Below are 115,343 nucleotides of genomic sequence, written 5' to 3'. Positions count from 1 at the left end.
CCAACAATTTGCCCCGGTTACGCAGCAGGGAGCCTATGGGCAGTTTTGTAGAATCATAACGTATTGAAGTTATGGTAAATCCGCCATTAACCAGAAGCTATGATAGTATTTGATTCCGCCACCCAACAGGATACTGCAGGCCACGCCTCACTGCCGATAAGTATCGCTTATCGATGGTGATGCGGTTTTGGCGTCGCGACAAATGTCGATCACCACTGCGATTGGAAAGCAGCGGCGTCCAGGTTCAGCCGGTCAAAGGCTCCGCTCCTCGCGCTTGGCCAATGGAGCGACGATCGCTGTCGCTCACTCCATCCACTCGGCAACGCTCGCCTGAGATTTGGCAGTGCCTATTCGAGTTCAATCTTGGCGTCGCGCACGACAGGGGTCCATTTGGCGATCTCCGCCTTTACATGTGCGCCGAGCTGCTCGGGCGTCGAACCCACGACAACGGCACTGAATTCGGCCATGCGCTTGCTAACGCCTGGATCGGCGAGCGCCTTGTTGGCCGCCAGGTTCAGACGAGCAACGACGTCTGCCGGAGTGCCGGCGGGCGCAAACAGCGCGTTCCAGGTATAGGTTTCGTAGCCCGGAACGGTCTCGGCAACCGTTTGCACATCGGGGAAGGACGGGGCGCGCTGCTTGGTGGTGACCGCAAGCGCCCGCAGCGTGCCGCTCTTGATATGGCCGGACGACGACGGCAGGTTGTCGAACATGATCGGAACCTGATTGCCCAGAACATCGTTCAAGGCCGGGCCCGAGCCCTTGTAGGGGATATGTTCCATCTCCACCCCGGCCATTGCCTTGAAGAGCTCTCCGGAAAGATGCAGCGGCGTGCCGTTGCCGGACGAGGCATAGCTGTAAGTGCCCGGATTGGCCTTGAGGAGTGCGACCAGTTCGGCAAGTGTTTTGGCCGGCAGTGCGGGATTGACGACGAGAACGTTGGGAACCAGAACCAACAGCGAGATTGGGGCGAAATCCTTTTCGGGATCGTAGGGGGTCGACTTCAGGATTAGCGGATTGAGCGCATGCGTCGCAACCGTCCCCATCAGGATCGTATAACCATCCGGATCGGCCCGTGCGACATTGTCGGCGCCAAGATTTCCGCCCGCACCTGCCACGTTCTGCACGATCACCTGCTGGCCGAGATCTTCGGACATCTTCTGCGCGAGAATGCGGGCAACGACGTCAGTCGATCCGCCGGCCGCAAATGGCACGACCATCGTAACCGGCCGATTAGGAAAATCCGCCGCAAGCGATGGTGATCCAGCCACCAGCGTCGCTGCCAAGGAAAGGCCTGCAGCAAGCGTGTCTCGACGCGTCAGGGTCAGTCTCGTCATCCAAATTCCTCCTCGTTGCGGTCTGTTTGTCAAGGTGATGCGATCACCCCGTTTGCTCAGTCTTCTTCCTGGAAGACCTCCTCGCGCTTGGCTTTTACCGACGGCAAGAACACGACCAGCAGGACAGCGAGCGCAATCAGCAGCAGGATGGCACTGATCGGACGCGTCACGAACGTCATCGGATCGCCGCGGGAAAGGATCATGGCGCGCCTCAGGTTTTCTTCGAGCAGCGGGCCCAGCACGAAGCCAAGAAGCAATGGTGCCGGCTCGCAGCGCAGCTTGACCAGCAGGTAGCCCGCCAGCCCGAAAAAGGCGACTGCGTAGAGGTCGTAAACGTTGCTATTGACGCTGTAGACCCCGACGGAACAGAAGGCCATGATGATCGGAAAAAGCACGTAGTAGGGAATGGTCAGCAATTTCACCCAAAGGCCGATCAGCGGTAGATTGAGGACAACCAGCATGAGATTGCCGATCCACATCGAGGCGATGATCCCCCAAAACAGCGCCGGCTGCTCGCTCGCCACGTTCGGACCTGGCACGATCCCCTGAATGATCATGGCGCCCACCATCAGTGCCATCACCGGATTTGCCGGGATCCCCAGCGTCAACAGCGGAATGAACGAGGTCTGGGCGCCGGCATTGTTGGCCGATTCCGGCCCTGCAACACCGGCAATCGCCCCGTGACCGAACTCCTGCGGACGGTCGGAGATGCGCTTTTCCACCGTATAGGACGCAAAGGCGGCAAGGATGGCACCGCCACCCGGCAGGATGCCAAGTGCCGACCCGATCGCCGTGCCGCGCAGCACCGGTGCGATCATCCGCCGGAATTCCTCTCGCGTCGGCCACAGACCGCTGACCTTGGCCATCAATACCGTTCGGGTCTTCTCGCCCTCCAGATTGCGCAGGATTTCGGCAACACCGAACACGCCAACGGCAACGGCAACGAAATTCAGACCATCGGCATATTCGCGAATGCCGAGGGTAAAGCGGGGCGTTCCTGTGTAGATATCCGTCCCGACCAATCCGAGCAGCAGCCCGAGCGCCACCATCGCGAGAGCCTTGACAATCGAGCCATGTGCAAGGGCAACCGAGGAAACCAACCCGACGATCATCAGCGAGAAATACTCGGCGGCGCCGAATTTAAGGGCAAGCGCGGTCAAAGGGATTGCGAAGATCGCCACAAGAAAGGTCGAGACGGTGCCGGCAAAGAACGAGCCGAGTGCCGCAATCGACAGTGCTGCCCCTGCTCTGCCGCGACGGGCCATCTGATAGCCATCGATGGCAGTCACCGCCGACGAAGATTCGCCCGGCATGTTGATAAGAATGGCCGTGGTCGAGCCGCCGTACTGGGCGCCGTAGTAGATGCCGGCAAGCATGATCAGCGAGGAAACCGGCTCGAGCTGGAACGTGATTGGCAACAGCATCGCGATGGTCGCGGTCGCCCCGATTCCCGGCAGGACGCCGATCAAGGTGCCAAGCAGCACGCCGATCAGGCAGAAGAGAAGGTTTTCGGGCGAGGCAGCGGTGGTGAAGCCAAGGGCGAGATTACTGACGAGATCCATCGACGCCTCCTAGAACCGGACCCAAGGGCCGAAGCGCTCGAATGGCAAGCCAAGCGCGTAGCTGAAGACGGCGACCGAAAAGAGGGTTATTGCGGCTGCAAGTATAATCGCCAGCGGCACCTTCATCCGTGAGGAAGCGAAAGCCGCAATAAGCGCCACGACGAACAGCGACGGCACGAAACCGAGACCGCGCACCGTCAATCCAAAGACGATGGGTGCTGGCAGGATAAAGGCCATTCCGCGCAATGCGATCGGGCCAAGCGGTTCGCCCTGGACCCGTGTCGCCTGGATCAGCACGATCAGGCCAAGACATGTCAGGACGACAGCAAGCAGCAGCGGAAAATAGCCCGGGCCCATTCGCAGCGCAGTGCCGAGTTCAAGGTTGAGGCATTGATAAATGAAGAAACAGCCGAGCCCGATGAAGAGCGCGCCGCAAAGGGCATTGGTGCTGTCGAATGTCAATGATTTCATATCTCCCCCTGTGGCGGTTGCCGTCATGTCCCTGCTGTCACGGCACGAAAAATCCAGACATTGCCGCACAAACGGCAAGGGCAGCCAGGTGCTGCCGCAACAGCGCCGCCCGAAACGCATTCCGGGCGGCAACCGACAGTGCTTAGTCGGCGTACTGCCCCGCCGCCTCGATCACCGGCTTCCAGCGGGCAATCTCGGTTTCGAGCTTGGCCTTAAGGGCCGCCGGTGTCGCGTCAGCGTCCGGCGACGGCTCGGTGCCGAGTTCGGCAAAGCGGGCAACGACGTTTTGATCCTTGAGCGCAACCTGCAGCGATTTCGACAGCCGCTCGGTCACATCTGCCGGCGTGCCTTTTGGGGCATAAATCCCGTGCCAGATACCGACCTGGAAATCGGCAAGACCGCCTTCGACGGCAGTCGGCACATCCGGCAACACCTTCAGGCGTGCGGGCGAGGTGACGGCGTAAGCCTTGATCGTGCCACCCTGGATCTGCTTGGTCGTGTTCGTGGTCTGATCGCACATGATGTCGACCTGGCCGCCGAGCAGGTCGGTCATTGCGGGGCCAGTGCCCTTGTAAGGAACCGTGGTCAACTGCGTTTGGATCGCGCTCATCAGCATCATGCCGCACAGGTGGGAAGCCGCGCCGATGCCCGCATTGGCAACGGTAACGCTATCCTTGTTGGCCTTGATGTATTCGACGAGGCCCCTGAGGTCGCTCGGCTCGAAATCCTTGCGCGCAACGATGGTCATCGGCACGTCTGTCACGAGGCCCACATATTCGAAGGAGTTCAAAGTGTCATAGGCAAGCTTGCGGTAAAGCGTGGCGCTTGTCGCCATGCCGATATGATGCAGGAGCACCGTGTAGCCATCCGGGTCTGCCTGTGCGACGCGGCCTGCGCCGAGCGTGCCACCGGCCCCGCCGACATTTTCGACGACAATCTGCTGGCCGAGATCCTTCGACATCGACTCGGCCACGAGACGGGCCACAGTATCCGTCGGGCCGCCAGCGGCGAACGGAACGACCATCGTGATGGTCCGTTCCGGGTACGTTTGAGCGATTGCGGACCCTGACATGAGCGAAACGGCGGCTACGGCCGTCATGGCCAACAAGGCATTCAATATTTTCATTTCATCCTCCCGGTAACCGGCCGGAGCAGCTCCCCCCGCCCCGGTCACAACTGTTACTGTGGAGCGCTCAATGCGCCCGACAACCGGGCGAGGTGCCGCTTGTCGCATTTTCCTGCATCATATAGCACAAGATGGGTAGGAAAGGGGACAAACGGGCGGAATCATGGGTGGATTTCCACCCATCACGCTTCGAGTTCGTCATCACCCGCCCCGCCTTTCTCAAGCCCGTATTTCTGCATCTTCTCATAGAGGGTCTTTCGCGAAACACCGAGCATCTCGTAAACCGGACGCAAGCTTCCGTGAGCGGCAAGCGCGCTGGCAATGAGGCCACGCTCGTAAGCGGCGACCCTGTCGGCGAGCTTTCGGTTTTGCAAAGCCGTGTCCTCAGGCTGCAGGTCGAGACCGAGAACCAGTCGGTCGGCGGCGTTGCGCAATTCGCGCACATTGCCCGGCCAGCTTCGCGAGCCGATCTTGCCCATCGTCTCCGGCCGTACCTCTATGTCGCTACGCCCGTAGCGGGCCGCCGCCTCTCGAACCAGCTGGAGAAACAACAGCGGAATATCTGCCTGTCGCTGCGCAAGCGAGGGCACGTGAATGGTCGCGACGTTGAGACGGTAAAGGAGGTCAGGGCGAAAGCGCCCACGCGCCACTTCCGTCTCCAGATCGACCTTGCTCGTGGCGATGAAGCGCACGTCGAGCGATACGGGATCGTTGGAGCCCAAACGGGTAATAATGCGCTCCTGCAGGACACGCAGGAATTTCGCCTGAAGATCGAACGGCATCGAACCGATTTCGTCGAGCAGGATCGTGCCGCCACGGCCGTGCTCGAACTTGCCATATCGCGGTCGAAGGGCCCCGGGAAAAGCGCCGGCTTCGTGTCCGAACAATTCACTCTCGATCAGGGTCTCGGGCAAGGCTGCGCAATTGATCGCGATGAACGGCTTGTCGGCCCGGGCACTGGTGTCGTGCAGCGCACGGGCGACGACTTCCTTGCCGGCGCCCGTCTCACCGATGATCAGCGTGTCGGCATCCGTGGCTGCAATGGCTCGCAGCCGATAGCGCAGATCCACCATGGCCTGCGTGCGTCCCGGCAGACGAGCCTCGATGTCGTCGCGCTTGCCGGCCACAGCACGCAAACGCCTGTTCTCGAGAACCAGGCTGCGCCGATCCAGCGCGCGTCGGATGATGCCAACAAGGTGCTGGGCCGCGAACGGCTTTTCGACAAAGTCATAGACCCCGGCATGCATTGCGCTGACTGCGAGCTGCACGTCCGCATGTCCCGTCACCAGGATGACCGGTATCTCGGAATCCATCTCGCGTATGCGCTGCAAGAGCGTCATGCCATCCATGCCGGGCATCCGGATATCGCTGATCACCACGCCGTCGAAGCCATATCCGACACGTTCCAACACCGGTTCTGCATTGGCGAAGGTAACGACATCCAGCCCAAACAGGCTGAGTGCCTGGGCAGAAGAGCGACGCATCTCCTCCTCATCGTCTATCAGAAGTATCCGGCCGCCGCTCATTCGGCCGCCTCGCTGATTGCCGGCGCGGCATCAAGCACAATCCGGAATTCGGCGCCGCCGTCCTGTGCGTTGACAACCGAAAGGCTGCCGCCGAAATCCCTGATGATGTTGTAGGAGATCGACAAGCCCAGCCCGAGGCCGCGGCCAACGCCCTTCGTGCTGAAAAACGGATCGAAGATTCGATCGGCAATCGATGGGGCAACACCTGGCCCGTGGTCGCGCACAGTCAGGATCACTTTGGCACCGTCGCTGGCGGCCACGACATGGATCCGCCTGTCGTCAAAACCCTCCACCGCATCAGCGGCATTGGTGATGATGTTGACAAGAACCTGCTGCAGGCGCACCGAGCCTGCCTGCACGGCGGCAGATGGTTCGCCGAGATCGACAACGAGCGTCGCGTCCGCCACTTTCAGGCGTGCAGAAACGATTTCAAGAGTATCGGCCATTACGGCCGCAAGCGAAACTGGACCTATCTTCTCGTTGGGCTTGCGCGCGAAATTGCGCAGGTGCCGGCTGATCGACGCCATCCGGTCGATCAGAGCGGAGATGCGAGAAAGGTTGTCACGGGCCTCATCAACGCGATTGCGCGCAATCAGCATCGCGGCACTGTCCACATAGGTCTTGGCGGCAGCAAGCGGCTGGTTGAGTTCATGCGACAATGCCGCTGACATTTGCCCGAGGCCAGCAAGCTTTCCTGCCTGAATGAGATCGGCCTGCGTCTGGCGGAGCTTGCGTTCCGTCAGCCGTCGCTCGCCGATTTCCTCTTTGATGCGTTGATTGACACGTGCCAGATCAGCGGTTCGCTCTTCGACACGCTGCTCCAAATCACTGCGCGCATCGATCTGCATGCGCATTCTCTCCTGCGCGCGTGCGCGACGCTGCAACACGATCGCGACAACCAGCCCCGACAGGCCGATGGAAAGCAGGACCGCAATGAGCATTGTCCGTGCCTGTGCATGCACGGAACTCGTGTCCATCAGGACACTGACGGTCCAGTCTGCGTCGTTCATGTAGTGAGAAAGGGTCAGATATTCCCTGGTGGCGCCACCGTCGGCAATCGTGATCAGGCGATGACCTCCCATATGCTGCTCGCTCATTGGAAGCGGCTTCAACACGGCCTCGGCATAGCGACGCGATGCCTGGGTGCGTTCAAGGCGCTCCTCTGTCAGTGGCAAGATGCCGGAATACAGCCACTCCGGGCTGCCGGTCATGAAAATGATGCCTTCCGGATCGGACACGAATATCTTGTACTCGCCGCCCTTCCACGACGCCTCGATCGAATCGATATCAACCTTAAAGACGATAACGCCGCGTATAGTTTCACTCACCCGAATTGGCGAGGCGAAGTAATAGCCTCGCTTCAGCGAGGTGGTGCCGAGCGCGTAGAACCGCGCCTGACTGCCTTTTGCAGCATCCTGGAAGTAGGGTCGGTAGCTGAAATTCTCCCCCACGAAGCTCGTCGGGCCATCATAATTGCTTGCGGCGATGGTATCGCCATTCATCCTCATCACATAGATGTCGGATGATTCAAGCAGGCTGTTGATCTCTTTCAGATAGGTGTTTGCTTTATCGCGCAGAGCCTGATTATCGGGGTCACTGACGAGTTGCTTGATATCGTCGTGGTCGGCGATCAGCTCCGGGAGCGGTTCGTATCGGCTCAGATGCCCGGCAAGTGCCGAGACAGCGAGGCGCAAGGCGGAGCCGGCCTGCAGTGAGGCCTCGTCCATATAGCTTCGCGTCGCCAATTCTCTGCCGGGAAAGGTGGCAGCATAGCAAACGGCCAATAACAGGCAGAGCCCTACAAGGACACGAAATCGCTGCTTCACGAACCTGGGCTCCTCCCTTCCCTTGGCCTGCCGCCTGTTCCGGCCGCAGGCCAAGTCTAGAGTTCAAAGCCGCAGTTTCCAAGAGCGCACGTTAACAGCACCAGGCAGCTTAGACGCTCGAACGCGAGAGGTGGCAGATTGTGGGAAAATAGCGCCCTTAAACGCAATCATCGTGATGCGTTCACCGCGTCTCACTTCACCACATGGTTACACGCGGTTTCATTCAGTGACGGAACGGCCCTTTGCAGCCGATCGTTTCCTAGCTGAAAGGAGACACCATGCGCGACGAATTGCTTGAAACATCGTACTCGCCGGCCACACTGCAAAAACAATACTGCCTCGACAAGGGTGAAGCGCGACGGTTGCTGACCAGTTTCGGGAGCAGCCAGCATGAAATGGACAGGCTGCTTGCGGCACGAGGCAGGACAAGATTGCATCGAAAGCGCGAAATTCACACACCCATCTCGCGCGCTCCCTTCGGGATCGGATAGCCACTGGTTCTGACTACGATCTCAGACGCCGAACGGCCCGGTGCACTTAGCCCACTAATGCAAACTGCTTTCAGATCGCGCCCGGTCCTCGAACGAAGCGACGAGCGAGATGCCTTGCTCGAGTAGAATGGTGGCCGCCTTCAGCTCCAGCGGTGAAAGGTCGCTGGCCAGGCCGCGGATCGTTTTTGCAAGACAGGTCGAGTTGGCGGCATACTTGATGTCGCCGATTTCTCGCGCCTGCCCGGCGGTTTCTTCCAGCGCTTCGGCGACCAGCGACATGATGTCGGAGCGTTCGCGCAGTGTCATTTCGTCAAGCGTCTTGCCAGGTTCCTGCATCGAGATCTCCTTAGCGCGCATGACTGCGATGGGATCGTCCAGCCGCTACACAATCTCTCTCATTGGCCTCTCTCATTGGCGGGTATTAGCGGCGAGGACCGCCTCACACCAAAATGGATATTGACATCTATCAAGACAAGGCATGGCTTCCACGCCGCCGACACATGCCAAGACCGCCGCTCGCAAAGACCGCCGCCATCAATGCGAGAACCCTTCCTAAAGCAGCTGATCGTGACGAAATTTAGCAGGTGCACGTCGCCCCCAGATGAAGCTGGAACCGGTGACAAGAGCATCACGGGGCTTTCGCAAGTTCTTTTCGGCGCTATGCTATCACCAGAGGCAAGCCCGCGAGACCTTCATGACCGAAGAACATCAAAGCCCATCGCAGGAACGGATGACGATCCTTGGTGATCTTGATGCCGCCTCCTTCATTCCATGGATTGAACGCCACGCGGCAAAGCTTGGGCTGTCGCAGGCCATATCTCATACGAGCGCCGATCGGATCGAACTGGAGGTCACCGGGCCGACAGAACTGATCGACATGATGGAGATGGGCTGCTGTCTCGGGCCGATCGACGTCTGGGTCGAAACGATCCTTCGCACACTGGTCGGCAGCGACGCAGATTGACAGTTGCGCAGCCGCAGAATTATCCCCTGCCCTTTATTTAATCAGCGTTGCCAATGCGAAATAATTATGCAAACGTGAGGGCTGTCTGGAGCAGGCCGCCCGCCTTTGGCGTCGCGTTTGCAACTGGCAAGACATTGATAATATTGTGAAAGTTTAGCCATGCCACCCGATACGACGGGCTGTTGGACGCCAGTCGCCCTTTCCGCGGATCTGCCGTCGGGAACGGTAATGCCGGCACGCACACCGGCCGGATCGATCGCGCTGTGGAGAAGCGAGGCAGGGCGTGCATCTGCATCGGCGGACCGATGTCCGCATCGTGGCATGCGCCTGTCCCATGGCTTTGTCCGCGGCGAGGCTTTGTCCTGCATCTATCACGGCTGGAGTTATGCACAGGCCGGACACTGTCTGCGCATTCCGGCCCATCCGGGCCTCATTCCGCCGCAGACGATCCGCGTCGCAACACAACAGGTCGAAGAATCCGGCGGGGTGATCTGGGTCGCTGTTGGAGAGCGGGACGACGGGCCACCGCGATTTCAAGGCCTCTTGCCTCTGCGCTCGCTGACGGCTGATGCCGGCATCGCCGCCATTGAAGCCGCAGCCGGCGAAAAGACGGGCGCCGACGGCCTTCTCAGGACCGCGCGGCATTCGAAAGAGATGTCACTTTTGCTTGTCGCACAGGCGCAGGCCCAGACGCTCGTTCATGTTCTTCTCAATGGCGATGCCACGCCTTGCGAACGCATCTTGGCCTCCCGGGCCGCCGAGACCGTCCGGCGCGTGGCCGAAGACGTCGAAACAAAAGGGCTTGCGTGATGGCACAAGGAGCGATGCTCGACGAGTGGTATCCGGTCAGCCTCTTCAGCCAGCTCGACGGCAAGGCGTACAAGACCGCTCTGATGGGCGAACCGATCGAAGTCTCACGCGACGGCGGCAGCGCTACAGTCACCTCAAGCGATCGGCGCCCGCTGCCCGTTTGCGTTCGCTATGGCCACGTCTGGTCCTCTCTCGGCGCCCCGCAAAAGGACCTGTTTTCGATCCCCGAGGCTGATCAGCCTGGTCGCCGATTTGTCGATGTTGGCGTCGTTCGCGTGCGGTGTTCGCCGCTTCGCGCCGTGGAGAACTTTCTCGACATCGCGCATTTTCCCTTCGTGCATACCGACATCTTAGGGGCCGAACCGCACACCGAGGTGCAGAACTACAGGGTCGAAATCCGAAAGGACGAAGTCTGGGCAACACAGGTGAAGTTCTACCAGCCACAGGCTGCAAAATCGGCAAGCGGCGGCATCACGACGGAATACATGTACCGGGTGCCGGCTCCGACCTGCTCGGTGCTTTACAAGACCTGCCCGCCGCGCCCCAGCGAATGGGACGTCATCACGCTCTTCGTGCAACCGCTCGCTGAAGATCTGTGCGACGTCTGGCCATGGATGGCGCTGTTCGACGATGTCACACCGATGACCGATCTCATCCACTTCCAGCAGACGATCTTTCTCCAGGACCGGTCGATCCTTGAAAACCAGATCCCGCCTCTTCTGCCACTCGACCCCGGTATGGAAATCCCGACGCGAGCCGACCTGACGTCGGTCGCTTACCGACGCTGGCTGAAACGCCACGACTACACCTATGGCGCACAGTTGGTGGCGCAATGAAGCTCTACGATTATATCCTTTCGCCCAGCTGCTACAAAGTGCGTCTGATGGCGGCACTGACGGGCGTCAAGCTCGATATCAGACCGGTGGATTTTCATCCCGGCGCCGAGCATCGCGGGCTCGAGCTCATGGCGATTAACCCTGCAGGCTCCATACCGATCCTCAAGGACGGCGAGCTGATCCTGACCGAATCGTCTTCCATGCTTGTTTATCTAGCGGCAAGGAGTGCTCCAGAGTGGCTCGGCGGCGGCACGGCCGAGGAAGCCGCCCGCGTGCAGCAGTGGCTTTCCTTTTCGCACCGGCTGACGGCAAGTCTTGGCGGCGCGCGTCTGCATGAGATGCTACTGCGTCCGGGGGATATTGCCGTCCTCCAGGCACAGGGGATTACGGCGCTACGCGAGTTGGAAGCCGGGCTCGTCGAACAGAAGCTGCGCGGCATGCCGTTTCTCGCATCACGCCATCCGACAGTCGCCGATATCGCCTGCTTCCCCTACGTGGCGCTCGCGCCGGACGGTGGCGTTTCACTCGATCCCTATCCCGCAATCCGCCTCTGGTCGCGCGCAATCCGCGCGCTTAACGCCTTCATCGAGATGCCCGGCATCCACCGACTGCACGAGCTGAAGCCCGAACCTCAGATCGGGTCGGGCGAGGAGTGACATGGCCGGCTATCTCCTGAAGAACTGCGCGGCTGTGATCGTTAACGAGGGCAAGGGCCCGACAGTCCAACGCAATGTCGACATTCTGACAAACGGCCGGGCGGTCCAGGCGATCGGCGAAGATCTTGGCCAAAGCGAGTTGCCGGTCGGAACAATCGCACAAGATGCCGCCGGCTGGTTCGTCTACCCGGGGCTCGTCAACACCCACCATCACTTCTTCCAGTGCTTCGTGCGCAATCGCGCTGATCTCGACTGGACGAAGCTTTCGGTTATCGAGTGGCTTGACCGCATCTATCCGGTCTTCTCGCGGCTCAACGAGGATTGCTTCTACCACGCCTCGCTCACAGCGATGGCCGAGTTGATCAAGCATGGCTGCACCACGGCCTTCGACCACCAATATTGCTTCCCGCGACATGCCGGCAAACGGCTGATCGACCGCCAGTTCGAGGCAGCCGAACGTCTCGGGATGCGCTTTCACGCCGGTCGTGGCGGCAATACCTTGCCGAAGTCTAAGGGCTCGACCATTCCGGATCAGATGCTCGAAACGACGGACGAATTCATTGGTGATTGTGCACGCCTGATCGACAGCTATCACGATGCGAGCCCCTTCAGCATGCGCCAGGTGGTGGTCGCCCCCTGCCAGCCGGTTAATTGCTACCGTGAGACCTTCGTCCAATCGGTCGCGCTGGCGCGCGATCGCGGCGTCCAGATGCACACGCATGTTGGCGAGGGCGAGAGCCCGGTCATGGCGGCGCGGCACGGAATGCGCACGGTCGACTACTTAGCGGAACTCGGCTTTGCCGGCCCCGATGCCTTCTATGCCCATTGCTGGGAACTGACACATGACGAACTGCGCAAAATGGCTGCAAGCGGCACCGGTGTTTCTCATTGCCCAGAGCCGGTTTATCTGGTTGGCGCCGAAGTGACGGACATCCCCGCCATGGCAGCGTTCGGCCTTCGGGTGGGGCTCGGCTGCGACGGAGCAGCCTCCAACGACAATTCAAATCTGATGCATTGCCTGCACTCAGCCTACATGCTGCAGTGCCTGGCGGCATCCACGCGCCTCCACCCGGTTCCGCCTCCGGTCGATTTCCTCGGCTATGCAACAACAGGCGGCGCGGCCCTGCTTGGCCGCAGCGACATCGGTCGACTTGCACCGGGTATGGCCGCTGACCTTTTTGCAATCGACACACGGCGCATGGACTATGTCGGCACACGCCACGATCCGCTGAGCCTAATGGCCAAGGTCGGCATCGGCATGCCGACCGACTTGACGATGATCAACGGCCGCATCGTCTGGCAGAAAGGCGAATTCGCGGGCCTCGACGAAGCCCGACTGTTTGCCGAGGCCGAGGCCGCTCTTTCGACCGTGGAATTTTAAAACACCAAAAAGGGGAACCAAAACATGACAATGATAACCCGCAGAACCCTGATGCAGACAGCCGCCGCTGCTGGCCTGGCCGGCGCCATTGGCGGCCGCGCGGCGCTGGCGGCTGACAAACCGCTCGGCATCACACTCGTCGTCCCCTCTCCGGTCGGCGACGTTGGCTGGGGGCACGCGCTCGCTGCCGGCCTCGACCCCATCAAGGCCGCGTATGGCGACAAGGTGAAGGTGACGGTCGTCGAGAATATTCCCGAGGGCCCGGACGCTGACCGGATCATGAACAAGACGGTCGCCGACGGAAACACGTTCCTGATTGCCGGTTCCTTCGGGTATCAAAACGGTGCCCTGCAGATTGCCCGCCGCAATCCCAAAGTCACCGTCTTGCATGCATCGGGCTTTCAGGTGGCTCCGAACTTCTCGCCATTTGCTGCCAAGTATTTCCAGGGCACCTATCTGCTTGGCATGGCGGCTGCTGCTCTTTCCAAGACCGGCAAGCTCGGTTCGGTTTCTGCCTTCGCCATCCCCGAGTTGATCACCTCCATCAATGCTTTCACGCTGGGTGCCCAGGCCGTCAGGCCCGATATCGAGGTTTCGGTCGTGTGGGTGAACTCGTGGTTCGACCCGGCCAAGGAGCAGGAAGCGGCAAAGGCCCTGATTGCCCAAAAATGCGACGTGATCTTCTCCAATGCGCAAGACACCCCCTCTGTCATTTCGGCATGTGAGGAAGCCGGCGTCTATGCCTTCAACCTCAACTCGTCGATGAAAAGCTACGCCCCGAAGACCTATCTAGGCTGCGTCTCCACAGACTGGTCGCCGTTCTTCAAGGCCTCGGTCGATGCCCATCTATCCAACACGTTCAAGGGCGCAAATACTTTCCTTGGTGTTGCCGACAAGGTTGTCGAGGTCGTGGATTGGAACCCTGCGATCCCGGCCGACACGATGACCAAGATCAAGGCGGCAGAAAAAAAGATTGCCGATGGAAGCCTTTCGCCGTTCACCGGACCAATCACCAAGGCCGATGGCAGTGAGGGTGCTGCCTCCGGCAAAACCCTGACGGATGGCGAAATCGTGGCCATGGACTGGCACGTCAAGGGCGTGACCACGCCTCTGCCGAAGTAAGCCATGACCGTCCCGCTCCTGTCGCTTCGCGGCATTTCGAAAAGCTACGGCCCGATCCATGCCAATCAAGGCATCGATCTGGATGTTGCGCCGCAGTCGATCCATGCAATTCTCGGAGAAAACGGGGCGGGCAAATCGACGCTGATGAAGATGATCTATGGCGTCGAGCCGCCAGACAGCGGGACCGTTGTCTGGCGAGGCGAGCCCCTGGCTTTTGCCTCCCCCGCCGAGGCGAGGCGCAAGGGGATCGGCATGGTCTTCCAGCATTTTTCGCTGTTTGAGACCCTGACCGTCTTGGAAAATATCCAGCTGGTGGTTCCAGGCAGGAAAGCCGATCTCATGCAGCGCATCGGCAAACTCGGGCGTGATTTCGGCCTGGAGGTCGATCCGCTCGCTCATGTGCACACGCTCTCCGTGGGCGAGCGACAGCGTGTCGAAATCATCCGTTGCCTGATGACCAGTCCAAGGCTGCTGATCCTTGACGAGCCCACATCCGTCCTGCCGCCGCAACTCATCGAGACGCTCTTCGACACCTTGCGCAGGCTGCGCGATGGCGGCGTTTCCATCCTCTTCATCTCCCACAAGCTGGAGGAAATTCGGGCGATCTGCGACAGGGCGACGATCCTGCGCGGCGGGCGTGTCACGGGACATATCGACCCACGCATGCATGATGCCCACGACCTCGCCCGCATGATGATCGGTCGCGACATGCCCGAGCCTATGCCGGCGCTGCCGCTGTCGGGCGGCGAGAAGCGGCTTGAGATCATCGGCCTTAATCACCGGCCCGAAGATCCTTTTGCCGTACCGTTGAGCGATATCACGCTCACCGTTCGTTCCGGCGAAATCCTCGGCATTGCCGGCATTTCGGGCAACGGTCAAGGCGAGCTCGCCTCGTTGATCTCTGGCGAGGTTCAACTGGCGAAAGAACAGCGCGACAGGATCTACATGATGGGGCAGGATGTCGGACGGCTCAACGCCGCCGCCCGACGCCAGCTTGGATTTGCATTCGCCCCGGAGGACAGGCTCGGACGGGGTGCGGTTCCGGAGATGTCGCTGGTTCTCAACAGCCTGTTGACGGCCCATCCCTTGAGCCTCTTGCGCCATGGCCTGATCGATCAGGCGAAGGCGACGGCCTTCACCGATGACTGCATTCGCCAATATGACGTTCGCACGCCCGGCCCGGACACTGAGGCCGGCGCCCTTTCCGGCGGCAATCTGCAGAAGTTCATCGTCGGCCGCGAGATCATGCTTTCACCCAAGCTGCTTTTTGTCGCGCAACCCACCTGGGGCGTCGATGTTGGCGCCGCGTCCGCGGTGCGCCGCAGACTTGTCGCGCTACGCAATGACGGCATGGCCATTCTCGTGATTTCCGAGGAACTCGAGGAGCTTTTCGAACTCTGCGATTTCATCCAGGTGATGCACCACGGCACGCTTAGTCCGCCGCTCGTGACCAGGGATACCCGACCCGAGGAGGTCGGCCGTTACATGATTGGCGCACAGCCCTTGCCGAAGAAGGTCATTGCATGAGTGCCCTGTCCGTTGCCTTTCTGCCCACGCTTGTGCGCCGGGAGCGCGCTTCGATTGCCGCAACGCTGGCAGCACCCTTCCTTGCCCTTTCGGCGGCCACCATCCTCAATCTCGGCCTCTACGTGCTGATGGGCCGCGATCCGGTCGATGTTGTCTACGCAATGCTGCTCGAGCCCTTTTACTCCTGGGCTTCTTTTGCGGAGGTGCTGTTGAAGGCGGGACCGCTTCTGCTCATCGCACAGGGTCTTGCGATCGGCTTTCGCGCCAAGGTCTTCAACATCGGCGCCGAGGGCCAATTCATTCTGGGCGCCATTTTCGCATCCGCGATCCCCGTCTGGTTTCCTGAGGCAACCGGGCAGTGGATTTGGCCGGTGATGCTTTTCCTTGGCGTCATCGGCGGCGCCTCTTGGGCTTCGCTCACCGCATTCTGGCGCGTCAGGCTCAATGCCAACGAAATCCTCGTTTCGCTCATGCTGAGCCTCGTTGCCGCGCAGCTTTTGAACTTCCTGCTGCTGGGCCCGTGGAAGGATCCGAACGGCTTCAACTTCCCCCAATCCGTGATGTTCCAGTATGACGCCATGGTGCCGATCCTGATTTCCGGTACGCGCGTCAACGTCTCGCTGCTGATTGCCATCGCCCTTTCATTGGCCGCCTGGGTTTTCATGCAGAAGAGTTTCACCGGCTACAAGCTCCAGGTGGGTGGCCTGGCGCCGCGCGCGGCCGGTTATGCCGGCTTCAGGCAGGGCCGGGCGATCTGGCTATCGCTGCTGATCGGCGGCTGCGCGGCAGGCCTTGCCGGGGCGGCCGAGGTCGCAGGCCCCTTGGGACAGCTGCAGCGCTCGATTTCTACCGGTTACGGCTATGCGGCCATCATCGTCGCCTATCTCGGCGGCTTGCATCCGATTGGCATCGTCGCCTCCGCATTGTTCATGGCAGCACTTTATATCGGCGGCGACAACGCCATGGTGTCGGCAAACCTGCCAATCGCTGCGGTCCGTGTTTTCCAGGGCAGCCTGTTGCTCGCCTATCTGGTTGCCATCGCCTTCGTTCGCTATCGTCTCGAATGGCGCCGGAGCGCCTACTGGAGCCAGCCATGAACGCCATCGCGTTCATCCTTGCTGGCATGCTCGCGGCTGCGACGCCGTTTCTTCTCGCCGCGCTCGGCGAGCTGGTGGTCGAGCGTGCAGGCGTTCTCAACCTCGGCGTCGAAGGTCTTATGGCCTTTGGCGCGGCACTTGCCTTCATCATCGTCTACCATGGCGGTGGACATCTTCTAGGCTTCGTCGTCGCGGGGCTTGGCAGCGCCATCCTTTCCGTGGTCTTTGCGGTTATCGCGCTTGGATTTCGGGCAAACCAGGTGGCAACAGGACTTGCCATCGGCATCCTTGGCCAGGGTCTGTCTGCACTCTTCGGCAAGACCTATGAAAGCTTGACGGTCAAGGGAATTCCAAAGCTTGCCCTTCCCTGGTTGTCGGACATCCCGATCGTTGGCGGGCTCTTCATCCAGGACGCCGTCGTGTGGCTGTCGCTCGCGGCAACGCTCGCCATCTGGGCAATGTTTGCCTATTCGAAGATCGGCCTCGTTGTGCGCGCCGTCGGCGAGAATCCCAAGGCCGCCCACGCGATTGGCTATCGCGTCATTGCCATTCGCTTTGCCGCCGTCGCATTCGGCGGCGCGATGGCCGGCTTTGCCGGCGCCTATGCGGCAGTGGTCTACACACCGCTCTGGGCAGATGGGATGATCGCCGGGCGCGGCTGGATCGCGATCGCGCTTGTCGTCTTCGGAACCTGGATGACCGGCCGCATTTTCCTGGGGGCATGCCTCTTCGGTGCCGTATCATTGATCAGCCTTGCCGCCCAGGCGACGGGATTGAACGTTCCGTCACAGCTGCTTGCAAGCCTTCCCTATCTCGTCACGATCATCGTGCTCGGCATCATTTCGGCAGATCGTCGCCTGTTGAAGCTGAATGGCGTTGCCTCGCTCGGCGAACCTTTCGAGCGTTGACCTTGGGGATTAAAGCCGGACCGCTTTAAGCTACTGTTTTTTTGGTACTGGCCAACGCGTGATACGACAGGGCGGCCACCATGATTTCGGCGGCTGCAAGCGTTGCAATGACGGCGGGACGCTTGTCCTTTATGGCCGTGCCGCCGATCGGGCAGACGAGGCAATCGATGAGCTCTTTGCTCCCGACTTCGTGCGTGAGCCAGTTCTTGAAGGTCGCCCGTTTTGTCTTCGAGCCAATCATCCCGACATAGGCGGCATCGCCCCGACGCAGTGCTTCGGCGGCGATCAGAAAGTCGAGCGCATGGTCGTGGGTGAGAATGACGAATGCGCTTCCCGCCGGCGCATCGCGCACGATCGCCTCTGGCATTGCCGTCAGGCATGTTTCAATGCCCGATGCACGCGACGCGGCAAGCTCGTCGTCGCGGGTATCGACCAGCACCGTACGCAGGGGCGCCAGCGACAATGCCGTTGCCAAAGCGTCGCCAACATGTCCGGCGCCAAAAACATAGACATGAGGTCTTCGGGCCATCTCGGCGTCGGTTCGCGCAATCAGCTCGTTTGCAACGTCGCGCGTCACTGGGGTGAACGACAGCCCGACCCGACCGCCGCAGCATTGACCAATTTCCGGACCAAGCGGAATGCTCATCGTTGTGGTCGGCTGGGATTGGCGAAGCGTGCGTCGTGCCTGATCGATCGCCATATATTCCAGCTGCCCACCGCCGATGGTTGAAAAGCAGCGGCTCTTGGCCACCAGCATCCAGGCATCGGTATCGCGCGGTGTCGAGCCGACTGCTCTCGTCACTTGGACGAGAATGCAATCTGGCTCTTGGCGCAGAAAATCCCGCAAATCGTCGCGAGCGGCAGGCATACCGGTCAACCTTCCTTCAAGAGCACGCATGCATTCGATGGCCATCAGCACACGTTCCGGCCTCGCCGACGCATCGATGCAAGGAGGAATATAATAGTCTGCAACGCTCGCCACCGCCATGGAGATTGCTGCAAGCACGGAGATTGCAAGTATCAGGGGGCTCGCCGACGGCTTTCGACCGACGAATGGTGTCTTCGCGGTTGACCGACCACTCGGCAAGGCGGATGCTGAATATTCTCGGCCGATCGGCGGCCAGAGGGATCTTGTAGGTCGACGGGTATTTCCATGCCGCCGGCGAAAGACTTTCAAAATTTTCTGGGAAATTCAGGGCGTAGATCCACGAGAAGTGGCGGATATTCTCAAGCGTTGTGTCCACCTTATAGGGCGGCTGCACCGCTTTGCCTGCGGAAAGCGTGCGGGCTTTTCGACATCCATTTGCGAAAGGCGCGGAAGAAGGCACTGGGCTCGGAATAGCCAAGCTGAGCGGCAATATCGCCGATGGTCTTCGACGTGTTGAGCAGCATGTCGACGGCAAGATCACGGCGTATATCGTCCTTGATGCCGGCATAGCTCTGTCCCTCGTCACGAAGCCGGTGACGCAAGGTGGACGGCGGCATGCGCATGTCTGCGGCAAGATCCGCGAAATTCTTCCATGCAGATGGAGGCACCTTGTCGAGCCGCCGCCTGACACTGGAAGCAAGCCCCGCATCATAGCGATAACGCACCAGAATATTGGCCGGCGCCCCTCGCAAAAACTGCTTCAGCGCCTGCTGCGTGCGCATGATCGGCAGCTCCAGCATCGCACTGTCGAAGCCAAGGCGGCTTATCGGTTGCCCAAACCTGACCGGCGCGCCGAAGAACAGCCGATAGTCGGCCTCCTGCTTCGGTTCGGCGCAGCGAAAGTCGACGAGCCGGATCGGAATGCGCCGACCAACCAGCCAGCAGGTTATTCCATGGATGAGGATCCAATAGGTGCGATAGGCGAACGCCGAACGCGGTCCACCGGCATCGGCCAGCTCGATCTCAGCAAGCCCATCCTTGACGACAAGCTGACCGCGCGGATCATCCAGCACGACGTCGAGGAAACGCAGAGCCCGGCGCAGCGCATGGCCGAGCGTTCGTGCATGCAAGACGCAATGGCAAAGCAGGGTAAAGCTGCCGCTGCGCATCGGCCGCCCGCCCATCCCGAAAAACTCGTCATCGAGCTCTCGGGCGATGGCAAGCCACAGAGCGCCGTAAGTTTCGGCCGATACCGGCTGATCGACCACCGCCGGCAGCCCCAGCGAAGAAAGCAGTGGTCGTGTCGGCCGTCCCATACGCCTCAGGCTATCGAGCGCCTCCTCGACGAATCCCGGCGCGATCATGCGCCTATCGATGTCAGCCACCAGTTCCTCCCACTTATGGCAAAACTGTCCAAAACAATGCAGCACTTTAGTCATCGCTTGCAATATGGCGACGGAATAGAATCCACTTCCTTGGGATCGTACCGGAAGGATGGCACATCCCACAGGCGACGATCGCAAGGTGATGGGAGGAGACCGATGCTGATCCGTGGAGCAACCTTTATCGTGACCGGCGGCGGGTCAGGCCTCGGTGCGGCAACGGCGCGTATGCTGGTTGAAAACGGCGCGCGCGTGGTCATCGCCGATCTCAACGATACAGTCGCAGAGGCAATTGCCGCAGAGCTTGGCACCGATGCCTGCTACGTCAAGGCCGACGTGACCAACGCGGAGGATGGAGCCGCTGTGGTGGCAACCGCGCTGGAGTCATTCGGCGGCTTGAGCGGGCTCGTAAACTGCGCTGGCGTGGCGCCGGGCGAGAAGGTCATCGGCCGCGATGGTCCCCACAGTCTCGACAATTTCGTGCGGACAATCAGCATCAATCTCGTCGGCACCTTCAACATGATCCGTCTAGCGGCATCGGCCATCCAGCATCAGCAGCCGGATGCCGAGGGCGAGTGCGGCATCATCGTCAACACCGCCTCGATCGCGGCCTTCGACGGGCAAGTCGGCCAGGCCGCATACGCTGCCTCCAAGGGCGGCATCGCCTCGATGACGCTTCCGATCGCCCGCGAGCTTGCCCGCCACGGCATTCGCGTCGTTTCGATTGCCCCGGGCATTTTCGAAACGCCGATGATGGCAGGCATGCCGCATGAAGTGCAGGAAGCGCTCGGCAAGAGTGTGCCCTTTCCGCCGCGCCTCGGCAGGCCCGCCGAATTTGCCGCGCTGGTGCGCCATATATGTGAAAACAGCATGCTGAACGGCGAGGTCATTCGCCTCGACGGTGCGTTGCGCATGAGCGCGCGCTGACCGTTTGTCTGGAAGGATTGAGACAATGGCTTTGCAGGACCCTATCGTCATCGTCGGTGCAGCGCGCACGCCGATCGGCGGTTTCCAAGGTGAACTCAAAGAGGCAGCCGCACCCGAGCTCGGGGCCGCTGTTATCCGCGCGGCGCTTCAGCGCAGCCTGGTCGAGCACGATGCCGTCGACGAGGTCGTGTTCGGCTGCGTATTGCCGGCAGGCCAGGGCCAGGCACCTGCCCGGCAGGCGGCAATCGGGGCAGGCCTGCCCTTTTCCACCGGCGCCAGCACCGTCAACAAGATGTGTGGCTCCGGGATGAAAGCCGTCATGCTGACGCATGATCTTCTGGCGACGGGAAGCGCCACTGTCGGCGTCGCCGGCGGCATGGAAAGCATGACCAATGCGCCCTATCTCCTTGATCGTGCCCGTGGCGGCTACCGGCTTGGCCACGGGCGCGTCATCGATCATATGTTCCTCGACGGGCTGGAGGACGCTTATGACAAGGGACGCTTGATGGGCACCTTCGCCGAGGACTGCGCCGAGGCATATCAGTTCACGCGCGAGGCGCAGGACCATTATGCGGTCACATCGCTGATGCGCGCGCAAAAGGCCATCGAGGCCGGCTACTTCGACGCCGAGATCACGCCGGTCTCCGTCACCGCGGGAAAGGGCGAACAGATGGTCAGCCGAGACGAACAGCCCGGCAAGGCAAGGATCGACAAGATTCCGCTCCTCAAACCGGCCTTCCGCGACGGCGGTACCGTGACCGCAGCCAACTCCAGTTCGATCTCCGATGGTGCGGCCGCTCTCGTGCTGATGCGTCGTTCCGAAGCCGAACGCCGGGGATTGAACGCGCTTGCGACAATCAGCGGCCATGCCACGCATTCGCAGGCGCCCAATCTCTTTGCCACCGCTCCGATCGGCGCCTTGCAGAAGCTCTCCGATCGGATCGGCTGGCCGCTCGATACCGTTGACCTTTTTGAGATCAATGAAGCATTTGCCGTTGTCGCCATGGCTGCCATGCGCGACCTGAGGCTGCCGGACGAAAAGGTCAATGTGCATGGCGGGGCCTGCGCCCTTGGGCACCCGATCGGTGCGTCTGGCGCACGTATTCTCGTCACGCTGCTTGCGGCTCTCGAGCGCTATGAGCTGAAGCGCGGCATGGCTGCCCTATGCATCGGCGGTGGCGAGGCAACCGCCGTTGCAATCGAGCGTCATTAGAAGGGCCGGGAGGAGACGAGCATGATCCTTTCCGATCTGAGCCAACAAATCCGCGATCTTGCGCGCGATTTTGCCCGAAAGCGCCTTGCCCCGGGTGCGGCTGCGCGTGACCGGGAGCACAGGTTTCCACGCGAAGAACTCAACGAGATGGGTGAACTCGGCATGCTCGGCATGCTGGTTCCCGAAGACTATGGCGGTTCCGATACCGGCACTGTCGCCTATGCAGCCGCACTTGAAGAAATCGCCGCCGGCGACGGACCATGCTCGACCATCATGAGCGTCCACAGTTCCGTGGCCTGCGTGCCGATCTTGAAATTCGGCACCGATGAGCAGAAGCAGCGTTTCCTGCCCAAGTTTGCCAGCGGCGAATGGATCGGCGGCTTTGCACTGACGGAACCGCAAGCAGGTTCGGACGCATCCAATCTGCGCAGCCGGGCGCGCCGCGATGGCGATCATTACGTGCTCGACGGTGCCAAGCAGTTCATCACCTCGGGCAAGAATGGCCAGGTGATCATCGTCTTTGCCGTGACCGATCCGGATGCCGGCAAGAAGGGAATTACCGCCTTCATCGTCCCAACCGATACGCCGGGCTACGAAGTCATCCGCGTGGAGGAAAAGCTTGGGCTGCATTCGACCGACACTTGCCAGATCGCCTTCAACGGCATGCGCATCCCGGCCGAATTGCGGCTGGGTTCGGAGGGCCAGGGATATCGGATTGCGCTCGCCAACCTCGAAGGCGGTCGCATCGGGATCGGCGCTCAGGCAGTCGGCATGGCGCGTGCTGCCTTTGAGGCTGCGCGCGACTATGCGCGCGAACGCACGACTTTCGGCAAGGCAATCATCGAGCATCAGGCGGTCGCCTTCCGCCTCGCCGACATGGCAACCCAGATCGAGGCCGCCCGTCAGCTGGTGTTTCATGCCGCGACGCTGCGCGACAATGGTCTGCCGTGCCTTTCGGAAGCATCGATGGCCAAACTCTTTGCGTCCGAGATGGCAGAGCGGGTCTGCTCGGATGCGATCCAGATTCATGGTGGCTACGGCTATATGGCCGACTATCCTGTCGAGCGTATCTATCGGGATGTCCGCATCTGCCAGATTTACGAGGGAACGAGCGACGTGCAGAAAATGGTAATCGCGCGCAATCTATAAGAACGAGAAATGCGGCGTTCCGTTTCTGAGGAGAGAAACGAACATCGCAGCTGGGAGGGAAACTACGATATGACGGACGCAGCTCAACTGAGCCTCCATGTTCCAGAACCCGCCGTGCGACCGGGCGGCCAACCTGATTTTTCCAACGTGAAGATTGCCAAGGCCGGTGTGGTGCCGCGCCCCGAGATCGACGTTGCGCCGGAGGAGATCCGCGACCTTGCCTATTCGATCATCCGTGTGCTCAATCGGGAGGGCGAAGCCGTCGGCCCGTGGACGGGCATGCTGTCCAACGAGGAGCTGCTGACCGGCCTGCGCAACATGATGAAGCTTCGCGCCTTCGATGCCCGCATGCTGATGGCGCAGCGCCAGGGCAAGACGTCGTTCTACATGCAGCATCTGGGCGAGGAAGCCGTCAGCTGCGCCTTTCGCAAGGCCCTTCGCAAGGGCGACATGAATTTCCCGACCTATCGGCAGGCGGGCCTTCTCATCGCCGACGACTATCCCATGGTCGAGATGATGAACCAGATCTTCTCGAATGAAAGCGACCCGTTGCGCGGCCGTCAGCTGCCGATCATGTATTCGTCGAAGGAGCACGGCTTCTTCACCATCTCAGGCAATCTGGCGACCCAATATGTGCAGGCCGTCGGTTGGGCCATGGCTTCGGCCATCAAGAACGACAGCAGGATCGCGGCGGCCTGGATCGGCGACGGCTCGACGGCAGAATCCGATTTTCATTCCGCTTTGGTCTTCGCCTCCACCTACAAGGCCCCGGTCATCCTCAATATCGTCAACAACCAGTGGGCGATTTCCACCTTCCAGGGGATCGCACGTGGCGGCTCCGGCACGTTTGCCGCGCGCGGACTTGGTTTCGGAATTCCTGCCTTGCGCGTCGACGGCAACGATTACCTCGCCGTCTACGCGGTTGCTCGCTGGGCCACGGAACGAGCCAGGCGCAACCTTGGGCCGACCTTGATCGAATACGTCACTTATCGCGTCGGCGCCCATTCGACATCGGACGATCCAAGCGCCTATCGGCCGAAGACCGAGTCCGAAGCCTGGCCGTTGGGTGACCCGGTGTTGCGTCTGAAGAAGCATCTGATCGTCAGGGGCGCATGGTCGGAAGAACGCCATGTTCAGGCCGAGGCCGAAATCATGGACGAGGTCATCGAAGCCCAGAAGCAGGCAGAACATCACGGCACGCTGCATGCCGGTGGCAGGCCCTCGGTGCGTGACATCTTCGAAGGTGTCTATGCGGAAATGCCGCCCCACATTCGCCGCCAGCGGCAGAAGGCAGGTTTCTGAGATGGCCAGGATGACGATGATCGAGGCCGTGCGAAGCGCCATGGACGTTTCGATGGCCCGCGATGACGATGTGGTGGTTTTCGGCGAGGACGTCGGATACTTCGGCGGGGTGTTTCGCTGCACTCAAGGGTTACAGGCGAAATACGGCAAGACACGCTGTTTCGATACGCCGATCAGCGAATCCGGCATCGTCGGTACGGCCATTGGCATGGCGGCCTACGGCTTGAAGCCCTGCGTCGAGATCCAGTTCGCCGATTATATGTATCCGGCCTACGATCAGATCACCCAGGAGGCGGCCCGCATCCGCTATCGCTCGAACGGCGACTTTACGTGCCCGATCGTCCTTCGCATGCCGACGGGTGGCGGCATCTTCGGCGGCCAGACACACAGCCAGAGCCCGGAAGCGCTGTTTACGCATGTCTGCGGATTGAAGGTGGTCGTGCCCTCCAATCCCTATGACGCCAAGGGGCTGCTGATTGCCGCCATCGAGGATCCGGATCCGGTGATGTTCCTGGAGCCGAAACGGCTTTACAACGGGCCGTTTGATGGTCATCACGAACGGCCCGTCACCCCATGGTCGAAGCATGAGCTCGGCGAGGTGCCCGAAGGGCATTATTCGATTCCGATCGGAAAGGCCGACGTTCGACGCGCAGGCTCGGCGGTGACGGTGATCGCCTACGGCACGATGGTTCATGTCGCGCTGGCGGCCGCCGAGGATACCGGCATCGATGCCGAGGTGATAGATCTACGCAGTCTGCTGCCCCTTGATCTCGATACCATCGTGCAATCCGTCGGCAAGACGGGACGCTGTGTCGTCGTCCACGAGGCGACGCTGACGTCGGGATTTGGCGGCGAGATCGCATCGCTCGTGCAGGAACACTGCTTCTACCATCTTGAAGCGCCTGTCGTGCGCGTCGCCGGCTGGGACACACCGTATCCGCACGCCCAGGAATGGGATTACTTCCCCGGCCCCGGACGTGTCGGGCGAGCACTTGCCGAAGTCATGGAGGCCTGAGACATGGGCGAATTCATCATCAAGATGCCCGATGTCGGCGAAGGCGTGGCCGAGGCCGAACTCGTGGAATGGCATGTCAAGGCAGGCGACCCGGTAAAGGAAGATATGGTGATCGCCGCCGTTATGACCGACAAGGCGACCGTCGAGATCCCGTCGCCGGTCACGGGGACTGTCGTCTGGTTGGGTGCCGAAATCGGCGACAAGATCGCGGTCAAGGCGCCGCTTGTGCGCATCGAGACGGGCAGTGGTGCGGCGATCGAACGGGTCGACGCGCCTGCCGCTGCTGGCGCGAAGGCTCCTGAAAGTGCGACCCCCCCGACAGTTCAACCAAAAGACACAGCTGCGCCGACGGCTGCCCTCCCACCACGACCTCAGGCCGCGGTTCCCGCAGAAAAACCGCTGGCGTCGCCATCTGTTCGGCTTTTGGCAAGGGAAAGCGGCGTCGACCTGCGTCAGCTCAAGGGATCTGGCCCCGCCGGTCGCATCCTTCGCGAAGACGTCGAGCAATTCATCGCGCGCGGCGAACTGCCCTTCCTCCAACCGGCCATCGCGAAAAAAACGTCGACCGAGGAGGTCAAGCTCACCGGCCTTCGGCGCCGGATCGCCGAAAAGATGTCGCTGTCGACCTCTCGCATTCCCCACATCACCTATGTCGAGGAAGTCGACGTGACCGCGCTGGAGGAGCTGCGGGCCACGATGAACCGCGACCGCAAGCCAGAGCAGCCGAAACTCACCGTGCTGCCGTTCCTTATGCGGGCAATCGTCAAGGCGGTTGCCGAGCAACCGAGTGTCAACGCCACCTTCGACGACGATAAAGGCATCCTCACCCGGCATGGGGGCGTCCATATCGGCATTGCCGCCCAGACACCCGCCGGACTTGTCGTGCCCGTCGTCAAGAACGCTGAGGCACGCGGCATCTGGGATTGTGCGATCGAGATGAGCCGCCTGGCCGAGGCGGCGCGCGCCGGTAGCGCGACCCGCGACGAGCTCAGCGGCTCGACCATCACCATCAGTTCGCTTGGCGCGCTCGGCGGCATCGTCTCGACACCGGTGATCAACCACCCGGAGGTCGCCATTATCGGCGTGAACAAGATTGCCGTGCGCCCGGCCTGGGATGGCACGCAGTTCGTGCCGCGCAAGATGATGAACCTATCCTCGAGTTTCGACCACCGCATCATTGACGGATGGGATGCTGCCACCTTCGTCCAACGTGTCCGGGTGCTTCTCGAAACACCCGCCCTGATTTTCATCGAAGGCTAGGATTTATGAAAGAGATCGTCTGCAAGCTTCTCGTCATCGGCGCTGGACCCGGCGGTTATGTCTGCGCCATTCGAGCCGGGCAACTCGGTCTCGACACCGTCATCGTCGAGGCTGACAAGCCGGGTGGCACCTGCCTCAACGTCGGATGCATTCCTTCCAAGGCCCTCATCCATGCGGCCGAGGAGTTTGGTGCTGCCAAGCAGATGCTGACCGGCAGAAACGCAATGGGCATCGGTATCGAGGCCGCGACCATCGACCTCGCCAAGACCATTGCCTGGAAGGACGGCATCGTCGGCCGCCTGAACAGCGGTGTCTCCGCGCTGCTGCAGAAGGCAAGGGTCAAGATCGTTCACGGCCGCGCGGCCTTCCGCGACGGTAAGACGGTCGAGGTCGAGACCGAGACGGGCATGCAGGTCATCCGCGCGGAGACTGTTGTTATCGCCACAGGTTCTAAGCCCGTGGAACTTTCCGCCCTTCCTTTCGGCGGTCGGGTGATCTCGTCCACCGAGGCGCTCTCGCTCGGCGAAGTGCCGAAGAGACTGGTTGTCGTCGGAGGCGGTTACATTGGCCTCGAACTCGGTATCGCTTTTGCCAAGCTGGGCTCAGAGGTAACAGTCGTCGAAGCCACCCAGCAGATACTGCCGCAATATGATGCCGACCTGGTGCGACCCGTCGCGCGCCGGCTTGGTGATCTCGGCATTCGCACCCTGACGGGAGCGGAGGCAAAGAGCCTCTCGGACGACGGCAATGCACTTGTCGTCGAGACATCGGGCGGACAGCAACAACTGCTGCCTGCCGACCGGGTGCTTGTCACGGTCGGTCGGCGGCCGCGATCGGCAGGCTCAGGTATCGAAGAGCTCGATCTCGATCGCAGCGGGCCGTACCTTCGCATCGATGATCGCTGCCGCACCTCCATGCGGGGCGTCTATGCAATCGGCGACGTCACCGGTGAACCGATGCTGGCCCATCGCGCCATGGCGCAGGGAGAAATGGTCGCCGAGATCATTGCCGGCAGGAAGCGCGCCTGGGACAAACGCTGCATTCCGGCGATCTGCTTTACCGATCCGGAAATCGTGACTGCCGGGCTTTCGCCGGACGAGGCACGTGCTCAAGGCTATGCGATCCGCGTCGGACAATTCCCGTTCAGCGCAAATGGCCGGGCGATGACCATGCTGTCGGAGGAGGGCTTCATACGCGTCGTCGCCCGGGCCGATACCAATCTCGTCCTTGGCCTGCAGGCCGTAGGCGTCGGCGTTTCCGAACTCTCAGCGGGTTTTGCACTGGCCATCGAGATGGGCGCGCGGCTGGAGGACCTCGCCGGTACGATCCATGCGCATCCGACGCGCAGCGAGGCTCTCCAGGAGGCTGCCCTCAAGGCGCTCGGGCACGCATTGCACGCCTGAAGCGATTTCCGTCCCAAGCTCGGATCGCGAGACGCAAAATCGGTTTGGAGCTGGGGCATTATCTGATAGCTAGCGCGCTCACGCTGACGGAGCAGTTGAGAATGGCGGCCGCATTGTATCGAGACTACATCGTTGACCTGAAAGCCAGGATCGATGACCTTCACGCCAACGCGGAGCGCTACCAGACCTACGCGTTGACGATGGAACTGCTAGCCCAAAAGAACCTCGTCAGCTACTCCGCAAAGAAAGCGAAAGGTCTGACGGAAGGCCTGTCCTACCGCCGCGACTTCACGACCGGTCAGGCTGTCCAGATGCAGCAGCAGGGTGCCTATCCTCTGTTCGCGGGATTTTTCAATCTCGGCCAGTTTCTGGCCTTCACCGGACAGGGGCGCGAGCAGGATGCGAAGCAGTTCGCCGAGCTTCTAACCGACAATTGGCAGTACCCGACCTGCGCGGTGCATTTCGTCTTCCGCCAGAAAGGACAACCAAAGACTTTGTCGACAAGGATGCATTTTGTTGGATTGAACGGAGAGGCGGAAACTGCAGCCTACGAGCAGAAGGCCCATCGTGCGGGCAGCATGGTGCAGCACCGGCCCTTCTCGTCTAATCTGTTCTGGGAATGGAAATAGCCGCTGCGCACGCAGTGCCAGGCATCGGCAAATTCGTCCGTTGTTCGTCATCTCGCCGCCCTGGCTCGTGTTCCTTTTCACCAGAAGCATGCGGCAGGGCGCTGACATTTTCGACGACTTACTCGGCCTGTCCTGGCGCGACGCAGCCGTCGACCAGAATGGTGTGGTGTCCTGCGATCACGGCCGTTCGACGGTGGCGTTTCTAGGCAACGCCGCTCTCGGCAGGCTCCTCGAGAGGTCAGGCTGCAGGACGGATGTTGTGGTTCATCCGGAACAAGTTGCCCGGGTCGTATTTCCTTTTCAGGTTGACGAGACCCTCGTAGTTGTCGCCGTACGTGGCCTTCAGGCGTGCGTCGCCTTCGTCGCCCATCATGAAGTTCGGATAAGCGCCGCCGAGATCGAACGGGTGGACCGCCTGCCAATAGTCGGTTGCCCATTTCTTCAGCGTCGGCGCCTGATGCGGGTCGGCGTCGACCCCAGCAATCACCATCGACCACGTGGCATCGCGGCAATTCCATGCCGTTTCATTTTTTGCCTTGCGGTGGACAGCGGCGTCGATCGGGTAGAGGTGCATGCACGAGGGTTCGCTGGGCGCCTTGGCAACCTGCTCGATGTGCGCTTCGATCGCTGCGTCGGGAAGCGTCTTCACGAAGTCGCCCTTCCAGTACCATTGTAGGCCTTTCGGATAGAGCCCGTCGAACATGGCTTGAAGGGCTGGGTATTGTATCGGACCGGCAAAATCGATAATCGGCTCGGGAAGCGCCTTGCGGACGGCGTTGACTGCCTTCTCCCCGTCGGCGACTGCCCCGTTGTATGAAACGAGCATCACGCAGATCCGCTTGCCACGATGGTCCACCGGGAATGGATCGGCCGAGGGAACTGTCTGTAGCCCAAGGAAAATGTAGAACTCGTCCGGCGCGGTCGGCAGAAACTCGCGGTACCAGCGCATAATATCCGCGGCCTTCTCCAACTCCCAGAAGATCGGACCGGCATAGACGGTGTCCGCAGGGTGCGCCTCGAACAGAAAACTGGTGACGACGCCAAAGTTGCCGCCGCCGCCGCGCAGCCCCCAGAAGAGATCGGGGCGCTCAGTCTTACTCGTGATGACGAACGTGCCGTCCGCCAGCACCACGTCGGCCTCGATCAGATTGTCGATGGCAAGCCCGTATTGGCGGGTGAGGTATCCGTGGCCGCCGTTCAGCGTCAGGCCCGCTACGCCTGTGGTCGAGACGATACCGAAGGGGATTGCAAGCCTAAAGCCGTGGGTGGCATGGTCGACGTCGCCAGTTGTGCACCCGCCGCCGACGCGAACGGTCCGCCTTACCGGATCGACGCGCACACCCCGCAGCAGCGACAGATCGATGACGAGGCCGTCGTCGACGCTGGCAAATCCAGCTCCGTTGTGGCCGCCGCCGCGGACGGCGATCGGAAGTTCGTTGTCGCGGCCGAAGTTTACGGCGGCACTCACGTCCGCTGCATCCGTACACTTTGCGATCAGCAGCGGCCGCTTGTCGATCATGGCGTTGTACAGCTTGCGGGCGTCCTCGTAGTCGACATGATCGCGTCCGATAAGAGCGCCGCGAAGATTCTGTGTGAGCTTCCCGATGTTTTCGCTGTTCATTACACCCTCCTGAAGCCGAGCCTGGAGTTCCTGACGTCGGATCGAACGCTGGCGAGACGCGTTCACGAGAACGATGCACTGACGACTGACTTCGCTCCCCACAGCGGTCGATTTTCGAGCTCAAAGAATGCGCTAAAAGATGCGGATAGTCTATAATCCTCCCAGTCATAGCTAGCCTTGAAGATGCCGCGCCTGAGCGGCGAAGGAAAATGAGCTTCGCAAATTCGGTCATGAGCAAACCTGATGCCCAAGGGCGTCCCGACGGGATACTTTGATTTCCTCGATCCCCTCCGGGTGCGAACAGCCCCTGCGCCACAGCGTGGCACGACGGCGACGCTCGTGGTATTTTTTTAAGAACGGTGGAGCGGAATGGACGTCGATGCAGACGATTGAGGATTGGCTAAGTCAACTCGGTCTTGGCAAGTACGCCGAGGCCTTCGTCGAGAATGACGTTGATCTGCGAGCGCTCCCTCATATCGCGGAATCCGACCTCCGGGAGCTCGGCGTCTCGCTTGGGCACCGGAAGATTATTCTAGCTGCTATAAACGGACTTGCGCAGCAACGTCCGGACGAACAGCCTGCTGCTTCAGCCGCTACCGAGGCCGCGTCCGAAACTGCGGCTGACCGGCGACTGCTCAGCGTGCTCTTCTGCGACCTGGTCGGGTCGACCGCGCTGTCGGCGCAGCTCGACCCGGAAGACATGCACGAGTTGACCCGCCGTTATCAGGATAGCGTCGCCGGCGCAGTCACGCGGTTCGGAGGCTACGTCGCCAAGTATCTCGGAGATGGCGTGCTTGCCTATTTCGGATGGCCCATGGCATACGAGGACCATGCCGAGCGTTCAATCCGGGCCGGCCTCGAGGCGATGGCCGCCGTCGACGCCCTGCAGTCGCCCAACACGCAGCAATTGAAGGCGCGCATTGGCATCGCATCAGGGCACGTGGTCGTTGGCAACACCGACGGTAGCGCGAAGGAGCGTGCATCGATCGCGGGAGACACTCCCAACCTGGCAGCACGCCTGCAGGCCGCGGCCGCCCCAGGCCAGATCGTGGTCTCCGACAGCACCCGCCGCCTCGCTGGGCAATCGTTCGAAATCCAGAGCCTCGGCGAGCAGGAGCTCAGAGGCTTCACCTCGCCCATTGCGCTGTTCGAAGTCCGCGGTGAGCGAGAGGTGGATAGCCGTTTCGAAGCCTCGCATGCCACCGGGCTTTCGAAATTTGTCGGCCGCGTTAGTGAGATCGGGCTGCTGCTCGAACGGTGGGAGTTGGCGAAGGCCGGCCAAGGCCAGGCGGTCTTCCTGTCGGGGGAGGCTGGCATCGGGAAATCTCGCCTAATCGAGGCTTTCGAAGAGCATCTGCAAGAGACACAGCATGAACTCATCCGATTGCAATGTTCACCCTATCACGCTACCTCGGCCTTTTACCCGATCGTCGAGCGACTAAGCCGGGTCGCATCGTTTGCCCCGACAGATGACCGGAACACGCGCGTCGAAAAGTTTTGCACCCTTGTTCGCCTCTACGGCGAAAGTCCCTCCGAGGTTGGCGCGATCTATGCCGAGCTGCTTTCGCTCGACGTCGGCGACGAGTTCAGGCCGCCGGATCTCCCCGCCCACCAGCGCAAGGAACTTCTCGTCCGCACATTGGCGAACCGTTTGCTGCTTGCGGCCAGGATCGCACCGGTGCTCATGGTCGTCGAAGACGCGCACTGGATGGACCCGTCCACCAGCGAAGTTCTGAGAGAAGTCGTCAGCCGGCTTCACGGCACAGCCGCCCTTGTCGTTGTGACCCATCGACCGGAATGGAGCGCGGACTGGGCAAGCGGACTGGCGCAGGCGACGACCCTCTCCATTGGGCGCCTGACCCGGCAGCAGATGCGCGAGCTGATCGAATCGATGGTCTCCGACATTCCCGAACAGCTTGCCGAACGGATTGCGGAGCGAACGGACGGAGTGCCGCTGTTCGTCGAGGAGTTGACCCGGTCGATCGTGGAGAGCGGAAAGTCGACGTCGCTCAACTTAGAGATCCCGGACAGTCTGCAGGGCTCCCTGATGACACGTCTCGATCGTTTGGCGACGACGGCCAAGAAGGTCGCGCAAATTGCCGCCGTAATAGGCAGGGAATTCGATCGCGGCCTTCTTTCGAAGATCGCAGGCCTCGACGAGCGAACGCTCGAGGAAGCACTGAACCAGCTCGAGTCCAGCCAGATCGTCGTCGAAGGCGGCGTTTTGCATGATGCTCTCGTTTTTCGCCATGCGCTCATTCAGGATGCGGCCTACCAATCGCTCCTCAACCGGCGCCGTCGACATTTCCACGAGGAGATCGCCAGGGTTCTCATCGACCAGTATGCCGACGTCGCTGCCACGCAGCCCGAGCTCATTGCCCAGCACTACGAGAAAGCGCAACGGATTGAGCTCGCGCTTCCCTACTGGATGAAGGCCGGAGAACGCGCCCTTGCACGATCAGCCAACTATGAGGCGGTCGACCATTTCCAGAACGCCCTGGCGATCGCAGAGCAGTTGCCCAAAGGACCTGACCGGCAAACGGACCTGCTCGCCGCGATCCTAAAACTCGGCGACGCCCTCTTCGCTGCGGGCCGCATGACGGATTCGCTGGCGAAATACAGGCTGGCTGCCCCATTGGCACGCGAAGCGACCGACACGCAAGCCTTTGTTCGCGCGGTGATCGGTCTTGACGGCTCCAAATTCCTCTCCTCGAATTCGCTTGCCGAAACGTTGCCGCTTCTCGAGGAAGCCCTGGCGATGGTTGAACCAGCGGATAAGAGGTCGCGATGCCAGCTTCTCAGCCGCCTTGCGCGGGCATACACCTACCTGAGCGACAGCAAGAACGCCGCAAAATGCCACGGTGAAGGAATCGAACTGGCCCGACGGGTTGGCGATAAAACTGCGCTTGTGGAGCTCTCCACTCTGCCATTCCTGACACCGGCACCGGTCAAATCCGTCATGGAGAGAAACGATCGGATCGTTCGCCTAGATGAAATAAGACGCCTCGCGGGTGAGATCGACGACGACGATGTGCAAAGCCGAGCGCTTTCAATTGACGCCTACGTCTCCACGGAGCTCGGCGACCGCGCACGAGCCGATCGGGCGGTTGACGCGCTGGAAGAACTTGGTACCAAGCGGCAGCATCTCAACGTCCAGTTCTACGCTCGCATCGCAAGAGCGATGATGGCCATCCTCGATGGAAGGTTCACCGCCGCGGAAGAGTTCGCTGAAGAAGCGCTGAAGCTGGGGATGCGGAACCTTGGCGCGGCGCCCGAGGGCGTTTACGGCATGCAGATGTTCGCGATCCGACGGGAGCAGAGCCGCCTCTCGGAGGTCGCACCGGTCATGAAACTGTTGATCGAGGAAAACCCGGAGGAAACCATCTGGCTACCGGGTTTTGCCTTGGTTGCCTTTGACCTCGGGTATCGGGAAGCGGCCCAGCGGAGGTTGAGCGAGCTTGCCCGCACGGGCTTCGCCCTTCCGCTTGACGGAAAGCGAAGTGCGTCCCTCTCGTTCCTGACGGAAGTCGCCGCCGGTCTCGGCGACGCGGATGCTGCCCAGACCCTCTATAAGCTTATGCTCGACTACAAGGAGATGACCGTCACGATAGGTATGGCGACCGTTTGCTTCGGCGCGGCAAGCCGCTATCTGGGAGTGTTGGCAGCCGCGTTGGGTGAATTCGACAGAGCGTCGGAGCACTTTGAGCACGCGCTCGAGATGAACTCGGCAATCGGCTCGCGGCCGTGGCTCGCACACACACAGGCAGATTATGCGGACTTGCTGATGAAAATAGGTAGCCGGGCCGCGATAAAGAGAGCAATGTCGCTATCCGAGCATGCCCGGTCAACTGCGGCCGAACTGGGAATGGTGCGGCTGCAACAGCGACTGAAGCCAACGATTCATTAGGACCAGCAGTTCGCTGCTTTTGGTGGGAAGAAGGTCTCGTCATGCCACGCTACATCATTGAAAGAAACTTTGCAGAGCAACTCGATTTATCGAAAGACGGGGTCGAGCAAATCAACCTGATCAACGATCAGGAAGGAGTGAAGTGGATTTTTTCCTTCCTCAGCGCGGACAGGAAAAAGACTTACTGCCTTTACGAGGCGCCCAATACGGAAGCCATTCTCGCCGCGGCCCGGAGGAACAATGTCCCGGCGGATGTAATCATTGAGGTTAGCGAGGAGATCGGTCCCAATATGTTTGCGTAGTGCTTCTTCGCCACGCACACTCTTGGCGCAAGGCGCTGCCGCGCATGCTGCCCAGTCGTAACAGGTCCAGAGAAATATTCGTCATATCGCAATGGCATACTGCGGGCCGCGAGCTCTCGCTGCGCTGCTGGCGATCTAGGTCCCCTAGATGATAACCACTAGCCGCCCCGAATCGAGCCCCGCCAAACCAGCTCGGCACGGAGTCTGATCGACTGCTCGGAAATGGTGTCGCCGTTTTCCGATTGCGGTTGCGAAAGCCACTCCACTGCCTTGGAAGCTATCGCTGAAACCGGCTGCGCGAAGGTCGTCAGGTCGTAGGACGACCATGAGGCCTGGTCGATATCGTCGAAGCCGGCAATGCATAGCTGGTCCGGCACCGATATCGAAAACTGGTGGCGGGCGGCGTCCATGAATCCGCAAGCCAGGAGGTCGGTTGCGCAAAAGACCGCGTCCGGGCGCTCGGTGCGCGTCAACATTCGCTGCGCCAGGACTTTCCCTGCTTCATAACCCGTCCAGCCATGGCGTTCGACGGAAACCTTGATTCCGAGCGCATTCGCTGCCGCGACAAATCCCTGTTCTCGAGCCATCAGGCTTGGTGTTCCAGCTTCCGAGTTGGCGAAGGCGAGCTTTCGGCATCCGGCCCTGACGAAAGCCGTAACCACACGTCCGGCCGCCTCGTCATCGTCGAGATTAATCCGCAAAGGACCGGGCTGTTCGTCATCGCGGTTGATGAGGACAAGCCGCTGTCCGCTGCGCAGACAGAGTTGCGCAATGGATTTGTCCGGCATTCCCGAGAGCATGATCGAGGCATCCGCGCGATAGCGGATCGCCTGGCGAAGGGCACGATCAACGCTGCCGTCCGAGCGATCCGTATTGATCAGCATGGCGACCTTGCCGGCGTTCTGAAGCAATAGTGTCAGTTCGCGCAGCAAAGCAGAACGATAGGGTGTTGCCACGTCCGACACGATGAGACAAACAATGCCGCTCTCATTGCGCATCAGACCGCGGGCGAGCTCATTGACGTGATAGCCGAGCGCTTCGGCGGCCTCGAGCACCTTGCGCCGGGTCTCCGTCGATACGCTTGCACCCGGCGTGAACGTCCGCGATACCGCCGATCGCGACACACCCGCCCTCTCGGCGACCTCCTGGGCGCTAGCAAACAGCTTTTCGGACACGCAGTTGGATCTCCGGTTTCGATGAATTTTGCACGTTGCTGCAAGAGCGTGCAAGCATCCCGGTCGACAGCGATATATGAAACTTTCAAGACAGACGCTGCTAGGGTCAGCTTCACGAGAGCCCGCATTTGCACGCGCTTGCAGTGTCGAATCGGTGACGCCGCTGATTGCGACATGAAGCAGGCTTGTGCAAAAACGGTCGAAAAGGGTGGCGTCAGAGCGACATTGTGAAAACGCGGCGGCTTGCGCCCGCGTTTGTCCTCGCCACAGAGATCACCGTCTATCGCAGCGGCCGCCGCGACGATCTCACGGGGGAATTCGCGTCTTTGGCAGCGACCTCTCGCGTCACAGCATGCCCCCTATCGGTTCTGCATGACTCGGGATCTGAAAAGTCCAGGGACCCCCATTGAGGCTGGGTCGGATTCAACATTGTCGATCACGAGGCTGTTGGCAAATTTGTTGATGGACGGTTCGCGCCATTGATCGACAGCCTGCAAGACCCGTGACCAATGGCTGGTCGTCGATCGTCAGGACCATTTCAGCGCTTGGCGGCAAACAGCGCGCTGTCGCATTGAGCAGGTGTTGCGATCGAATGCACCTGCTCATTAAGCGACTGGCCATGGCACAACCAGATGATGATCAGTTGATGAAGCGGATTGCCAGCATCAGCCGATCGCCAAGGGTGGGAGGAGATGCCCTGTGGAAGCAGGAGGTGTCCTGAACGAAGCCCGTGCCGGCAGGCCCCTCGATGGTGATTTCATTCTCCTGACCGTATTGTCTGTAGACCGCCTCCTGGCTTGCACGCGCCGACCCGAGCAGCATTCGCAACGGCTTGCGCTTGTGCGAGCGTTTCATCATCACGTGCGCTCCCGAATAGCGGTCCGTGTCGGTGATGTAGAAACTCGCATAAACGAAATTATAGCCCTCGACGTCGTAGTGATAGTCGATGACGCCATGTTTCAAGCGGCGTCGTTCCTCGTCGCTCATCGATGAGGCAAAGCTCCAATCCAGAATCGTCGTGATCTTTCTGGGCTCGTGACCGAGATACTTGCGAACGATTGAACGCAACACTGGATCATTGATGACCTTCTGCACTGCAGGGCATCGCGCAGGGTCTGATACGCCTCCAATCGGCATAGGTCTTCCGTCAGCAGCTACCCCGCCTGAGACATCAGAATAGCGAAAGGTCGGTCCTTTCGGATCATAGATCGCGTGCAAAGGCTCAGAGAGCGCGAAGGTCTTGATCTCGTCCACGATATGACCGGGCAGGTTCAAGCCAACGAAGACGGCTTCATCTCGGATGGTTTGAACAATATCGGCAATCTTTGCATCGCCAAAGAGGGTCGGCATCAGCCACTTGCCCATGCTTTTGCGCGGGGGCCTGAGAAATTCGACTGCGCCTCGACCTGAGCTGTATGCGACGCGAACGGTTCTGAAGCGTCCTAGTATATAAGCGAGATTTTTTTGTTTAATTCGTCTTGCAATGCTGGCGATACCCATTGCTTTATTCCTCCCTGGGACTCTCAACCCCCAGCCCCGACGCAATTTAATATGACTATTCATGTCTGGGAATTTATCAAAGCATCGTGAGTTGATGCCGAAAGAGGTATTTCGAGGTCAACTTTATGGCGTATGGAATGAGCTTTTCGCTCGCACCGGGAACTCTTCCTCGGCGGTTTGGGTGTGTGCGCAGGTGGTGCAAGATGTTCGAGCGGCCGTTCGCGGTTCATGACGCAAAAGCCGCAACGCTGCCCGACCGTCGCCACCCCGATGAGGCCTCCTGATCGACCTTGTCGTTGAAACTGTCCCCAATCAAATCTCTCGTTAAGGTAGATCCACTCACCCCTGATGCTCGCGACGGCGTGCGGCGCGATCGGTAGGCCGGGAGATAAGCGGCCCGTGAAAAGGAACGGATTTCAAAACGATACCAATCCTCTTCTGGCCACGGTTGGCCGCCGACATCCGGTAGGCCCCATCGCCTTATACACGCACCAATAAGCCTATCGGGGTATGCCCTGCGGTGCCGGATACTGCGGATTACTGTCGTTCTCTCTCGCCACAAACGTGACAGGATAGTGCCCGTGGACATGTGTCGCATTGCGATTGGGGGCGTTTGGAATGTTGAGGATCAGCATCAAAAACCGCGATTTTTTGAGCGCCTACGGTGGCACCTCGAGTGTTTACAGCGCAGCGACTGCGGGCAGTGCTCTCCTCGTGAACGCAACGATGGTTTCGTCGACTGGCGGCGACCGGCCGATTGCTGACTTGGGTGCAGTGGGATCGGTGAACGCCTCGCTGACGGGATCTCCGGCTGCGGCATTTCCCCTCCTGAATGGGGCGGCCGCGCAGCAAACGCCGCCGGCAGCAAATACCGTTTCTCCGGTCGACAGCAGTGCCATCTTCGCATTGGATGCCGCAACAACGCCAACAGCGAGCTCGACGGATGGTTCCCAGCCGGCAGCAAAGCCACGCACCGTCCTGCCACCCGACCCCGCCACCGCCATCGCCACAACGTCTCTGGACCCTGCTTTGTCGGACGCTCCCACTGCCTCGTTGGTCTCGGGCGTGAGTGATACGTCGAGTGCTCCGATCATGAAGTTCTCCTCGGCTGCAAGTGTTGACGCGACACGTGTTGACGCGACAAGTGAGGACACTTCATCTGCTTCGACGACGACGGCCACGGCCACAGCGACGACGGCTCCGCTGGCGCTTGTAACAACGGCGGCCGTCGCCGCCCCCGTCAACAAGATCGCCAAAGAAAACGAGAAACCGGGCGATCCGATCAGCGAGTGGGGCCTCGACGGCGACGGCGGCGGCACGATTCAGGGCTTTGCAACGGAAATCAGCACCAACATTGGCCAGACAGTCGACTTCAAGATCGCGACTGACTCGACCCACTACCGCATCGACATCTATCGTCTGGGCTATTACGGCGGCGATGGTGCACGCAAGGTTGCCTCGATCGATAAGTCACTGACGACGGCGCAGATACAGCCGCACCCCATCGTCGATATGTCGCTCGGCCTGATCGACTGTGGAAACTGGTCGGTCTCGGCGAGCTGGGAGATTCCGGCAGACGCCGTATCGGGCGTCTATATCGCCAAGCTGGTCCGCGAGGACGGCACGGAAGACGCAAGCATCATTCCATTCGTCGTGCGTGACGACGCCTCAACCAGTGACATCGTCTTCCAGACCTCTGATACGACCTGGCAGGCCTACAATGCATGGGGTGGGGCAAGCCTCTACTACGGGGAGGTTCCGGTCGATCCAGCAGATATGATCGGCTACCTGCCGCCCAATTGCAGTTGCGGCCTGACGGCAATCGGTCGTGCATCTGCCATCAGCTACAACCGTCCGATTATCACGAACACAAGCCCGACTGGCGGAACGTGGGATTACATTTTCGGCGCCGAACATTCTGCTATCCAGTGGCTTGAGCAGAACGGCTACGACGTATCCTACGTCTCCGGCGTCGATGCGGCCCGAAATGGCAATCTGCTCCTCAACCATCAAGCATATCTGTCGGTCGGACACGACGAGTACTGGTCTGCCGAGCAGCGTGCCAATGTCGAGGCTGCACGTGACAGCGGCGTCAATCTCGCCTTCTGGAGCGGCAACGAATGCTATTGGAAGGTGCGTTGGGAAAGCAGCATCGACGGCAACGGTCAAGCCTATCGCACGATGGTGTGCTACAAGGAGACCTGGGGAACGAGCAGCGATCCGAGTGACATCGGCACCGGCACATGGCGGGATCCACGCTATGCCGATCCCGGACAGCAGCCGGAGAACGCATTGACCGGTACCATGTTCACGGTCGACAGCTACCGCACCGACACCATTTCCATACCGTTCGACTATTCAAATCTTCGCTTCTGGCGCAACACGGACGTTGCCAACCTTCAGCCTGGCGAAACCTATAATCTCGTTCAGAACCTGCTTGGCTACGAATGGGATTCCGACGTCGAAAACGGGTTCAGACCGGACGGCCTGATCAACCTGTCACTCTCTTCGGTGGCGGTAAGCACTTATCTTCGTGACTATGGCACCAGCATTGGCGATGCTGTCGCAAACCACAGCCTGACAATGTACAGGGCCGAAAGCGGAGCCTTGGTATTCGGCGCCGGCACCGTCTTCTGGTCATGGGGACTAAACGACCAACACCAGGGTACGTCCACGCCAACCGACCCTAATGTCCAGCAAGCCATGGTCAACATGTTTGCAGATATGGGAATCCAGCCAACCACGCTGGACGCCAGCCTTATCCTCGCCACGCAATCAACCGACAGCGTCAAGCCAACATCGACGATCACGTCGCCAATCATTGGTGCGAGCTTCGTCGAAGGCCAGCATGTCACGATCACTGGCACCGCCCAGGACTTCGGCGGGGGCATCATCGCCGGCATCGAGGTTTCGACCGACGGTGGGACGCATTGGTTCAAGGCAACTGGCCGCGAAAACTGGAGCTACAACTGGGTCGTCCAGGCGAGCGGTACCTACACGATCATGTCACGTGCTGTGGATGACAGTGTCAACCTGGAGACGCCATCCTCCGGAAAGCAGGTTGCCGTAACCTTGCCCGACACAACGGGTCTTTGGACGCTGGCATCCAAACCTGTGCTCGAGACTGCGATCGACCGCGACGGTGTCGAACTCGGGCTCCGCTTCCAGTCCACCACGGGCGGCTACATTGAGGGGATCCGTTTCTACAAGGGCTTCTACAACGTCGGTGAGCATACGGTCAGTCTGTGGGACGCAAATGGTACGCTGCTTGCAACCGGTGTATCAACGGGCGAATCTCTTTCCGGCTGGCAAACAGTCATGTTCTCCTCGCCGATTCATATTTCGGCCGGAACGACCTATGTCGCCTCCTATCATAGCAATGGTTATTACTCTGTCACCGAGAACTACTTCACCTCGACCTACAGCAGCGGCGTACTGAAGGCAGTCGATGGCGGCAGCGCCTATGCATATGGCGCAACCAGCACTTTTCCGGGCAATAACGCTGGCGGATCCAACTACTGGGTTGACGTCGTGTTCGACGCCGGTCCAAACACTTCACCCGTTGCAACCGGCGATGGCGGCTTCACCATCTCGCGCAACGGCAGTTTGACATTGTCATTTGCCTCTCTTGTAGCAAACGATACCGATGCGAACGGCGATGCCCTGACGATCATTGGCGTCGGCAACGCAGTCAACGGAACGGTTGCTCTGGATACTCAAACTGGCAACGTCATCTTCACACCGAACGCGAACTACACCGGTCCGGCCAGCTTCAGCTACACGCTTTCCGATGGGCGGGGAGGAACGGACCAGGGAAGCGTAACCGTCTCTGTGGAGGAGATTGCGGCCGGTGTCTCGCTGTTTCAACCAAACGAAGGGCCAACCGGGCAAGCCTTTAGCGACAATTCCGCCATCGAGTTGGGCATGAAGTTTACGGCATCGAGCAGCGGTTCGCTCACCGGAATTCGATTCTACAAGGCGGCCGGCTCTACCGGCACTCATACTGGCTCCATCTGGAGCGCCGATGGCACGCTGCTGAGCACGGTAACGTTCACAAATGAGTCTTTAAGCGGCTGGCAGACTGCGCAGTTCTCCAATCCGCTCCAAATCCAGGCCGGGGTGACATATGTGGCGTCCTACCACGCGACCGGGACCTACGTTGCGACAGCGGGCTACTTCAACTCTGCGCATACCAATGGTGCTCTGACTGGCCTTTCGGCGACGGCAAGCGGCGGGAACGGTGTCTATTCCTATGGAACTGGCACGACTTTCCCAACGTCTAGCTATCAGGCATCCAATTACTGGGTCGATGTCGTATTCAACCAATCGACGGTGAATTCAGTGCCCGTTGCAGCTAATGACAACGGCTTCAACACATACGCAAATACGGCATTGTCAATCGCCTCGGCAGCTCTTCTAGCAAACGACAATGACCCGGACGGCGATCCACTGTCGATTACGGGCGTTGCGAATGGGGCAAACGGCACGGTCACCTTCGACAGCATCACGAATACGATTATGTTCACTCCGACGGCAGGCTACGTCGGAGCAGCAAACTTCTCCTACACTATTGCTGATGGCCGGGGTGGAACTGCCTCCGCAACGGTCAGCTTGACGGTTGGTCCGCAGCCAACGGGCACCGGTCTGTTTTCGTCGAACGACACACCGACCAATCTCGCGGAAAACGATCCAGGATCCGTCGAGCTCGGCGTCAAGTTCGTTGCCTCCGAACGAGGCGAGATCGCCGGCCTGCGCTACTATAAGAGCGCGCAGGATACAGGCACGCATGTCGGTTCGCTGTGGAGCAGCACGGGGGTCCTTCTGGCGTCGGCAACATTCACGAACGAAACAGCAAGCGGCTGGCAGTCGGTAACCTTCTCGCAGCCTGTCAGCATCTCGGCAGGCGTGACCTATGTGGCGAGCTATCACTCGAACGGCTTCTATGCTGCGACGCCAAACTATTTCGCCAGCAGCCATTCCAATGGCGCCCTGACGGCGCCGTCAAGCGGCAACGGTGTCTATGCCTACGGTACAGGCAGCCTGTTCCCGACTGCGACCTACAACGCAACAAACTACTGGGTGGACGTACTTTATCAAACGGCAACTCAAAACGCAGCGCCTCTGGCTGCGAACGACACAGGGATTTCCGGCGCAGCGAATACGCCGTTGACGATCCTTGCCTCAGCCTTACTCGCCAATGACAGCGATCCCGACGGCGACGCAATTTCCGTTACCGGCGTCGGCAATGCAGTGAACGGAACGGTGTCCTTCGACAGCCAGTCGAGCATGATCACATTTACACCGTCGACGGGCTACACCGGGTCTGCAAGCTTCTCCTACACAATCACCGACGCGAAGGGCGCAACGGCCACGGCGCAGGCATCCCTCGCCATTTCTAACCAGGGCAGCGAGCAGAACGTCTTTGCCGCCGGTACGACGCCTGCGATCATCTCGGTCAATGACAACAGCCCGGTCAATCTCGGCATGAAGTTCCAGTCGGATGCAGCAGGCTGGATCACCGGCATTCGTTTCTACAAGAGTGAGGAAAATACCGGAGCCCACACGGGCTATCTCTGGACGGCAAGCGGCACATTGCTTGCGAGTGCGACCTTCACCAATGAGAGCGCAAGCGGTTGGCAGTCCGTCAATCTCTCGCAACAGGTCGCAATCGATGCCGGCACGACATACGTCGTCTCCTACAGCACGAACGGCAATTATTCGGCAACGGGCAACTTCTTCAGTGACAGCACGACAAACGGCAATCTGCAGGCCATGTCGTCGGCGCTCAGTGGTGGCAACGGCGTCTATGGATACGGCTCCAGCGGGCTGTTTCCGACAAGCACATACAACAGCACCAATTACTATGTGGACGTGGCATTCAAGCAGCAGCTCGCAGCGTAATGGCGAGTGGGGGAGTATCAATGACAGGTGGCGACACGCGCCTCCCAGTAACGATTTTGGCGGGTTTCCTCGGCGCGGGAAAGACAACCATCCTCAACCATGTTTTGCGTAACCGGGAAGGACGCCGGGTCGCCGTGATCGTCAACGACATGAGCGAGATCAATATCGATGCCGAGCTCGTTCGTGATGGTGGCGCCAATCTGTCACGCACCAATGAAACGCTGGTCGAACTGACCAATGGGTGCATCTGTTGCACACTGCGCGACGATCTCTTGAGCGAAGTGCATCGGCTTGCTGGCGACGATCGCTTCGACTACCTGCTGATCGAGGGCACCGGCATCGCCGAACCTTTGCCGATCGCCGCCACATTCTCCTTTCGCGACGAAAATGGCAGTGCGCTCTGCGACGTTGCGCGGCTGGATACGATGGTTTCCGTCGTCGACGCAGCGAACCTGCTTGCAGACTACTCAAGCGCAGATTTCCTGAGTGATCGCGGGGAGACCCGCGACGCCGATGACGAACGGACACTCGTCGATCTCCTGGTGGAGCAGATCGAATTCGCCGATGTCGTCGTCATCAACAAGATCTCGGATGTCAGTTCCGAAACACGCGCGATGGTGCGCCAGATCGTTGCCGCGCTCAATCCCGATGCCCGCGTCATCGAAACGGACTTCGGCGATCTGCCGCTTTCCACCATTCTGGATACCGGTCTTTTCAGCGAAGCCAAGTCGGCCCGTCATCCGTATTGGCACAAGGAGCTCTACGGCTGGGGCGATCATGTCCCAGAAACCGAAGAGTACGGCATTTCGAGCTTCGTCTATCGCGCGCGCCGCCCCTTCGACCCCGCAGCGCTCGATCGCTTCCTCGCGCAGCGTTGGCCGGGCCTCATTCGCGCCAAGGGGCACTTCTGGCTGGCAACACGGCCGAGCGAAATCGGACTGCTTTCCATTGCCGGCACACAGCGGCGCACGGACACCAAGGGCTTCTGGTGGGCGAGCGTGTCCAAGGCACATTGGCCACGCTATCCGCAATTCCGCCAGTTGCTCGACCGTTATTGGGATGCGGTCTGGGGCGATCGCCGCCAGGAACTCGTTTTCATCGGCACAGGCCTTGATCAGCAGGCAATCAGCACCGCACTTAACGACTGCCTGATCGGAGAAGAGGCAAGCTTTGACCCCGATCTCGGCAGAAGTCTCACGGATCCGTTCCCGGCCTGGAAACACGCGCAGCATCACCATCCATGATCACTCATCAAAACGAGGAGACGACAATGAGCAATGAACTCTATGCAGACGGAATTGGCGAAATCACCGTCACCGGCACCATTGTGCGTATCGATCTGATGTCGCTGTCGGCCACCGAGCGCGATGCGAGCAACAACCCGAAGCCTGTCTTCCGCCAACGCATCATCATGCCGGTCGACGCTTTTGCGAACGCAGTCGACCTGATGCAGAAAGCACTGGGCGGACTTGTGGAAGCCGGGGCCGTGCGCCGTATCAACGATCTGCCATCAAGCCCGAAGGCTGAAATCATCCAGCCGTCTGGTGCGTCGGCAAACGCATCGCCGAACTTCAACTGACCTTCATCTGGTTTTCAACGCAGACGCTCGGGTGGGCCATGAGTACGTTTTTGCACACCAATCTACACTGCCTTGCACTTGTCGCGCGCCATCACGGCGTCGATCTGTCACCCGAACGCCTGCAGCACGACTATGCTGTCGACGAGCGGCCGGTGGAAGTCCGGCAGTTGCTGCGGATGGCCAAGGATGCCGGTCTTCGCGCCCGGCAGATTAGCCTCAACTGGTCGTCGCTACTCCAGTTGGGCGAGGCCTTCCCGGTTCTGGCCCAGCTTGAAAACAGCAACTGGGTCGTCATTGCCGGACCCGCGATGGGTGAGGAAGAAGCAAAGGTCAGGGTCCTCGACCCCTTGGCCGAGCGACCCGATTTCATTCTTCTGAACGAGGAGCAATTCACCAGATCCTGGCGTGGATCCGTGGTGATGCTAAAGCGGAACTACAGTCTGCATGATGCCGACCAGCCGTTCGGCTTCCGTTGGTTCATTCCCGAAATCATCAAGCAGCGCAGCTTCTTCCGCGACGTTGCGCTTGCGGCCATCGTCCTTTACGGGCTTGGCCTGACGACCCCGATCTTCTTCCAGCTCGTCATTGACAAGGTGCTGGTCCATCAAAGCTACGCAACGCTGACGGTCCTCACCGCCGGCATTGCCATTGCCCTTGTTTTCGATGCCGCGTTCAGCTTCCTGCGACGCTATCTGCTGCTCTATGCGACAAACCGGATCGATATCAGGGTCGCGACGCGGACCTTTGGACATCTGCTCAATCTTCCGATTGCACTCTTCGAACAGGCATCGGCGGGCGTTCTCGTCAAGCATATGCAGCAGACCGGCCGCATTCGCGAGTTCCTGACGGGGCGCCTCTTTCTGACGCTTCTCGACGGCGTGTCTTTGCTGGTCTTCATTCCGATCCTGCTTCTCTACAGCGTGAAGCTCACGCTCGTCGTCATGGGTTTTGCTGCCCTCGTCGGCCTCGTCGTCATGCTTCTTGTCGGCCCCTTCCAGCGCCGCCTGCAGGCGCTCTACAAGGCCGAAGGCGACCGGCAGGCTCTGCTCGTCGAAACGGTGCACGGCATGCGTACCGTCAAGTCACTGGCGCTCGAACCGCGTCAGCGCCGCGCCTGGGACGACTACTCGGCGCAATCGATATCCGTACGTTTCCGGGTCGAGAAGATTTCCACGGTCGCTCAGTCGATGACCGGGCTTCTCGAGAAACTGATGAGCGTCGCCATTATCGGGCTTGGCGCGCTCGACGTCTTCAGCGGCGCCATGACGATCGGCGCGCTGGTCGCATTCAACATGCTGGCTGGGCGGGTCTCGGGTCCGCTTGTCCAGATCGTGACGATGGTGCACGAGTACCAGGAGGTTGCGCTTTCGGTACGCATGCTCGGCGAGATCATGAACCAGCGCCCGGAGCAAGCCGGCCGCGGTCGCGGCATCCGCCCGCATCTTAGAGGCAACATCGAATTCGACAAGGTAACGTTCCGCTATGGGCCGGATGGGGCCCCTGCGCTCGACGACGTCTCCTTCAGCATTCCGGCCGGCTGCGTATTTGGCGTTGTTGGCAAGAGCGGTTCTGGCAAAACCACGATCACTCGCCTCATCCAGGGTCTTTATCAGAACCAGCAGGGCATCATTCGAATGGATGGTTATGACAGTCGGGAGATCGACCTCGTGCATCTGAGAACGAGCACCGGCGTCGTGCTGCAGGACAACTTCCTTTTCCGGGGCACCGTTCGCGAGAACATCGCGGCAGCAAAGCCCGACGCCAGCATCGAGGAGATCATGGAGGTCGCGCGTATCGCCGGCGCCGAAGAGTTCATCGAGCGGCTTCCACGCGGCTTCGACACCATGCTTGAGGAAAACGCCTCGAACCTATCCGGCGGGCAGAGGCAGCGCCTGGCTATCGCTCGGGCACTGATCACCGATCCGAAACTTCTGATCCTCGATGAGGCCACCAGCGCGCTTGACCCCGACAGCGAGACGATCATCCGCCAGAACCTCAGCCAGATCGCGGCTGGGCGAACGGTGGTCATTGTCTCGCACCGCCTCTCCACACTTGTCGATGCGGACGCCATCCTGGTCGTCGAACGCGGCAAGATCGCCGATATCGGCAGGCATGATCAACTCGTGACGCGCTGCATGACATACCGTCACCTGTGGTCACAGCAGATGAGGCAGGTAGCATGACCGCGCGCGCTGAAAAACCAAGAGAGAACCTGCCTGTTCCGACGACGGCCCCAGTCACGCAACCAGCACTCAGGCGCTCGTTGCCGGCCGCGATCGCGGAATTCCAGTCCGATGCTGTGGAGCTTGAAGAGCGGGCTCCTCCAAGGGTCGCCCGCATGACGCTCTACGGCATCACTGCGCTCATTACCGCGATCATTGTCTGGGCGTCCGTCTCGTCGATCGACGAGGTCGTTGTCGCGCCCGGCAAGCTGATTACGACGATGCCGACCATCGTGGTGCAACCGCTCGAGACGTCGATCATTCGAACGATCAATGTCACGGCCGGAGAGATCGTCAAGAAAGGCCAGGTGCTCGCCACGCTTGATGCGACGTTCAGCCAGTCTGACGTCGATCAGCAACGGGCAAAATTCATAGCGCTTGACGCCCAGGTGAAACGCCTGGAAGCCGAGCTTGCCGGCACGGACTACACCAAGACGGCGGGCTTATCGCGCGACGAACTGCTTCAGATGCAATTGTTCGGGCAGCGCCGCGCCTATTATGCGGCACAGTTGCAGAACTACGATCAGCAGATTGCCGCCCAGGCGGCGACGATTGCTTCAAGCCGGAACCAGGAGGCAGTTCTTGCGGATCGACGCAAAACGCTGTCACAGATCGAGGGCGCCAGGGAACGGCTGTATGATCGCGAGAGCGGGTCTCTGATTACGCTTCTGGGATCGCGTGATGCCCGTCTTGACGTGGAAACTACCCTTACGGCGGTCCAGGGCAAGGCTGATGAAGCCGAACACACCTTGTCCAAGCTCAAGGCCGACCGGCAGGCGTTCATCGAGGACTTCCGACGCGCCGCCATGGAGCAGCTTGTAGAGCTGCGTAGTCAGCGCGACACTGCCGCCGAGGAACTGAAGAAGATGGAGCTTCGGCGCGACATGGTGGTGTTGACCGCACCAGCCGATGCGGTCGTCCTTGACCTGGCGCAGCGCTCCGTCGGCTCGGTGGTTCGAGAGGCGGAGCCCATCGTGACGCTGGTTCCGCTCAATGTACCGCTGGAGGCCGAGGTCTCGGTCAACACGCGCGACATCGGCCGCATTACCACGGGCAAGGAAACGCGGATCAAGTTCGATGCGTACCCGTTCCAAAAATATGGCACCGCGTCTGGAACAGTGAGAACGGTCAGCCGCGATGCATTCACCCCGTCACAGCAGGAGGCAGCGAACCAAACGGCCGCCCCCTACTTCAAGGCACGCATACCGCTTGCAGACACAAGGCTGAAAGGTTCCGACGAGCCCGTGCGACTGCTTCCTGGCATGACGGTTTCCGCCGAGATCATGGTCGGCCGCCGCACGGTGATCTCATACTTCCTCTATCCGATACTGCGTGGGCTTGATAGCGCAATCCGGGAGCCGTGAGAGGATGGAATGATAAGATCGGCAGCAAGGCCTCCACCGTCCCGGAGCCTTGCAGCTCCGCATACTGCGGCTGCACGCCGTAAACGGGGGTGCAGCTACCCCTTTAATGTGATAGGCCGCGCCGGCACGTTCCAAGGAGGGTTCAGTGACGGCAGCGACCAATCAAGCAGACGTCCAGGCAAGGGAACTGATAGGAACCATTCTTGCCGAAAGTCCCCTCAAGGCAGCCGGTTTCATCGTGACGATCTACGGCGACGTCGTCGAACCGCGCGGTGGTGTGGCATGGATCGGCAACCTGATTGAAACCTGCGCCGACGTCGGCATCAGCGAAACCCTCGTCAGAACCGCCGTGTCGCGACTGGTCGCCTCGGGACAGCTTCTTGGTGAAAGGGAAGGACGGCGAAGCTACTATCGCCTATCCCAGTCTGCCGGGCGCGAGTTTGCCGCAGCCGCCATGGTGCTCTTCGAACCTTTCGAGGATCGCGGCTGGCAGTTCGTCCATATGACAGGCTTATCTGCCGACGAACAGATGCAGGCGCTCCAGCGCGCTGGCTTTGCGCGTCTTGGACCTCGCCTGGCAGTTGGACCTGCAGGGCCACTACCGGCAACGATTGCCGGCACGGTCTTTGGTGCCGAAACCGCGTCCGGTCAAAAGGCACTGGCGGCCTTCGTCGCGGATTATTGGGATCTTGCTCCGCACGCTGCTGCCTACCGGCAATTCCTCGCCCAATTTGAGCCGATCGCCCGATTCCTGGAATCTGACGCGCCGGCTGCGAAGACGTCCTTGGCGGTGCGGCTGCTTTTGACGCATCGCTTCCGCAGTGTCTTGCTGCATGATCCGAGACTACCCTCCCCCGCCTTGCCAAAGGATTGGCCCGGCCAGGATGCACGGCGACTCTTCGCTTGTCTTTATCGAAAACTCTCGCCCGCCGCCGACGCCCATGTGGCGCGCAACTTCGTCACGGCGGTCGGGCCGTTGGCGATAGCGACTGCCGCGACCGACCGTCGACTGACCGGCCTTTCCAAGCAGCGCGTCTAGCGCCCGAACCCGTCCTGACCTCTTGCCCAGGTGTTTGTGGTATACTCATCGGGCATAGCCGCAAACATCACAATTTTTGTCTAATTGTCTGTTGATATGTGACATGTGGCATGCTAATACATGACCGATCGGTCGGTTAATCAAATTTGCATTGATCGACCTTGAGGGAGCAGGAGGAAACCGCGCATGTCGGAAGCGTTCATCTGTGATGCTGTTCGCACACCCATCGGCCGCTATGGGGGTGCGCTTGCTGCAGTGCGCGCGGATGATCTGGCAGCCCTTCCACTCACCGCGCTGATGGAACGCAATCCTGGTGTCGACTGGAGCAAGGTCGACGATCTCATCTATGGCTGCGCCAACCAGGCGGGCGAAGACAACCACAATGTCGGTCGCATGGCCGTGCTACTGTCCGGCATGCCCGTCACTGTTCCGGCAACAACCGTCAATCGCTTGTGTGGATCGGGCATGGATGCCGTCGGCATGGCGGCAAGGGCAATCCGCGCCGGCGACTGCGACTTCGTGATCGCCGGTGGCGTCGAGAGCATGAGCCGCGCGCCCTTCGTCATGCCGAAGGCAGACAGCGCCTTTTCCCGGAGCAATGCGGTCTACGACACGACGATCGGCTGGCGCTTCATCAATCCAAGGATGAAGGCGAAGTTCGGCGTCGATTCCATGCCTGAGACAGCCGACAACGTGGCAGGAGATTTTGGCGTCAGCCGCGCCGACCAGGACGCGTTTGCGGCTCGCAGCCAGGCCCGATGGGAAGCGGCTCAGGAGGCTGGCCTGTTCGCCGACGAACTGGTCAGCGTCAAGGTTGCGCAGAAGAAGGGTGATCCCGTTGTCGTTGACCGCGACGAACACCCACGCCCGGGCACGACGGCCGAGCAGCTTTCAAAGCTCAAGGGAGTAACCGGCCCGGACTTTAGCGTCACGGCGGGCAATGCGTCGGGCGTCAATGACGGTGCTGCCGCCCTCATTGTCGCGCGCGAGGCGGCTGCAAAAGCGCAGGGTCTGAGGCCGAAGGCACGCATCGTCGCAATGGCTGCAGCCGGCGTCGAGCCGCGCATTATGGGCGTTGGTCCAACCCCTGCCGCGCGGCGCGTGCTGGAGCGCGCCGGGCTTGCAATCGGCCAGATGGACGTGATCGAGCTGAACGAGGCATTTGCCGCCCAGGCGCTCGCCGTGCTGCGCGATCTGGACCTCCCCGATGATGCGCCCCATGTCAATCCGAATGGCGGCGCCATCGCAATCGGCCATCCGCTGGGCATGAGCGGCGCCCGGCTGGTCACGACGGCGACCTACCAATTGCAGCGCCAGGGCGGTCGCTATGCGCTTTGCACCATGTGTATCGGCGTCGGTCAGGGCATCGCAATCATTCTCGAGCGCGTCTGACGCGCGAAGGCAAAGGAGACGAACCGTGTACGCACAGATGGTCAAAACCGACAGCGCCCGTGTCAAGACGCTCGACGAGCTGGACCCGGTCGAACGCGCGTTTCAGGAACGAATTGACGCCGGCCAGAAGGTCGAACCGAAGGAGTGGATGCCGGAAGGCTACCGCAAGACGCTGATGCGCCAGATCAGCCAGCATGCTCACTCAGAGATCGTCGGCCAACTGCCGGAGGGCAACTGGATCACCCGCGCCCCGACGCTGCAGCGCAAGGCCATCCTGCTTGCCAAGGTGCAGGATGAAGCCGGTCATGGATTATACCTCTACTGTGCGGCCGAAACACTCGGCATCAGCCGGGACGAGATGTACGAGCAGCTGCACAGCGGCAAGGCAAAGTACTCCTCGATCTTCAATTACCCGACGCTCAGCTGGGCCGATATCGGTACGATTGGCTGGCTGGTCGACGGTGCAGCCATCATGAACCAGGTGCCGCTGCAGCGCTGTTCCTACGGGCCTTATGCTCGCGCCATGGTTCGCATCTGCAAGGAGGAAAGCTTTCACCAGCGCCAGGGTTTCGACATCCTGATGAAGATGGTGAAAGGCACGCCCGCCCAAAGGGAAATGGTCCAGGACGCGCTGAACCGCTGGTGGTGGCCGTCGCTGATGATGTTCGGACCCTCGGACGATGCATCGGTGCACTCGGCCCAATCGATGGCCTGGAAGATCAAGCAAAACTCCAACGACGAGCTACGCCAGAAGTTTGTCGACCAGACCGTGCCACAAGCCGAGTATCTCGGCCTGACGCTACCGGATCCGGACCTGACGTGGAACGAGGAAAAGGGCGGCTACGATTTCGGTGAGCCTGATTGGACCGAGTTCTTCGCCGTCATCGCCGGCAATGGCCCGTGCAATGGCGAGCGCCTCAGCGCCCGACAGAAGGCATGGAACGACGGCGCGTGGTTCCGCGATGGTCTCGTTGCCCATGCCGAGAAGATGACATCGCGCCGCGCCGCAGCGCCCACCGCCGCCGAGTAATGTGCGCACGCCTCTCGGGCGTCCGCACATTAGCAGTCGCAATCGTAACAAATACGCGATTTTCCAGGCCCTTTGGCCGCGGAGCGCGAGCAGGGAGAAACATCGATGCCCAGCGAATGGCCCCTTTGGGAAGTCTTCATCCGCGGCCAGCACGGCCTCAATCACCGGCATGTCGGCAGCCTGCATGCGCCGGACGCCGAAATGGCCATCAACAACGCCCGCGACGTCTATACCCGCCGCAATGAAGGGGTGAGCATCTGGGTGGTGCGCTCGAGCGAAATCACCGCAAGTGCTCCGTCGGAGAAAGGGCCGCTGTTCGACCCGTCAAACTCCAAGGTCTACCGCCACCCGACGTTCTTCGACATTCCCAATGAAGTGGGGCATATGTGATGAGCGCCCCCTCCAACACGGCCGTCAGCCCGACGGCGCTCTTCGAGTTCCTGACGCGGATCGGCGATAACGCGCTCATCCTCGGCCACCGTGTGTCCGAGTGGTGCGGGCATTCGCCGGCACTGGAAGAGGACATCGCGCTTTCCAACACCGCGCTTGATCTGATCGGACAGACCCAGCTCTGGCTCGGTCTTGCCGGTGAAATCGAAGCTCAGGGCCGCAGCGCCGACAATCTTGCCTATCTGCGCGATGCCCGCGACTTCCGCAACGTGCTGCTCGTCGAGCGCCCGAACGGCGATTTTGGGAAGACGCTGATGCGTCAATTCCTGTTCGATGCCTGGCATTTCCTGATGTTGAGAGCCCTGCGCTCGTCGACCGACAAGCGCATCGCCGACATCGCGGAAAAAGCCTCGAAGGAAGTTGCCTATCATCTCGATCGCAGCCGCGATCTGATCATCCGTCTTGGTGACGGCACCGCCGAAAGCCACCGGCGCATGCAGGAGGCGCTCGACGATCTCTGGGCCTACACCGGCGAACTTTTCGTCGGCGACGCGTCCGATGCCGAGCTTGCTGCGGCCGGCATTGCACCGGAGCCCGAAAGCCTGAAGGCGGCGTGGGACGAGCTGGTTGATGACGCGCTTTCAGACGCGACGCTGAAGAAGCCGGCCGACGGCTTCATGCATAAGGGCGGCAAGCGCGGCGTTCATACCGAGCACATGGGCTTCATCCTCGCTGAACTGCAGTTCCTGCAGCGCGCCTATCCGGGCGCGAGCTGGTAAACGGAAGGAGGCGGTTATGATAGCCGCGACGTTGCCATCGATCGCTGATATCTGGCGGTGGCTTGAAGAGGTGCCGGATCCGGAAATCCCGGTGATCTCGCTTGTCGATCTTGGCATCATCCGCGGTGTCGCCTGGAAGGAGGACATACTGGTCGTGACGGTGACGCCCACCTATTCCGGCTGTCCGGCGACCGCGCTCATCAACCTCGATATCGAGCGGTCGCTAAAGGAAAAGGGGATCGAAAAGCTCAGACTGGAGCGCCAGCTGTCACCGGCCTGGACGACCGACTGGATCAGCACCGAGGGTCGCGAAAAACTACGCGCCTACGGCATTGCGCCGCCCGTGGACGGAACGGCGATAGACGGCATCCTGCGCCAGCGCGTCGACCGGCTCTCCGGCAGCTCCAATCTGACGATCGCCTGTCCGCGTTGCGGATCGACGAACACGGAAAAGATCAGCCAGTTCGGCTCGACACCGTGCAAGGCGAGCTATCGCTGCACCGACTGCCTGGAACCATTCGATTATTTCAAGTGCATCTGACCCTTTGCCGAGTGAGGTCCCCAATATGGCACGTTTCCATTCCCTTCAGGTCACCGACATCCGGCGCGAAACGCGCGATGCCGTCGTCGTTACGCTTACCCCGCAGGACGAGGACCGCAGCGCGTTCGATTTCACGCAGGGCCAGTACCTGACCTTCCGCCGCAAATTCGACGGCGAGGAGTTGCGACGTTCCTATTCGATCTGTGCGGGGCGGGATGAGGGCGTGCTGAGGGTCGGCATCAAGCGGGTGGACGGTGGCTGCTTTTCGACCTGGGCGAACGAAGACCTCAGCGTCGGCGACACCATGGAAGCCATGCCGCCGATGGGCGCGTTCTTCACGGCGATCGAGCCTGATGTTTCCAAGACCTATCTGGGATTTGCCGGCGGAAGCGGCATCACACCGGTCCTTTCGATCATTAAGACGACGCTTTCTCGCGAGCCACGGTCACGCTTCACGCTGGTCTATGCCAACCGGCAAATCAGCTCGATCATGTTCCGCGAGGAGCTGGACGACCTGAAGGACACCTATCTCGGCCGGCTGTCGGTCTTGCACATTCTGGAAAGCGAGGCGCAGGATATCGATCTCTTTACGGGTCGCATCGACGTCGACAAGTGCGCCGGCCTGTTCAAGCACTGGATCGATCTGAAGGCCATCGATACGGTCTTCATTTGCGGACCGGAACCGATGATGCTGTCGATTGCCGCTGCACTTCGCGATCACGGGATGCGCGAGGAACAGATCAAGTTCGAACTCTTCGCATCCTCCCAGCCGGGACGCGCTGGCCGCAGGGCGCAAAGTACTGCGGGCGTCGACAAGGACACGGCCTGCCAGGCAACGGTGACGCTCGATGGCGCAACCCGTGTCTTCAAGATGCCGAAACAAGGGCAAACGCTGCTCGAGGCGGCGCTCGAAAACCACATGGACGCGCCCTACGCCTGCAAGGCAGGTGTCTGTTCCACTTGTCGAGCCAAGGTCCTGGAGGGTGAGACCGAGATGGAGGTCAACCATGCGCTCGAGGACTACGAGGTCCGCCAGGGCTACGTCTTGACCTGCCAGTGCTATCCGCTGAGCGACCGCCTCGTCGTCAGCTACGACCAGTAATCGGTCGGGGACCGAGGGAGGAATGCCGATGTCCGATACGATGCCGATCGAGGAATATCTGCTCAGGGGGGGCGTGCTGACGTCGCCGGACAATGCGCCGCCGCGCTATCGCGGCGAGCTCTTGCGCCTGATGGCGAGTTTCGTCGACAGCGAGCTTGCGGGTGCGGCCGGCTTTGCCGACACGATCAACGATGCGCCTGGTATCAAGGAGCGCATCGCGTCTGCCAAGATCGTGCTTGAAAAGACCGACCATGCCGGACGCGTGCTCGAGATCATGGGTAGCTTCGGCGCCGATATCGGCCGCTATGCCGCGCACCATCCATGGGACGCCCGCCTGAAGCGCGACACCGATATCGGTGCAGCACGAAAGGGCGGCGACATGCGCCTTTCTGTTTTCCACTATCCCCTTGAGGGCTGGATCGATGCAGTCGTTATGAATGTGCTGATGGGCACTGCAAGCACCATCCAGTTGCGGGAGCTCGCTCACGTCTCCTACCAGCCACTTGCCGAAGTGTTCCGCGCCATTCTGCCGCGCGAGGCGCATCACACCGAACTCGGCATCGAGGCGTTGAAGCGGATTGCCGAAGATGAGGAAGGGGCGAAAGCGGCCCGTGAAGCGATCATCTATTGGCGGCCGCGCGTTGCCGCAAGCTTTGGGTTCTCCGGATCGGTGCGCTACCAAACACTGTCCCGTTTCGGCCTTCGCCATACCCCTAACGAGACGCTGCTGTCTGAATGGCAGGCGGCCATCGACGCGCAGCTTGCTGCGCTCAACCTGAACCGACCGGAAGGATTAAAACAATGAACGTTCTGGTAAAGGAGCCACGCCGCCTCGAAAGCTATGTCTATGGCCGCTGGGTTCCCGGCACGAAGGATGGCGCTGAACTGCGCGATGCCTCGACAGGTGCACCGGTGGCGCTGATCGATTCTGCCGGCGTCGATTTTGCGTCGTCTCTGGCCTACGGCCGCGACAAGGCTGGCCCCGCACTCAGGCGCATGTCGTTTCATGAGCGCGCCGCCATGCTCAAGGCACTTGGCCAGGCGCTGATGGACCGCAAGGAGGAGTTCTACGCCCTGTCGTCGGCGACCGGCGCCACCAGGACAGACAGCTGGATCGATATCGACGGCGGCATCGGCACTTTGTTGTCCTATGCCTCAAAGGGTCGACGCGAGCTGCCCAATACGCGTGTACTCGTTGATGGCGACGTGGAAACCCTGTCGCGAGACGCAACGTTCTCGGCCCGGCACATTCTGTCGCCACTGCAGGGCGTCGCCATTCACATCAATGCCTTCAACTTCCCGGTCTGGGGCATGCTGGAGAAGCTGGCGCCGACCCTCATCGCCGGCATGCCGGCGATCGTCAAGCCGGCAAGCCAAACGGCCTATCTCACCGAGCTTGTCGTGCGTCGCATGGTCGAAACCGGTCTTCTGCCGGAGGGCGCAGTGCAACTGGTCTGCGGTTCGGTCGGCGATCTCCTCGACCATGTCGACGGGCAAGATGTCGTAACCTTCACCGGTTCGGCCTGGACGGGCCGCAAGCTGAAGACCCATCCGGCGATCATCGAAAATTCGGTGCGCTTCACCATGGAGGCAGATAGCCTCAATGCCTCCGTCCTCGGCCTCGACGCCGGCCCCGGCACGGAAGAGTTCGACCTCTTCGTCAAGGAAGTCTCTCGCGAAATGACGGCAAAGGCCGGCCAGAAGTGCACGGCCATCCGCCGCGTCATCGCGCCACGCGCCTATTGCGACGCGCTGGTCTCCGTCCTTGGCGAGCGTCTTGGCAACACCACGCTCGGCAATGCCGCCGATGAATCCGTCCGCATGGGCCCGCTTGCAAGCCTTGCTCAGCGTGACGAGGTCCGCGCGCGCATCCGCGATCTTCTCGCCGATGCCGAGATCGTCGCCGGCGATCCGGACAAACCGCGCGTTGTGTCGGGTGACGCTGAAGCCGGCGCCTTCCTCAATCCGGTCCTGCTTTATTGCGACAAGCCCTGGCAAGCCAAGGCGGTGCACGATGTCGAAGCCTTCGGTCCGGTCAGCACGGTCATGCCTTATGACAGTGCCGAGGAGGCGGTGGATCTTGCCCGCCGCGGCAAGGGAAGTCTCGTTTCTTCCGTCTTCACCAACGATCGGATCTTTGCCGAAGAGGTGGTCCTCGGCATGGCGCCGTTCCACGGACGGGTGCTGATCGGCAACCGCACGAGCGCCAAGACGTCGACCGGCCATGGCTCGCCGCTGCCCGGCCTCGTGCATGGCGGTCCAGGACGCGCCGGCGGTGGCGAGGAATTGGGCGGCCTTCGCGGGGTCATGCACTACATGCAGCGCACGGCGGTGCAAGGCGCACCGACGCTTTTGTGTGCCGTCACCGGCCGCTGGGTTGCCGGTGCCGACGTGCGCCGTGATGGCGAGCACCCGTTCCGCAAGTCGCTTGCAGAACTGCAAATCGGCGACCAGCTGGTAACCGGTACGCGCACGGTCACGCTTGAAGATATCGAGCATTTCGCCAACTTCACAGGCGATACCTTCTATGCCCACATGGACGAGGAAGCCGCACGCGCCAATCCGTTCTTCGACGGCCGCGTCGCCCACGGCTATCTGATCGTCGCCTTCGCCGCCGGTCTATTTGTTGACCCGGCCCCTGGCCCGGTTCTCGCCAATTACGGGGTCGACAACCTGCGCTTCCTCACGCCGGTCAATCCGGGCGATACGCTGCAGGTGCAATTGACCTGCAAGGAGATCAACCCGCGCATCGGCGCCGAGCATGGCGAAGTGCGCTGGGATTGCCGTGTGAGCAACCAGAGTGGTGCGACGGTTGCCCAGTACGACGTGCTGACGATGGTGGCCAAGACAAGGGACTGATTAAGATGGCGCAGGTCTATTCCTATGATGGCGTCGTGCCGGTGATCCATCCAACGGCTTTCGTCCATCCGGCCGCCGTGGTGATTGGCGACGTCATCATTGGACCGGCCTGCTATGTCGGCCCGTGCGCCGTATTGCGCGGCGATTTCGGGCGGATCGTCATGGAACGTGGTTCGAACGTTCAAGAGACCTGCGTCGTTCATAGCTTTCCTGATCTCGAGGTGGTGATCGGCGAAGACGGTCATATCGGCCACGGCGCCGTGCTGCACGGCTGCCGCATCGGTCGCAATGCCATGGTCGGAATGAATGCGGTGGTCATGGACGAAGCCGTGATCGGCGAAAATTCGATCGTTGCCGCCATGGCTTTCGTCAAGGCAGGCGCTGAAATCCCGGCAAACAGCCTGGTGGTCGGATCACCTGCCAGGGTCATTCGCGAACTCAGCGAAAAAGAAGTCGCCTGGAAGCGTCAGGGAACGGGCGTTTATCAGCGCCTCGCACTGGAAGCCAAGGACAAGCTTCGACCCGTCGAACCGCTCAGCGAACCGGAGGCAGATCGTCGGCGGATCCAGGCTCCCGCGTATGACCCGCTGATCCTGGAGCGGCTGAAATTCGGTGATTAAGCCAAGGCATGCCCCCCGAACGGGAACAGGTTTCGGGACAATGCGAAACAAGAACTAAAGCGCAAGGCCGTCGTGGATAGGGCAGCGCAACTCAGCTTGGCGCCAAGCAAGTATCTGCATTGATCTAGGACCAAAATCGGGATCGCCACGCTCAGCGAACAGATTCGCGCGTCAAGACATAGAGGTTGCCGCCCAGCTCGGAAACGACGATCCGCCGCTCGTCCCAGACAAGCACTGACACCGGGCGGGTCAGGCCCTCAAGAATAGCCTTCCGTTCCCGTGCCGTTTTATTGAACTTCAGCAATCTCCCACTCGCCTTCCGAAAACCTTCTTTCTGGTCGTAGGTGCCGTGTTCGAGGACAAGCATCTCTCCACCGTTGTCGAAAGCAATGCTCACGGGCGCATTGAGTGCTTCGACGTCAATCCGCGGCGTTGACTGATCGCCAGCCTCGGGAACCGAAACGATCTTTCCGGCTCCTGTAAGGAAGGGAAAGCCGCCGAACAGCGCTATATAAAGGCGCCCGCCGTGAAGGGCGATACCGGCTGGCACCGCATCGGTTTCGTAGCTGTTGCCTTCGGCGAACTCGGTCGGTGAAAGGCTGCGGAGCGCCGTGGGCGCCTGCCCCATGCGGCGGAATGTCAGAAGCGTGCTTTTGTGGCCGTCGGGCTGTAGGCGTTCGACACTGTTTCGCGCGGAGTCGATCACGTAGTAGCTTCCGCTCGCCGCAACGAAGTCGAACGGATTCCAGAAATCGCTACTGATGACACGGACCTTTCCGCCCGCGTCGAGCGCAACGAGCGCGTGGTCAAACGGCCCCTGCTTGGAGCCGACTGGCGTCCATCCCTGGGCGACGACAAGGCCATCATCGGCGCGGACGACACGATATGGACCGGTCGGGTCGCCGATCACGTCGAGGCCATGGGGAAATACCGGACCGAATGCGACAAGCTTGCCGTCCGCGCCGCGCCGGTAGAGCCGGCCGCTGGCGAGATCGCTGACGAGCAGGTCTCCGGCGTCGCGAGATAGGCCGGCGAAGGCGGCACCAGGCGTGTTGAAGGTCTTAAGCGTGTAGCCGGGCGGCGCCGTCGGTTCAGCACCGGCACCGGTGGCTTGGAGCAGCAGAAAACCGGAGACGATAATCAAAGTGTAGAACGGACGCATCTGAAGCCACCATTGGCTGAGAACCGGAATTCCGGATCATAGGCGAGCCGATAGGTCGTTGTCAGGTGGTTTGGATCGCTGTTCCAGGAGCCACCACGAAGCACGCGGTACAGCCCGGCGCTCCTCGCCGCGGTCCCGCCTTCATACGGCGCGTAGACATCACGGGTCCACTCCCAGACATTGCCGACAAGATTGAGGACGCCCTCTTTGCTTGCGCCATCGGGAAAGGACGCCGCCGGTGCGGTCATCGGATACCCATCGCGCGCGTCGCCGGAACAACAGGCATCCGCCCCAGAATTTGCGCGCGCATTGCCCGGTGGGACCTCGCCCCATGGAAACGCGCTGCCCTTCGGTCCGCGTGCCGCCCGCTCGTATTGTTGTTCCGACGGAAGAACCAACCCGTAGTGACGGCAAAATGCATCGGCGTCTTCCCAACTGACCCCGACGACCGGCCGGTCGTCCAATCCCAGGATCGGGTGATTGGCGTAGAAGGCCGCCCGATGGCCGGTCTCCTTGACGAAGAGCCCATATTGCCGGTTTGTAATCTCGGTGCGATTGATCGCAAACGCCTGCCCCTCCACTTCGCGCCGCGGGCGTTCGTTTTCAGGGCCGTCGTCGCGGCCGAAGATGAACGTCCCGGCAGGAATTTCAATCAGCGGATTTGCAGCGATGAGGCCGCCATCGGCAGCGGTCGCACCAAATGCCAGGGTGATCACCATCACTGCCGTCCAAAGGCTAGAAGTCAACACGATCTTCAGTCTCGCCATTGAACAGAAAGACGCGATCCGTCGCGACCTTGACGCCGATCTGCTGGTCGATCTGACCCGTGAAATTCTTGTCGGCACGCAAGGTCATGAGTTGACCTCCCAACCGCAGGCTCACAAGCGTATTCTCGCCGGTGAGTTCCGCCGAATAGATCGGCGCGACCAGATTGACGTCTACATCACCGGCATCAGTCGGGTGGACGTCCTCGGGGCGGACGCCGAGGACAGCTCGAGGGACGCTTGCCTGGCCGATACCCGCGACCCTGAGGCCGGCACTAATGAACACACCGTCTCTCACTTCGCCCGGAACTAGGTTCATCGGCGGCGAACCAATAAAGCCGGCAACGAAGAGCGTGCGGGGATCGTTATAGATCTCCCGCGGCGTCCCAAGCTGCTCGATGACGCCCTTGTTCATCACGGCCACGCGATGGGCAAGCGTCATCGCTTCTATCTGGTCATGGGTCACGTAGATCGTCGTGACCTGCAGCTCATGTTGCAGGTGCTTCAGCTCGGCGCGCATCTGTGTGCGAAGCTTGGCATCGAGATTGGACAGCGGCTCGTCCATCAGAAAGACGCGTGGTGTGCGCACGATAGCGCGGGCAAGTGCCACGCGCTGGCGCTGACCGCCGGAAAGCTCCTTCGGCAGCCGCGACAACATCGAGTCGAGTTCCACACGCCGCGCGACTTCGGCTATTCGCCGCTTGCATTCAGCCGGCGGCACTTTGCGGATCTTTAGCGGGTAGCCGATGTTGTCTTCGACGGTGAGGTGCGGATACAAAGCATATGACTGGAATACCATTGCAACGTCGCGATACTTGGGAAGGACACCGTTGACGCGGTCCTCGTCGATGTAGATGTCGCCGAATGTCGCTTCCTCGAGACCCGCGACCATCCGCATGGTCGTTGTCTTGCCGCAACCGGAAGGTCCGAGCAAAACGAGAAACTCCTTGTCCCTGATCTCGAGGTTGAAATCATTGACGGCAACGAATTCGCCGAACTTCTTGCAGACGTTTTTGAATGTGACGGACGCCATAGGTCTCAACCTTTGACGGCACCCAGGGACAAGCCCCGGACGAGATGCTTCTGGACGATGAAGGCGAAGATGACGATTGGCACGCAGGCCATGAACCCCGCCGCACTGATTTCACCCCAATAGGTGTTGTACTGCGTTACGCGCCCGGCAATGCCGATCGGCAGTGTCTGCGACTGCTCGGTGAGCGTGATGATGAGGGAAAGTAGAAACTCGTTCCACGAGATGATCAGACAGAAGATGGCGGTGGCTGCAAGCCCAGGCCGGGCAAGAGGCAACGCCACGTGCAGGAATGCGCCCCACCGTGTGTCGCCGTCGACCATCGCCGCCTCCTCCAGTTCGACCGGAAGATCCTGGAAATAGCTCTTCATCATCCACGTCGCGAAGGGCAGATTGAAGGCGGTGTAGGCGACAATGAGAGCCGACTTCGTGTTGAGCATGTCGAAATAGTTGAAGAACAGGTAGAGCGGAATGATGCTGACGATGGGCGGCATCATGCGCGTTGACAGGATCCAGAACGAAATCTGCTTCCGCCACTGCCAGGGATAGCTGAACCGTGCCAAGGCGTAGCCGGCCATTGTGCCGAATGTCAGGGAAACGATCGTCGTTCCGATGGCGACGAGAAAGCTGTTCAGCGCGTAGCGTAGGAACGGACGCTGGATAAACGCTTCGTTGTAGTGTTTTAGGGTGGGGTTGCGGGGCAGCCACTCCGGCGGCACTGCGAAAATGTCGATATCATATTTAAACGAGTTGGTCGCGATCCAATAGATCGGAAAAAGTGTGACGACCAGCGCGACAACGATCGTCAGATAGGCCAGCAGGCGGATGAGCGCCTCTGTGGTCCGGCTGCGCGCGTGTATTTTTTTTGGCAGTGTCATGGTCATTCCGCCAACCGCATGCGTTTCATGAACCAGGTGCTTAAAACGATCGTTACAAACAGCACAAAGAGCGACATCGCCGCCGCGTAGCCTGGATCGGCGAAGCGGTAGGCGACCTGATAGATATAAAGGCTCAAGACCTTGGTTCGGTCAGCCGGCCCCCCTCCCGTCAGGATGAAGACCAGATCGAAAAGACGCAGTGCATCCATGACACGCAGGAGAAGCGCAATGGCGATAACCGGTTTGAGAAACGGCAGCGTCAGGTCCCGGAACTGCTGCCAGGACGAGGCTCCGTCGAGCGCGGCGGCCTCGTAGGGCTCGACCGGCAGGCTCGCCAACCCCGCCAACATGAGAAGGAATATGAAGGGTGTCCATTGCCAGACGTCGGCAACGATGATCGAGAACATCGCAAGGTTCACGTCGCCCGCCCATGCCTGCAATGGCAGACCGAGGCGGAACATGATTTCGTTCAGGACGCCGAACTGAGGCTCATAGATGAGCTTCCATGTGATCGCGACCGCGATCGGCGGCAGCATCATGGGGATCATCAGAACGGTCTTCAGAAAGGTCAACTTGCGAATGAATTTATCAAGGAGCAGCGCCAGACCGAGACCGAGGATGAATTCCGACGTCACCGCCGCGACCGTAAATATGATGGTGTTCCAGAGCGCGACGTGAAATTGCGTGTCGGAAAAAAGCCGCGCGAAATTACCGGCACCGACGAACGTCCAGGGCAGATCGGGATTCGGGCTGATTTTGTGAACCGCCGCATAGAACATGTAGACGCTGGGAAAAATCGTCAGGCCCAGGAGTATGAGTACCGTCGGCGCAAGCATGAGGAAGCGCAAATGCCGCTCTACCCATCGCTCCAGACCGCCACCCGATCGAAGCGGCGCGGGCATGGTTCCGCTTTCCGACGTCAACATTGACCTCTCCCGTAAAGCCCTGCCCCGGGGCGCCTGAATTCTCGGGTTTCAAGCTCATCGGGCGTAATTGCCGGCGCAGGAAAGGAGCGGCGTCCGAAAACCCCGCTCCGAATAGCTGTTGCCTAATAAAGGTTCGTAATCCGTGAGACCGCCTCCTGCGAGCTCTTCAGAGCCTCTTGCGGCGTGATCGTGCCTGCGACCGCCTTGGAAAGCTCGATGCCGAAGGCATTCTCGATCTCTGGCCACTTCGGGTGACGCGGACGGGGAGTCGAGGCCTGGATCGCCTCCATCAACACCGGATAGTGCCGGAACTTCTCTTGCGAGGTCAGTTCCGGGTCGGTGAAGACCGAGGTCCGGACAGGCGGATTGCCCCGTAGGGCCGAAACCTTGATCTGTTCGGGCGAGGTCGCCCACATCATGAAGTCGAAAGCTTCCTGCTTATTCTTGGAAGCCGACATGATGCCCATCGTCCAATGGCCGATTTCCGAGCTGCCCGGTTTCGTTCCAGCAGGAATGGGACTGTAGGAGATCTTGCCGACCATCTTCGATTGGGTCGGATCTTCAAAGGTCGCAACCCAGTTCGGCCAGTTGATCGAAGACGCAGCAGTACCGGCGGCGAGTGCGGTGCCAACCTCGTTGGCGTTGTAACTCTCCACGCCCTTCGGCGAGACATCGCGCAGCGCCATGAATGTCTTCATGGCAGCGGCCCCTTCAGGCGTGTCGATCGTTACCTTGGTTCGGTCGGCGTTGAACATATCAGCGCCATAGGACCAGAAGATCGGCATGAAATCGGCAACCACCGGATTTCCCTGGCCGCCTCGGAAGACGTAACCGAAATAACGGCCACCTCCGCTTTCTGTCAGCTTCTTGCTCGCCTTCAACACGTCATCCCAGGTCTTTGGAGCATCTACCCCAGCTTCCTTGTACTTGGCAGCGTCATAGAAGAACATCTGCGCATTCCCCACATAGGGCAGACATACATAGGGCCCGGTATTGTAGGGATTGCGGCAGACCGCCAGCGACTTCGAAAGGAAATCATTGTCCGGCCCTTCCATTCCGGCCTTCTTGAAGTAAGCGGTCAGATCTTCCAGATGCCCGTTCTCGGCGAAAAACGGAATCCACGGATCGTCCATGAGGATAATGTCGAAGACACCGGACTTGGTCGCGCCGGCATTGGCGCCTTGCTCGAACACGTTGGCATAAGGCGCCTGGACGGCCTCCACCTTCGTGCCCTTCAACTTTCCGTAGTCGTCGGCAGCGGCCCTGAGACCGTCACCCTCGCTGCCCGATGGCACGAGGATCGTGATGTCAGCCCATGCGGCTCCGTTGATCGCGAGCGCGGACGTCGCAATAGCCAAGGTGAGAAACAATCTGCGAAGCATTGTACACCTCCCATTCCGAGATGTTATCCCGAGGCGTCTTTATCGGGGGATTCACTCTTTCCGGCATAGCGGAAACGCTACCTCGACACCCAGGCGAACCGCTCTGCGAAAAGTCGAAACGTCGCCCGGCATCTCATCCTCGAGCGAGTTGCAAATATTATCACATCGGGAGCTATATTTAGAGTGCCTGTATTCGCATTTTCTTGATTCTTGCCCTGGTCGTCATCGCAGTTCTGGGGGTCGGTTTTTCCGACGTCCTAAGCTGTCTGATGAAGGGGTAGCGGCAACAATTTTGCATTGCGCTCAAGAGCCCATCTGGGACTTGAGGCGTCGCATCCTCGCCAAGCTAAGCTGACGGTACGAGCGAACGCTTGAGCTTTGCGTTCGTCTTTGGGCGCCGCTTCCGACGCTTTCCTTTCTCTTTGTGATTTCTGACACATATATTAGAAATCATGAGCGTTCCGCAGGTGGTAGCGCTGAGCTTAAGGTGTTGGCGGTGGCTGCCGCCAATCCTGATCTCGTTGTTCTCGCTGCTCTCAGCTGTGGGCCTGACGGCCCTGCTGGCATCGGAATCCAAGCGCGCGGCTATAGTCTTGAAGGTGAACGGCGCCATCAGTCCGGCGGCTGCCGACTATGTGATGCGAGGCCTTCAACGTGCCGGCGAACGTGGCGCGGGCCTGATTGTCCTACAGATCGACACACCAGGCGGTCTCGACACCTCCATGCGGGAAATCATTCGCGCAATCCTTGCGTCGTCCGTGCCTGTGGCAGGTTTTGTGGCACCGAGTGGGGCGCGGGCGGCCAGTGCTGGCACCTATATTCTCTACGCAAGCCATATCGCGGCAATGGCGCCAGGCACCAATCTCGGCGCTGCGACACCGATTGCACTTGGCGGAAAGCCCTTCGGCGGCGAGCCGGAGCCCAACAAGGACAATCCGAGCGGCAAGCCGCCGCAGCCTCCCCGCGACGCCAGCGAAGCGAAAGCTATCAACGACGCGGTGGCGTACATTCGAGGGCTTGCGGAACTGCGCAATCGCAACGCCGACTGGGCAGAAAAAGCAGTGCGCGAAGCTGCGAGCCTTTCATCGACCGCCGCCGCGCGCGAGCACGTCATCGATTTCACGGCAGCTACCGTTGGCGATCTCTTGACCCAGGCCCAGGGACGCATGGTCCGGGTCGGCCAAACAGATGTTCGGCTCGATACCGCCGGTCTTGTCGTCGAGGAATTCCAGCCGGACTGGCGAACGCGCCTACTTTCCGTGATTACCGATCCAAACATCGCAATCATCCTCATGATGGTCGGAATCTATGGCCTGATCTTCGAATTTCTTGCGCCTGGGACAATGCTTCCTGGCACGATTGGTGGCATCTGCCTGCTTCTTGGGCTCTATGCCCTGGCATTGCTGCCGGTGAGTTTCGCCGGCATCGGGCTGATCATCCTCGGCGTCGGGCTGACGGTGGCAGAGGCGCATTCGCCAACGTTCGGCGCGCTCGGCGTCGGCGGCGGTGTGGCGCTGGTGCTCGGCGCAACCATTCTGTTCGACACGGATATCCCCGGCCTAGAAGTTTCCTGGCCCGTACTGGGTGCGATCGCAGCCGCCAGCCTCGCTTTCAGCCTTGTCGTTGCTCGCCTCGCATTCACCTCGCGCTGGCGCGAGGTCGCCACCGGTGCAGAGCAGATGATCGGAATTTCGGGCAAGGTTGAGAGCTGGGCTGGGGCTAGGGGTTACGTCATCGCGCATGGCGAGCGGTGGAAGGCGATTTCTGCCGAGCCACTCGCCGCTGGTGACGGCGTCAGGGTGACCGGCCGAAACGGGCTGACGCTCGAAGTCGCACGCAGCCTGCAGGAGATCTAGCGGCCTTAGGAAGCAGGAGAAGAAGAAATGGGTATGTTTGCAGATCTCGCCTTTTATCTTGTGGCGATCCTTATCTTGCTCGTCATCGTCGCATCCGCGGTCAAGATCTTGCGGGAATACGAACGCGGCGTCGTTTTTACACTTGGCCGCTTTACCGGCGTCAAGGGACCCGGCCTGATCCTGCTCGTCCCTTACGTCCAGCAGATGATACGGGTCGATTTGCGTACGCGCGTACTCGATGTCCCCAGCCAGGACGTCATTTCTCACGACAACGTCTCGGTGCGCGTCAGCGCGGTGATCTATTTCAGGGTCATCGATCCCGAGAAGTCGACGATACAGGTCGAGGATTTCATGATGGCGACAAGCCAGCTTGCCCAGACGACGTTGCGCTCGGTACTCGGCAAGCACGACCTCGATGAGATGCTGGCCGAGCGCGACAAGCTCAACTTGGACATTCAGGAAATCCTTGACGCCCAGACGGATGCGTGGGGCATCAAAGTTGCCAATGTCGAGATCAAACATGTCGATATCAATGAATCGATGATCCGCGCAATTGCCCGTCAAGCGGAAGCCGAACGCGAGCGTCGCGCCAAGATCATCAATGCCGAGGGCGAGCAGCAGGCCGCAGCGAAGCTACTCGAAGCGGCCGAAATCCTGGCCAGGCAACCAGAGGCTATGCAACTTCGCTATTTGAGCACATTGAACGTCATCGCCGGTGAGAAGACTTCGACGATCTTGTTCCCCTTTCCAATGGAGCTCGGGAATCTACTGCCCGTCAAACCGAAATGATGAACCGTTATTATCTATTGCCGCGATCTAGCGGATGGCTCCCTCAGGTCAGCAGCTGCATCGCCTTAGGGCAATTGCTCATCTGAGGGCCGCCACCAACGTAACCGCCTGATCCGGGCATCTGCCCAAAAGGCTTAAAGCGGAATATAACCTGGCATCACCAGAACAGCCTTACGGTCGGATCGCCGACAAGGGGTCATCGGCGAACTCAGCGAGAAATCGCCGAGAAGCGCCAGGGAGCCCGGATACGATCCATCCATTGATGCTGGATCGGCTGAAATTAGCAATCAAGCCTAGCGCTCAGCGCACCGCCTTGACGCCCTCGAGGATCAGGGTGGTGGCAATATCGGCATATTCGTCGCGGCTGACAGGACCGCCCGGTCGAAACCACATATAGACCCAGTTCATCATGCCGAAGAGCGACATCGTCACCGGCATCAGCAACGGCTTGTTCGCGTTGAGATCCGGATTGATCTCGAAGATGGTGTTGGAAAAACGCTTGACGATCCTCCGTTCGATGGCACGCAGCTCGTCAAGTTGCGCTGGCGAGAGCGCGCTCGTACCGTTCAGCTGCACCTTGTGCTCGTTGTCGGCGCCGCGATAGTTTTCCAGTACCAGGCGAACGAGAAGCCGCAATCTTTCCTGAGGAGAAACGCCGGGTTTATCCGCGGCAGCAAGGGCAGCTTCCAACTCTTCGAGATGGTTGCGAATGATATCGAAGATCAGGGCGTCCTTGCTCGGGTAGTAGTGGTAAAGCAGGGCTTTGGAAACGTTGCTGCGCGAGGCGATGTGAGCCATGGAGGCTTTCTCCATCCCCATCTCGGCAAACACGGCAGCGGCGCTGCTCAAGAGGCTGCGTTGTTTCTCTTCAAAGTCGATCGCGCGCGTTCGTGCCATATTATCCTGCGTTCCTGTTCTTTCTCCGCGCCCTCCACGCGACGAGCTTTCGACAGCTCTTGCTTGACGCTTCCCGGAATGTCACCACGCCGGGAAGCAATCGGCTTTATTCCTTCGGCCTGTTGTCGACGACCCGCTTGGCCTTACCCTCGGACCGTGCGACTCCACCCGGGTCGCGAATCTCGATCTTTGTGGTAACACCAACGACGCTCTTGATGTAGTGGGCAAGGGCTTTTGCCGAGGAAGCGCGCGCAATTTCGTCGGCGGCGTCAGGCGCGCACTCGACATGGACGGTCATCTGATCCATACGGCCGGCGCGGCTGAGCTCGATCTGGAAATGCGGGGCGAGCCCCTGACATTTCAGGATCTGCTCCTCGATCTGCGTCGGGAAGACGTTGACGCCGCGCAGGATCATCATGTCGTCCGAGCGGCCGGTGATTTTTTCGATGCGCCGCATGCAGCGTGCCGTGCCGGGCAAGAGCCGCGTCAGGTCGCGCGTGCGATAGCGGATGATCGGCAGGCCTTCCTTCGTCAGCGTCGTGAAGACGAGCTCGCCCATCTCGCCATCGGGCAGAACCTCGCCCGTGGCCGGGTCGATAATCTCGGGATAAAAATGGTCTTCCCAGACATGCAGCCCGTCCTTGGTCTCGACGCACTCACTGGCAACGCCAGGCCCCATGACTTCCGAGAGGCCATAAATGTCTACCGCATGCATGTCGAAAGACTGCTCGATCTCCTGACGCATCGCGTTCGTCCAGGGTTCGGCGCCGAAAATGCCGACCGCCAGCGAGCTCTTACGCGGGTCGATCCCCTGGCGGCGGAATTCGTCGAGGATGGAGAGCATATAAGAGGGCGTCACCATGATGATGCGTGGCTTGAAATCCTGCATCAGCGTGACCTGCCGCTCGGTCATGCCGCTGGACATCGGCACGACGGTACAGCCAAGCCGCTCGGCGCCGTAATGGGCACCCAGGCCGCCGGTGAAGAGCCCATAGCCGTAAGCGACATGGACCATGTCGCCACGACGGCCGCCAGCGGCGCGGATCGAACGCGCCACCACGTCTGCCCAGATGTCGATATCCTTCTGCGTGTAGCCAACCACCGTCGGCTTGCCTGTTGTACCCGACGAACCATGAATGCGCGTCAGTTTCTCGCGCGGCACGGCAAACATGCCGAAGGGATAAGTGTCACGAAGATCCTTCTTGGTCGTGAACGGGAACTTCGCCAGATCGGCCAGCGATGTCAGATCCGACGGATGGACGCCCACCTCGTCAAAGCGCGCGCGGTAGAAGGCGGAGTTCTCATAGGCGTGGCTCAACGACCATTTCATCCGATCGAGCTGGAGTGCCGCAAGTTCATCGCGCGAGGCGGTCTCGACGGCGTCGAGGTCGCCGGGGCGGGGTGATAGGTCTTCCATGTCTGTCTCCTCCAAGATGAACGGCCGGTCGCTTTAAGGCCGCTCCGGCAAGAGGGTGCCCTTGACGGTGCGCGAGTGACCGCGAAATTCGGCTATCTGCTCGCCGTTCTGATTGGTCACGTTGATGTCGTAGATGCCGCCGCGACCGCGCCGCGAAACCTCGCGCGCCGTTGCCGTCAACCGGTCGCCGGCAATGGCCGGTGCGATGTAGGTGACCGAGCAATGTTGCGCGACGGCCCGCTGGTTGTAGGTGTTGCAGGCAAAGGCGAAGGCGGAATCGGCCAGCGTGAAGATGTATCCGCCATGGCAGGTTCCATGACCGTTGGTCATTTCAGGCTTGATAACCATCGAGATCACCGCCACGCCCGGTGCTACCTGCTCCACGGCCATGCCGAGATGACGCGTGGCGTTATCCTCGCGCCACATCGCGTCCGCGCAGGCGTCGGCAAGCTCCTGCGCCGTCAGAACGAGCCTGTCGGTCATTGTCCCCTGAACTCCGGCTTGCGCTTTTCCAGGAATGCGGAGACGCCCTCGGCGTAGTCGGCGCTGCGCCCAGCCTCACGTTGAAGATCGCGTTCCAGCTCCAGCTGCTCATCCAGCGAGTTGGTCGCCGCGGCCTGAATGGCGCGCTTGGTCATGCCAAGGCCCCTTGTCGGCCCGGCGGCAAGCCTGACAGCAAGTGCGGTAGCTTCATCAAGGAGTGTGGCATCTTCGACCACCTTCCAGATCAGGCCCCAGCCTGCCGCCGTTTCCGCGTCGAGCGGCTCTGCTGTCATTGCGAGCGCCTTGGCACGCGCTTCACCAAGCAGGCGGGGCAGGCTCCAGGTCCCGCCGGAATCAGGCACCAGGCCGATCTTGGCAAAGGCCTGAATGAAGCGCGCCGAGCGCGCAGCCAGGGTGATGTCGCAGGCAAGCGCAATGTTGGCGCCGGCGCCGGCTGCGACGCCGTTCACCGCGCAGATGACGGGCTTGTCGAGTGTCCTGATGAGGCGGATCAGCGGGTTATAAAAGAGCTCGATCGTGCGCCCGAGGTCGGGAGCAGCGCCGCCCTTGCGTGGATCGCGATCGCCGAGATCCTGCCCGGCGCAGAAGCCTCGACCAGCTCCGGTAAGAAGCACGGCGCGCACGGACGCATCGTCATGCGCACGCTTAAAACCGGCGCGCAGAGCCCGATGCATGTCCTCGTTGAAGGCATTGAGCTTGTCGGGGCGGTTGAGGGTCAGCGTAAGGACGCCATCGGCAAACGCCGACAGGACGGTGTCGGATTCGGACATGTTTCCTCCAGTTCCGCCAGGATCGGGCGGTTCATGAAAAAACTCTTGCATAAACCGACCGGCCGGTCAATTATAAATCCAGAGCATGAGAGGACCATGTGAATGCACACCCTGTTTGCCCGCCACCAGCAGACCCTTGCCGCAGCCCTGAAGGCAGCGCAGGAACGCGGCTACTGGTCGGCCTATCCCGAAGTCCCGAGTGGCAAGATCTATGGCGAAACCGCCAAGGACGATGGTCTGTCCTCCTACAATGCCCGGCTTGGCAGGCCCTTCGATCTGCCCGGTCATCCGGCAACGGCAACGGTTGGCACTGAGGTTTCGCCGTTCGGCCCGCCCCTTGGCATCACCTATCCGGCTGTGGACGCCATAACGCTGGTTGAAGCCTCCAGGACTGCGGCTCCCGCATGGGCTGCCGCATCAGCGGAAACGCGCGTCGGGATCTGCCTTGAAATTCTCGCCCGCCTCAATCGCATCAGCTTCGAAATGGCCAACGCCGTCATGCATACGACCGGGCAGGCGTTTGCCATGGCGTTCCAGGCCGGCGGCCCGCATGCGCAGGATCGTGGTCTTGAGGCCCTTGCCTATGCCTTCCAAGAGATGACCCGCACGCCCGCTCAGGCCGTTTGGACCAAACCGCAAGGAATAGCCGAGCCAATCGTTCTCGAAAAGCACTGGCGGATCGTGCCGCGTGGCGTCTCGCTGGTAATCGGCTGCCAGACCTTCCCGACCTGGAACAGCTATCCGGGCCTGTTTGCCAGCCTTGCGACCGGCAACACGGTCATCGTCAAGCCCCATCCGGGCGCAATCCTGCCGTTGGCAATCACCGTTTCGGTCATCCGTCAGGTGTTGAGCCAAGAAGGATTTGCCGCCGACGTCGCGCTCCTCGCCGCTGATGCGCCCGGCGCCGAAATCACCCGCGATCTCGTTGAGAACGATGCCGTGTCGATCATCGATTATACGGGCTCGAACAGCTTCGGCGATTGGCTGCGCCGGCATGCCGGAGAGGCTCCTCTCTACACGGAGGAGGCCGGTGTCAATTCGATCGTCGTCGCTGCCACAGACGATTTCGCCGGGATGTGCGCCAACATCGCCTTCTCCCTCTGCCTCTACAGTGGCCAGATGTGCACCGCGCCCCAGAACATCTACGTCCCCAGGAACGGCATAGAGACGAACCAGGGTCACAAGAGCTTCGACGATGTTGCAGGGGGTATTGTTGCGGCAATCGACGACCTTGTTGCCGATCCGGCGCGCGCCGCCGGCGTCTGTGGCGCTATCGCCAATCCGGCAACCTTGGCCCGTATTGCGACAGCCCGTGGCCTCGGAACGATCATTCGCGATTCTGCCCCGATCAACGCTGGAGATGCGCGCACGGCAACACCCCTCGTCCTTGCCGTCGATGCCGACAAGACGGATGCGCATGAGGAAGAGCGCTTCGGTCCGATCGCCTTCATCGTCGGCGTCGCGGATGCAGACGACGGCATCGCAAAAGCGGCAACGCTTGCCCGCCGCAAAGGTGCCATCACCGCGGCACTCTACGACACGAACGACAACCGAACTGACGCTGCCGTGGACGCCTTCGCAAAGGCCGGCGTCAACCTCTCGATCAATCTGACTGGCGGCATCTTCGTCAACCAGAGTGCTGCGTTCAGTGATTTCCATGTCACCGGTGCCAACCCGGCAGGCAACGCCAGCCTGACAGACACAGCCTTCGTGGCCAACCGATTCCGTATCGTCATGTGGCGCCGCCCGAAGGCGGCGTGACGGGGCTTTGACTTAACCTATGTTCTCTTGGGGGGAGCACCTGATTGCCGATAAACGCATTCGCGAAGCCTACGTGGGAATATGACATCATGACCGTGACCATCGAACGCGCCGGCGACGTCGCCATCGTCACCATCGACAACCCGCCCGTCAACGCCCTGTCGCAGGCGCTGCGGCAGGATTTGTGGAATGCGGCTGAGACGCTGGACGCCGATCCATCGGTGCGCGCAGTGGTTCTGATCTGCGAGGGGCGGACCTTCATCGCCGGTGCCGACGTCAACGAATTCGGAAAGCCCCCGACACCCCCTCACCTACCGGATCTCGTCGCACGCATCGAGACGGCAGCCAAGCCATGGGTCGCCGCAATTCACGGCAGTGCGCTTGGCGGCGGCTTCGAAGTAGCGCTCGGCTGCCGTTTTCGCGTGGCGGTACCGTCAGCGAGCGTCGGCTTGCCCGAAGTCCGCCTTGGCATCGTACCAGGCGCCGGCGGCACGGTGCGGCTGCCACGGCTCGTCGGGCCGGCGCTTGCCGCGGAAATGGTCACAACCGGCACGCCGGTGGCCGCGCCCAGGGCCCGTGCGCAGGGTCTGATTGACGCGGTCGTCGAAGGTGATCTGGAAAAGGGGGCGATCGACTTTGCGCGCGCGGCCCTCGATCAGTCTCTTCCGCTTCCACTTCGCCAACGAGGTGTGCCCGCAGTGGACGCAGCGTTTTGGGAAACGAGCACGACGGTGGTTGCCGGCCGCGCCAAGCGCGAGGACGCGCCGCTCCGTGCACTCGCCTGCGTGCGCACGGCGGCTGAGGCCGATTTCGAGGCTGCAATGGCCTTCGAACGCCAGACGTTTCTCGAGTTGCGCGGCTCGTCCCAGGCTTCTGCCTTGCGCCATGTTTTCTTCGCGGAACGTGCAGCCCTGAGGCCGCCGGAGCTTGGCGGTGTCGAGCCCCGGAGGATCCGTTCTGCCGCTGTGATCGGTGGCGGAACCATGGGTGCAGGAATCGCGGCAGCCCTTTGCGACGCGAGATTGCCCGTCACGCTGGTGGAGCGCGACGAGGTTGCGCTCGAACGCGGCCTTTCCAACCTGCGCTCGATTATTGACGGTTTGGTCAAGCGCGGTAAGATCAGTTCCGAAGCCGCGGCCGAGCGGCTGTCGGCCGTAACGGGCACGACCGACTATGGCCTTCTCGCCGGAGTCGACCTCGTCATAGAGGCGGTATTTGAGGATATCGACGTCAAGCGCGACGTCTTCAGCAGGCTGTCTGCAGTTTGCCGCGCTGACGCCGTGCTTGCCACCAACACCTCCTACCTCGATCCAGAAGAGATTGCGGCCGGCATCAAGCATCCAGAGCGCTTTGTCGGGTTGCACTTCTTCAGCCCGGCTCATGTCATGAAACTGCTGGAGATCGTGCCGACAGCTCAAACCACGGCGGCGACACTGGCGACGGGTTTTGCGCTCGCCCGCATGCTGAACAAGATTCCGGTGCGCGCCGGCATCTGCGATGGCTTTATTGGCAACCGGATCCTGAAAATGACCCGCGCCCAGGCCGAGCGCCTGTTGCTAGCAGGCGCGACACCACAGGCGGTCGATGCGGCGATGCGCACCTTCGGCTTTCCGATGGGCCCCTTCGAGGCTCAGGACCTCGGCGGTCTCGACATTGCTGCCTTCCAACGCCGGGCGGCGCATGCGCGCGGCGATACTCCCTTTGCACCGGTCGCTGAGCGGCTTTGTGCATTGGAGCGCTTTGGGCACAAGAGTGGCGGTGGATGGTACGACTACACCAAGGGCGACCGTACGCCGCAACCTTCGAAAATCGTTGCTGGCATCATCGGCGAGCTTGCGACCGGAACGCCACAACGGCAATGGGATGAGGCTGCGATCATCGACTGCATCGTCTTGCCGATGGTCAACGAGGCCGCGAAGATCCTGAAGGATAAGGTCGCGCTCAGGTCAGCCGACATCGACCTTGTAGAAATCCACGGATATGGGTTCCCACGCTGGCGGGGTGGTCTGATGCATTATGCTGAAGAGCGCGGACTGACAGAAATTGCTGTCAGGCTCAACGCGCTCGCGGCAGACGGTCTGGCCGAGCCGCCCTGCAATCAGTTTGAGGGATGGGTTGAATAGGGAGCAGGACTATCCGGGCCGCGGCTTGTCTCAGTAGCCGTATTGCGTCTGACTGTGTTGGCTCTTGTTGAGGACAACGCCTAGCACGTTCGTCTTCTCCTGCAGGCTCTGCTCGCAAATATCCACTTCGCTCATCGTGCTTTGGTCGGAAGCAGCAACGAGGATGACGCCGTCTACATTCGGCAGGAACGCAAGTACATCATCGGTCGACAGCATAGGCGGCAAATCATAGAGGATGACGTCCGGTTTTACCTCCTGACGCATCGCTTGTAGTGATTGAGATGCCGCGCCACTTTGAAGGAGTTCGGCCGAGAAGCGCATTGGCTGTCGGTTTGGCGCAATCGCGAGGTTGTCTCCGTATCGAAAGAACGTTTCGCGTAAGCCAGCGTCCCCCTTCAGGAAGCTCTCGATTGAGCCTGAATTTTTGATGCCAAGGGCCTTGCCGATCTGCGGGCGCCGTAGATCGAGATCGACGAGCACAGTTCGACAATCCCCCTGATTGGCCAGACTGAATGCGAGGTTCAGCGCAACGCAGGTCTTCCCGCATGAAGGGGTCGGAGACGTGATGGCAACCGAGGTCCACTTGTTCTCCCTAAGCAGACGCAGCAGCTTTGTGCGCATCATGTCAAAGGCAGCATGAGCCGGGGATGATCCGTTCAAAGTGATGACGCGATTGTTGGCAGCTGCATCGTGGTCAACAACAAGCGGGGGTAGTCCCTCCCATGCGCCTCGCACAATATCCAGCGGTTCCGGCAATGCCGGGCTCCGATCGTCCATCTCGGCAATTCCTCTACTGCGCGACGATCTGCCAACAAATTCCATTGCATTTCCTCAATCACTGCGTCGAAGCATGACGCTACTCGGGTTCACTTTTTGGCCAGCAGTCCGGGAAGACCGGCAGTCATCCCACGACGTCAACGGTGGCTGAATATTCGCGTGACGCTATTGAGCTTCCTTTTCAATGGTGGCGTTCGGGTTTCGTAGGGGGTGTTGATGAAAGGAATAACCGCAAGTGGCTGCGCCTGGAGCATCTGGACCAATTCAGCCGGCCGGCGGATCGTCTTGTTCAGTATTTCAAGCAATGCGATGACTGCGAGACTCAAGCCAAGCCCTGCGAGGATGCCGCCAATAACGATGAGACGACGTTTCGATCGCAGTGGTTGTTGCGGTTGGGTGGCTTCCTCCAGAAGTGAGAATCGCCCGCCGTCGGAACGTGCCTCCATCTGCTGGCCCAACGAGGCTTCTGCCCGTTTGGCAATTGCCGTGTTGTACTGCGTTTGCGTATTCGCAAGCGTGCGCTCAAGGGCGTTCAGTCGAATATCGGTGGCTGGCGTGGCGCGGATGGATTGCGTCAGTTCTTCAATCTTCCCGGTTATCTGCGCCCGCTCCTGTTCGATCGCTTCAATCCGCCTGTCCACGTCGGAGAGCTGAAAATCAAGACCCGATGGCGCCTTGGTGTCGCCACCCTCTTGCTTCTTGGGGACCACCTTGCCGCGCAGTGCGGCGATGCGCGCCCGCAGCGCGACTATGTTTGGGCTCGTTTCCGAGAATACCGTAAGCTGATCGGAAAGGGCCTTGTTCAGATCGAGCAGCATTTGTTGTTCCGCAGTCAAAGGCTCGCCGGTGGGATATTTGCCGGTAACCATGTAGGTTTCAACCAGAAGACTGCGTCTTGTGCGAAGATCCGATTGCTCCCGCTCGAGCGATATCAGCCGTTCCTGCAATGCGCTCTGCTGTGTGCGACGAAAACCCAGGCTTTCGGGAAGCGTTTCTCTGTTTTCGTTCTTGAATTTCAGGAGTTCCGCCTCGACACGAGCAAGGTCGCCATCCAGTCTTTTCACCTCGTCGTCAAAGAACTCCAGAGTATTTCCTGCCCTGTCTGTTCTTTGTTTCTGATTGCCGGACAGGATCGATGTCGCAAGCTCATTGGCGACCTGCGCTGCCAGGAGCGGGGACTTGGCCTCGAACCCAATCGTGAATACCGATGCACCGTCGCCGCCGCTCAATTCTGTTTCTTCAAAAATGATGCGGGAACGCATGTTTTTTACAAGGTATTCGACCGGCGGCTGTTCCTTTTCGCCGGCGTAGATGTCGAGCTTTGCTGCGAGTTTGACAAGATTGTCCCGCGTCGTCACCTGCTGCTGGATTATTTGCAACTGGCCCATGGAACTGGTCTGGACAGTGGACCGGACGAGGTTGACGGGGATCTGCGGCGCCTCGACCAGGATCTTTGCCGACGACTGATAGGTGCGTGGCTGAAATACCGCAAAAATAAGAGCCAGAACCGTACTCGCTGTTACGCACAGCAGGATATACGGCAACCTCCGTCGAAGAATTGAAAGGTAAAAGTGGACATCGATGTCACCCATTACGAATATATCCGAACTTGAAAACTAGAGCGGCGTAGTGCGAGGTGTCATCTTCGACCAGATTTGAAAGGCATGATAGTTGGTCGTTAGTGTATATGGCATGGTCGTTCGCTAGTCCATTTGGGTAGCTTTCAATCTCGCCTTGCCGTCATGTTTCGTTACTGATTCCAGCCAATCAATTCTTTTGAGTGTCGCGAAGACTAACTCCTATTGATTACTTCTGGCATATTGCCCCGAAAGATAGCGATACCGTAGAATGAAAGAATAAAATCATCGCTGTACCAGACAGCACCCACGGCAGCTCCTGCTTCAGCTCGAGGTGTCGCGAAATCTTGTTGGAGCGTTACATGATATTGCACACAGGTTTCGACAAGCTTCCGCGCGCTGTCCCACGGCTTGTTGCAACTGCGAGTGCTTTGCTGTTTGTCCTGAATGTCGGCGCAGCCCTCGCCTCCCCAATTTTCCCCAACACGAAGATTCGGCTGACGCTTGTCCAGTGGATGCCAACGAAGGGAAGCTACGAGCAATGGGCTGCCGTGGGGGGGGAATATACAGTCTCGGACCAGGGGACAATCATTGTCCCACTGGTTGGCGCCGTGTCCGTTGAAAACAAGGACGAAGCGGCTCTGGCATCGGACATCTCCAAAAAGCTGAAAGAAAAGATCGGGCTGGTCGACGAGCCAGCCGCTACCATCGAAATCCTGAAATACCCACCGATCTATGTCGTGGGCGACGTCAAAAATCCTGGCGAATATGAATTCCGAACCGGGATGACGGTTCTTCAAGCCTTGGCGGTGGGCGGAGGCCAGATGCGGGCACTGGATGCGACCGAAAGCCCACAAGCGGTTTTCAAACTGGTCGGCGATGCAAAGGAGATCGATGACTCGATCATGCGCAGTGCCGCAAAAATTGAGCGCCTGGAAGCAGAAATGGCGGGGCAGCCAACGTTCCGATCCAAACAGAAACAATCGAACGATGGCGATGGCGCTGCCGTATACCAGCAGGAAGAGGCCATATTCTCGGCGAGGGCAAACGAGCTTACGAGGCAGACGAAATCGTTGAATGCGCTTCGCGATCTCCTCTCAAGCGAGATCAGCGTGCTTGAAACGAAGATAAAGAGTACGGACGCAAACATAAACTCAGCGCAACAGCAGCTCAATAGCACCATTGCCCTCATTGAACGCGGCGCACTTGTCGCAACACGACAGGCAGAAGCCGAGCGCGTGATAAGAGCTTACCAGAACGAGCGCCTTGATCTTACCGTCCTGATAATGCGGGCCCGGCAAAGCATCAGCCAGACGACGCGGGATCTTGAAGGACTTGCAGACAGAAGACAGACAGAAATTGCTTCGGCTTTGCAGTCGGAGCGCGCCGTTATGAGCAGTTTGCAGGTTAAGAAGATCACAACTCAGAAAGTGCTTATGGAAACCCTGGCATCGGGCGCGTCGTTGGGGCCCGTTGGAAAACCAAAGCTTGTGTACACCGTCGTCCGCAACAGTGGTGGCAAGAGCACCGAGACACCCGCTTCCGAGGCCACGTCAATGGGGCCGGGAGACGTCTTGAAGGTCACCCTTGTCGCAGCGTCCCAAACACCTGCGTCAATATCGCCGGATATGTCCGCATCGACACCACAGGGCGTCGGCCAATGATCTGCGTATTTATCATTGCAAAGCAATCTCAATGAAGCCTGGTTCTCTAAATCCGACGCCCGCTACCCTTCCCAGCGGTCAAGATAGCAAGAGTTACAATCAGATCATCAGGTCCACCATGCTGATCGGTGGCTCGTCCGTCATCAATGTGGTGTTCTCCATCGCCCGAAACAAAGCCATGGCGCTGCTTCTCGGACCCGAAGGCATCGGCATGATGGCGCTCTACAATTCAGTCGCAGATATCGCTCAGACCGTCGCAGGTCTTGGCATCAATGCCAGTGGTGTTCGGCAGATAGCGGCTGTCGGTTCGCACGATGCCAAGCGGATATCAGAGGTTGTCGCGGTGCTGCGCCGCGTTTCCATCATCCTGGGCTTGGTGGGAGCGGCACTCTTGCTTCTTTTTTCCGGACCTGTGGCAGAGTTCACCTTCGGAGATCGCCAGCATATGGTCGGCGTGATGATCCTGTCGCTCGCGGTGTTCTTTCAGGTTGCAGCTGCAGGAAGAGGAGCGCTGATACAGGGTGTGCGCGACATTTCCGGTCTCGCCTGGATGAGTGTGCTCGGGGGCCTCTTCAGTTTGGCCGTCGGGGTGCCGATCATTTATTTCCTGGGCTCGCGTGGGATCGCGATAGCACTCGCGGCAGCAGCTTTCGCAAGCTTCGTAATCTCGTGGTGGTTCAGCCGGAGGATTGATATCCCTAGCGTCTCTCTGTCAGCGGGACGGGCACTGCAGGAAACGAGCGCGCTATTTAAGCTTGGCATCGTATTTATGGCGAGTGGCTTTTTGACAATGGGCAGCGCCTACGCCATTCGTCTCATCGTCTCGTCGGAAAGCGGGTTGCATGCGGCTGGCCTCTATCAGGCAGCATGGTCCTTGGGAGGCCTTTATGCCGGCTTCATCCTGCAGGCCATGGGAACCGACTTCTATCCACGCCTTACCGCTGTTGCCGAGGACAACGCAGAATGCAACCGACTGGTCAACGAACAGACTGAAGTGAGCATCCTATTGGCAGGTCCAGGTCTGATCGCAACACTGACGCTGGCCCCAGCGGTCATGGCGCTTTTTTACTCCTCGGAGTTCCAGGGGGCGGTCGAAATTCTGCGCTGGATTTGCCTTGGAATGATGCTGAGAATTGTGGCCTGGCCGATTGGATTCATCGTACTTGCCAAGGGCGCTAAGGCGATTTTCTTCTGGTCAGAAGTCGCCGCGACCGTTGTTCATGTTGGACTTGCTTGGCTGTGTGTGCCTAAATTCGGCGCTGCAGGGGCAGGCTTTGCATTCTTCGGCCTCTACGTTTGGCACGGCATCCTGATATATTGTGTTGCACGACGCTACACGAATTTTCGCTGGTCACCGGCCAATCGCAAACTGATCATCGCCTATCTTCCGATATCAGGATTGGTGTTTGGCGCCTTCCAGTTTTTGCCGCTCTGGCAAGCAACCAGTCTCGGGCTGGCGATTGCGATCATGGTCGGCCTCTACTCCCTGAGGATGCTTGCAGGTCTGCTACCTGAACACGCGTTTCCGCGACTGATCCGGCCTCTTCTAAACATGCGAGGGGTTTGAGGCAGACCCGTCAGTCGCAATCATGCAGATTGGCAAGCCCTTCTTCACGTCGCATCCCCTCGCGACAACGAGGCGACTTTTCAGCGCGATACGCCTGAAATAGACTGGTCGTTGGCAACATCCACCAGGGATGGCTGCAATCAGTGACAAAGCGCCGGGCACTGTCCTGCGGCCGAGCAGAACACATGCTTTTTTGAGCGAGGAGCTTGACATCTTCCCGGCCGCTTCGACGGCGGCGGTGTATTGTGGCATTGTGGTCGCGGGCGACCTCGTCGATGATTTCTTCATGCGATAGATCGCATCCGTGCCAGGCGTTCAATGACCTAACTGGCGACACGTCCACCTATTTGCTGGACGACTTTTGCTCGCCGCCACTCGCTGGCGAGCAGCACAATGACAATCCCAGCCATCTCCAGAATCCAGTACCATTTGAGGCCTAGGAAACGGCTTCTAAAGAAGCTGTCGAGATGATGGAAAGATGCCGCACGAATTAGCACGTACCCGAGCACAAACGTCGAGCCGACCAATGCAATCCACATCTGAATTGGCGACGTTCTAACCCAGTAGATAAAGGCTGGTATAATGGCCAGGCACACAGCGGCAACGCTAACCACGAAATAAATTTGAACAGCCTGGCGTCGTTCATACCAGCCCTCCGAGTAAGCAAGCATGCGGCCAAGCTCTGTCATGCCAGACTGAAGGTCTAGCTGCTTATTTATGCCGAGAATGAAAAAGAATACTGAGATAATGCGCCAGATATGCGCGTCGGATTTGTCGTTCCAATTTTGCCGACGGACGCACCCCATAGTCATCCAGCAGCTGACGCTGGCAAGCAAGTAGAGAGCGACTGTAACCCATCCCGCGATCGTGGGGTCGCCAATGCCGGGGTGCCAACTGAACTCATAATTGTCTACCACTCCCGCCCCCCCCCGAAAAGTGCATGCGTTTTTGAAGTGCCAATCTTCACGGTTTTCATCTTCGTCGGCAAGTTCGCCTTTTGGCGAACTGTTCCCAGCGCCGAAAAGAAACGAACGGTGTCCGCCGACTGCGTTTTTAGACGCCACGTTTTGAACGGTGGAGACTTTCGCGAATCCAACCAAACCGGCATGCCCTGCAGGTTTTGGAAAATCCGGACAAGGATTCCACTGAATTTCGGACAGCGATATCAATGTCTCACGATAGGGTGCATTCCAATAATCCCGGTAAATCCGGGACAAGGCTTCGGCACAAACGGCCGACCTTGGCCGACGCCGGTTTTTATTCTGTCTCTGACTTGAACGTGTAAAGCATGGGGCGATCCGATCGATTTTGAGAGTGACGCACAAGCCAGATCGTCCGGCTCCCGCGATATCGGAGCGGCTGAACATCAGCAAGACAATTGGCAAAGACGCAGCGCAACTGTCAGACCGAACTCGATCAAAGAATAGAGCGCACGACCGTCGAGGAGATGTCGAACGCCATCACTTGCAGTGCGCCAAAGGGCGAAGTTGGCGTCGGCAATCGCCAGGTCGGGCCAGACAAGCCGGGTCGTTTACATTGACTGGGGAATCCGGTCAGGCCTTTTCCCAGGATCACTTCAGTCTGACGGCGGCCGCAAGCTGCAGGTGGGAAATCAACCCACCCGCTCAATCGCCAAATGGGGCGAGACAGAGGCCTGCACTGCCTCCACGACGCAGGTCACATCGATCCCTTCCATCTGCGCAAACAGTGGCAGAATGATCGAGTGCTGCTGTGCTGCGACGCTTTGCTGAAGGCTCGTCACAACCCGGTGTGACCCAGGCACGGAATAGGCGCCCTCGAGGTGAATGTTCATGATCCCACGTCTTGTCGAAACCCCTCGGTCAAGCAGCTCCTGCATGACATCGCGTTGATCCAAATATGATGCCAATTTGAGACAGAAGCTCTGCCAATTGCTGCGAGCCCAAGTGGGCTCGTTGGGCAGCTCGACATTCGCTGCCGAAGAAAGCTTCTCGGTGTAGTGGCTCGCGATCTCGCGCCGCCGCGCGATGATCGCCGGAAGGCGCTTGAGTTGTTCTCGACCGACGGCGGCCTGCATATCGGTCATTCGATAGTTGTAACCAAGCTCGGGATAGGATTCGAAAATGACCTGCTTGGAACCGTGCCGTACGGCATCCGTGACACTCATGCCATGCTGCCGCCACAGGCGAAACTTTCGGTCATACTCGGGATTGGCGGTCGTCAGCATACCGCCATCGCCCGTTGTCACTACCTTACGGGGATGAAACGAAAAGCAAGCAATATCGCCATGGGGCTTGCCAATCTTTTCCCAACGACCCTTCCAGAGGATTTCGCTACCAGTCGCGCAAGCAGCATCCTCAATCACCGGGATGCAATGACGGGCTGCGATCGCAACAATACGATGCAGGTCGCAAGGCATTCCGAGCTGATGGACGCAAACGATGGCCTTGGTGCGGGGCGTGATGGCCGCCTCGATCAGGTCAGGATCGATGTTGTAACCATCTTTCTCGATATCAACGAAGACCGGCACGGCGCCACAATAGCGGATCGCATTTGCGGTTGCGATGAACGTGTGGCTAACAGTTATGACTTCATCGCCAGCGTCGACCCCGACCGCCTTGAGAGCAAGGTGAAGCGCGGTTGTGCAATTTGAAACGGCGCATGCGTGCCTAGCACCAACAAAGTCGGCAAACTCTTCTTCGAAGGCAGCCACCTCAGGCCCTTGTGTAACCCAGCCCGATAAAATAACGCGTCGGACCGCCTCGACTTCATGTTCATCGAGAACAGGCTTGGCAACCGGAATCTGGCTCATGCTGCCTCTCCTGCCTTCACGCTTTTTTCCTGGCGCCACCACGCCACAAGATCACGCAGGCCCTCTTCCATTGTCACCTGTGAGCTAAAGCCCAGGAGCTCCTCGGCCTTGGCAGTCGAAGCAAGGCGTCGCGGCACGGCATTGACTTTGCGCGCCGGCCCAAATTGGGGCTCTAACGATGAGCCCATTACCTTGGTCAGCAGGGCCGCAAGCTCGCGAAGGCTCGTCTCGCTACCGCTTGCCACATTGAAGACCTCGTCAGTCACATCGGATTTCGCAGCAAGCAGATTAGCCCGCGCAATGTCGTACACATGCACGAAATCCATCGTCTGCGTACCATCGCCGAGGATGATCGGCGGCAAGCCGCCGGCAATCCGTTCCATCCAACGGATCAGAACTTCCGTGTAGGCGCCGTAAACATCCATGCGGGGTCCATAGACGTTGAAGTAGCGCAGTGCCACGTAGCGCAGCCCATACATCTCCGCAAAGCTGCGCAACAGCCCCTCGTTGAAGGCTTTGGCGGCGCCATAGATTGTACGATTATTGTATGGGTGATGCTCCTCCGTGGTCGGGAAGCTGTCGGCCAATCCAAGGACCGAAGCAGAGGACGCTGCTACAACCTTCGACACCCCGGCCTGAACGGCGGCTTCAAGAACGTCGAATGTCCCGCCCGCCAGAACGTCAAATGCAAGCCGCGGCTCCTCCGCGCACTGCGTAATGCGAATGGCAGCCTGGTGGAAGACGACATCGATACCTTGGCTGACTTCCTTGAGAAGCGCTCGATCGCGAATGTCTCCCTCGACTATGGTTACGGGAGCTTTGTCGACGGCGTCAGCCAGATTCTCTAGTCTGCCACGGACGAAGTTATCGAGGATCAGTATTTCCTTCGGTTCCTCACGGGCGACAAGATCCGCAATGTGCGATCCGATGAGACCGGCGCCGCCGGTGATCAAAATCCGTTTGTCTTTCATACTTCAACTCTCCGAATTTGGTCCGCCCGAATCCTGATCCGATCGCCAGCGGAGGAATTTTGCAGGAACGCCGGCAACGACAGAGAAGGGTGCGACATCGTCAACGACAACGGCTCCCGCGCCGACAATTGCGCCTTTACCAATAGTCACACCTGGAAGGATGGTGGCATTGGTGCCGATGTCTGCCCACGCGCCAATGCGGACCGGCCTGATTTCTAGGTCGGTGCGGATAATTGGCATGTCGACTGGTATTGCAGTGTGACTTGAGCCCAGCACCTTTGCGCCAGGGCCCCACCCGACATGATCTTCAAGCACGAGGTCACGCGCGTCAAAATAGGCTTGGGGCCCGATCCACACGTTGTTGCCGATCCGGCAGGTGCCGTCGAATCTGCCCTGAATGTAGGATTGTGCGCCGATAAAGACCCCCTCGCCGATCTCGAACGTTTCCGGATGCTTGAAACCGGCGCCGCTACCGACCTGCAAGCCGTTCCCGCAGGTGCGCGCCAGGCTTTTCCAGATCGCCTTACGCATGAAGCTGTCAACGAACCCATCGCCGGTCGCAAACCGTGCGTAGAGTTCAATGAGGCCTGCGGTGCCATACGTGCGCGCCAGCTCTTTTGCCAGCTGAACGACATAGTCAGGGTCCAAGGCGGGTTGCTGGCGCCCGTGCACGGCCAGGACAAGACGCACGCCGGTGACGGGGTCAGCTGACATAGGCGTCCTGCTCCACAGCAGCGGCAATCTGATCGACTTGTTTTATTGTGAGCTCCGGATAGATCGGCAACGAGAGAACTTCACGCGCTGCGGCCTCAGATATCGGGAGATCTCCGGAACGATAGCCAAGATCGGCGTGCGCCTTTTGGAGATGGATTGGTATCGGGTAGTGGAGCCCGGTATGAATGCCCTCTGACCGCAACGAGTGCTGCAACCGCTCGCGGTCGTGGGTGCGCACGGCGTAAACGTGGTAGACATGCCGTCGATCCATCATCGCAATGGGGACGCGCACGGATCGCGAGCCGGCCATGAGCTTTGAGTAGCGATCGGCGCGAACCCGTCGTGCTTCCGTCCAGGCTTCGAGATGTCGAAGCTTGATGCGCAGGATTGCGCCCTGGATTTCATCCATGCGGTAGTTGAAGCCCTTGAGTGTATGGTGATAGCGCTGTTCCTGGCCCCAGTCCCGTAACATTCGGATTTTCTTGGCATGCTCGTCGTCATTAGTGACGACGATGCCGCCTTCGCCACAGGCGCCGAGGTTTTTGCCAGGGTAAAAGCTAAAGCAGCCCGACACACCGATGCTTCCCGCACGCCGTCCCTTGTATTCTGCCCCATGAGCCTGGCACGCGTCCTCAATCACCGGAATTCCGTGCTTGTCAGCGATGGCCTTGATTGCGTCCATGTCCGCCATCTGTCCATAAAGATGGACTGGCATGATGGCCTTGGTCCGCGGTGTTATCGCGGCTTCCAGCTTGCCTGGATCCATTGTGAGCGTCGCCGGTTCGACATCAACGAAGACAGGACGAGCGCCCGTATAGCTGACTGCAGATGCAGTCGCGACGAACGTGAACGAAACGGTGACGACCTCGTCACCTGGGCCGACGCCGGCAGCAAGCAGAGCAAGATGCAAAGCGCTTGTACCGGTGTTGACCGCGATCGCATGCTTGGCATCGCAATAGGCCGCGAACTCCTCCTCGAAGCGGGCGACTTCCTCGCCAAGCACATAATGGCCCGACGCGAGCACGCGCAGCACGGCGGGCTCGACCTCGCTCTTGATGGCGGCATACTGAGCCTTGAGATCGAGCAGGGGGATCATGCAATCATCCTCGCCGGCTCGAGTTCGACGACACGCCCGCGCTGCGCGAGCGACTGGGTGGCAGCCTCAAGAATGCGCACAACCCGAAGTCCCGCATGGCCATCGGCGATAGGCTGGCTATTCGTGACGACGCAGTCGACAAACTGCTTGAGTTCGCGGCCAAGCGCTTCCGTCATATCGAGTTGAGGTGCATACATGTCACCGGTTCGATAGCCCACGCGCATATCGTAGACTTTCTCACCGTCAGCTTGCGGATTGCCGTTAAGCGTGATGCCCTTGTCGTAAACCTTGATCTTCTCGCTCGGCTCCAGGTCGTCGTAGACGATCATCTTGCTACTGCCGCCGATCAACGTACGGCGCACCTTGACTGGTGCCAGCCAATTGACGTGGATGTGGGCAATCATTTTACTCTCGAAGAAGAGCGTCAGATAGGCGATGTTCTCCGGTTCGCCCACGACATGCCCCATGCCTGTGGCCGAGACCGCCACCGGCTTTTCCGGCAGAACGTAGTCCATAATTGATAGATCGTGGACGGCGAGATCCCAGATGACGCTGACGTCGTGCTGGAAAAGGCCGAGATTTACGCGCACGGAATCGTAGTAGTAAATGTCTCCCAGACCGTTCTCGATGATTTCCCGCATCTTGCGGACCGCACCCGTGTGGATGAAGGTGTGGTCAACTGCGAGAATAAGGCGTCTTCGCGCAGCCTCTTCCACCATCCGACGAGCTTCTTCAGAATTCGAGGCCATCGGCTTTTCGACAAACACGTGCTTGCCGGCCATCAGCGCTTTCATTGCCAGCATGTAGTGCGCCGATACTGGGGTCGCGATGGCGACCGCATCAACGAGAGGGTCACGCAACACCTCGTCGAAGTCATCGGTGATCTGGACTGTCGGGTAGCGCAGCTGGACGCCTGCTAGGCGGTCCTTCTTGAGATCACACACCCACATAAGCTTTGCGCCAGGCGTTTCCGCAAGATTCCGGACCAGGTTCGGTCCCCAATACCCGTAACCGACGACGGCAACCCCAATCATCTTGCTCTCCCGGATGACATGATTTCGACTGGCGCATCCTTTGCGCGGCCGATGATTCTTGCCGGCACGCCGGCTACAATTGCGTAGGCGGGCACATCCTTGGTGACGACCGCACCCGCGCCAATCTGTGCGCCCTCTCCGATCGTTACCCCCGCGACGATGGTGGCGTTGCTGCCTATCGACGCGCAACGCTTGACGAACGTCGGCACGACTGACCAGTCCGCGTCGGACTGAACGCTACCATCCAGGTTGACCGCACGTGGATGCAGGTCGTTGGTGAACATCACGCCGTGACCTACAAAGACGCCGTCTTCGATTGTGACGCCTTCGCAAATGAAAGAGTGGCTGGAGATCTTGCAGTTTTCTGCAATCGAGGCATTTTTCTGGATTTCGACAAAGGTGCCAATATGCGTTCCAGCGCCAATGGAACAACCATATAGATTTACCAAATCCGGATGATGAATAACGACGCCGTCACCCAAGGTGACGCTCGGTGCGATCATGTCGTTAAGGTCCCCTGTTAGATTAACTCAGAAACGTAGGAGCATCGGTGAGCCGGAATTTGCCTTTGCCGTTGCTTCACTATCGGCCCGCATAACAAGACAACTTTGCCTTTCTGCAGTAAAGCGAGCAAAAATCGGTATTTAGTCTACCCGAAAGTCGTAGATCTAACGTATTGTACGCGGCCATATCGGTGTATTTTAAATATATATTCACGTAAAATAATTATCGAAAGTTGGTATTGATGTTACTTCGTCACCCAGAACATATACAAGCTTGATGAGTGGTCGGGCAAATCTGTCGAAAGCGCTCTTAATGGAGGGGTGTATTGCGTATTCTCGTATATCCTCACGATTTGACGCTCGGCGGCAGTCAGATAAACGCAATTGATCTTGCTGCTGGAGTTGCCGAAAGGGGCCACGAGGTTATCGTTTACGGTATTCCCGGGCCTCTCGTTGATTACATAGAGGAAAGGGGTCTTCGCTTCCTGCCAGCTCACGACCTTAAATACCGACCTGCGCCATCGCGAATTGCGCAAATTGCGGCAATATCTCGTCGCGAGCGACTTGATCTCATCCATGCGTACGAATGGCCGCCGTGTCTCGATTCTTATTTTGGCGCGGCTCTGGCTCTGCGTGTTCCGCTCCTATGCACGGTTTTGAGCATGCAGGTCATGCCACACATTCCGGCATCGGTTCCGTTGATTATGGGAACGGCTGACCTCGGCGAGGAAGCGCGTAAGCGTCATCGGGCGAATGTCTGGGTGCTCGAGCCGCCAATCGACGTGGAACGTGACAATCCGCACATCAGCGGAAGAGAGTTTCGGTCTGCACACGGCGTAGGAAACGAAGAGTTTTTGATCGTAAGCGTCTCACGTCTGGCGCTCGATCTTAAGCTGGATGCACTGGTAAGAGGTATCGACGCAGTGGATCAGCTTGCAAGCTCACACCCAGTGAAACTCATTCTGGTCGGAGATGGGCCGGCCCGTGGTGCGCTGCAATGTCGTGCGGATGACGTAAATAGACGCCACGGGCGAGAGGTGGTTGCGCTAATCGGCGCTGACCCCGATCCGCGCAGCGCTTATGCGGCAGCCGATCTTGTGATTGCCATGGGGAGTTCGGCACTTCGAGCGTTGGCAATCGGGCGCCCGCTCATCGTTCAAGGTGAGCAAGCTTTCTCTGAACTGTTCGACCAAACCAGCTGTGAGCTTTTCTTAAGACAAGGCTTCTACGGACTGGCAGATGGTGCATCCGGCCCCAGTCGATTGGTGGCACAAATCGCGCCCCTTATTCACCAGCCAGACCGACGCAGCGAACTCGGCCAATTTGGCAGAGAGTTCGTGAGTAAGCGTTTTGCATTGCACCGAGCTGTCGATTTTCAATTGGATGTGTATACGTCCGTGGTCAAAGCCTCCCCCGCAGCTCGGATCGGCGAAGCACTCCGCGCCGCTGGTCTGGCAGCGTCAGTGGAAATCGCCAATCACAACCCTTTTCAAAAGCGTCGAAATCGGAACCTCCAAAAGACGATACTATCAGCAGCACGATCTGGTGAATGGCCCCCCTCTTTTTGAGGTTTTGGCGACTACGATCGATGGCATGCCACACGTGTCGACAACGACCATCATGCCCCCTTCTTCGTAAACGTGACGACTGCAGCACGATATGGAGTATGGACATTGGCTAAACGCCATGCAGCCTCGGAAAGCCTTCGAACACCTCGTCATTAAGCTTCGGCCGCGCGTGTGAAGCTCGGCCGTAATCCCCAAGCTGCAATCGGTCTTTCTTCCTCCACACCTCTCGTTCATCCTTCCAGGGTCAGGGCAAGAGTGTCTCTTGCGCCGTCAGCTTGCCAGCCAGGCGAGCTGGCCGGGAAGTATCTGCGCCGTCTCATATGAAACCTCCCGGTGCGCACCACCCAGTTATTGCCCTCCAAGCGAAACCGAGTCCACGCGCACGGTCCCCAAAATCCCTACAGCGTTAGATCCGATTGTGACCGGGGGACCGACCGAGTTGCTGGTCTGCAATCTCAGCCACTATCTCTTTGGGAGATCGGACGGCTACCACCTATTGGGCAAATTACATTGCAAGCCAAAGAAGACTAGGATGGCTGCGAATGCCGAACTGCGCACAGGAGCCTTTATGCCTAACATCGTCTCGGTGATACTTCCAACCTATAACAGAAGTCGCAGTTTAGTCGCTGCGATGAATAGTGTCCTTATCCAATCACATAAGGACCTTGAACTGATTGTCGTTGACGATGCCTCATCCGAAGATATTGAAAGCGTGGTGCGGGGAATAGGCGATACTCGGGTCAGGTATGTCAGGCGACCACAAAACGGCGGTGCAGGTGCTGCGCGCAATACGGGCCTTGCTCATGCCACAGGTGATTACATAGCTTTTCAAGACAGCGACGATATTTGGCTACCCAACAAACTCGAGCGACAGCTTCAACTTCTTGCGTCATTACCCGAGCACGTCCAGGTCGTGACGGGAGCTAAAATTGTTTACTATGGCCCCACACGCATGTTGCAAGCGCCGCCGCCAGAAGGACCGCTTCGTATAGACGAGAATCAGCTGGTCCGACTTTTGACGGAGAACCGGATCAGTGTTCAAAACGCGCTGTTCCAGAAGGGTTGCTTCCCCGGAACGGATTGGTTCGATGAGTGCGCGAGTGCCAATGAGGATTGGGAATTCGCAATTCGGCTGGCTCAGCACACGACCATATACGAGGATATGGAACCGGTCGTACTTGGCTTTATCTCAGCCGATAGCATATCCATGAATGATCGCAGAGAGCTAATTGGATACCTGCGTATACTGAGGAAGAACAGAACAATACTTAGAAAACTGAAGATTCAACGATCGCTGTTGATGATCGGAGCTAGTAGATACTTTCTAAAGCTTGGGAAAAGATCCACTGCGAGGAAGTTTCTTGTGGCAAGTTTTTTGGATAATCCGCCGAATATCAGGCTCCTCATATCGCCCATGGTCAAAAGGGCTATGCATTTAAGTTCTTGGCGGCCAAACCGGGCGGGAGCGTGACGATTTGCCGACGGTCGCGACGGAGAGGCCGATGAAGAGACTTGCAGCGTTGATAGCGTCGGCATCGATGTTCGCCACGAGCGCGGCTGCGACCCCGGCGGTGGCTACAGCGACCGTCAATTTTCGCTCAGAGCCAGGCACGGGCTATGGCAGCTTCGGAAACATCCGGGAGGGCAGCCCGCTCGACGTCTCCGAATGTGATGCCAGCGGGGCTTGGTGCACCGTCAAGTTTTTAGGCAGGGATGGGTCCGTCAACGGCAAATACATCAATCGCACCGAACCCGACAGACCGCCGTGGCCGCGCAGCTTCATGACGGGCAACGGTGCGACGCTGACGCTTTTCCAGCCACAATTCACCGACTGGCCCGCGTTCACCGAGCTCAAAGCCAGCGATGCCGCAAAGCCGATCTACGGTGTCATCAGCGTCAGCGGAAAGACCGTCGCACACGACGATACGGACCAGGTCGTCATCACTGACATCAAAGCGACACAGGTGGACTTCTCGACCCTGGACCGGAAAGAGCCCACCGATCTGGCCCTCGAAGTCCGCAAACTGATGCCAACGGGTCCGATTACCGTGTCGAAGGAACGGCTGGCGGACAGCCTTCCCACCCCGACCTCCGGCCACCCCTCCACGGGTGGCATCGTGGTCCTCGGACGCAGCTTCCCGAACGAGACCAACACGGGCGTCCCGGACGACCTCAAGTCGAGCCTGACGCCGTACACCGGCTCCTGCACGATCACCGCTGCAGACGTGAAGATCGACCGCAAGGTTATCACCTGCGATCAGCTCCGGCTCCTTGGCCCTAAGACCGCCATCACAAACTCGATCATCAACGGCACGGTGTACTCCGACTGTTGCTACCTGAACGGATCCTACAGCCTGACAGACTCCGAAGTTCGTGGGCCAGACTCCACGGCCACCGTGGTCGGTGAGGCCAGGTTCAAGCTCCTCCGCGTCGAGGTGTCAGGTGGCTCTCGTTCGGTGAACTGCAACACCACCTGCGAGATCCGCGACTCCTACATCCACGGCCAGTACGGCGACAAGCGTGGCATCGACCACGAGTCCGGCATCCGGCAGGACTCACACGGCACGTTCGTGCACAACACGATCTCCTGCGACGCCATCGCTTACCCCAACCCCACCGGTGGCGCGGGATCGGGCTGCTCTGCCGCGGTCTCAGGCTATGGCGACTTCGGCACCGTGAACAACAACACGTTCACCGACAACCTGATCGAGTCCCGCGAGGGACTCACCGGTCAGGCCGCCAGCTCGTACTGCGTGTACGGCGGCTCCACCACAGGAAAGCCGTACCCGAACGCGCATCACATCGTGTTCACCGACAACATCTTCCGGCGCGGCGGCATGGGCAAGTGCGGCATCTATGGACCAGTCACCTCGTTCGACTCCAACGCTGAAGGCAGCCTCTGGCAAAGCAACCTCTGGGACGACGGCGCGACCGTTCCGCCCGCCAACTAGAGCGCGTCCGCTTTGATCGAGGTCATATCCTGCGGCCGCGAAGTAGTTTGCACATTCCTGCGGTTTGCAAAGCGTCCCGATTTTCCCGACGGTATCCCACAACGCATCAACCGACCGCTCTTTGCCCACAGAAGCGCTTTCAGTTTGGAAAGGGCCATTTCAATGGGTTGAAGTCGGGACTGTGGGGCAGGAGATAGAGCAAAAACGCAGCTATACACGCAAAAGCTTCCTCGTATACGTATAGTCCTCCACCATACTTGCGTTTTCATCCAAATAGATGACCCACGAGTGCGTTTACGTTCATGAACACTATCGGGTAAACTTGGAAAGCTTCGCCCCGGGATGCGGCCGGATCTGCATTACTTAGGCATCCTCCTCCAAGGGAAAAAGACATGTTGCTGCCAGGACAAGATAACTTTGATGGACAGTTCGTCATTTCGACTGTCGCCAAGCCATGCCCGCACGGCTGGCAGCAACGTCAACTCGGCACGCTTTTCCTGAACTTGGCTCCGACAACGCCTGTTGTGCCGGTGGTGGATGCCGACAACCGGTCCATCGGCTTGCTGTTAGGTATGCCCATCGACCTTGATCGAGGCGTTATTGTCGACGGGCAGTACAGGGTCGACTGCAAGCTGGATGACGTCCAAGACCTGGATGATTTCGTTGAGAAGAACATTTATCGATTGGCTGGAAGCTTCCTGTTCGTCCTCAGCGCGCTCGGATCGAGACGCATCTACCTTGATGCCAATGGCACACTCTCGGTGGTATATGATCCAGAGGCAAGAGTTGCTGGCGCGACCGCTTCGGTTCTTCTCGACGCCGTCGAATATAAGAAGCGTTTTCGAGCAGAACTTTACAAAACCCTCGATATTGAGGACGCCGGTTGGTTCACGGCCGGCCTCACGGCACACGAGGGCATCGAACGTCTTCTTTGCAATCACTACCTGGATTTAGACAGCTGGGCGGCAAGCCGCCATTGGCCGGTCGCAACAATCGAGGTCTCTCCCGATCCAGTGTCGACTTGCGCAAGAATCTGCGACCGCATTTCTAAAACGATAGAGATCCTTGCACGCGCCGGCAGTACCAGTGTAGCGCTGACTGCAGGCAATGACTCGCGCCTTCTGCTGGCATGTTCCCGGTACATGCTCGCGAACCTGACTTTTGTGACTGTGGCGGCGCCGACAGCAGATTTGGATGTCGCCTGCGCGAGACGCCTGGCGCGTCAGTTCGGCTTGCGGCATCAAGTCTTGCAGTACCGTGAGGCAACTGAAGCGGAGGCGGATCTTTGGCGGTTTAGAGCTGGTCACTGCGTTGGCGGCAACAACGTCAAGATGCACCCGAGCGTCAAGCCGCTCGAGGGACGACCCTTTGTAGGTGGCCTTGGGGGAGAAGTGGGCCGCGGCTTCTTATGGCTGAATGCCAGACCTGACACAGTCATAGACGCCAAAGGTCTGGTGGCTAGGTTGAAGTTGTCACGGACCGCCGAGGTGGTAAGCGCGGTGGATAACTGGCTTGCCCCCCTTGCCCATTTCGACGCTTTTTTCATATTGGATCTTGCCTATCTTGAATTGCGGATGAGCACGTGGGGATTTTGCGATTCGTATGTAAAACCAAAGCAACTCGAAATTCACCCCATGATATCCAGAGCAAATTATGTGGACATGCTGTCCCTTCCGCCGGAGGTGAGACGCAAGGGCGACATATATTTCCAGGCCATCGAAGCCCTCTGGAAAGAGGTGTCGGAGGTTCCAATCAACAAATACGGGAACTACAGAGACATGCTACGGCCGGCCAAGGAGGCGATCCGACATCCAAAGCGAGCATCAAGGAAAGTGATGCAGATCGTCGGCGCCTGGAGATCGAGGACGGCTGAAAAGAGCCGGACGTGAACACTGCGGCGCTCATCGCAGCCGGTATTTCGGGTCATTGAGTCAGCGTGAGGCGCGGCTTTCAAAGGTGTGCTGGGGAAGCGCTCGAGACTCATTCACCAGGACGAGCCTCAGAATTGCCTCGGCACGGAAAACGCATCCGAACAAACCGAACCGAAGCGCTCTTCCTTCACCGGCAGGTGGTGTCCCGGCAACCTTCGCGCCGTTTCGTCAAGTTGATGATCGTGTCGAGCCTGGACAGGAACAGATCTTGCTCCCTTGGATCACTTGGTTTTGGCATCCGCGTGCCGGCGAGATCCGCATCACCCCATCCCGACCCTGCAGCCCGATGAATTCACAACTCTCGAGGAAGGTCCTCGATGTCCCAAGTGCCACAATCTACGTGACCGCGTTTCAACCATCAATTTCGAAAGGCCCGCGGTTAGATCCGTCAACCAGATGGCCGTTTCGCGGCCGCTTACGCCATCATTGATCGCTCAGCGCGTCGCCCACAACGACGGCAGTCCGGCCCGTCGATCTCATCCAGCCTGCCCGACCAGCCGCTGTTCAACGCGTCCAAAAGAGGCAGGATCTTGTGACATATTCCGGCTAGGCCGAATAGAAGGGGTCAGTGAACGCTTAAGGACTGTTTGCAGTGACAACTGAATCTTGCCACCAGGCCAACGGGGGTACGTTACATCGGGCAAGAACGCCCAGGCGGTTCGAGAGCATTTTGGAGTCCGCTCCTGTCCCATCGTGGATTGGTGCACTGTGCAGCGGTTCCACTCACGAATACTTCAAACTTATCGATATCAGCGTCATCGGAGCAGCTGCTTTCTGCCTAAGTGGAGGGCTGCCTAATCCTAGGTTTGTGCCTGCGCCACAAGCGCTTCGAGCTTGCGATTCGCCCTGCACAACACGATAGCGGGCCCGCGGCTTGCGAACATTGCCATTGTGACGTTCTGATTGCTGGCTGCTGCTGCAATCGAGAATCCACACACCGGAGCCGACTAGGAAGAAAAACCAAACGTATGCGGCCACCCAGAAATGCACGGTTGAGCCAACGAAGACAAGGGCTACCATGCAGATGAGATAGGACGTCCTGCAACCATCAATATCAGGATCGATATCAGTTTTCTTCGCGACAGAGAGCCAGATAGAAAGCAGGGATAGCACCATGAACAGGAAACCAGGCACGCCATGCCGCATAGCCATCAATAGCCAGAAGTTGTCGACACTGTCTCCTGGCATCCATTGTGGCCGCGCCCAATCACCCAGCCCAATTCCAAAAATTGGATGATTAGCGACCGATGCAGACCCATACTCCCAGATCCAAAGCCGATACCATCCGGTCTGCTGATCAAACGTGAAATGCGAAATATAGAACTGCGCCGGTGTTTGATTGGAGCCAAGCTCAACAATGAGATAACCGACAAATGCAACTGCCCAAAGCAGCTTCCAGCGAGCGGTAAAGCCGCCAAGAACCTTGTTCCACTGCAGCAAGGCAATTTGGAAAACCACCCCGGCCAGCGGCGCAGAAGACATCGACAGGAACGCGGAAAATCCCACCAAACCGGTTAAAACGCCGCGCGAAATACCCGACACCTTTCCCTTCGTCGCTAGGTATGTCAACGCGAGCATGCTTCCGCAGAACGTACCAAATAATATCGAATGGTTAAAAGGTCCCTGGACGCGCGAAAAGCCCATCCGGGGCGCCATCCATGTTATTGCCTCCGTCCGGAATACTGATCCAAATGCGAGAAGCAGCAAGTTGGTCCCCGTCACCCATTCATAAACGGTGAATGGCAGCAGGCATATGATCAGTTTGGCGACAAACACCACCATATTGCGGAAGTCGTCAGCATTGCGAATGCAAACCCGGGCCAGGAGGTACGAACCGATCGTTTCTATGAAAAGAATGCCCGAAGGCTCAATGGCCTGGTCGATACCCTGCACGACCACAAAGGAAATTGCCGCCCACAAACAAAAAAGAATGAGGCCGAAATCGGCCACTCTTTTTTTCCCCGCTTTCCCCTGCGACCACTTGACGATGCATGGCAGGAGCGCGAGCAGGAGGATAATCCGATAGACCGAAAGATTGAGCGGCCCAATTGGAAGTACCCACGGGACCAGCAGGCCAGCAAGGAAAACCTTGACCGGCCACGCCAAGCGCGTCTCGTCTGCTTGGTCGGAAGCTGATTTCCGGGTCGCGGCGATGAGATTGTCTGGCGGCCGTGCGCCTTGATCGACTGTCGAGCTGCGTAGGTTTGTCTGGCCTGAGCGAGGTCCGTGGTAGTTGCTTGTTATCATTTTCTGCCCGGTCTCACTCACGCTCGACAGCCATTTGGAAATCGATCAATGACCAGGCCAAATAATAGTCACTATTACCTCCGACCGCGATTAATACTTCTGATATTTGCGTCGTCCAAATTGACTAACGTATGGTGATTTCGACAGCCAGTCTTCGAGAGCTCTGCTGCCGCTCCCCAACCCGAGCGTAGCCGTTCAACTCCGCACTCGGCCATTGTTCATAAGGTCGGCATAAATTGAGTCCATGCGGTCAAGTTTGGAGGACCACAAAGCAGTTTGCGTCGCGTGGGCGTAAGATGCAGCACCCATACGCACACGCAACGCGGGGCTTACCACAAGCCTGCGTACGGCATCGGCAATGTCGACCGCAAGTGCGTCCGGCGTAGAGATGCCAAGCTTAATTGCACAGAGATCCGACGTCGCACTCCCGGGACCGCCGCGATCAACCACGACCAGCGGCAGTGAAAAACTCATGGCTTCGAGTGCAACGTTTCCACCCGGTTCGCGGTAACTTGGAAAGACGAAAACGTCCGCCTGTCGATAGAATCCGGGAAGCTCATCCTTTGGACGCCACCCCAAGAGGGAGACCCGCTCGGAAAGACCCAGAGACGCTATCAGCGCCTCGCATGCTCCGCGATCAGGTCCATCTCCGACAATAGCAAGCTCTACGGGCAAATCACGCAACAGCGCCATGGCGTTAATAATGTCTCGCGCGCCCTTCGTCCGGATTAGACGCCCCGCGTATAACAGCTTCACCGGACCTGATTGTCCGGATTTGACGATCGGCGGAGGCATCACGTCGATACCAGTCTCGCTCATGACTTCGAAACGCCTTACGGGAACTGCGGACAACTGTTCTTCAACGTATCGCGCTATACCCAGAACGCAGTCGGCACTTCCATATGTTCCTCGTAGGAGTGGGTCCCAACGAAGACGGTGGCGATCCAGATTGCGCAATCGAGTGTACCACGGGGAAGAGCCATCCTCCCCTACAAACCCTGGGGGAGTATTGAGGCCACCTCCAACTGGCCCGATAACGAGTGGTAAACCGAGATTTGCCGCTGGCGACGGATACCGCATCGCGACTGGGACGGGCTGATGCACAATATCGAACCTCATGCCATCCGTAAGTGCTTGCCGTATCCACCGTCGCGCACGGTAGTAAAAGGGAATGTAACCAGGCTTGAGAATGCTGTTCAGTCGCTCCGCCCGGCCAAGGACCGGAGGCTCGCTCCACTCCACGATTTTCACGTTGCTGAGTTGCCGAGCGGCAGGCGTTGCACCCTTCTTATGATAGGTCAGTAACGTCACGTCGTGACGCTCACCGAGCCGCCGAGCCCACTGAAATGCGACCCACGCCTCGCCAACATCTTCACCATTGCATGTGGGTGCCACCAGCAGCAACTTTGCCATCTCAGTCTCTCCCTCCGGTCAATGCTCTTCGGCGAAGACTTTCCAAGCCCTGACGCGCTGATCCTTACACTCGAAACTTCGTCCGCGCGGCGTTACGAAGCTTTCTCCAGAAAGGGATCTTTCCTGACAGAACATCGTCTAGCCAGCTGTCAGCGGTCTCTGATCGCACCGAATTTCTAGGCTTAAGGAAGCCCTCCACTTTAGCGCTCCCTCCCCCGCTTGAGTAAGCCGCCCTGTATCCCGCATTTCGTATCTGCTTCAAAACAGCGCCATTGTACCATCCAAACGGCATCGAAGCCGCGTTGACGGGGCGATCACATATTTGTTCCAGCTGAGCTTTTGACGATTCGAGTTCATAGAGAAGCTCGTTGGCCGTCAGTCGCGTCCAGTCACGATGACCAACGCCGTGGCTACCTATACGCATTTCCAAAGCAATAAGAGTGCGGATGTCATCCGCTGTAAGAGAACCCTCCTTCCCTATACGGCCGGTCAAGACAAAGAATTGCGCGCGAAGACCGCGTTGGCGAAGTTCGGGTGCAGCAATCAGGAGATCGGAGGCGTTTCCATCGTCGAACGTGATCGATATTCGTTCGCGTGCGGGATGAGAAGCAATCCGATCGAGGATCGTCAGGAAGCGATCATGGCTGACCCAATAGTCGGCTTCGCCCGGCTCAAGCTCACGCATCGGCTCTCCAATCCCGTGGAAATTAACGATGCGGTACTCACCTACTCTCGCCATCCTAGCCCCGCGTGCTTTCCAGAAATGCAGCAGCTGACCGCAGCGGAGCCAATGCGCCGACCAACGCTGCACGATGCGACGCTCCCCGCCACGACCGGGCTGCGTGTCCAATAGCCACCCCCAGTTTGAAAAGCGAGGTTCGCAGTGCCCCGTGGTGACGGCGGTAGTAACGAATCCTGTTGGCGGTCAGCAGTGCGAACAGCCGGGGTCCCGTGCCGCTTCCCCCGCCGGCATGCATCACCTTCGATCTCGGCTCATAAACAATGTCATATCCCGCCTCGCGGATCCTTCGCTGGTAATCCACCTCTTCACTGTAGAGAAAAAACGACTCGTCCCACGCGCCGACAATTTTGCGGACCTCAGACGTTACAAGCAGCGCCGATCCTGTGGCCCATTGGACAGACCGGCGGCGATCGTACTGGCCAAGCTCGCCAACGATCTCGCCAAGCCCCAGTCGAGCAGCCAAATTGCCGCCTAAAATTGAATCCGCCCAGGCGGTGATGATCGAGGGCTCGCGTCTCAAAGTGGGATCGATGGATCCATCTTCCTTATAGTTGAGCGGAACGACCACTCCCACTTTCGACGTTGCCACCTGCTCGATTAACGGCTTGACTGCGCCAGGATAGAGCCGAAGGTCAGGGTTTAAGATAAGCAAATGGGCACCGGCATTTGCTCTCCGGGAAGCAATATTGATCGCTGCCGCATAGCCGGCGTTTCGGCCCGTTCGGATAACTGTTGGGCGCAGGGGATGGTCCTGAGCGATCTCTGCGGACCCGTCTTTGGAATCATTGTCGACTACAATAACCTCAAACCGATCCACTCCCTCCAGGCCGTCGACAAGGGAATCCAATAGCGCCGGCAAGGCATCCGCACTATTGAACGTTACGATGACGACGGCGACGCTCGCCCCGGCTGCACTTGCGCCGAAGGGGTAGAGGACATTGTCTGCTAACGCTGTCATGTCTGCCTCACATAGTTCAGTTCGCCCCCCGATCGCGAGCTCATCAAAAGCCTCGCGAACTCGCTTGGAAGCCTCGCGTTCCGAATTCTCTAGCCGACAGCGACGTCGGCTTTTGGCCGATGCAGGTCGACGAATGATGCAATCGACCCAACCGTTTCGAATAGTTCAGCGCTGAAATCGTCGTCGTCGATCTTGATCCCAAACCGAGCTTCAAGAGCGGCCGCCAAGCTGAGCACTGCAAATGAATCAAGTTCCGGCAGATTTCCGAACAGTGGGGTTGATGGGTTGGCGATGCGGCCCCGGTCATTGATTTCGAGGGTTTCGGCGATGACGTCTTTCACAGACTCGAGTGTTGAAGAATTCATGATGCCTCCAGTGATTGCGAATACTGATAACGACGGATCAAACGAGCACCTCCGGCGGCATGGGATGACCCAGAAATGCGGTTGGGCTTGCGGTCAAGCCATATGCGCCGGCTTGGAAGACAACGACGAGATCGCCCACGTCTGCGGGCGGCAAAGAGACATTGTCGCCGAGCAGATCCAGCGGGGTGCAAAGGCACCCGACCACCGAAACGATCTCCCGCTCGATGCTATTCATCTTGTTGCCGATGACGATGGGATAGTTGCGGCGAATTACCTGGCCAAAATTACCTGATGCAGCCAGTTGATGATGGAGCCCTCCGTCAACGACCAGATAGACCCGTCCTCGCGAAACCTTGCGGTCAACCACTCTCGTGACATAGACGCCAGACTCGCCGACAAGGTACCGGCCGAGCTCAATGACAATTTTCGCACCAGGCAATAAAGGGCGGATTGTGTTTTCAACCAGCTCGGTAAGCCTTTTCCCTACAGGAACGAGATCGAGAGAGCGGTCCTTTTCAAAGTACGGGATCCCGAAACCGCCACCGAGATTTAGGTAGCGAACGGAGTGACCATACTTTCCGGAAAGATCCAGCAGCAGTTCGACATTCCGAGAGAGAGCTTCGCAAAGAATATCCGAGTGGAGATTTTGTGAGCCCGCGAATACATGAAATCCGAGGAAATCCAGGTCTGCGCTGGCCAGTTTTTCAAGCAGCGACGGCACCTCTTCGGCATCAACGCCGAACTGTTGCGGTCCGCCGCCCATCTTCATCCCCGAGCCCTTGACCTGGAAATTCGGGTTTACTCGCAAGGCGACCCTTGGTCGGATGCCGAGACGATTTCCAGCTTCGATAATGCGCGAAGCCTCTGACTCCGATTCCATCTCGATCGTCACGCCAGCAGCGACAGCCTGGGCCAATTCGATCGCCGTTTTGCCGGGTCCGGCAAAACTGATGCTGGAGGAAGGCACCACGGTATCCAGCGCGGTTTTCATTTCGAATGCGGAAGCGACATCGAATGAATCGACAAGTCCCGCCAGGTGCTGAACCACTGCCGGCATCGGGTTCGCCTTGATGGCATAGCTGAGTTTGACGTCCTTCGGCAGAACCGAGCGGAGATAGGCCACTCTCGCGGTTATCAATCGGCGGTCGTAAGCGAAGAAGGGTGTCGTTCCGACGCGGTCGGCGAGACGATCCAGGCGGACTCCGCCGACAGCCAGGCAGTCTTCAGCAACGTCGAACATGTCGATAGAAGGATGTGCGCTCACTGTCCCAATTGCTCCCTCAAGAGTACGCGGTCGAACTTGCCGTTTGGGTTGGTGGGAATTGACGCCATCTCGATTACCTTTGACGGCACCATGTATTGCGGCAATCGATGTCTGAATGCTGTCAGCAAGGCGCCAACATCCAGCGTTTCGGCAACCGGACTTGCAACAAGAACGATACGCTGCCCAAGGGCTTTGTCATCTATCCCCATGGCAACGGCGTCGCGCGTCAGACCCGTGGCATAGGCCACTTCCTCGATTTCGGTTGGACTGACACGATACCCAGACGTCTTGATCATTTCATCGCGCCGGCCGACGAAGTACAAGAACCCCTCTTCGTCCCGGACCACTGTATCTCCGGAAAACACGGCCAATTCGGGTTGCCGCCATACGGCGCCGGTTCCTGGCCACGGCCGAAAGCGTTCGCTGGTGCGGGCGGGATCGTTCCAATACCCCAGCGCCACAAGCGGACCTCGGTGGACCAACTCCCCCGGTTCGTCAGGATCACACAGCGTTCCGTCCGGCCTCACGACAAGGATTTCTGCATTGGGGATCGCCTTTCCGATCGAGTCCGGCCGACGATCGATTTCAGACGGGTCGAGATAGGTGGATCGAAAAGCCTCCGTCAGTCCGTACATCAGGTATGGAAGCGCATCGGGAAAGGAAGACCGTAACCGGTCAAGTGTCGCCTTGGGCATCCTCCCGCCTGTATTTGCAAAGTAGCGCAGTCGAGCGCCGACCTCGGCTGGCCAGCTAAGGCCCGCGACCTGAATCCAAAAAGGTGGAACGCCGGTAATCCCCGTGACCTTGTGCTTCTCGCATAGTCGCACAACGTCAAGAGGCAGGAGGTAATTCATAAGCACGACATGGGCGCCGGAATTGAACGCCGTTGTCAACTGGCTCAACCCCGCGTCGAAACTCAGTGGCAGCACCGACAGGATCGTGTCGTGCGGACCGTTTCCGAGATAGTGACTAACGCTCTCAGCGCCCACGATCATGTTGCGATGGCTGAGCACCACGCCCTTTGGCTTTCCCGTACTTCCGGAGGTGTAGAGGATCGCCGCAACATCACAATCGACGCCTGCAGAGGGAGGTTCGTCTGCTTCTACCGGAACCAATTCGACCCACGAATGGGTGGCTGGAGACTGTTTATCATTCTCAATCTCTGATCCCGGCCCGTCGACAAGGACGACATGTTCCAACGATGGAATGTCGGCGAGGTGGTCCTGGAGTTGAGCCAGACGATCTGTTGATGTCACCAATATCCTGACATCGCAGTCGGCCAGTATGTAGGCGACTTGCTGTGACCTCAATACGGGATTGATGGGCACCGTTACGCAACGTGCCGCCGCCGTTCCGAATATCGAAACGATGGTCTCAAACCGTTTATCGAGGAGAACCGCCACGCGGTCGCCTGGTCTCGTTTCGAGGGAGCCAAGGCCTGAAGCAAATCCGCAGGCGTTTTGCCATAGCTCAACGTAGCTACTGGTGATGTTCTTGTATGTCAGCGCGGGAGAATTGCCGAACGACGCTGCCCCATGGCGAAGCAGATCGGAAATATTGCACTTAATCGGCGGCTGCATTGGTGTCCAAACTCCTCACTACCAAGGTACGCAGGTAAGTTCGCTGTAGAGGTAGTCGACCTCGCTCGCAGACACTCGGTCGCTCAAGAACATCTTTGGACGCGGCGATCGAAGCGAGATGGACAGTTTTGGGTGCACGTCGGCAAAGCGGTCTTCGACAAAGGTCGCGACAACACCAAAGCGCGTTAGCAGGTAGCTGTAGATCTGGTGAGCAGTCTCCGCGAAAAGGTCGCGATCTCCGACATGCAGGATCGATGCGAACACCCGCAGTCTTTTGCGCGTATCCTTGCGGAATATGACGTAGCAGCAGCGATCGCGCTTTATCACAGCGAGATGATGTGCGGCAGGGGCAAGGACATGGTCCTTGTAGATACCAAGATTGCGTTCGTCGAGATGACGCTCGATTAGACGTGGATCGGTGACAATCGAAACGCCGCTTCCCCAACTCGGCCGCGGAAGGTTTATCACCAGGGCAGCTGCTGTGTCGATTTGCTGGAACTTGAGGCGACGATTGAGCGGAACGACATTCCCGCTTGGCGACAGATCGGTGAACGTGTAGCCACCCTGGTCAAGGAGTGCCTTCAGGAGTCGCAGGCCATGCGCTCGATAGCCATCCAGGACGCACCAGGCACTCAAGTTGCAGAACTTCTCGACGCTTTCTCCAACGCGTCGCGCCGAATAAAAGGCAACATACACGCCGACGATGCGTTCTCCACTGACCAGCATGTAACCGTGATTGGGGGACGTTGCCTGCCATGATGGCCGTATCGCCGATGCCCATGTCGCTGATGACAGTCGCCCATTCAGCTCTGCATGAAGGAAGTCTGCCACTCGCTGCACGTCGCCAGAAGAAATCGGACGAAGCAATGTACTTCCATCTCTTTCTCGGAAAATTTCCTCCGACACTGACGTGTTTTCCTTTTGCCACTCATGTAAACAAGCAAATATCGAAATATCTTTACATACAATACTATCCAGATTCATAGATACCCATATGGTTGAACCACGGATCAACCAAAGGCCACCCTTTTTAACCGGTTTGGTAACTAGAGTGGCGTGGCGGCGGGACCGTATCATCGAGCCTTGATGTGTTTTCAACACACGGGAGGCTGTCATTCCTAGCAACCATCACATTCTGATCCTGGTCGAGAATCTGCCGGTTCCGTTCGATCGTAGGGTCTGGCAGGAAGCGAAAGCGCTAATTGAGGCCGGCTATGAGGTGTCGGTGATATGCCCCAAGGGAAAGGGACACGAAAAAAGCTACGAAGTCCTGGAGGGGGTCCATATATACCGGCACGCTCTTCGCGAGGCCTCTCGTGCAGCTGGCTACTTGAGAGAGTATTGCCTTGCGCTTTTTCACCAGACCTGTCTCTCTTTCCGCGTTCGCCGGCGCCAGTCAATCGACGCCATTCAGGCGTGCAATCCCCCCGACCTGATGTTCCTGGTGGCGCTGATCCATAAATTGCTATTCGGCACACGCTTTGTATTCGACCACCACGATCTCAGCCCGGAACTCTATGTTACCAAGTTTGGGCGCAAGGACATGTTTCACCGGTTGCTCTGCTTCTTTGAACGGCAGACATTCCGGATGGCGGACGCCAGCATCGCGACGAACGAGACCTTTCGTGACATTGCCATCGCACGCGGCGGCATGGCTCCCGATCGCGTCGTCGTTGTCAAGAGTTATCCGGAAGCTTCCCGTTTCCGGCGCACCCTTGCTGATCAGTCGCTCGTCGCTCCCGGCAAGCACCTGATCGGCTATCTTGGCATCATGGGTGAGCAGGATGGCGTGGAGACCATGGTGCGCGCCCTCGCCGAGATTATCCACGTGCGCAAGCGAAGCGACGTCCATGGCCTCATCATTGGCGATGGTCCAGAACTTGGTCGGCTGAAAAAGCTCGCAGCCGAGCTGAACCTTGGCGATTCCTTACGCTTCAGTGGCTACCTGAGCGGTCAGCCTCTCATGGCGCATCTGTCTGCGCTCAACATCGGTGTCATTCCAGATCCGCCCAACGAATTCAACGACAAGCTCTCAATGAACAAGGTCTTTGAATACATGATGCTGGGCCTGCCCATCGTTCAGTTCAACCTTCGGCAAGCGAGGCGCGATGCTAGGGAAGCGGCCCTTGTGGTCCCGGAGCATTCGCCAGAAGGCCTCGCGGACGGAATTCTTGCGCTTGTGGATGATCCGCAGCGGTGCATGGAGATGTCAGCTGCGGGACGAGCCGTCGCCGAGCGTGAGTTCCAGTGGGCAACCGAAGCTCGCCGCTATTTGACTGCCTACCGCACGGTGTTTCGCAGGAGGTTGGACGTCAATGATAAGCGTCATTATCCCGCATCTTGACCAGCCCGAAATGCTCCGAAGGTGCTTGGCTTCGCTGACACGCGAGGTTAACCCGAGGCTCTCGGTGGAGATAATCGTGGTGGATAACGGGTCGAAACAGATGCCCGTGGAGGTTTGCGCGTCCTTTCCAAATGTCAAGCTTCTGTCGCAATCGGTGCCCGGTCCAGGTCCGGCGCGCAATCTCGGTGTAGCAAACGCGGCCGGAGACACCCTTGCTTTCATCGATGCTGACTGTATTGCCGCGGATGGGTGGTTAGATGAAATCGAGCACCAGTTTTCCTCTGATGCAAAGAAGTCCATCCTTGGCGGAGACGTGCGGATCGGTTGCGAAAATCCAAGCCACCCGACGCTTTTGGAAGCCTATGAAAGCGTGTTCGCCTATCGCATGAAGGAGTACATAGCAAAGCAGGGATTTACGGGAACCGGCAACCTGGCAGTGCGCGCGGAGGTCTTCGCCTCGGTCGGTGAATTTGGGGGCATCGATATCGCCGAAGATCGTGATTGGGGTCAGCGAGCTTTAAGAGGAGGCTATCGAACGCATTATTGCGAGAAAATGATTGCCTACCATCCCGCTCGCAAGAGTTTTTCGGAATTGGCCTTAAAGTGGCAGCGACACACTGCCCATGATCTTGCCCGTATAAAGGGCAGACGCGGCTGGAGGTTGCGCTGGATCGTGCGGGCCGCCGCTGTTGCTCTTTCTCCCGTTGCAGAAGTGACACGGATTTGCAGCTCAGCGCGCCTGAGCGGTTGGAGGTCGCGCGGACTGGCTTTTGTTGGCCTCGTCCTTATCCGCGGCTACAGAACCGCTATCATGGTTTCACTTGCCTGCGGCGCGACTGATGCGATGACGCTAAGCCGTCGCTGGAACCCGCGGTCCATAGCTGGAACTCCTTCAAAGAATAGGTGAGCCATCGTCATCGCGCCGAACATCGCAGATGACATCCGGAAGACGCGAAAATCTGGCCAAGGTTGACACCGGTCGAAAGGGTGAAAAACATGCCTTGCTTTGCCTGTCGGTTCTGACCGTCGTTAGCAGCGCGCAGGCAATCGACCTAGCTCGTTTCCTGGCCCGAACAATTCCGGCGTGCCGAAGGGCACTGAGCTTACGCCCTACACGGGTCCATGCGGAATTACCGAACCGAACACGGTGATCGACGCCAAACGGGTGACTTGCGACTTGCACATCAAGGCGCCCGGTGTTCGCATGACGCGGAGCACGACAACCGGATCGATGTCGACACCCCGGCGCCTCCGTTACGATCGAGGACAGTATGGTCGATGCGGGAGACAAGCATCCATTTCTCACCCGATTGCCTTATCGAGGACTCGTGGTTGCATGGCCAACATGAGCTCAAGCAGCGCACTATGGCCGGTATCGACGACGTCAATCGTCACCCCGTCATCCACACCTGGACCCACAAGCTCGCCGAGGCCGCCTGATATGCTTCGAACCACGAAAACGCGCTACTAGGATCAGTTTCCAACCCCGCCGGCGGTCGGCGTGATGACCGTGACGGCCTCCCCCGCCTCGAGCACTGTCTGATCACTCGCCCTTAGTATTTCGATCCGACCATCCAACCGGCGGACACTTGTCACCCCAACCCTACCGTCGCCGCCTCCATTGAGGCCCCGAGGCGGACGGTTGCGGTGGGACGACAGGATGGCGCATTCCATCCGTTCCAGAAATCGAATGGTACGCTCAGTCCCGTCGCCGGCGGTCCACTTGCCTTTTCCACCGGAGCCCTCCCTGATGTGAAAGTCCTCCAATAGAACTGGGAATCGCAGTTCCAGCACCTCCGGATCGGTCAGGCGGGAATTCGTCATGTGTGTGTGGACACCAGCCGTTCCAGCAAAGCCGCGGCCGTCGTTCATCTGGCCCGCCGGCGAGCCCGAGCAGATCGTTTCGTAGTATTGGTATTTCGCGTTGCCGAACGTCAGATTGTTCATCGTCCCCTGCGCATTGGCCATCGACCCCATTGCGCCGAAGAGCGCATTGGTCACGTGCTGGGATGTCTCCACATTCCCTGCTACGACCGCAGCCGGATAGGCCGGCTTTAGCATGCAGCCGTCCGGAATGATGATGTTGATCGGTCTCAGGCAGCCAGCATTCATTGGAATGTTGGCCTCGACCATCACTCGGAATGCGTAGAGAACTGCAGCGCGAGTGACCGGCTCCGGCGCATTGAAGTTGTTCATCTTCACTTGCGAGGTTCCGCTGAAATCCACAGTGGCCTGGCGCTTCTTGCGGTCAACCATGATCTTGACCTTGATCACCTGGCCCGTGTCGGTCGGGTAATCGTATTGAGCGGTATCCGGCAAGCGGTCGATGACACGACGCACGCTTTCGGCCGCGTTGTCCTGCACATGACCCATATAGGCTTCGACCACCGAAAGACCGAAATGAGCAACCATTCTGCGCAACTCCGCCACGCCCTTCTCGTTGGAGGCAATCTGCGCCTTTAGATCCGCGATGTTCTGGTGCGGATTGCGCGCCGGATAAGGATGATTTGTGAGGAGCTCGTACAGTTCGGCCTCGCGAAAGCGACCGCGTTCGACCAGATGGAAGTTGTCGAAAAGCACCCCTTCCTCATCGACGGTCGTCGCAAGCGGGGTCATCGAGCCCGGCGCCGTGCCTCCGACGTCGGCGTGATGTCCGCGGGAGGCAACATAGAACAGGATGTCGCATCCGGTGTCGTCGAAGACAGGCGTGACGACCGTTATGTCCGGCAGATGCGTGCCGCCGTTGTAAGGGGCGTTCAGAGCAAACACGTCGCCTGGGCGAATATTACCCGCGTTCAACCTGATGATCGTCTCCACCGATCGGTCCATCGAGCCCAGATGCACCGGCATATGTGGTGCATTGGCGACCAGCGCACCGGTCCGATCGAAAACGGCACAGGAGAAATCCAACCGTTCCTTGATGTTCACGGATGAGGCGGTGTTTTGCAGCGTGAGGCCCATCTGTTCTGCAATCGACATGAACAGATTGTTGAATATCTCCAGCATCACCGGATCGGCCAGCGTCCCTACTGCTGCTGCCGTTTTCTTCTTTTCAACGCGACGGAGCAAGACGTGGTTCTTCTGGGTGATCTCTGCCTGCCATCCGGGTTCGACGACGATCGTCTGATTGGCTTCGATAATGAGCGCTGGACCGAGGGCCTGACCACCGGGCAGGAGATCATCACGCTTGAAGACGCTGGTGTCGCGCCAGACGCCATCGAAAAAGACGCGACGATTTTCAGCGGTGCGAGAAACCCCGGCTACGGTCTCCTGGTTGCCCTCTTGGTGCCTTTCAGCGGAGCGATCGGTCCCCTCGACGCCAACGGATTCGACGACAATCATCTTTTCGTCGTAGACGAAGCCGAACTGCGCCTTATGCGCCCGCTCGAAATCGGCCCGCGCCGCCAGTATCGAGCCGTGGTAGAAATTGACCGGCAGCGTGGTGTCTGTACCCTCGTAACGGAGATCCAGGATGGGTCTAAAGTCGATTTTGTTGGCTGCTATGCCTTGTGCCTTCAGCTTCTCGCCGACGTCGGCGGTCAAGGAAGCGATCAGGCGGCTAAGCTCCAAGAGCGACTCTTCCGACAGCGGTTTGATAAACGCTTGCTGACGGGATGCGAAGACCGAAGACAAGCCCATGCCGTAAGCCGACAGCAGCCCGGAAAAGGGATGGACGAGCACCATTGACATGCCGAGGGCATCGGCAACAAGGCAGGCATGTTGCCCTCCGGCACCACCGAAACAGTTCAGCAGGTAGCCCGTCACGTCATAGCCACGCTGTACCGAGATTTTCTTGATCGCGTTGGCCATATTCTCGACCGCGATCTTTATGAAACCTTCTGCGACACTCTCCGGGCTGTATCCGGTGGCTGCCTGGGCCGACAGGACCTCGAATTTGGCGCGTACGGCATCGGCGTCGAGGGGCTCGTTCTGGCCTGGCCCAAAGATTGCGGGAAACAGATCCGGTTGCAGCTTGCCGAGCATGACGTTGGCGTCTGTCACCGCCAATTCCCCGCCACGACGATAGCAGGTCGGTCCCGGATTGGCCCCCGCCGAATCAGGCCCGACGCGGAAGCGGCCGGCTTCAAAATGAAGGATGGAGCCGCCGCCGGCGGCGACCGTATGAATGCGCATCATCGGCGCCCTCACTCGAACCCCTGCAACTTCGGTATCGAAGGCGCGTTCGTATTCGCCGTCATAGTGGGCAACATCGGTTGAGGTGCCTCCCATGTCAAAGCCGATGACCTTGTGGAAACCGGCGAGTTTTGCAGTTTCCACCATACCGACCACACCGCCTGCCGGCCCCGAAAGCAGTGCATCCTTGCCCTGGAACAAACGTGCGGCGGTTAGACCACCTGATGACATCATGAAATTGAGGCGCGGCGACGCCTTTCCGGCGCTCTCCACCCCGAGCTCGCCGGCCACCTGCTGAACGTAGCGAGATAAAATCGGCGAGAGATAGGCGTCCACGACGGTCGTATCGCCCCGGCCGACCAGCTTAAGCAGCGGAGATACGTCGTGGCTCACCGAAATCTGCTTGAATCCCGCCGCCCGGCAGAGGTCTGCGACCGCTTTTTCGTGCTGCGGATACTTGTAGGAGTGCATGAACACGATCGCGACTGCATCAATCCCGTCGGCTCTTGCTCTGGTGATCGCCTGCTCCACACCGGAGGTCTCGAGCGGCACCTCGATCGAGCCATCCACGCGAACACGTTCATGGACCTCCGCCACCCGCTCGTACAACTGTTCCGGCAGAATGATCTCCTTGGCAAAAATGTCAGGGCGGGCCTGGTAGGCGATGCGAAGCGCGTCACGAAACCCCTTGGTGATCAACAAAAGAACCCTGTCGCCCTTGCGCTCCAGAAGCGCGTTTGTGGCAACGGTCGTCCCCATGCGAATCTCGCCAATGCGATCGGAAGGTATCGGGTCGGCCGGCCCGAGACCGAGCAGACCGCGAATTCCGTGGATCGCCGCATCGCGATAAGATTCCGGGTTTTCGGAGAGAAGCTTTCGCGGATGCAAACCGCCATCTGGCGCACGGCCAATGATATCCGTGAACGTGCCTCCGCGATCGATCCAGAAATTCCAAGCCCCATCAGTCATGTCCCGTGCTCCGTGCTGGACGCCAGAATATCGCAGTCGGTGCCGCGACCGCTCATCCAGACAATGTACAAATTGCCCTCCTCATTCAATGTGCAGCACTCACGCGTCGCAACAGCGTCAGCGATCGCGCCGCGAGCCCCTTTCAAATTGCCGCATTGAGATTTATTGAAGTCTCGCATACTGACGTCCTGTCAGGGAGAATGACGGTTGAGAGCGAGGCAAGCGAAAATCACGCAATGGATGGCACGCATGATCTGCGCCATCGCGCTGCTGCTTGTCGGCTTCGCTCATCAAGCGCCATCCTTTGCCAAGGACGCCCTCGTCCCCGCCGAATTTGCCGAATACGTTCTGCCGGACGGCACGCTTCCCGTGATCTGCGTAGCTGGCAAAGCCGGTGGGATGCACAAGCATGAGAAGGCGCAAATGCATGGCTGCGAGGCCTGCCGGATCGGTGCCTCGGTCTTGCTGCCGGTTCCTCAGAACTCTGGCACGAAGCTTATTTGGACCTCAACCTTTGCCAGGCAGGTCTACGACACCGAGATATCTCTGCGGCGAACACTCCCGCCAAATACCGGCCCGCGGGCACCTCCCCGCAATTGGGCATGTGCTTGACAGCGAATCCCGCAATGCTTGCAGTTAAGGTGGCCCCTCTGGGATCCGTTTAACCCGAAGCAGAGCGTTTCCACATCGCATTTTCATTTCGCAAGGAAGCTCCCGTCGACGCCGCGGTTTTTCGTGCCGTTTAAGAGCCTATCCTGTTGGAGACCATTATGAAGCAGCTTTTGAGACTCGTCACAGCCCTGTTGTTTGCTGGCTTGTTCGCCGCAATCGCCGATGCCCATGACTTCAAGGCCGGAGACATCGCAATTGGCCACCCGCATGCACGCGCCATGGTGCCGGGCGCCAAGGTCGGCGGCGGATACCTCAAACTCACCAACACCGGTTCGACCGACGACAAGCTTATCAGCATCACTTCTAAGCGGGCAGAAAAAACGGAAGTCCATCAGATGAGCGTCAGCAACGGCGTGATGACAATGCGCCCCGTCGCCGGGGGACTCGTCATTCCAGCCGGCCAAACCGTCGAGCTGAAGCCAGGCGGCTTCCACATCATGTTCATGGAAGTGGCAGAGCCCTTCAAGGAGGGCGAGATGATCAAGGCGACCCTGACATTCGAAAAGGCGGGCTCCGTCGACGTCGAATTTGAAGTTGGCAACGCTGGCGGAGCCAGTGCCAAAGACCACCACTCCGACATGGACGGCATGGATATGCCCAAACCGCAATAGGCTCCTACCCCTTACGAAACCGTCGTCTCAATTTAGAAAGTAAGAACATGCCGACACTTTCCCGCCTTGTCGCATTGTCCACCGTTGCGATCCTCGGCGTTGCCGGGCAGGCCCTTGCGCATGCACAGCTGACGAAAAACGTGCCTGCCGACAAGGCAACGGTCGCGACCTCCCCTGCCGAACTCGACCTGCACTTCTCTGAAGAACTCGACATCAAGTTCTCCGGCGTGAAAGTCACCGGCCCGGACAAGGCGATGGTGAAAACCGGCGACGCGATGCTGATGGATGAAGGCAAAACCTTGATGGTCCCTCTTCCCGAAATGCTTGGCCCCGGCGCCTACGCCGTGGAATGGCACGTCCTTTCAACGGACGGCCACAAGACCAATGGCACTTACGGTTTCACGGTCAAGCCGTGACACCAGATGCTGCACTCATCCTGTGCCGCTTCCTGTTTGATGCCGCCGCCGTGTTTTTATGGGGCGCATCGGCCTATCTCTGCTGGGTCGTGCCTGCTGACCTGGCCGCACAGGTGAGCCGACGGCTCCGCAACTGGTACATCCTCGCACTCCTTCTCGTCATCGGCACGACCGCATCGCTGCTCCCGTTGCGCGCGGCAACGATCGGGGAAGGCTGGAGCGATGCGGTTGGGCCCGAGATGATACGAACCATTCTTTCAGGAACAAACGTCGGGCGAGCCTGGATTGCCCAGGCCGGTGCCACCGTTGTCCTGGCAATTTCGTGCCTTGCGCCAGTCCCGTTCAGACACCGCGCCCAGGCGATCATCGCCGGATTGCTGTTGATCAGTCTGACGATCAGTGGTCATGCCGCGATGAACAGTGGTTGGCTGCGGGCACCGCAGCGCCTTAACGACGGCCTTCACCTCCTGTCCGGTGGCGCCTGGCTCGGGGCCCTGGTGCCTGTCATCGTCATCCTGCCGATGCTTCGCGACGCACGGTGGCAGAATGACGCGCGGGCAGCGCTGATGCGGTTTTCGACCGCGGGCCATGTTGCCGTCGCAGTCGTGATCGCGACCGGCATCATCAATACATTCCTGATCATCGGATCGCCTCCGCTGAATTGGCGGCTCGACTATCAGTTCCTGCTCAGCATCAAGATCCTGATCGTGTTTGTCTTGGTCGCGCTTGCGATCACCAATCGCTACATTCTTGTCCCGCGGCTCGCAAGCAGCCCATCGCTGCAGTTGCTGAAATGGGCGACTGCCGCAGAAATGGTCTTGGGCTTGGCGGTGCTAGGCCTGGTTTCGGTGTTTGGCACCATGCCGCCAACCTGAGGGGCCCGACGCTTCCAAATCGCTCTACGTCAAATGACGGTGTCGCTCGATTTTTTGCTTTATCCTTCTGATCCGGCATGCCATTTTTTTGCCGTCAACATTGCACACAAACGGGGGCATCCATGTTTTCAAAGAGCATCAAACTTAACGTCCTGCTCGCGGCTGCCGCCCTTGCTCCGTCGCTCGCCTTCGCCCACACAGGCGTCGGACAAACGGTTGGCTTTCTCCACGGCTTCAGCCATCCGGTTTCGGGTCTCGATCACGTGCTCGCCATGGTTCTGGTCGGCCTTATCGCCTGGCAGATTGGCGGCCGTGCGCTTTGGCTGGTTCCTTTGACCTTCGTCTCGGTGATGGCTATCGGCAGCGCCCTCGGTATGATGAGGATCGCCTTGCCCTTTGTCGAAGCCGGAATTGCTCTTTCCGTGATCGTCCTGGGCGCTGTCGTTGCGCTGGGCATCCAGGCTCCGGTCGCCATCGCGGCAGGGGTCGTCGGCCTGTTTGCGATCTTTCATGGACACGCGCACGGCTCAGAGATGCCGGCCGCTGCGGGCGGTGTCGCTTATGCGGCGGGTTTCATGCTTGCGACCGCAGCACTGCACCTTGCCGGCATTGGCCTTGGCTATCTGATCGGCAAAGTCAGCGAGCAGCGGGGCGCAGTTGTCGCACGTTCGGCCGGCGGCATTGCCGCGCTGGCCGGCATAGCCCTGCTCACCGGCCTCGTCTGACGTTTGGTGGGGTGCGGCTAGGGACCGGGGCCAAGGCAAGGGGATTTTGAAAATGGGCTTCAACGCACGCCTATACCGGCCGTCAACCCGCCATCGATCCGGTGGTCCGATCCGGTAATGAAGGAAGCCTTGTCCGAGGCGAGGAAGGCAGCAAGCGCAGCCACCTCTTCGGGCTCGCCAATGCGGCCAAGCGGATGCGCTTTTCCGAAACGCCGAAAGACGGCATCGACATCGGCATCGGCTCCTTCGAACGTGCGCGCGGCCAGCTCCAGGATCGGCGTGCGCACCGAACCCGGGCTGATCGATACGACGCGTATCTTGTCTGCGGCGAAGTCGATCGCCATGGCGCGCGTCAACGCATGGATCGCGCCCTTCGAGGCGACGTAGGCTGAGACGCCGGGCTGGCAGGCAAAGCCTTGCACGCTCGAGATGTTGATGATGGCGCCGCCGCCGCGCTTGCGCATTTCCGGCACGCCATGCTCCGCCGTCAGATGGATCGAGCCGACGTTTACCGCCATGCAGCGCATGAAGGTCTCGAAGGGCGTGTCCGTGGCATTGCCATAGGGATGCACTGCGGCCGAGTTGACGATGATATCGAGGCCTCCATACACAGCAATGGTCTGGACAAAGGCATCACGCACGCTGTCGGGAATGGAGACATCCGTATGGATGACGCGCAGGGCCAGTCCGTCTGCAGCAGCGATCTCGGAAAGTTCAGCATTGGCCTTTTCATCGATGCCGAGGGCGGCAACGGCGGCGCCCTCTCGCGCCAAATGCAATGCGATCGCGCGTCCGATCCCGGTCGTGCCCGTGACAACTGCGGTCTTGCCGGCAAATTCTCCCATCAGTCTTCTCCACCTCTTGCCGCATTCATTCAGAAATGAATTCGAGACCGGCGCTCAGATGCCGATCCATGTGATAGATGAAAGCAATCCGGTTGCGATCGCGCAGCGCTTGAAGAATGTCGCTGTGCTCGCTCACAACCGTCTGCAGCGTCAATCGTTGCGATTTACCCGCGAGCATCAAGCGCTGAATGACCGGCTTCAGCATGCCATAGGTTTCCGACAATGTGCGATTGCCCGCGCCATCCACCAGCATGCGGTGAAACTGGAAATCGAGTTCGGAGGCACGCTCGGCGTTTTGCGCTGTCAGAATGGACACATTGACCGCCGCCATGTCGGCAACAGCCTGTTCCGTAATGCGCTCAGCGAGCACATCGAACAGGTTCATTTCCGTCAGCCGCCGATACCCCTGTATGTCGCGGAAAGCATCGACGGAAATCTCCATGGCAAAAGAAAAGAGATCGCGCATCGCGTCTTGATGCTGGTCTGTCAGGACGGCGCCGACCTTTTGCCTGGATTCAGCCACACCATACGCCTTCAACGTGCGGAAGGCCTCACGCACCGTATTCCGACTGGACTCGAACATCGTGGCCAGTTCGACCTCGCTCGGCAGGACGTCACCGACGCCAAGTCCGCGCTCGCGGATCAGAAGGCGGATTTGCCGTACGACGTCATCGACGGCCGAAGCGCGATTGCCTGACTCCACGCCAATGACCTCCGTTTTCCATACGACCAGCCTAATATGTTGGGCTTATTTTCACAATGATCAATTTCTTCTTGCATCAAGTGATGAGATTGCGATTAATTGTCCAACATTTCGAGGAGATGTCTTATGTTGGAAAGTTGGCGCTGGTTCGGGCCTCAGGACCCGGTTACATTGTCCCATGCCCGTCAGGCGGGCGCAAAAGGTATCGTGACAGCCCTCCACCATATCTATGACGGCCGCGTCTGGAGTCCGGAGGACGTCGCCGAACGAATGGCACTCGTCAGAGATGCCGGCATGGTCTGGTCGGTCTGCGAGTCCATTCCCGTCAATTCGGCAATCAAACTGCGAAACGAAAACTGGCACCTTATGTCGACGCGTGGAAGCAGAGTCTCGCCAATCTCGGCAAAGGTGGCGTGCCTGTGGTCTGCTACAACTTCATGCCGGTCGTGGACTGGACGCGCACAAACCTCCTTTACCCAACCCCCGTCGGCGGTCTGGCGCTGCGCTTCGACATGATCGACTTCATCGCCTATGACGTCTTTGTCTTGAAGCGGGCGGCGGCCGAAGACAGCTACGACGCTGAACTCGTCGAGGCAGCGCGAAAGCGATTGGCGGGCATGAGCGAGGAGGATGTGCAAACCCTCGAAAAAAACATTATCGCCGGCCTGCCCGGCGGTGAGGACAGCCACACGCGCGAAGCCATCCGCACGCACATTGCAGCGTTCGACGATCTCTCAGACGACGACATGCGCAGCAATCTGGTCGACTTTCTCAAGGAGGTCGTGCCGGTGGCCGTCGAAAACAATGTTCGTCTTGCAATTCACCCCGACGACCCTCCGTTCTCGTTGTTCGGGTTGCCGCGCGTGGTATCGAAGGCGGACGATATAGAGACCATTTTCGCGGCGGTCGATCACACCGCCAATGGCATAACCCTTTGCGCCGGTTCCTACGGCTCGCGTCACGGCA

The 115,343-nt window shown here is 59.3% G+C and carries 95 protein-coding genes and 3 pseudogenes (1 of these 98 running past the window's edge); 53 read left to right on the top strand and 45 right to left on the bottom strand.

Translation table 11 applies throughout. From position 1 onward, the window contains the following. Window positions 1–347: 347 nt before the first annotated feature. The 7 genes from LPU83_RS65115 to LPU83_RS65085 form a co-directional block, all read right to left on the bottom strand. On the bottom strand, window positions 348–1,337 hold the full coding sequence (locus LPU83_RS65115; protein WP_024317232.1) for a Bug family tripartite tricarboxylate transporter substrate binding protein: 990 nt from the start codon (window positions 1,335–1,337) through the stop codon (window positions 348–350). 56 nt (window positions 1,338–1,393) lie between these two features. Beyond that, on the bottom strand, window positions 1,394–2,899 hold the full coding sequence (locus tag LPU83_RS65110; RefSeq protein ID WP_024317233.1) for a tripartite tricarboxylate transporter permease: 1,506 nt from the start codon (window positions 2,897–2,899) through the stop codon (window positions 1,394–1,396). A gap of 9 nt (window positions 2,900–2,908) precedes the next feature. Then, the gene (locus LPU83_RS65105; protein ID WP_007800836.1) at window positions 2,909–3,370 is read right to left on the bottom strand and encodes a tripartite tricarboxylate transporter TctB family protein; all 462 of its coding nucleotides are present in this window, start codon (window positions 3,368–3,370) and stop codon (window positions 2,909–2,911) included. Between the two features lie 142 nt (window positions 3,371–3,512). Then, window positions 3,513–4,496, bottom strand: a complete 984-nt coding sequence (locus LPU83_RS65100) for a tripartite tricarboxylate transporter substrate-binding protein (RefSeq protein ID WP_024317234.1) — start codon at window positions 4,494–4,496, stop codon at window positions 3,513–3,515. Between the two features lie 182 nt (window positions 4,497–4,678). After that, entirely contained in the window at window positions 4,679–6,022 is a 1,344-nt protein-coding gene (locus LPU83_RS65095; protein ID WP_024317235.1) for a sigma-54-dependent transcriptional regulator, read from the bottom strand. Next, complete coding sequence (locus tag LPU83_RS65090) at window positions 6,019–7,848, bottom strand: sensor histidine kinase (protein ID WP_024317236.1); 1,830 nt, start codon at window positions 7,846–7,848, stop codon at window positions 6,019–6,021. The genes LPU83_RS65095 and LPU83_RS65090 overlap by 4 nt, the downstream gene beginning before the upstream one ends. Before the next feature lie 545 nt (window positions 7,849–8,393). Then, window positions 8,394–8,675 (bottom strand): hypothetical protein, encoded by a 282-nt coding sequence (locus tag LPU83_RS65085; protein WP_024317238.1) that lies wholly within the window; start codon window positions 8,673–8,675, stop codon window positions 8,394–8,396. Between the two features lie 358 nt (window positions 8,676–9,033). Here LPU83_RS65085 and LPU83_RS65080 point away from each other — a divergent pair, with 358 nt between their 5' ends. The 9 genes from LPU83_RS65080 (at window position 9,034) to LPU83_RS65040 (ending at window position 17,640) form a co-directional block, all read left to right on the top strand. Beyond that, on the top strand, window positions 9,034–9,303 hold the full coding sequence (locus tag LPU83_RS65080; protein ID WP_024317239.1) for an acylphosphatase: 270 nt from the start codon (window positions 9,034–9,036) through the stop codon (window positions 9,301–9,303). A gap of 159 nt (window positions 9,304–9,462) precedes the next feature. Then, on the top strand, window positions 9,463–10,113 hold the full coding sequence (locus LPU83_RS65075) for a Rieske 2Fe-2S domain-containing protein (RefSeq protein ID WP_024317240.1): 651 nt from the start codon (window positions 9,463–9,465) through the stop codon (window positions 10,111–10,113). Further along, on the top strand, window positions 10,113–10,949 hold the full coding sequence (locus tag LPU83_RS65070) for an aromatic ring-hydroxylating oxygenase subunit alpha (protein ID WP_024317241.1): 837 nt from the start codon (window positions 10,113–10,115) through the stop codon (window positions 10,947–10,949). The genes LPU83_RS65075 and LPU83_RS65070 overlap by 1 nt, the downstream gene beginning before the upstream one ends. Beyond that, window positions 10,946–11,605 (top strand): glutathione S-transferase family protein, encoded by a 660-nt coding sequence (locus LPU83_RS65065; protein ID WP_024317242.1) that lies wholly within the window; start codon window positions 10,946–10,948, stop codon window positions 11,603–11,605. Before LPU83_RS65070 ends, LPU83_RS65065 begins: the two co-directional genes overlap by 4 nt. Before the next feature lies 1 nt (window position 11,606). Continuing rightward, entirely contained in the window at window positions 11,607–12,986 is a 1,380-nt protein-coding gene (locus LPU83_RS65060; RefSeq protein ID WP_024317243.1) for an amidohydrolase, read from the top strand. Window positions 12,987–13,010: 24 nt separating this feature from the next. After that, entirely contained in the window at window positions 13,011–14,108 is a 1,098-nt protein-coding gene (locus LPU83_RS65055; RefSeq protein ID WP_024317244.1) for a BMP family ABC transporter substrate-binding protein, read from the top strand. Between the two features lie 3 nt (window positions 14,109–14,111). Continuing rightward, window positions 14,112–15,635 (top strand): ABC transporter ATP-binding protein, encoded by a 1,524-nt coding sequence (locus LPU83_RS65050; RefSeq protein WP_024317245.1) that lies wholly within the window; start codon window positions 14,112–14,114, stop codon window positions 15,633–15,635. After that, window positions 15,632–16,732: an ABC transporter permease gene (locus tag LPU83_RS65045; RefSeq protein ID WP_024317246.1), complete on the top strand. Its 1,101-nt coding sequence runs from the start codon at window positions 15,632–15,634 to the stop codon at window positions 16,730–16,732. Before LPU83_RS65050 ends, LPU83_RS65045 begins: the two co-directional genes overlap by 4 nt. Further along, on the top strand, window positions 16,729–17,640 hold the full coding sequence (locus tag LPU83_RS65040; RefSeq protein WP_024317247.1) for an ABC transporter permease: 912 nt from the start codon (window positions 16,729–16,731) through the stop codon (window positions 17,638–17,640). The genes LPU83_RS65045 and LPU83_RS65040 overlap by 4 nt, the downstream gene beginning before the upstream one ends. Window positions 17,641–17,665: 25 nt before the next feature. On the opposite strand, the gene xdhC is transcribed toward LPU83_RS65040, so the two are convergent. From xdhC to LPU83_RS65025, 3 genes and pseudogenes are all read right to left on the bottom strand, one after another. Then, window positions 17,666–18,508, bottom strand: coding sequence for a xanthine dehydrogenase accessory protein XdhC (xdhC, locus tag LPU83_RS65035; RefSeq protein WP_024317248.1), 843 nt, complete (start codon window positions 18,506–18,508; stop codon window positions 17,666–17,668). Window positions 18,509–18,529: 21 nt separating this feature from the next. Continuing rightward, window positions 18,530–18,785: pseudogene (locus tag LPU83_RS65030) on the bottom strand (xanthine dehydrogenase molybdopterin binding subunit); the annotation flags it as partial. 100 nt (window positions 18,786–18,885) lie between these two features. Beyond that, on the bottom strand, window positions 18,886–19,947 hold the full coding sequence (locus LPU83_RS65025; RefSeq protein WP_037071087.1) for an AraC family transcriptional regulator: 1,062 nt from the start codon (window positions 19,945–19,947) through the stop codon (window positions 18,886–18,888). A gap of 102 nt (window positions 19,948–20,049) precedes the next feature. Here LPU83_RS65025 and LPU83_RS65020 point away from each other — a divergent pair, with 102 nt between their 5' ends. From LPU83_RS65020 to LPU83_RS64985, 8 genes are all read left to right on the top strand, one after another. Next, a complete protein-coding gene (locus LPU83_RS65020; protein WP_024317250.1) occupies window positions 20,050–20,817 on the top strand; it encodes a 3-hydroxyacyl-CoA dehydrogenase in 768 nt (255 codons plus the stop codon). Window positions 20,818–20,842: 25 nt separating this feature from the next. Next, window positions 20,843–22,030, top strand: coding sequence for an acetyl-CoA C-acyltransferase (locus LPU83_RS65015; protein WP_024317251.1), 1,188 nt, complete (start codon window positions 20,843–20,845; stop codon window positions 22,028–22,030). Window positions 22,031–22,051: 21 nt separating this feature from the next. After that, window positions 22,052–23,179 carry an acyl-CoA dehydrogenase family protein gene (locus LPU83_RS65010; RefSeq protein ID WP_024317252.1) on the top strand — a complete coding sequence of 376 codons (1,128 nt, stop codon included), beginning with the start codon at window positions 22,052–22,054 and terminating at the stop codon, window positions 23,177–23,179. Between the two features lie 69 nt (window positions 23,180–23,248). After that, window positions 23,249–24,481: a 3-methyl-2-oxobutanoate dehydrogenase (2-methylpropanoyl-transferring) subunit alpha gene (locus LPU83_RS65005; protein WP_024317253.1), complete on the top strand. Its 1,233-nt coding sequence runs from the start codon at window positions 23,249–23,251 to the stop codon at window positions 24,479–24,481. Window position 24,482: 1 nt separating this feature from the next. After that, window positions 24,483–25,496 carry an alpha-ketoacid dehydrogenase subunit beta gene (locus LPU83_RS65000; RefSeq protein WP_024317254.1) on the top strand — a complete coding sequence of 338 codons (1,014 nt, stop codon included), beginning with the start codon at window positions 24,483–24,485 and terminating at the stop codon, window positions 25,494–25,496. 3 nt (window positions 25,497–25,499) lie between these two features. Continuing rightward, a complete protein-coding gene (locus LPU83_RS64995; protein ID WP_024317255.1) occupies window positions 25,500–26,756 on the top strand; it encodes a dihydrolipoamide acetyltransferase family protein in 1,257 nt (418 codons plus the stop codon). Window positions 26,757–26,761: 5 nt separating this feature from the next. Next, on the top strand, window positions 26,762–28,159 hold the full coding sequence (gene lpdA / locus LPU83_RS64990; protein WP_024317256.1) for a dihydrolipoyl dehydrogenase: 1,398 nt from the start codon (window positions 26,762–26,764) through the stop codon (window positions 28,157–28,159). A 101-nt stretch (window positions 28,160–28,260) separates the two neighbouring features. After that, a complete protein-coding gene (locus tag LPU83_RS64985; RefSeq protein ID WP_024317257.1) occupies window positions 28,261–28,788 on the top strand; it encodes a hypothetical protein in 528 nt (175 codons plus the stop codon). Window positions 28,789–29,026: 238 nt separating this feature from the next. On the opposite strand, the gene LPU83_RS64980 is transcribed toward LPU83_RS64985, so the two are convergent. Then, window positions 29,027–30,409 carry an FAD-binding oxidoreductase gene (locus tag LPU83_RS64980; RefSeq protein ID WP_024317258.1) on the bottom strand — a complete coding sequence of 461 codons (1,383 nt, stop codon included), beginning with the start codon at window positions 30,407–30,409 and terminating at the stop codon, window positions 29,027–29,029. A gap of 379 nt (window positions 30,410–30,788) precedes the next feature. Here LPU83_RS64980 and LPU83_RS64975 point away from each other — a divergent pair, with 379 nt between their 5' ends. Together LPU83_RS64975 and LPU83_RS64970 are read left to right on the top strand one after the other, a co-directional pair. Further along, entirely contained in the window at window positions 30,789–34,316 is a 3,528-nt protein-coding gene (locus tag LPU83_RS64975) for an adenylate/guanylate cyclase domain-containing protein (RefSeq protein ID WP_040680872.1), read from the top strand. A 41-nt stretch (window positions 34,317–34,357) separates the two neighbouring features. Next, window positions 34,358–34,618 (top strand): DUF4242 domain-containing protein, encoded by a 261-nt coding sequence (locus LPU83_RS64970; protein ID WP_024317951.1) that lies wholly within the window; start codon window positions 34,358–34,360, stop codon window positions 34,616–34,618. Window positions 34,619–34,776: 158 nt separating this feature from the next. Here the strand turns inward: LPU83_RS64970 and LPU83_RS64965 are convergent, their stop codons facing one another. The 3 genes from LPU83_RS64965 to LPU83_RS74660 form a co-directional block, all read right to left on the bottom strand. Beyond that, on the bottom strand, window positions 34,777–35,793 hold the full coding sequence (locus tag LPU83_RS64965) for a LacI family DNA-binding transcriptional regulator (RefSeq protein ID WP_024317950.1): 1,017 nt from the start codon (window positions 35,791–35,793) through the stop codon (window positions 34,777–34,779). A gap of 639 nt (window positions 35,794–36,432) precedes the next feature. Further along, window positions 36,433–37,143 (bottom strand): phytanoyl-CoA dioxygenase family protein, encoded by a 711-nt coding sequence (locus LPU83_RS64960; protein ID WP_231052122.1) that lies wholly within the window; start codon window positions 37,141–37,143, stop codon window positions 36,433–36,435. Window positions 37,144–37,973: 830 nt separating this feature from the next. After that, window positions 37,974–38,387, bottom strand: a complete 414-nt coding sequence (locus LPU83_RS74660) for a hypothetical protein (RefSeq protein WP_231052121.1) — start codon at window positions 38,385–38,387, stop codon at window positions 37,974–37,976. Here LPU83_RS74660 and LPU83_RS64955 point away from each other — a divergent pair. The 15 genes from LPU83_RS64955 (at window position 38,386) to LPU83_RS64885 (ending at window position 58,111) form a co-directional block, all read left to right on the top strand. After that, the gene (locus LPU83_RS64955) at window positions 38,386–43,194 is read left to right on the top strand and encodes a DUF4082 domain-containing protein (protein ID WP_231052120.1); all 4,809 of its coding nucleotides are present in this window, start codon (window positions 38,386–38,388) and stop codon (window positions 43,192–43,194) included. The two genes, LPU83_RS74660 and LPU83_RS64955, sit on opposite strands and share 2 nt — an antisense overlap. Window positions 43,195–43,214: 20 nt before the next feature. Continuing rightward, window positions 43,215–44,438 (top strand): GTP-binding protein, encoded by a 1,224-nt coding sequence (locus LPU83_RS64950; RefSeq protein WP_024317947.1) that lies wholly within the window; start codon window positions 43,215–43,217, stop codon window positions 44,436–44,438. A gap of 26 nt (window positions 44,439–44,464) precedes the next feature. Then, entirely contained in the window at window positions 44,465–44,773 is a 309-nt protein-coding gene (locus LPU83_RS64945; RefSeq protein WP_024317946.1) for a hypothetical protein, read from the top strand. A 38-nt stretch (window positions 44,774–44,811) separates the two neighbouring features. After that, window positions 44,812–46,956 carry a peptidase domain-containing ABC transporter gene (locus LPU83_RS64940; protein WP_024317945.1) on the top strand — a complete coding sequence of 715 codons (2,145 nt, stop codon included), beginning with the start codon at window positions 44,812–44,814 and terminating at the stop codon, window positions 46,954–46,956. Next, window positions 46,953–48,359: an HlyD family type I secretion periplasmic adaptor subunit gene (locus LPU83_RS64935; RefSeq protein WP_024317944.1), complete on the top strand. Its 1,407-nt coding sequence runs from the start codon at window positions 46,953–46,955 to the stop codon at window positions 48,357–48,359. The genes LPU83_RS64940 and LPU83_RS64935 overlap by 4 nt, the downstream gene beginning before the upstream one ends. 145 nt (window positions 48,360–48,504) lie before the next feature. Further along, on the top strand, window positions 48,505–49,398 hold the full coding sequence (locus tag LPU83_RS64930; RefSeq protein WP_024317943.1) for a PaaX family transcriptional regulator C-terminal domain-containing protein: 894 nt from the start codon (window positions 48,505–48,507) through the stop codon (window positions 49,396–49,398). Between the two features lie 186 nt (window positions 49,399–49,584). Next, window positions 49,585–50,790: a 3-oxoadipyl-CoA thiolase gene (gene pcaF / locus LPU83_RS64925; RefSeq protein ID WP_024317942.1), complete on the top strand. Its 1,206-nt coding sequence runs from the start codon at window positions 49,585–49,587 to the stop codon at window positions 50,788–50,790. 25 nt (window positions 50,791–50,815) lie between these two features. After that, window positions 50,816–51,820 (top strand): 1,2-phenylacetyl-CoA epoxidase subunit PaaA, encoded by a 1,005-nt coding sequence (paaA, locus tag LPU83_RS64920; protein ID WP_024317941.1) that lies wholly within the window; start codon window positions 50,816–50,818, stop codon window positions 51,818–51,820. A 105-nt stretch (window positions 51,821–51,925) separates the two neighbouring features. Then, window positions 51,926–52,210 carry a 1,2-phenylacetyl-CoA epoxidase subunit PaaB gene (gene paaB / locus LPU83_RS64915; protein WP_024317940.1) on the top strand — a complete coding sequence of 95 codons (285 nt, stop codon included), beginning with the start codon at window positions 51,926–51,928 and terminating at the stop codon, window positions 52,208–52,210. After that, complete coding sequence (gene paaC / locus LPU83_RS64910; protein WP_024317939.1) at window positions 52,210–52,989, top strand: 1,2-phenylacetyl-CoA epoxidase subunit PaaC; 780 nt, start codon at window positions 52,210–52,212, stop codon at window positions 52,987–52,989. Before paaB ends, paaC begins: the two co-directional genes overlap by 1 nt. Before the next feature lie 16 nt (window positions 52,990–53,005). Next, the gene (gene paaD / locus LPU83_RS64905; protein ID WP_024317938.1) at window positions 53,006–53,530 is read left to right on the top strand and encodes a 1,2-phenylacetyl-CoA epoxidase subunit PaaD; all 525 of its coding nucleotides are present in this window, start codon (window positions 53,006–53,008) and stop codon (window positions 53,528–53,530) included. A gap of 25 nt (window positions 53,531–53,555) precedes the next feature. After that, the gene (paaE, locus tag LPU83_RS64900; protein WP_024317937.1) at window positions 53,556–54,632 is read left to right on the top strand and encodes a 1,2-phenylacetyl-CoA epoxidase subunit PaaE; all 1,077 of its coding nucleotides are present in this window, start codon (window positions 53,556–53,558) and stop codon (window positions 54,630–54,632) included. 28 nt (window positions 54,633–54,660) lie between these two features. After that, window positions 54,661–55,437, top strand: a complete 777-nt coding sequence (locus tag LPU83_RS64895) for a Phenylacetic acid catabolic protein (RefSeq protein WP_024317936.1) — start codon at window positions 54,661–54,663, stop codon at window positions 55,435–55,437. Further along, window positions 55,434–57,491: a phenylacetic acid degradation bifunctional protein PaaZ gene (gene paaZ / locus LPU83_RS64890; protein ID WP_024317935.1), complete on the top strand. Its 2,058-nt coding sequence runs from the start codon at window positions 55,434–55,436 to the stop codon at window positions 57,489–57,491. Before LPU83_RS64895 ends, paaZ begins: the two co-directional genes overlap by 4 nt. A 5-nt stretch (window positions 57,492–57,496) precedes the next feature. Continuing rightward, on the top strand, window positions 57,497–58,111 hold the full coding sequence (locus tag LPU83_RS64885; RefSeq protein WP_024317934.1) for a transferase hexapeptide repeat family protein: 615 nt from the start codon (window positions 57,497–57,499) through the stop codon (window positions 58,109–58,111). 151 nt (window positions 58,112–58,262) lie between these two features. Here LPU83_RS64885 and LPU83_RS64880 read toward each other — a convergent pair whose 3' ends face one another. The 6 genes from LPU83_RS64880 to LPU83_RS64855 form a co-directional block, all read right to left on the bottom strand. Then, window positions 58,263–59,273: a ScyD/ScyE family protein gene (locus LPU83_RS64880; protein ID WP_024317933.1), complete on the bottom strand. Its 1,011-nt coding sequence runs from the start codon at window positions 59,271–59,273 to the stop codon at window positions 58,263–58,265. Continuing rightward, window positions 59,252–59,992 carry a formylglycine-generating enzyme family protein gene (locus LPU83_RS64875; RefSeq protein WP_024317932.1) on the bottom strand — a complete coding sequence of 247 codons (741 nt, stop codon included), beginning with the start codon at window positions 59,990–59,992 and terminating at the stop codon, window positions 59,252–59,254. The genes LPU83_RS64880 and LPU83_RS64875 overlap by 22 nt, the downstream gene beginning before the upstream one ends. A 16-nt stretch (window positions 59,993–60,008) precedes the next feature. Further along, window positions 60,009–61,070, bottom strand: a complete 1,062-nt coding sequence (locus LPU83_RS64870; RefSeq protein WP_024317931.1) for an ABC transporter ATP-binding protein — start codon at window positions 61,068–61,070, stop codon at window positions 60,009–60,011. Window positions 61,071–61,075: 5 nt separating this feature from the next. Continuing rightward, on the bottom strand, window positions 61,076–61,951 hold the full coding sequence (locus LPU83_RS64865; RefSeq protein ID WP_024317930.1) for a carbohydrate ABC transporter permease: 876 nt from the start codon (window positions 61,949–61,951) through the stop codon (window positions 61,076–61,078). Then, on the bottom strand, window positions 61,948–62,871 hold the full coding sequence (locus tag LPU83_RS64860; protein WP_024317929.1) for a carbohydrate ABC transporter permease: 924 nt from the start codon (window positions 62,869–62,871) through the stop codon (window positions 61,948–61,950). Before LPU83_RS64860 ends, LPU83_RS64865 begins: the two co-directional genes overlap by 4 nt. A gap of 122 nt (window positions 62,872–62,993) precedes the next feature. Continuing rightward, the gene (locus LPU83_RS64855) at window positions 62,994–64,253 is read right to left on the bottom strand and encodes an ABC transporter substrate-binding protein (protein WP_024317928.1); all 1,260 of its coding nucleotides are present in this window, start codon (window positions 64,251–64,253) and stop codon (window positions 62,994–62,996) included. 452 nt (window positions 64,254–64,705) lie between these two features. Between LPU83_RS64855 and LPU83_RS64850 the strand changes: the two genes are divergently transcribed. Both LPU83_RS64850 and LPU83_RS64845 read left to right on the top strand, forming a co-directional pair. Further along, window positions 64,706–66,109 (top strand): NfeD family protein, encoded by a 1,404-nt coding sequence (locus LPU83_RS64850; protein WP_040680870.1) that lies wholly within the window; start codon window positions 64,706–64,708, stop codon window positions 66,107–66,109. A 27-nt stretch (window positions 66,110–66,136) separates the two neighbouring features. Next, the gene (locus tag LPU83_RS64845) at window positions 66,137–66,898 is read left to right on the top strand and encodes a slipin family protein (protein ID WP_024316850.1); all 762 of its coding nucleotides are present in this window, start codon (window positions 66,137–66,139) and stop codon (window positions 66,896–66,898) included. Window positions 66,899–67,198: 300 nt separating this feature from the next. Here the strand turns inward: LPU83_RS64845 and LPU83_RS64840 are convergent, their stop codons facing one another. The 4 genes from LPU83_RS64840 to paaG form a co-directional block, all read right to left on the bottom strand. Beyond that, a complete protein-coding gene (locus tag LPU83_RS64840) occupies window positions 67,199–67,795 on the bottom strand; it encodes a TetR/AcrR family transcriptional regulator (protein WP_024316851.1) in 597 nt (198 codons plus the stop codon). Between the two features lie 106 nt (window positions 67,796–67,901). Next, entirely contained in the window at window positions 67,902–69,212 is a 1,311-nt protein-coding gene (paaK, locus tag LPU83_RS64835; protein WP_024316852.1) for a phenylacetate--CoA ligase PaaK, read from the bottom strand. 33 nt (window positions 69,213–69,245) lie between these two features. Then, window positions 69,246–69,695 carry a hydroxyphenylacetyl-CoA thioesterase PaaI gene (paaI, locus tag LPU83_RS64830; RefSeq protein WP_024316853.1) on the bottom strand — a complete coding sequence of 150 codons (450 nt, stop codon included), beginning with the start codon at window positions 69,693–69,695 and terminating at the stop codon, window positions 69,246–69,248. After that, a complete protein-coding gene (gene paaG, locus LPU83_RS64825; RefSeq protein WP_024316854.1) occupies window positions 69,692–70,486 on the bottom strand; it encodes a 2-(1,2-epoxy-1,2-dihydrophenyl)acetyl-CoA isomerase PaaG in 795 nt (264 codons plus the stop codon). The genes paaI and paaG overlap by 4 nt, the downstream gene beginning before the upstream one ends. A gap of 102 nt (window positions 70,487–70,588) precedes the next feature. Here paaG and paaN point away from each other — a divergent pair, with 102 nt between their 5' ends. Both paaN and LPU83_RS64815 read left to right on the top strand, forming a co-directional pair. Further along, on the top strand, window positions 70,589–72,247 hold the full coding sequence (paaN, locus tag LPU83_RS64820; protein WP_024316855.1) for a phenylacetic acid degradation protein PaaN: 1,659 nt from the start codon (window positions 70,589–70,591) through the stop codon (window positions 72,245–72,247). Between the two features lie 89 nt (window positions 72,248–72,336). Further along, window positions 72,337–74,370, top strand: a complete 2,034-nt coding sequence (locus LPU83_RS64815) for a 3-hydroxyacyl-CoA dehydrogenase NAD-binding domain-containing protein (protein ID WP_024316856.1) — start codon at window positions 72,337–72,339, stop codon at window positions 74,368–74,370. Window positions 74,371–74,400: 30 nt separating this feature from the next. Here LPU83_RS64815 and LPU83_RS64810 read toward each other — a convergent pair whose 3' ends face one another. Next, complete coding sequence (locus LPU83_RS64810) at window positions 74,401–75,147, bottom strand: CpsD/CapB family tyrosine-protein kinase (RefSeq protein WP_029710243.1); 747 nt, start codon at window positions 75,145–75,147, stop codon at window positions 74,401–74,403. A 137-nt stretch (window positions 75,148–75,284) separates the two neighbouring features. Further along, window positions 75,285–76,739: a GumC family protein gene (locus LPU83_RS64805; RefSeq protein WP_024316858.1), complete on the bottom strand. Its 1,455-nt coding sequence runs from the start codon at window positions 76,737–76,739 to the stop codon at window positions 75,285–75,287. A gap of 416 nt (window positions 76,740–77,155) precedes the next feature. On the opposite strand from LPU83_RS64805, the gene LPU83_RS64800 reads away from it, so the two are divergent. Both LPU83_RS64800 and LPU83_RS64795 read left to right on the top strand, forming a co-directional pair. After that, complete coding sequence (locus tag LPU83_RS64800; RefSeq protein WP_244656167.1) at window positions 77,156–78,388, top strand: polysaccharide biosynthesis/export family protein; 1,233 nt, start codon at window positions 77,156–77,158, stop codon at window positions 78,386–78,388. A 31-nt stretch (window positions 78,389–78,419) separates the two neighbouring features. After that, window positions 78,420–79,955: an O-antigen translocase gene (locus tag LPU83_RS64795; protein WP_024316860.1), complete on the top strand. Its 1,536-nt coding sequence runs from the start codon at window positions 78,420–78,422 to the stop codon at window positions 79,953–79,955. A 323-nt stretch (window positions 79,956–80,278) separates the two neighbouring features. On the opposite strand, the gene LPU83_RS64790 is transcribed toward LPU83_RS64795, so the two are convergent. The 7 genes from LPU83_RS64790 to LPU83_RS64760 form a co-directional block, all read right to left on the bottom strand. Continuing rightward, complete coding sequence (locus LPU83_RS64790) at window positions 80,279–81,172, bottom strand: hypothetical protein (RefSeq protein ID WP_231052118.1); 894 nt, start codon at window positions 81,170–81,172, stop codon at window positions 80,279–80,281. Between the two features lie 395 nt (window positions 81,173–81,567). After that, complete coding sequence (locus LPU83_RS64785; RefSeq protein ID WP_024316862.1) at window positions 81,568–82,746, bottom strand: DegT/DnrJ/EryC1/StrS family aminotransferase; 1,179 nt, start codon at window positions 82,744–82,746, stop codon at window positions 81,568–81,570. Beyond that, window positions 82,743–83,717, bottom strand: coding sequence for an NAD-dependent epimerase/dehydratase family protein (locus LPU83_RS64780; RefSeq protein WP_024316863.1), 975 nt, complete (start codon window positions 83,715–83,717; stop codon window positions 82,743–82,745). The genes LPU83_RS64785 and LPU83_RS64780 overlap by 4 nt, the downstream gene beginning before the upstream one ends. Window positions 83,718–83,720: 3 nt before the next feature. Beyond that, window positions 83,721–84,431, bottom strand: coding sequence for an acyltransferase (locus LPU83_RS64775; RefSeq protein ID WP_024316864.1), 711 nt, complete (start codon window positions 84,429–84,431; stop codon window positions 83,721–83,723). Then, window positions 84,421–85,527 (bottom strand): DegT/DnrJ/EryC1/StrS family aminotransferase, encoded by a 1,107-nt coding sequence (locus LPU83_RS64770; protein WP_040680869.1) that lies wholly within the window; start codon window positions 85,525–85,527, stop codon window positions 84,421–84,423. The genes LPU83_RS64775 and LPU83_RS64770 overlap by 11 nt, the downstream gene beginning before the upstream one ends. After that, window positions 85,524–86,561 (bottom strand): Gfo/Idh/MocA family protein, encoded by a 1,038-nt coding sequence (locus LPU83_RS64765; RefSeq protein WP_024316866.1) that lies wholly within the window; start codon window positions 86,559–86,561, stop codon window positions 85,524–85,526. The genes LPU83_RS64770 and LPU83_RS64765 overlap by 4 nt, the downstream gene beginning before the upstream one ends. Further along, window positions 86,558–87,064 carry an acyltransferase gene (locus tag LPU83_RS64760; protein WP_024316867.1) on the bottom strand — a complete coding sequence of 169 codons (507 nt, stop codon included), beginning with the start codon at window positions 87,062–87,064 and terminating at the stop codon, window positions 86,558–86,560. Before LPU83_RS64760 ends, LPU83_RS64765 begins: the two co-directional genes overlap by 4 nt. A gap of 326 nt (window positions 87,065–87,390) precedes the next feature. Between LPU83_RS64760 and LPU83_RS64755 the strand changes: the two genes are divergently transcribed. From LPU83_RS64755 to LPU83_RS64745, 3 genes are all read left to right on the top strand, one after another. After that, a complete protein-coding gene (locus LPU83_RS64755) occupies window positions 87,391–88,632 on the top strand; it encodes a glycosyltransferase family 4 protein (RefSeq protein ID WP_024316868.1) in 1,242 nt (413 codons plus the stop codon). 532 nt (window positions 88,633–89,164) lie between these two features. Next, window positions 89,165–90,103, top strand: coding sequence for a glycosyltransferase family 2 protein (locus LPU83_RS64750; RefSeq protein WP_225040012.1), 939 nt, complete (start codon window positions 89,165–89,167; stop codon window positions 90,101–90,103). Between the two features lie 31 nt (window positions 90,104–90,134). Next, the gene (locus tag LPU83_RS64745; protein WP_024316870.1) at window positions 90,135–91,583 is read left to right on the top strand and encodes an SH3 domain-containing protein; all 1,449 of its coding nucleotides are present in this window, start codon (window positions 90,135–90,137) and stop codon (window positions 91,581–91,583) included. Window positions 91,584–91,598: 15 nt separating this feature from the next. Here the strand turns inward: LPU83_RS64745 and LPU83_RS73550 are convergent. Next, window positions 91,599–91,788, bottom strand: a pseudogene (locus tag LPU83_RS73550) (IS630 family transposase); the annotation flags it as partial. A gap of 187 nt (window positions 91,789–91,975) precedes the next feature. Between LPU83_RS73550 and LPU83_RS64740 the strand changes: the two are divergent. Then, on the top strand, window positions 91,976–93,472 hold the full coding sequence (locus LPU83_RS64740) for a hypothetical protein (RefSeq protein WP_024316871.1): 1,497 nt from the start codon (window positions 91,976–91,978) through the stop codon (window positions 93,470–93,472). Between the two features lie 765 nt (window positions 93,473–94,237). On the opposite strand, the gene LPU83_RS64735 is transcribed toward LPU83_RS64740, so the two are convergent. The 8 genes from LPU83_RS64735 to LPU83_RS64700 all read right to left on the bottom strand — a co-directional run bounded on the left by LPU83_RS64735 (window position 94,238) and on the right by LPU83_RS64700 (window position 102,914). After that, window positions 94,238–95,620: an O-antigen ligase family protein gene (locus LPU83_RS64735; RefSeq protein ID WP_225040014.1), complete on the bottom strand. Its 1,383-nt coding sequence runs from the start codon at window positions 95,618–95,620 to the stop codon at window positions 94,238–94,240. A gap of 336 nt (window positions 95,621–95,956) precedes the next feature. Next, the gene (locus LPU83_RS75470) at window positions 95,957–97,174 is read right to left on the bottom strand and encodes a glycosyltransferase family 4 protein (protein ID WP_024316873.1); all 1,218 of its coding nucleotides are present in this window, start codon (window positions 97,172–97,174) and stop codon (window positions 95,957–95,959) included. 64 nt (window positions 97,175–97,238) lie between these two features. Further along, window positions 97,239–97,859, bottom strand: a complete 621-nt coding sequence (locus LPU83_RS64725; RefSeq protein WP_225040018.1) for a polysaccharide deacetylase family protein — start codon at window positions 97,857–97,859, stop codon at window positions 97,239–97,241. Between the two features lie 55 nt (window positions 97,860–97,914). After that, entirely contained in the window at window positions 97,915–98,874 is a 960-nt protein-coding gene (locus tag LPU83_RS64720) for a glycosyltransferase family 2 protein (RefSeq protein WP_024316875.1), read from the bottom strand. Between the two features lie 89 nt (window positions 98,875–98,963). Next, window positions 98,964–99,239, bottom strand: a complete 276-nt coding sequence (locus LPU83_RS64715) for an acyl carrier protein (RefSeq protein WP_024316876.1) — start codon at window positions 99,237–99,239, stop codon at window positions 98,964–98,966. 37 nt (window positions 99,240–99,276) lie between these two features. Beyond that, window positions 99,277–100,503 carry a pyridoxal-dependent decarboxylase, exosortase A system-associated gene (locus tag LPU83_RS64710; protein ID WP_024316877.1) on the bottom strand — a complete coding sequence of 409 codons (1,227 nt, stop codon included), beginning with the start codon at window positions 100,501–100,503 and terminating at the stop codon, window positions 99,277–99,279. After that, window positions 100,500–102,083: an acyl-CoA ligase (AMP-forming), exosortase A system-associated gene (locus LPU83_RS64705; protein ID WP_024316878.1), complete on the bottom strand. Its 1,584-nt coding sequence runs from the start codon at window positions 102,081–102,083 to the stop codon at window positions 100,500–100,502. The genes LPU83_RS64710 and LPU83_RS64705 overlap by 4 nt, the downstream gene beginning before the upstream one ends. An 18-nt stretch (window positions 102,084–102,101) precedes the next feature. After that, window positions 102,102–102,914 (bottom strand): hypothetical protein, encoded by an 813-nt coding sequence (locus tag LPU83_RS64700; protein WP_225040020.1) that lies wholly within the window; start codon window positions 102,912–102,914, stop codon window positions 102,102–102,104. A gap of 388 nt (window positions 102,915–103,302) precedes the next feature. On the opposite strand from LPU83_RS64700, the gene LPU83_RS64695 reads away from it, so the two are divergent. From LPU83_RS64695 to LPU83_RS64685, 3 genes are all read left to right on the top strand, one after another. Beyond that, on the top strand, window positions 103,303–104,427 hold the full coding sequence (locus tag LPU83_RS64695) for a glycosyltransferase family 4 protein (RefSeq protein WP_331000933.1): 1,125 nt from the start codon (window positions 103,303–103,305) through the stop codon (window positions 104,425–104,427). Beyond that, entirely contained in the window at window positions 104,399–105,334 is a 936-nt protein-coding gene (locus LPU83_RS64690) for a glycosyltransferase family 2 protein (RefSeq protein WP_024316881.1), read from the top strand. The genes LPU83_RS64695 and LPU83_RS64690 overlap by 29 nt, the downstream gene beginning before the upstream one ends. Before the next feature lie 371 nt (window positions 105,335–105,705). Further along, a complete protein-coding gene (locus LPU83_RS64685) occupies window positions 105,706–105,867 on the top strand; it encodes a hypothetical protein (protein WP_157997387.1) in 162 nt (53 codons plus the stop codon). Between the two features lie 33 nt (window positions 105,868–105,900). Here the strand turns inward: LPU83_RS64685 and LPU83_RS64680 are convergent, their stop codons facing one another. After that, a complete protein-coding gene (locus LPU83_RS64680) occupies window positions 105,901–109,530 on the bottom strand; it encodes a hydantoinase B/oxoprolinase family protein (RefSeq protein WP_024316882.1) in 3,630 nt (1,209 codons plus the stop codon). A gap of 249 nt (window positions 109,531–109,779) precedes the next feature. Here LPU83_RS64680 and LPU83_RS64675 point away from each other — a divergent pair, with 249 nt between their 5' ends. The 5 genes from LPU83_RS64675 to LPU83_RS64655 all read left to right on the top strand — a co-directional run bounded on the left by LPU83_RS64675 (window position 109,780) and on the right by LPU83_RS64655 (window position 112,829). Further along, the gene (locus tag LPU83_RS64675; RefSeq protein ID WP_231052117.1) at window positions 109,780–110,142 is read left to right on the top strand and encodes a hypothetical protein; all 363 of its coding nucleotides are present in this window, start codon (window positions 109,780–109,782) and stop codon (window positions 110,140–110,142) included. A gap of 158 nt (window positions 110,143–110,300) precedes the next feature. Next, on the top strand, window positions 110,301–110,813 hold the full coding sequence (locus LPU83_RS64670) for a copper chaperone PCu(A)C (RefSeq protein WP_024316885.1): 513 nt from the start codon (window positions 110,301–110,303) through the stop codon (window positions 110,811–110,813). 47 nt (window positions 110,814–110,860) lie between these two features. Continuing rightward, on the top strand, window positions 110,861–111,229 hold the full coding sequence (copC, locus tag LPU83_RS64665; RefSeq protein ID WP_024316886.1) for a copper homeostasis periplasmic binding protein CopC: 369 nt from the start codon (window positions 110,861–110,863) through the stop codon (window positions 111,227–111,229). Then, window positions 111,226–112,104, top strand: coding sequence for a copper homeostasis membrane protein CopD (gene copD / locus LPU83_RS64660; protein WP_024316887.1), 879 nt, complete (start codon window positions 111,226–111,228; stop codon window positions 112,102–112,104). Before copC ends, copD begins: the two co-directional genes overlap by 4 nt. 122 nt (window positions 112,105–112,226) lie before the next feature. Next, window positions 112,227–112,829: a HupE/UreJ family protein gene (locus LPU83_RS64655; RefSeq protein ID WP_024316888.1), complete on the top strand. Its 603-nt coding sequence runs from the start codon at window positions 112,227–112,229 to the stop codon at window positions 112,827–112,829. 59 nt (window positions 112,830–112,888) lie between these two features. On the opposite strand, the gene LPU83_RS64650 is transcribed toward LPU83_RS64655, so the two are convergent. Together LPU83_RS64650 and LPU83_RS64645 are read right to left on the bottom strand one after the other, a co-directional pair. Further along, entirely contained in the window at window positions 112,889–113,674 is a 786-nt protein-coding gene (locus LPU83_RS64650) for an SDR family NAD(P)-dependent oxidoreductase (RefSeq protein ID WP_024316889.1), read from the bottom strand. 25 nt (window positions 113,675–113,699) lie between these two features. After that, window positions 113,700–114,377: a FadR/GntR family transcriptional regulator gene (locus tag LPU83_RS64645; protein ID WP_024316890.1), complete on the bottom strand. Its 678-nt coding sequence runs from the start codon at window positions 114,375–114,377 to the stop codon at window positions 113,700–113,702. A 126-nt stretch (window positions 114,378–114,503) separates the two neighbouring features. Here LPU83_RS64645 and uxuA point away from each other — a divergent pair. Beyond that, window positions 114,504–115,343: pseudogene (gene uxuA / locus LPU83_RS64640) on the top strand (mannonate dehydratase); it runs 347 nt beyond the window's last position.

This window comes from Rhizobium favelukesii (genome assembly GCF_000577275.2).
GTDB classification, from domain to species: Bacteria; Pseudomonadota; Alphaproteobacteria; order Rhizobiales; family Rhizobiaceae; genus Rhizobium; species Rhizobium favelukesii.
The sequence above is the reverse complement of the archived record's forward strand: the minus strand, read 5'-3'. Positions and strand labels throughout refer to the sequence as shown.

Excerpts from the sequence above, each read along its gene's own strand:
- LPU83_RS65115 (WP_024317232.1), bottom strand. The coding sequence starts at position 1,337 with ATGACGAGACTGACCCTGACGCGTCGAGACACGCTTGCTGCAGGCCTT.
- LPU83_RS65110 (WP_024317233.1), bottom strand. The coding sequence starts at position 2,899 with ATGGATCTCGTCAGTAATCTCGCCCTTGGCTTCACCACCGCTGCCTCG.
- LPU83_RS65105 (WP_007800836.1), bottom strand. The coding sequence starts at position 3,370 with ATGAAATCATTGACATTCGACAGCACCAATGCCCTTTGCGGCGCGCTC.
- LPU83_RS65100 (WP_024317234.1), bottom strand. The coding sequence starts at position 4,496 with ATGAAAATATTGAATGCCTTGTTGGCCATGACGGCCGTAGCCGCCGTT.
- LPU83_RS65095 (WP_024317235.1), bottom strand. The coding sequence starts at position 6,022 with ATGAGCGGCGGCCGGATACTTCTGATAGACGATGAGGAGGAGATGCGT.
- LPU83_RS65085 (WP_024317238.1), bottom strand. The coding sequence starts at position 8,675 with ATGCAGGAACCTGGCAAGACGCTTGACGAAATGACACTGCGCGAACGC.
- LPU83_RS65080 (WP_024317239.1), top strand. The coding sequence starts at position 9,034 with ATGACCGAAGAACATCAAAGCCCATCGCAGGAACGGATGACGATCCTT.
- LPU83_RS65075 (WP_024317240.1), top strand. The coding sequence starts at position 9,463 with ATGCCACCCGATACGACGGGCTGTTGGACGCCAGTCGCCCTTTCCGCG.
- LPU83_RS65070 (WP_024317241.1), top strand. The coding sequence starts at position 10,113 with ATGGCACAAGGAGCGATGCTCGACGAGTGGTATCCGGTCAGCCTCTTC.
- LPU83_RS65065 (WP_024317242.1), top strand. The coding sequence starts at position 10,946 with ATGAAGCTCTACGATTATATCCTTTCGCCCAGCTGCTACAAAGTGCGT.
- LPU83_RS65060 (WP_024317243.1), top strand. The coding sequence starts at position 11,607 with ATGGCCGGCTATCTCCTGAAGAACTGCGCGGCTGTGATCGTTAACGAG.
- LPU83_RS65055 (WP_024317244.1), top strand. The coding sequence starts at position 13,011 with ATGACAATGATAACCCGCAGAACCCTGATGCAGACAGCCGCCGCTGCT.
- LPU83_RS65050 (WP_024317245.1), top strand. The coding sequence starts at position 14,112 with ATGACCGTCCCGCTCCTGTCGCTTCGCGGCATTTCGAAAAGCTACGGC.
- LPU83_RS65045 (WP_024317246.1), top strand. The coding sequence starts at position 15,632 with ATGAGTGCCCTGTCCGTTGCCTTTCTGCCCACGCTTGTGCGCCGGGAG.
- LPU83_RS65040 (WP_024317247.1), top strand. The coding sequence starts at position 16,729 with ATGAACGCCATCGCGTTCATCCTTGCTGGCATGCTCGCGGCTGCGACG.
- xdhC (WP_024317248.1), bottom strand. The coding sequence starts at position 18,508 with ATGCCTGCCGCTCGCGACGATTTGCGGGATTTTCTGCGCCAAGAGCCA.
- LPU83_RS65025 (WP_037071087.1), bottom strand. The coding sequence starts at position 19,947 with ATGACTAAAGTGCTGCATTGTTTTGGACAGTTTTGCCATAAGTGGGAG.
- LPU83_RS65020 (WP_024317250.1), top strand. The coding sequence starts at position 20,050 with ATGCTGATCCGTGGAGCAACCTTTATCGTGACCGGCGGCGGGTCAGGC.
- LPU83_RS65015 (WP_024317251.1), top strand. The coding sequence starts at position 20,843 with ATGGCTTTGCAGGACCCTATCGTCATCGTCGGTGCAGCGCGCACGCCG.
- LPU83_RS65010 (WP_024317252.1), top strand. The coding sequence starts at position 22,052 with ATGATCCTTTCCGATCTGAGCCAACAAATCCGCGATCTTGCGCGCGAT.
- LPU83_RS65005 (WP_024317253.1), top strand. The coding sequence starts at position 23,249 with ATGACGGACGCAGCTCAACTGAGCCTCCATGTTCCAGAACCCGCCGTG.
- LPU83_RS65000 (WP_024317254.1), top strand. The coding sequence starts at position 24,483 with ATGGCCAGGATGACGATGATCGAGGCCGTGCGAAGCGCCATGGACGTT.
- LPU83_RS64995 (WP_024317255.1), top strand. The coding sequence starts at position 25,500 with ATGGGCGAATTCATCATCAAGATGCCCGATGTCGGCGAAGGCGTGGCC.
- lpdA (WP_024317256.1), top strand. The coding sequence starts at position 26,762 with ATGAAAGAGATCGTCTGCAAGCTTCTCGTCATCGGCGCTGGACCCGGC.
- LPU83_RS64985 (WP_024317257.1), top strand. The coding sequence starts at position 28,261 with ATGGCGGCCGCATTGTATCGAGACTACATCGTTGACCTGAAAGCCAGG.
- LPU83_RS64980 (WP_024317258.1), bottom strand. The coding sequence starts at position 30,409 with ATGAACAGCGAAAACATCGGGAAGCTCACACAGAATCTTCGCGGCGCT.
- LPU83_RS64975 (WP_040680872.1), top strand. The coding sequence starts at position 30,789 with ATGCAGACGATTGAGGATTGGCTAAGTCAACTCGGTCTTGGCAAGTAC.
- LPU83_RS64970 (WP_024317951.1), top strand. The coding sequence starts at position 34,358 with ATGCCACGCTACATCATTGAAAGAAACTTTGCAGAGCAACTCGATTTA.
- LPU83_RS64960 (WP_231052122.1), bottom strand. The coding sequence starts at position 37,143 with ATGCCGACCCTCTTTGGCGATGCAAAGATTGCCGATATTGTTCAAACC.
- LPU83_RS64955 (WP_231052120.1), top strand. The coding sequence starts at position 38,386 with ATGAAGTTCTCCTCGGCTGCAAGTGTTGACGCGACACGTGTTGACGCG.
- LPU83_RS74660 (WP_231052121.1), bottom strand. The coding sequence starts at position 38,387 with ATGATCGGAGCACTCGACGTATCACTCACGCCCGAGACCAACGAGGCA.
- LPU83_RS64950 (WP_024317947.1), top strand. The coding sequence starts at position 43,215 with ATGACAGGTGGCGACACGCGCCTCCCAGTAACGATTTTGGCGGGTTTC.
- LPU83_RS64945 (WP_024317946.1), top strand. The coding sequence starts at position 44,465 with ATGAGCAATGAACTCTATGCAGACGGAATTGGCGAAATCACCGTCACC.
- LPU83_RS64940 (WP_024317945.1), top strand. The coding sequence starts at position 44,812 with ATGAGTACGTTTTTGCACACCAATCTACACTGCCTTGCACTTGTCGCG.
- LPU83_RS64935 (WP_024317944.1), top strand. The coding sequence starts at position 46,953 with ATGACCGCGCGCGCTGAAAAACCAAGAGAGAACCTGCCTGTTCCGACG.
- pcaF (WP_024317942.1), top strand. The coding sequence starts at position 49,585 with ATGTCGGAAGCGTTCATCTGTGATGCTGTTCGCACACCCATCGGCCGC.
- paaB (WP_024317940.1), top strand. The coding sequence starts at position 51,926 with ATGCCCAGCGAATGGCCCCTTTGGGAAGTCTTCATCCGCGGCCAGCAC.
- paaC (WP_024317939.1), top strand. The coding sequence starts at position 52,210 with ATGAGCGCCCCCTCCAACACGGCCGTCAGCCCGACGGCGCTCTTCGAG.
- paaD (WP_024317938.1), top strand. The coding sequence starts at position 53,006 with ATGATAGCCGCGACGTTGCCATCGATCGCTGATATCTGGCGGTGGCTT.
- paaE (WP_024317937.1), top strand. The coding sequence starts at position 53,556 with ATGGCACGTTTCCATTCCCTTCAGGTCACCGACATCCGGCGCGAAACG.
- LPU83_RS64895 (WP_024317936.1), top strand. The coding sequence starts at position 54,661 with ATGTCCGATACGATGCCGATCGAGGAATATCTGCTCAGGGGGGGCGTG.
- paaZ (WP_024317935.1), top strand. The coding sequence starts at position 55,434 with ATGAACGTTCTGGTAAAGGAGCCACGCCGCCTCGAAAGCTATGTCTAT.
- LPU83_RS64885 (WP_024317934.1), top strand. The coding sequence starts at position 57,497 with ATGGCGCAGGTCTATTCCTATGATGGCGTCGTGCCGGTGATCCATCCA.
- LPU83_RS64880 (WP_024317933.1), bottom strand. The coding sequence starts at position 59,273 with ATGCGTCCGTTCTACACTTTGATTATCGTCTCCGGTTTTCTGCTGCTC.
- LPU83_RS64875 (WP_024317932.1), bottom strand. The coding sequence starts at position 59,992 with ATGGTGATCACCCTGGCATTTGGTGCGACCGCTGCCGATGGCGGCCTC.
- LPU83_RS64870 (WP_024317931.1), bottom strand. The coding sequence starts at position 61,070 with ATGGCGTCCGTCACATTCAAAAACGTCTGCAAGAAGTTCGGCGAATTC.
- LPU83_RS64865 (WP_024317930.1), bottom strand. The coding sequence starts at position 61,951 with ATGACCATGACACTGCCAAAAAAAATACACGCGCGCAGCCGGACCACA.
- LPU83_RS64860 (WP_024317929.1), bottom strand. The coding sequence starts at position 62,871 with ATGTTGACGTCGGAAAGCGGAACCATGCCCGCGCCGCTTCGATCGGGT.
- LPU83_RS64855 (WP_024317928.1), bottom strand. The coding sequence starts at position 64,253 with ATGCTTCGCAGATTGTTTCTCACCTTGGCTATTGCGACGTCCGCGCTC.
- LPU83_RS64850 (WP_040680870.1), top strand. The coding sequence starts at position 64,706 with ATGAGCGTTCCGCAGGTGGTAGCGCTGAGCTTAAGGTGTTGGCGGTGG.
- LPU83_RS64845 (WP_024316850.1), top strand. The coding sequence starts at position 66,137 with ATGGGTATGTTTGCAGATCTCGCCTTTTATCTTGTGGCGATCCTTATC.
- LPU83_RS64840 (WP_024316851.1), bottom strand. The coding sequence starts at position 67,795 with ATGGCACGAACGCGCGCGATCGACTTTGAAGAGAAACAACGCAGCCTC.
- paaK (WP_024316852.1), bottom strand. The coding sequence starts at position 69,212 with ATGGAAGACCTATCACCCCGCCCCGGCGACCTCGACGCCGTCGAGACC.
- paaI (WP_024316853.1), bottom strand. The coding sequence starts at position 69,695 with ATGACCGACAGGCTCGTTCTGACGGCGCAGGAGCTTGCCGACGCCTGC.
- paaG (WP_024316854.1), bottom strand. The coding sequence starts at position 70,486 with ATGTCCGAATCCGACACCGTCCTGTCGGCGTTTGCCGATGGCGTCCTT.
- paaN (WP_024316855.1), top strand. The coding sequence starts at position 70,589 with ATGCACACCCTGTTTGCCCGCCACCAGCAGACCCTTGCCGCAGCCCTG.
- LPU83_RS64815 (WP_024316856.1), top strand. The coding sequence starts at position 72,337 with ATGACCGTGACCATCGAACGCGCCGGCGACGTCGCCATCGTCACCATC.
- LPU83_RS64810 (WP_029710243.1), bottom strand. The coding sequence starts at position 75,147 with ATGGACGATCGGAGCCCGGCATTGCCGGAACCGCTGGATATTGTGCGA.
- LPU83_RS64805 (WP_024316858.1), bottom strand. The coding sequence starts at position 76,739 with ATGGGTGACATCGATGTCCACTTTTACCTTTCAATTCTTCGACGGAGG.
- LPU83_RS64795 (WP_024316860.1), top strand. The coding sequence starts at position 78,420 with ATGAAGCCTGGTTCTCTAAATCCGACGCCCGCTACCCTTCCCAGCGGT.
- LPU83_RS64785 (WP_024316862.1), bottom strand. The coding sequence starts at position 82,746 with ATGAGCCAGATTCCGGTTGCCAAGCCTGTTCTCGATGAACATGAAGTC.
- LPU83_RS64780 (WP_024316863.1), bottom strand. The coding sequence starts at position 83,717 with ATGAAAGACAAACGGATTTTGATCACCGGCGGCGCCGGTCTCATCGGA.
- LPU83_RS64775 (WP_024316864.1), bottom strand. The coding sequence starts at position 84,431 with ATGTCAGCTGACCCCGTCACCGGCGTGCGTCTTGTCCTGGCCGTGCAC.
- LPU83_RS64770 (WP_040680869.1), bottom strand. The coding sequence starts at position 85,527 with ATGATCCCCCTGCTCGATCTCAAGGCTCAGTATGCCGCCATCAAGAGC.
- LPU83_RS64765 (WP_024316866.1), bottom strand. The coding sequence starts at position 86,561 with ATGATTGGGGTTGCCGTCGTCGGTTACGGGTATTGGGGACCGAACCTG.
- LPU83_RS64760 (WP_024316867.1), bottom strand. The coding sequence starts at position 87,064 with ATGATCGCACCGAGCGTCACCTTGGGTGACGGCGTCGTTATTCATCAT.
- LPU83_RS64750 (WP_225040012.1), top strand. The coding sequence starts at position 89,165 with ATGGCTGCGAATGCCGAACTGCGCACAGGAGCCTTTATGCCTAACATC.
- LPU83_RS64745 (WP_024316870.1), top strand. The coding sequence starts at position 90,135 with ATGAAGAGACTTGCAGCGTTGATAGCGTCGGCATCGATGTTCGCCACG.
- LPU83_RS64740 (WP_024316871.1), top strand. The coding sequence starts at position 91,976 with ATGTTGCTGCCAGGACAAGATAACTTTGATGGACAGTTCGTCATTTCG.
- LPU83_RS75470 (WP_024316873.1), bottom strand. The coding sequence starts at position 97,174 with ATGGCAAAGTTGCTGCTGGTGGCACCCACATGCAATGGTGAAGATGTT.
- LPU83_RS64725 (WP_225040018.1), bottom strand. The coding sequence starts at position 97,859 with ATGCGTGAGCTTGAGCCGGGCGAAGCCGACTATTGGGTCAGCCATGAT.
- LPU83_RS64720 (WP_024316875.1), bottom strand. The coding sequence starts at position 98,874 with ATGACAGCGTTAGCAGACAATGTCCTCTACCCCTTCGGCGCAAGTGCA.
- LPU83_RS64715 (WP_024316876.1), bottom strand. The coding sequence starts at position 99,239 with ATGAATTCTTCAACACTCGAGTCTGTGAAAGACGTCATCGCCGAAACC.
- LPU83_RS64705 (WP_024316878.1), bottom strand. The coding sequence starts at position 102,083 with ATGCAGCCGCCGATTAAGTGCAATATTTCCGATCTGCTTCGCCATGGG.
- LPU83_RS64690 (WP_024316881.1), top strand. The coding sequence starts at position 104,399 with ATGATAAGCGTCATTATCCCGCATCTTGACCAGCCCGAAATGCTCCGA.
- LPU83_RS64685 (WP_157997387.1), top strand. The coding sequence starts at position 105,706 with ATGCGGGAGACAAGCATCCATTTCTCACCCGATTGCCTTATCGAGGAC.
- LPU83_RS64680 (WP_024316882.1), bottom strand. The coding sequence starts at position 109,530 with ATGACTGATGGGGCTTGGAATTTCTGGATCGATCGCGGAGGCACGTTC.
- LPU83_RS64675 (WP_231052117.1), top strand. The coding sequence starts at position 109,780 with ATGATCTGCGCCATCGCGCTGCTGCTTGTCGGCTTCGCTCATCAAGCG.
- LPU83_RS64670 (WP_024316885.1), top strand. The coding sequence starts at position 110,301 with ATGAAGCAGCTTTTGAGACTCGTCACAGCCCTGTTGTTTGCTGGCTTG.
- copC (WP_024316886.1), top strand. The coding sequence starts at position 110,861 with ATGCCGACACTTTCCCGCCTTGTCGCATTGTCCACCGTTGCGATCCTC.
- LPU83_RS64655 (WP_024316888.1), top strand. The coding sequence starts at position 112,227 with ATGTTTTCAAAGAGCATCAAACTTAACGTCCTGCTCGCGGCTGCCGCC.
- LPU83_RS64650 (WP_024316889.1), bottom strand. The coding sequence starts at position 113,674 with ATGGGAGAATTTGCCGGCAAGACCGCAGTTGTCACGGGCACGACCGGG.